The sequence below is a fragment of the Janthinobacterium sp. GW823-FHT03B06 genome, assembly GCF_058796955.1.
The window spans coordinates 792,794-892,715 of the sequence record NZ_JBXAJE010000001.1 but is presented as its reverse complement, the minus strand read 5'-3'; the positions used below and the strand labels follow the sequence as shown (position 1 = coordinate 892,715).

Sequence of the window (99,922 nt, the reverse complement as noted above, 5' to 3'; positions counted from 1 at the left end):
GACCTACGGCGGAATCGGACAGCCCGACGCAGGCAAAGACCAGTTGTAGGTCAGATTAGCGCAGCGTAATCTGACAGGCAGCGTGGCGGCGCTTGTCGGCTTACGCCCTGCGGGCTAAGCCGACCTACGGCGGAATCGGGCAGCCCGACGCAGGAAAAGACCGCGCGGCATGCAGTTGTAGGTCAGATTAGCGTAGCGTAATCTGACAGGCTGCGTGGCGGCGCTTGTCGGCTTACGCCCTGCGGGCTAAGCCGACCTACGGCGGAATCGGACAGCCCGACGCAGGCAAAGACCAGTTGTAGGTCAGATTAGCGCAGCGTAATCTGACAGGTTGCGTGGCAGCGCTTGTCGGCTTGCGCCCTGCGGGCTAAGCCGACCTACGGCGGAATCGGGCAGCCCGACGCAGGCAAAGACCGCGCGGCGTGCAGGGTTTTAGGGGGCGTATTAGGGTATGCCATCCCCGGCTGGGTCTCAAATATGCTAAGTTGCGTCTGCAAATCTTGTCGACACGACCCAGGACGCCCATGCCACCCGAACTCCTCATCCTCGCCCCCAGTCCCTCGGCTGCCGTCAACGCGCAGCTGGAACAGCAATATACCTGCCACCATGCCTGGCAAGTGCCGGCGGATGAACGCCACGCCTGGCTGGCCGAGCGGGCGCCGGCCATCCGCGCCGTCGTCACGACGGGCGCGCTGGGCTTGAACGCGGCCGACATGGGCCTGCTGCCCGCATTGGAAATCGTTGCCGTCAATGGCGTGGGCCTCGATGGCGTGGCGCTCGACGTGGCGCGCGAGCGCGGCATTGCCGTTACCACCACGCCGAACGTGCTGACGGACGACGTGGCCGACATGGCGCTGGCCTTGCTGCTGGCCAGCGCGCGGCATGTCGTGGCACTCGACCGTTTCGTGCGCGATGGGGGCTGGGAACGCCGTGAGGCCATCGCCCCCGCATCTACCTTGCGCGGCAAGACGGCCGGCATCTTCGGTTTCGGCCAGATCGGGCAAGCCATCGCGCTGCGCCTGGCCGCCTTCGGCATCCATGTGCGCTACTTCCAGCCGCGCGCCATTGCCGGCACCAGCGTGCCGCGCGCGGAGTCCTTGCTGGCCCTGGCGCAGGAAAGCGATTATTTGATCGTCTGCGCGCCTGGCACGCCGGCCACGCGCAAGATCGTCGACCGCACCGTGCTGGACGCGCTGGGGCCGCAAGGCACCCTGATCAATATCGCCCGTGGCGCCCTGATCGACGAAGACGCTCTGATCGCCGCCTTGCAGGATGGCCACCTGGGCGCGGCCGGGCTCGACGTGTTTGCGGACGAACCGCGCGTGCCAGACGCCTTGCGCGCCTTGCCCAACGTCGTGCTCACGCCGCACGTGGGCAGCCTGACCGTGGAAACACGCCATGCGATGGGTCAACTGGTCGTCGATAACCTGGCCGCCCACTTCGCCGGTTTGCCCTTGTTGACACCAGTAAGCGCATAAGCCCGGAATGCACCGTTTTAATCAAGCATGAATGAAAGAGTCGCTATGGAATTAAGTAAATCGCTGTTGCGCACGCGCGGCGGGCTGGACAGCGGCAAGGTGGGCATGATTGAGCTGTTCTTCGATCTCGTGTTCGTGTTTGCCGTGACGCAACTGTCGCACGGCTTGCTGGCGCACCTGAGCGCCATGGGCTGGCTGCAGACGGGCTTGCTGCTGATGGCCGTCTGGTGGGTGTGGATCTTCACCTCGTGGATCACCAACTGGCTCGATCCCGAGCGCATTCCCGTGCGCATCAGCCTGTTTGCGCTGATGCTGGGCGGGTTGATCATGTCGGCCTCGATACCGGAAGCGTTCGGCACGCGGGGCCTGGGCTTTGCTGGCGCCTATGTCGCCATGCAGGTGGGCCGGCCCCTGTTCGCCTGGTGGGCCGTGCGCCATGAAGCGCTGGCGCGCCGCCGCAATTTCCAGCGCATCGCCTTGTGGGCCGTGCTGTCCGGCATCTTCTGGATCGCCGGCGGCATCGCGTCGCCCGAGCAGCGCATCTTCTGGTGGGCCGCGGCCCTGCTGATCGACCTGGCCGGACCATGGATGCTGTTCGGCATGCCGGGCCTGGGCCGCTCGACGACGGCCGACTGGGACGTCGATGGCAGCCACATGGCCGAACGCTGCGGCCTGTTCGTCATCATCGCCCTCGGCGAATCCTTGCTGGTGACGGGCGCCACGTTCGCGGGCCTGGAATGGACGGCCGGCAACTGGCTGAGCTTCTTGTCTGCTCTGGTCGGCAGCATCGCCATGTGGTGGATTTATTTCGACACGGGCGCCGAAGCGGGCCACCACCGCATCGCCCACTCGAAGGACCCGGGCCGCATCGCCCGCAAGGCTTACACGTATATCCACGTGCTGATCGTGGGCGGCGTGATCGTCAGTGCCGTGGCCGATGAACTGGCCCTCGTGCATCCGGATGAAGCAAGCTTCGCCGGCATCAGCGCCTTGCTGGGCGGCCCGATCCTGTATCTGCTGGGCAATGCGCTATTCAAATGGGTCACCAGCGACCGCTCCGCGCCGCCGCTGTCGCATCTGCTGGGCATTTTGATCATCCTGGCGCTGATCCCGATGGCCTACGGCCGCCTGTATTCGCCTTTGATCCTGGCCTGCATCACGAGCTGCGTGCTGGTACTGGTGGCCGTGTGGGAGCACATGGCGCTGCGCCGCCCGCCGCCGGAGATTGATCCCTGATGCCGGCCTGACCTTATCCGGCCGGCGCGATGTCGTCCGGATCGCTGCGCGCATCGAGTTGCAGCTGTAAAAACGCCAGGTCCAGCCAGGCGCCGAACTTGGTGCCCACCTGGCGCATCAAACCGACTTCCTCGAAGCCCAGCTGCTTGTGCAGGGCGATCGAGCCGGCATTGCCCGCCTCGATGCCCGCCACCATCACGTGCTTGCCCAGGCCGCGCGCCCGCATAATCAGTTCCCCCATCAAGGCCTTGCCCACGCCGGCGCCGCGGCGATCGGCGCGCACATACACGGAATGCTCGACCGTATGGCGGAAACCCTCGAACGGGCGCCAGTCGCCGAACGAAGCGTAGCCAGCCACCTTTTCCTCTGCATCGATGGCGACGAGCACCGGATAGCCGGCCCGCTGGCGGTCGGCCAGCCAGGCGGTGCGGTTGGCCGCATCGACCGTCCGTTCATTCCAGATGGCCAGGGTGTTGCTGACGGCATCGTTGTAGATGGCCGTGATGGCCTCGATATCGCCCGCGTGGGCATCGCGTATGTGCATGTTGATCTCCTTGCTAGTCGTCTACTATAATGGACAAATAATAGAGTGCCGCCCACGCCTTGTCCAATAAAATCCGAATGGAACCCGATACATGTCCACTAAACCAGACGAATTGAACCAGCGCATCGGGGCCCGGGTGCGCCTCGAGCGGGAAAGCCTGGGCTGGTCGCTGACGGACCTGGCGGCCCGCTCGGGCGTGTCGCGCGCGATGGTGCACAAGGTGGAACGCGGCGATTGCAGCCCCACGGCCACCTTGCTGGCGCGCCTGTCGGGCGCCTTCGGCCTGAGCATGTCCGAACTGATCGCCCGCGCCGAGATGCGCGAGGGACGCTTGCTGCGCAAGCTTGAGCAGCCCGTGTGGGTCGACCCGCAGAGCGGCTATGTGCGGCGCCACGTGTCGCCCGCGTCCGACATGCCGCTCGACCTCGTGCACATTACCTTGCCGCCGGGCGCCGTGGTGGCCATGCCGGCCGCCGCCTATGTGGCGCGGCGCCAGCTGATCTGGGCGCTTAGCGGCAGCCTCGTATTCATCGAAGGCGAGACCCGCCACGTGCTGGACGAGGGCGACTGCCTGGAACTGGGGCCGCCGGCCGACTGCGTATTCCGCAATGAAACGGCCAGCGCTTGCACCTACGCCGTGGCCGTCCTGAAGGCCTGAGGCTAAGCCAGCGCGGCCGAGCGCAGCTGGGCGATGAAGGCGCGCGCGGCGGGCGCCTGTTCGTGACGGCGAAACGCCACGGCGATTTCCGAGCTGATCTGCGGCGCTGCCAGTTCGCGGAACACCACGCCGGGCAATTGCACGCTGGCCATCACGGAGTGGGGCACGATGGCGCAGCCCACGCCCAGCGACACTTCCGTCAGCACGGCCACCAGGCTGCCCGGGCGCGACACCACCTGCGCCGCAAAGCCGCCGCGCCGGCTTACCTCCAATGTTCCCAATTCCTGTTCTGGCACGATGAACGCCTGCTGCGCCAGCGCGGCGGGTGAAGCCGCGTTGACCCCGGCGAGCGGGCTGTCCGCCTGCACGGCCAGCACGAAGCGGTCGCGCAGCAAGACCACGCTGTCGATTCCTTCCGGCAAGTGCAGGGGCGGGCGCACAAAGGCCAGGTCGACTCTGCCCTGGTCCAGCAAGCCGGGCAGGGCATCCATCGCGTATTCGCGCGCGCCGATGTGGATGCCGGGGTGGCTGGCGCGAAACTGCGCAAACTGTCCCTGCAGCACGCCGGCATAGGCGGCCGAAGCCACGTAGCCGATTTCCAGCCGTCCCAGTTCGCCCCGTCCCGCCCGCCGCGCCACGTCCTGCGCCTGCGCCACCTGCTCCAGCGCGCGCGCCGCTTCCAGCACGAACAGTTCGCCGGCCGCCGTCAGGGACACGGCGCGCTTGCTGCGCTGGAACAGGCGCGTGCCCAGCAGCTGCTCCGTTTCCTGCACCTGCTTGGTCAGCGCGGGCGGCGAAATGCCGAGTTCCGCCGCCGCCCGCGCGAAGTGCAGGCTGTGCGCCACGGCCAGCACGCAGCGGAAATGCCGCAATTCCATGTCTTTGTCTGTATTCACCATAGGTAAATTATAAGGCGCTTGTCTTATAACAGGAAATAACAGCAGCCTGCTTAAAATACAGGCATGAAGAATACCAACTGGACCCTCTATACCTGCTCGGGCGTGTGCGCGCTGATCATGCTCGACACCAACGTCGTCGCCGTTTCGCTGCCGTCGATCGCCCGCTCGCTCAACGCCAGCTTCGTCGACGTGGAATGGGTGGTCAGCGCCTACATGCTGGCGTTTGCCTCGTTCCTGTTGCCGGCCGGCAGCATCGCCGACCGCCTGGGACGGCGCAAGGTCATGCTGTATGGCCTCTCCGTGTTCGCGCTGGCGTCCTTGCTGTGCGGCCTGGCGTGGACGCCGTTCGTGCTCAACGTGGCGCGCGCCGTCAAGGGACTCGGTGCCGCGCTGCTGCTCACGTCCGCGCTGGCCGTCATCGGCCACACGTTTCATGCGGAAAAGGAGAGGGCGCGCGCCTGGTCCGTGTGGGGGGCGGCCATGGGCGTGGCCATGACGGTGGCGCCGCTCTTGGGCGGCCTCGTCACGAGCGCCATCAACTGGCGCTGGATTTTCTACCTGAACCTGCCCGTCGTCGCCATCCTGATGTGGCTGGTAGGCAGGCACGTGGACGAGTCGAAGGACGCTTCCAACGCCAGTTTTGATCCATTGGGCGCGCTGCTGTTTTCCGCCGGCCTGTTCTGCATCATCTGGGGCTTGATCGACGCCAGCGTGGCGGGCTGGTCCAGCCATGCCACCATGCTGCGCTTTGCGGCCGGCGCCGCGCTGCTGCTGGTGTTCGTGCTGGTGGAACGGCGCCAGCGCGCGCCCATGGTCGATTTGAGCCTGTTTGGCCGGCGCGTGTTCGTCGGCGCCGTGCTGGGCATGTTCGGCTACGCCATCGCCGCGCAAGTGATGATGACCTTCTTGCCGCTGTACCTGCAGAACGGCTTCGGCTTTTCCGCCGTGCTGGCCGGCTGCGCCATGCTGCCGTTCGCCGTCGCCATGGTGGTGTTGTCAAGGCTGGCGCCGCGCGCCATGCGGGTGCTGGACGACCGCGGCATATTGGTGACGGGCTTGCTGATCGTCGCCGTGGGCAACGTCGCCACGGCGCTGGCCGCCGCCAGCCTGCAGTACGGCTGGGTGGCAGCCGGCATGGTCGTCACGGGCGCGGGGGCGGGATTACTCAACGGCACGACCCAGAAGGCCATCCTCGCCTGCATCCCCCGCGAACGCACGGGCATGGGCTCGGGCATCAGCACCACCACGCGCTTTGTCGGCATCGTGCTGGCCGTCGGCGCGCTGGGCGCCGTGCTGGCCATGCGCACGGCCGCCTCGTTCGAGAAACTGGCGTGGCTGCACGGCTTGAAAGCCTCGCCCGAGATGATCGGGCGCATCGTGGCCGGCAACGCGGCCGACGCCTTCGGCCAGCTGCCGCCCGCGCTGCAAGCCGTGGCGCAGGAAGCGGCGCGCCACGCCTTCATCGATGGCTTTGCCAGCGTGCTGTATCTGGCTGGCGGGCTGGCGGCCGTGGTGGCGGCGCTGGTGTTCGTGCTGGCGCGGCCGCTGGAAAAAGTGTAACTGTTCAGCAAGATGCGCGTGCGCCGCCCGCACTTGTAATATGATGCCATCGAGAAATACATGGCAATCATATAACTACCGCAGGTAAGCGAATGCGCAGAAAACGGATTATCTTCACCAGCGTGCTGGTGGCAATCATCGGCGTGGCCGCCCCCCTGAGCCTGGCCTTCTATTTGTCGTCCGTGCGCGCCGAGCAGGGCGAGCAGGAACGCCTGCGCCTGCTGGCCGGCTACGCGCTCGAGCGCGCCCACCGTTCCATCGCGTCGGCCGGGCTCGCCTTGCGCAGCGCCGATGCGCTGCACCTGGCGCCGTGCTCGGAGGCGCATATCCAGCAGTTGCGTCGCATCACCATCACCACGCGCAGCATCGACGATATCGGCTACGTGGAAAACGGCTTGCTCAAATGCACGTCCACGGGCATCGAAGAAGCGCGCATCGCCGTCACCCCCGCCGGTTTCACGCTGGCCAACGGCATGGGCATCGATTTCAACCTGCGGCCCGTCGTCAGCGGCGGCAAGCGCATGGTGGGGCTGTCCCACCGCGCCTACAAGGTGCTGATCGATCCCGTGCGCTTTTCCGACGTCATCGTCGACAGCGATATCCAGATGGCTGTGGCCATCGGCAAGCAGGGCGTGCTCGACACCTTGCACCATCCCGACCCCGCGCTGGTGCAAAGCCTGCTCGCCGGGCTGCCGGCGGCCGTCAACGCCGCGCCCGACGGCCACATCCATGCGACGCTGTACCGCGATGGCTTGACGGCCGTCATGATCGAGCCCCGCAGCAAGCTCAACGACAGGCTGCGCCGCGAACAGCTGCTGCTCTTGCCGCTGGGCCTGCTGATGGCGGCCTTCATCGTCGGCATTGTCATCTGGCTGTCGCGCCGCCGGCTGTCCTTGCGCGGCGAACTGGAAACGGCGGTCGAGCGGCGCGAATTCTTTGTCCATTATCAGCCGATCATCGCGCTCGACACGGGCGTGTGCGTGGGCGCCGAGGCGCTGATACGCTGGCGCCGTCCCGACGGCAGCATGATACGGCCCGACCTGTTCATCCCTGTGGCCGAGGAAAGCGACCTCATCCTGCCCATCACGGACCAGGTGATCGCCTGCGTCATCGCCGACATGCGCGCCGCGCTGCTGGGCGACCGCGAACTGCACATCGCCATCAACCTGTGCGCCAGCGATATCGAAACGGGCCGGGTGCTCGACGTGCTCGAACGCGCGCTGGCCGGCACGGGCATCGAGGCGCAGCAAATCTGGCTGGAGGCGACGGAACGGGGCTTCATCAACGTGGAAGCGGCCCGCGCCACCATCGAAAAAGCCAGGGCACGGGGCCACGCCGTGGCCATCGATGACTTCGGCACCGGTTATTCCAGCCTGTCGAGCCTGCAAAACCTGCCGCTCGACGCCTTGAAAATCGATAAATCCTTCGTCGACACCATCGGCACGGACGCGGCCACCAGCAGCGTCACGCCGCACATCATCGACATGGCGCGTACCCTGAACATGCTGATCGTGGCCGAAGGCATCGAAACGCAGCAGCAAGCCGATTATTTGCTGGAACGCAAGGTCGAATTCGGCCAGGGCTGGCTGTTTGCCAAAGCGCTGCCGGCCTTGGACTTCCTCGCCTTTTACGCAAGCCGCCGCCTGCCATCGCCCACATGAAACAGCCACGCTTTCCCTATCCATTGCAGCCGCTGCGCGTGCCGGGCGGCTGGCACATCACCGTCAACACCCTGTTCGAGGTGGAGCCTGGCCCGGATACCATGCAATGGTTCAGCAGCGCATTGCTGCTGTGGGGCAGTTGCCGCGACAGCGGTTACTGCTTCAACTCGCACTTCGAACCGGAAGACGATCCCGCCGGCGAATTCGTGCTGGAGATGGGCAAGGTGGCATACGACCGCCACGGCAAGATCGTCCAGGGCAGCGACGCCTTCCTCGGCGAATTTCGCACGCGCAGCAAGGCGCAATTCGTCGCCCGGGTCGAGCAATTCATGCAGGACCCGGCAGCCTGAGCGCTACGGCTTGCGCGGCAACACCACCTCCTGCCCGCCTTGCGTGAGCACGGCGCCGGCGATCTTGCCCGCGGCATCGCGCGTAAAGGCCAGGTCCGCCTCGATGGCGCGGAAGAAAAATTGATCTTTCGCGCTGGCAAACAAGGGGGCTGAGCCGACGCCCGTGCCTGCCGCTTCCAGGCCATGCTTGCCCAAGGTCACCGTCAACGTGAAATCTTTGTCCAATGGATACTCGCCCACGTATTCGGCCAGCGCGGCGCGCGGCAATTCGATGGCGGCCGGCGGCTTTTTCAGCGGCGGCAAGGGCGTGCCGGGCAGCAGGGCGGACAAGCCCAGCGCGTCGATATCGCGCGCCGCGTTCGTCAACACCACCACGCCCCGCTTGCCGTCCGTCGTGAACGCCGCATAGCTGGTGTAGCCGCCCGTCTGGCCGCTGTGCCAGGCGTAGCTTTGACCCTGCCGCTGCTCCAGCAGCCATGCCAGGCCGATTTTCGTCTCGCTGTCCGGTGCCAGCTGCCGCTGCGGCTTGAGCGCCAGCGCATACGGGCGCAGCGGCTTGAACATGTACGCTTGCAGGTAGGCAACCATGTCGCGCGCGCTCGAATATACGCCGCCGGCCGGCGCCACCACGTTCAAATCCCAGGCGGGTGTCGGCTCGCCCGACAGCAAACGGCCGGGCGCCAGGCGCGCCAGCATGCCATGCGTGGGCGTGTTCGACGTCGAGCGCATGCCCAGCGGTACCGCGATGCGCTTTTGCAGCAGCGCTTCATAGCTGGTACCGGCCTGTGCGGCCAGGGCCGTGCCCAGCACGGCATAGCCGATGTTCGAGTAGTCAAATTTGGTGCCCGGCGCGCGGGGCAGATGGTAGGCGGCGAGAAATTGCCGCTGCTTCGCTTCCGTGTAGTCCGCATACGGATTGGCGGGGTCCTTGGGCGCGAAATTGTCGGGCAGGCGCGGCAGCGAGGAATAATGCGTGGCCAGGTCCAGCAGGCTGATCTGCTTGCCGTCGAAGGCCGGCATGGTGTACTCAGGCAATACTGCCGCCACCGGTTCGTCGAGTTTGACCTTGCCTTCGACGACGGCGTCGGCCAGCAGCAAGGCCGTCATGGTCTTGGTGACGGAACCGATCTGGTAGACGGTGTCGGCGCCCGGCTTGGTATTCTTGCCTGCATGCACGCTGCCAAAGCCGTAGACGGCGCTGGTCTTGCCGTCGATCACGGCGATGACGATGCTGGGGAGCATGCCCGTGCGCGTGAGTTCCTCGGCGCGCTGGCGCACGGCGTCGTCCAGGACGGGCGCGGCCAAGGCGGCGCTGCCGAGCAGGCAAAGGGGGAGAAGGGCGAAAGTGGGTGTCATGGGTAACCTTGTCCAGGGTGGGCCGAATGCACGCCGGCACCTGGATAAGATGGCTGGCATGCCCTGGGAAGCATACGGCGCCAACATGAAGGGCGCCTGAGTTTTATGCTACTTTTACCGCTTTGCTAAGGTTTGCGCTTGCCCGGCATGGCCTGGCCGTTCTGGTGCAGGACGACGCCCGTGATGGCGCCCTGGGCGTCGCGCTGGAACACCAGTTGCGCCTCGACCACCTTGTAAAAGAAGGTGTCCTTCGCGCTCGCGTACACGGGCGCTTCGGGCTGGCCCGTGGCGCCCACCAGCAAGCCGTCGGGCCCCTGGCGCACGCTGAGGACAAACGTGGGCGCCAGCGCATACTGGCCCGCATATTGCGCCAGCTCGGCCGGGGCGATGGCGATTTCCTTCGGCGCCGGGGCATTCGGCGGCGGCAGGCTGCCGGGCAGCAGCACGCCCACACCCAGCCCATCGACGTCGCGCGCCGTGCTGCTCAGCACCACCACGCCCCGCTTGCCGTCCAGGGTGTAGCCGGCAAAGCTGGCATAGCCGCCCGTCTGCCCGTTATGCCAGGCGAAAGGCTGGCCCTTGACCTGGTCGAGCATCCACGCCAGGCCGATCTTTTTCACGCCGTCGCCTTCACCTTCGCCGGCCAATACCCGGCGCGGCTGCACGGCCAGCTGCTGCGCGGGACTGCTCGCCCGCATGTACGATTGCATGTAGGCAATCATGTCGCGCGCGCTGGAACGCACGGCACCGGCCCCCGCGATGGCCTGGAAATCCCAGTTCGCGGCCGGCTTGCCATCGGCCAGGTGGCCGGGCGCCAGCCGCGCGCGCAGGGCGGGCGTCGTCACTGCCGAGCTGCTGGCCATGCCCAGCGGCCGGAAAATGCGTGCTTGCAGCAGTTCTTCGTAAGACATATTGGCTTGCGTGGCCAAGGCCGTGCCCAGCAAGCCATACGCGAGATTCGAGTATTCATACGCGGCGCCCGGCGCGCGCGCCAGCGCATGGCCGGCCAAAAAAGTGCGCAACTGGCCTTCGGCATAGTCGGCGTAGGGATTGCGCATGTCCGCCGGCGCCAGGTTGGCGGGCAGGCGGGGCAAGCCGGAAAAGTGCGTGGCCACCTGGCCCACGGTAATTTTCTGGCCCGCCAGCGCGGGGATGGCGTAGGCGGGCAGCAGTTCGGCCACCGGCTGATCCAGTTGCGCCTTGCCCGCCACGATGGCGTCCGCCAGCAGCAAGCCCGTCATGGTTTTCGTCACGGAGCCGATTTCATACACGGTGTCGGCATCGGGCACGCCCTGGTCGCCGGGCCGCGCGCGGCCGAAGCCGTACACGGCGCTGTCCTTGACGTCGATCACGGCGATGACCAGGCTTGCATGCTTGCCGTCACGCACCAATGTTTCCGCCCGTTCCCGCATGGCCGCGTCGAGGGTGGGCGCGGCCAAGGCGGCACCGCCGGACAGGGACAGGAGGGGCAGCAGCAGGGTGCGTAAGCGTGGAGGCATCGTCGATTCCGTCAGGAAAGTGATTGATGGAAATACAGCATAACAGCATCACTGGCAAGATAGCCGTTTTGGCAAGATGGTGCGGCGATCATGGCCGCCAGCTGCGCGCGCATGCCGGCGGCCATACCGAGCAGCAATTCGCCGCGCCGGCGCGCATCGGCCCGTTTCTTCGATGGCACCCCGGCCAGATCCGGCACGCGGTAAGCAGCGCAGGGCAAGTGATAATTGCCGTCACGCATGCGCAAGGCATGCAATTCCTGCCACGCCTGGTCGTAATCGGCGGCGATATGGCGCCGCCGGCGCGCATTCAGGGCGATGCGGTTGTCATTGCTGATCAAGAACAGGTTGGTGCAGGCGAAAAAATCGCCGAAATCGCGCAAGGCCGTCACCATCAGGTTTTTCGGACGGCAGCCGTGCAGCGCCCGCGTGGCGTCCTTGACGGCCAGCTTGCCCGCTTCCGAGCGCAAGCCTTGCAGCGCGCCCAGCTGCAGCGAGACGCCATCGGCGCGCGGCACGAACAAAAAGCTGGCCAGGTACAGGGGCAGGCCGTCGCGCGTCAGGCGCAGGCACAGTTCGCCCTCGCGGTAGCTGTCGTGGATGGCCGTCAGCTGCAAACGGTATTGCGCCCCGTCCTTGCCGTCGAACGCGGCCAGCACCACGGCTTCGCGCGCGGCCCGCTCGACCAGCGCACGCGCACCCGCCTGCCACAGGAAGCGGTAATGCCCTTCCAGCAAGGCCAGGCGATCCGCGCAGCCGAGCCGGCGCGAGGCGTATGGGCGGTAAATCTTGAAGCGCAGGCAGGGATGCAGCTGCGCCAGCGAGTTCAAGCCCGGCATGCTGCCGAGGAAGGCGTGCCAACGCGTGCGCTGGCGGGGAAAGAAGAGGGCGCCCAAGGCCGCTTTCAGGCGGTGGCCGCTGGCGGAATATAGTGGCACTGCGGGTGGCGTGGCGGGCGGCACGGCGGCGCCGTGGTGCAAGGTCAAAGCGATGTCATTCATGGTTCTGCCGGAAAATGGCAGGCGCTGCACAATGAGAGCCTTGCCAATTTGAATGCTACGCGGGCCAGGTGAATTTCATATTAAGAAGCTATTCCCACGGGGCTGTAGAGGATGGCAACTAAACATTTGCCTTTTGGCAATATGACCGGTTATGCTCGCGGCACTGTAACCCGATGAAATGATTGCACCCCATGAAACTCCGCCATTTGCTTGCCATCCCCGTGCTGCTCGCCGCGCAGGCCACCCACGCCCAGGACCGCACGGCCGATCTTCTGGCGCCGCTGGCACAATGCATCAACCGCAGCGAGTTCCAGTTCAAAACGCAGGACCGCTTGCCGGCCAGCGCGACCACGCGCGTCGTCAAGATGGCGGCGGGGGAGCGCCGGGTCTCGACGGCCGATGGCTACCGGCTGATGCTGTTCCGCAAGAGCAGCTTGCCCCTCGCGAATCTGAAGATCGAGCGCAGCGCCGCAGGCCAGTTTGCCGCCGACCGCGAGACCATCGTGGCGCAAATGCAGGAGATGTCGGCCAGCAGCAAGCCGCCGCATCAGGTGCCGCTGGAAACGGACGCGCGCCAGGGCGTGGAAGTGCTAGGATTGAATAACGCCAGCATCGCGGAGACACCGGGCATTATCAGTTTCTATACGCTGCTGCATGCCGCCAGCGGCACGGTCGCCAGCGCCTACGTGCTGAACCAGCCGGCCGACCCGCGCGACTTTGCCACGGACGCCCAATACCAGGCCTTGCGCGACCAATTCATTGCTTCGCTTGCCAACTGCATGGCCGATCCTGCGCAGTAAGACAAGCGCACAGGAAGGAGACGTGAACCATGAAAAAAGCCGCTGCAAGCGCGCCGCCCGCCGGGGAAGCGGCAGGCACCGAATCGCCCGCCCGCCAGATCGACGCGAAAATCGCCTCGCTGGCGGACTGGCGCGGCAAAACCCTGGCCGCCGTGCGCGCACTGATCCACCAGGCGGACCCGGAGGTGGTCGAAGAAGTCAAATGGCGCGGCGTGCCCGTCTGGTCGCATGCGGGCATGATTTGCACGGGCGAAACGTATAAACTGGCCGTGAAACTCACCTTCGCCAAGGGCGCCACCTTGCCCGATCCGGCCCACCTGTTCAATTCCAGCCTGGACGGCAACACGCGCCGGGCCATCGACATCCACGAAGGCGAGCATCTCGATGCCGCGGCGTTCAAGGCGTTGATACGCGCCGCCGTGGCCGCAAATACGGCGCCAAAACCAAAACGGACGAATACTTGAGACATTATCTGTATATCTGGCACGACCCGGCCGAGCGCATGCTGGTCGCTTCCGGCATCGAATTCAACGATGTCATCCCCGCGCTCCTGGACGCGGACGGCATCGTGCTGCGCAAGGGCAGCGCCGGGACGCCCAGGAAACCTGCCGGCTACCAGACCCTGGCGCGGCAGCAATTGCCAGCGCTGGCACGTGAAGACCTGCATGCCTGCGGCAGCCACGCCTGGGCCGATTGGCAGGGCACGCCGCCAGCCCCCGGCGATGCGGACGTGGCCGCGATGCTCGGCCACCATGGCGCCCTCACGCCGCCTGCCGCCTTGCGCAGCCGCTTTCTTGCTTTTGCCCACGACGACGGCTGGTACCTGAAACTGCTGTATGCGGCATGGGACGATGTGGCGCAGCTTCTCGCCGGCGCCATCCCACCAACCTTGGGCGCGCTCGACATCGACGCGCTGCAGCGGGGGAGCGATGCCTACTGGCTGCAGGACGGCGCGGTCCAGGCCGAGCTGAAAACCCACGATATCGACAGCGTGCTGAATCGCCGCTTGTAGCGAATGAACAACGCGCCAGCCATGTGCCTGATTCGCCCCTTCACCAGCGCGGACACGGGGGCCTGCACCGCCATCCTGGCCCTGGCCGGACGCGACGCCTTCGGCCCAGTCGCCGGCAGCGCCGCATTCACGGCGGCGACGCAGGACGAAGACATCCTCGTTGCCGAACGCGGCGGCATCGTCACCGGCTTTGCCGCCGTGTACACGGGCGACGCGCCCGTGTACTTCCTGCACCACCTGTACGTGCACCCGGCGCACAGCGGACGGGGCATCGGCACGCAGCTGCTGGCCGCCGTGGTGGCACGTTTCGGCCCCCATCTGAGCCTGAAGACGCAGCTGGCCAATACGGGTGCGCGGCGCTTGTATGCGCGCGCAGGCTGGATCGAGGATGATGGCGACGGCGGCGTGGACGCCATGGGCGCGTGGATACGCGTGCGCTACCAGGCCGGGGCGCCCGTGCGATGAAAGATCCTGGCGCGATAGACCCGGCCCTGGCGAGAATGATGGGCTGGTTCGTGATACTGCTTGCCATTCCGGCAGGCTATTTTTCCTTCTGGCGCACGTACGACAAGCTCACTTCGCCTGAATGGCCCGTGACGAGCGCCGAAATCGTGCGCAGCAGCATGTATCAGCGCACGGGCAAGTCGCAGGACTGGTGCGTCAAGCTGGCCTATCGCTACCCTGTGGAGGGCAAGGCGTATCGCAGCGGGCGAATCGGCGTTTCGCGCGTCGGCAACGCCGGCTGCCACCGCGACCAGGCCGTCACCGCGTGGCGCCTGGCACGCATGGCGCCAGGTGCGCGCATCCGAGTGCATTACCGGCCGAGCAACCCGGCCGATACCGCCGTGTTCCTTGCCGGCCTCGATTTCCTCGATTATTTCGGCGCCGGCCTGGCGCTCGTCCTGTTCGCGGTGGGCGTGTCGGAAGCACACAAGCGAGCGCCAACCGCCTGATCCGTTCCGCCAGGGCAGATGCTGATACCGGGCGCATAGGCAAAGACCTGTTCGCAGACGGGCAGCGATGCCTGTCAGGATGCCCTTGTTGCCATGTAGACGGGCTCAAACATCGCGTTTTCCCTTGTTTTGCAGCGCCAGGCGCGCGGCCATCCCGGCATTGTCGCGCAGCAAGGCATCGCGTTCCAGCGCCAGCGCTTCGGCGCGCTGCTGCGCCGCCTGGGTATTTTCCGCCAGCATGTCGAGCTGGCGGTCTTGCGCGGCCAGCGCCACCTTGGCGTCGTTCAGCGCCAGCAGAGCCGTATCGAGCTTGGCCAGCAGGGCGTCGGCCGAGGAGGCCGCCTGCAAGTATTGAAATTCAAACTGGTCGCGCTCGGGACGCACGATGGCCAGCGCCTCGCGGTCGGCGGCCGCTACATCAGCCAGACGCGTGCGTTCCGCCTGCAGTTGCGCCAAACGCATGTCTTGCTGCACCAGGGTCGCTTGCTGGCCTTCCAGACGCTGCTGCAGCTGCGCATTGTCTTGCTCGAGCCTGCTGATCCGTTGCTGCGCCTGCGCCCGCTCCTCGTTGCGCTGGGTGGCGGCCGCTTCCTGGTAATGGTCGAACTGCGAACGCACCTGCGCCAGCTGGCGGTTCAGGGCCGCGACTTCCTCGCCCCGGTCGGCCAGGCGCTGCGTCAGGCCCGCGTTGTCGCTGTGCAGGGTGGCCAGGGTGACGGCGCGAAAATGGTGCTCTTCCTTCAGTTGCGCCAGCGCATGCTGGGTGGCGCGCAATTCCTGGGTGAGGGCGGCGCGCGCCTCCGTCAGTTTCAGGCGTTCGCTTTCCGTCTTCTTCAGTGTTTCCAGCGCCGCATCGCGTTCCGCGCGGTGTTGCTGCATGCCCGTTTCCAGCTGCTGCGCCACGTCACGCTGCTGCTTTTCATAGACGCCGCGCATCGCTTCCATCAATTCGGCCGGCAAGCCTGACTCCGTTTTCACGGCGCCCGCGCCCTGGAACTCTTCCTTCCAGCGCTTGAGCAGGGGCGCGATGGTGCTCTTGCTGCCCGTGCTGCCCAGCGCTTCGCGCACATTGTCGACCGTGGGATTGCGCCCATCGGCAGCGACGATTTGGGCTGCTTTCATAACATCAGAGTACAGAATGCCGGTGCGGGCCATGAAATCACCTATGAACGAAATTTAGTAACGTATTACATGATACGTAATATTGGATAATATTACGATATAAATTTGAATGATTCTTGAAAAATATAAGTCGCGATAAGATCGCTTATCGCGTGTTATGGGGGTGTTTGGCGTGCTATTCTGTGTGTCTCACAGTACAAAACCCCGATTTCGCCGCCGCCATGCCCGATTTGCCCCTCCCGAAACGCCGTATCGCCGTGCCAAAAAACGCCGCCTTGGCTCCTGTGCCGTTACGCGGCGCCCTGGTCGATGCCGAGCTGGCCGTGCGCCACCAGGCGTTTCTCGCTGCCGCCACGTCCGACAACACGCGCCGCACCTACCGTTCCGCCATCCGCCACTTCCAGGCCTGGGGCGGGGCGCTGCCTGCCGACGAGTCCACCGTCATCCGCTACCTGATGGCGTATGCGGACAGCCTCAACGCGCGCACCCTGGCCCTGCGCCTGACGGCGCTGTCGCAATGGCATGTGTACCAGGGCTTTGCCGACCCCGCGTCCACGCCCACCGTGCGCAAGACCCTGGCCGGCATCGCGCGCCTGCACGGCAAGCCGAAAAAGAAGGCGAGGGCGCTGCCCCTGGAAGACCTGGAGTTGATCGTCGCCAGGCTGGCCGCCCTGGGCACCAACAAGGCCTTGCGCGACAGCGCCTTGCTGCAGCTGGGTTTTTTTGGCGCTTTCCGCCGCAGCGAACTGGTAAGTTTGAAGCTGGAAGACATCCGCTGGGAGCCGCAAGGCCTGGTGATCACCTTGCCCCGTTCGAAAACGGATCAACTGGGGGAAGGCATCGTCAAGGCGATCCCGTTCGGCGACGGCATCTGCTGCCCGGCTACGGCCCTGCGCGCCTGGCTGGGCGTGGCGGGCATCGCCGCCGGGCCGCTCTTGCGCACCGTCAACCAGTGGGGCCATGTGGGAGGAAAAGGATTGCACGCGAGCAGCATCAACACGATATTGGAAGGCTGCGCCCGGCTGGCCGGGCTCGATTACGTGCCGGAACTATCGAGCCACAGCCTGCGCCGCGGCATGGCCACCAGCGCGCACCGCGCCGGCGCTGATTTCCAGGCCATCAAGCGCCAAGGCGGCTGGCGCCACGACGGCACCGTGCATGGCTATATAGAAGAGGCGGGCCGCTTCGAGGAAAATGCGGCGGGGAGTTTGTTGAAGGGGAAGAGGAAGCCAGTGGGGTGAGGCGGCCGCCTGCACCGTGCTGGCATCACTGCAGCGCGAACGGGATGGCCAAGCTGATGCTCGTACCATGGGGTTACCGGTCGCCCGCCCCACCATCCTGCAGTTCTCCTTGGTATTTACATCTATGGTTACCTCAATCGAATCCAGTCCAGCCGCCGACTGGAGCGTGAGGCGCAGCGTAATGTCGAACTGATGTGGCTGACCGGGAGGCTATCTCCCGACTTTAAAACCATCGCTGATTTTCGTAAAGATAACGGCCCCGCCATCTGCAAAGTGTGCCGCCAATTCGTGCAGGTATGTCGCAGGCTCGATGTTTTCTCGGACGGCAGCGTGGCAATCGATGGCAGCTCGATGTCGACCAGCGGACGAGGAACCGCCACCGTCGGATACAACGTGCAATCTGCCGTCGACACAAAGCACCACTTGATCGTGGCGCATGAAGTCACCAACACAGGAAATGATCGCGCCCAGCTGGCCTCAATGGCCAAGCAAGCTGAGGTGATCACAACGGCGCGCTCTTGGGTCGTTAGGTGGAAATAGAGTCTGGGTATCGCAACACCTTACAGGAGCAGGTGTTGCACTTGTTTTAGAGAATGCCACCATTTTGTTGAAACGTAAATAATTTACTTATTTTTCAGGAAGTCGTAGACAGAAACAATCATTCCGAAAAAAAATACCAAAAAACCAATCTTTGCAAATAAATTAAAAAAATAATTTCTCGATTCGAAACTTATTAGTACCATTGAGCCGGCAATCAAAAATCCACACAACGTTATCAACGTTCCTCTTTTAATACCTTTGTTTTTCATATCAGTTCCAGATAAAATAAAATCCAACTATTTTGCAAGAAATAATGCATTAAGCGGAATTTGAGGCTTAACAAAATTGCAACAAGGCCGATCTCAATTATCAAGTGCAACACCGGATTAATGAGTCGAATCGGCTTGTAATTGCAGTCTGATTATGTGTTCAGTACGGGCAATGGCCTTTTCCAGACGAGCGTTTGCCTGGGCCTTGTATTCAGCGATAGTGCGATGGCGTCGAGTTCCTCCTGGGAATAAATCGATCGATCCGAGCCCTTGGGCATGTACTGGCGCAGCAGGCCGTTGGTATTTTCGTTCAATCCACGTTGCCAGGGGCTGTGCGGATCGGCAAAGTAAATATGCACGCCGGTACGTTCGGTTAATATTTTATGGCCATGCATTTCGCGTCCTTGATCGTAGGTCATCGATTTGCGCAGCGCTTCCGGTTCACGGTTCAGCACGGCCAAGAAAGCGACTGCGCGGTTTACGAACCTGGTTATGGTGTCGTAAGCAGGCGATCAGCTCGCGCTTGAGTTCGCCACGCGGGTGCAGATAGATAGCGTTGTAGAAGGTCTCGTGCAAGACTGTTTTATCGGTTTCAGTAGGCCACATGGCCTTCAGTATGTTGGAAATTTGCCGAGGCGACCAGAGTCGATTGAAATCGTGCCGCTCGATTTGAAAAAGAACGCTGCCCGATTCCATCTTGGGTGTACGCCTTGGCATCACTCGACGCGCCGCACTTTGCAAATGCGCCAGGTTCGCATTATAGGCGCCAAGGCCGGCATTGCGCCGGATTTCGCGGCTAGTCGAACTGGGTGAATGGCCAAGTGTTTAGCAATAGTTCGGACGCTGCACTGGTCATCGCGCATCGTCATCACGACGGCGCGCTCTTTGGGCGTTAGGTGGGAATAGAGTCTGGGCATCGCAACACCTTACAGGAGCACGTGTTGCACTTGGTTTTAGAGAATGCCCTTTGATGAAATGAATGCGCTCCCGGGCCGGGTCGCCAAAGTACTCCACCAGCCGGATCTGGTATCCATTGCGGATCAGCAAGCGCAGCATGGCTGGATACCGGTTCATCGATTTCACCGTGATGTCCGCAAAGCCGTGTGCGCTGGCCCAGGCTTCCTGGGCTTCCAGCGGCAGCTGCGCCAGTCCCGTCTTGCGGTGCGCGGGCAGCACGCCGCCGAGCCAGCTATACAAGGAGCCATCCTCGGCACGGTAGCCCAGCTTGCAGCCGGCGGGCTGGCCGTCCGCTTTCGCGATCAGCACCAGCGCGCCGGCGGGCAGCCGGTCCTGCAGCTGCGCCAGGCTTCCGCGATGGTGCCGGGCCATATCACGCGGCCGCTTGTTCCCGGGGACGGATGATCATGCAGGTGGCCGTCGCGTGCGCGTACACTTTGCCGGCTTCGTCGCGGATCGTGCCTTCGGAAATGACCAGGTTGCGGCCTGCATTGATGACTTTGCCTTCCGCAAAGACCGTCACGTTGAAAGGCAGGGGGCGGCACATCTTGATGTTCAGGTCCGTCGTGCCGTAGCTTTCGCCGGCCGGCAAGACCGTGTGCGTGGCGCAGCCCGTGACCGTGTCGAGCACGGTGGCGGCGAAACCGCCGTGCACGCCGCCCATGGGATTCGTGTGGTTTTCATTCGCCGTGGCCGTGAAGATCACGCGGCCGTGCTCGATCGTGTGCGCATCCATGGGCATGGTCTTGGAAATGCCGGGCCGGGGGAACAGGCCTTGCGCGAATGCTTGCATCAGTTGCAAGCCGGTCATGTCGTTGGGGTGCATGGGTAACTCCTGTGGTTGTGATGGGGGAATGAATCAGACGTCCTGCGCAAAACGCAGGCGCGAGGCGTGCAGCAGGAAGCGGGCGACGACGGCCAGCTCTTCCTCGCTGAAACCGGCTTTCAGTTGTTCGTTCAGGCTGTCGAGCAGGGGCAGGGCATGGGCCAGTACCTCGCCGCCCTTGGCCGACATGTGCAGGGTGCCGGCGCGCGCGTCGAGCGCCGACTGGCCCCGCACGATCAGGCCGTTTTCTTCCATGCGCGCCACCAGGCCCGTTACGGCCGAGTTTTTCAGCTGCAATGCCCGCCCCAGATCCTTCAATTGGCAGCCTTCTTCGCCCTTCAGGGCAAACAGGGCGACCACTTGCGTGCCGGAAAAGCCCAGTTCGCTGGTGAAAACCGCATCAGCCGAGCGGAACAGGTTCTGCCGGGCCAGGTTGAGCAGATTGAACAGGCGCGGCGAACGCTCGCCCAGCGGGCAGGCGGCGGCATCGGGAAGGTCTGGCTGGGGGGAGGTATTGGTACGCATGCGAAGTATACTACTACGTATGCGTAATAAATCAAGCGACTATTTTCAGTCGCGCTGGTGGCGCCCCACGTAGCGGGCGCGGGGCCGTATCAGTGCCGCGCTGGCGGCTTGCTCGGCGGCATGCGCTATCCAGCCGGCCGAGCGGGCCAGCGCAAACACCACCATGCCCGCGCCCTCAGGCCAGCCGAACGCCAGTTCCATGGCGGCCAGCGCCAGGTCGGCATTCGGGCGGGCATCGAGCAGCTGGCCCGCTGACGTGCAAACGGCCAGGATGGCGGACAGATGGGGGTGTCCGGGCGACAGCGCCGACAAGCGGTCCAGCAGATACGCGGCGCGCGGGTCGCCGTCTGGATACAGCGGATGGCCAAAGCCGGCAAATTCCGGTGCGATGGTCTTGTAATACTGGCCGATGGCGGCCCTGGCGTCCGGTGCGGCCAGCGCCTGCGTCAACATGCGCCTGGCCGCCGCGCTGCCGCCGCCGTGCTTGTCGCCGGACAAGGCCGCCAGCCCGGCCATCAGCGCGGCGGGCAGGCTGGCGCCCGTCGAAGCGACGCAGCGTACGGCAAACGTCGACGCGTTCAATTCATGGTCGGCCAGCAGCACGAGGGCCGCGCGCAGCAATTCCGTTTGCTGCGCATCGGCTTGCCACGCCCAAGCCAGCTGCCGGTGCAGCGGCAAGGCGGACGCCGCCGTCCGGAGCAGGGCGGCGGCCAGCAGGCGCATCAGGGCGGGGCCGGATGACAGCATGCTTGCAGGCAGATTCGCGGACGTGGACGCCAGCATGGCCAGGGCGAGCATGGCGCGCGCCGGCGGCGGCGCGTCCGGCGCGCTGGCCAGTCCTGGCGGCAGGGCCGGCGCGTCCTGCTGAAAATAGTCGCTCGCGTTATCGTCCCACAGCAGGCCGGCAGTCGCTTCCAGCGTCGCGGACTCGGCCAATGCCGTCGCATCGCAGCCCCGGTACAGCAATCGTCCATCGAGAATGTGGGAAATCCGTGTCTCCAGCACGGGCAGGCCCCAGTGCATGGCGGCCACGGCCGTCTGGCCGCCGCGCTTGGCGTCGTTCTTGCGGGCCGCCAGGCGCAGCACGTCTTCCTGCGGATAGCGCTTGCGGCGCGATGCACCGTTGCTGACGGAGGCCAGCAAGCCCCGGCTCACATAGGAATACAGGGTGGGCAGGCTGACGTTCAAGAGGCGCGCGGCCTCGGCAGCAGACAGATCGTTGTTCATGGCGGCCATTGTAGCGGCTGTCACTTTATATTGATTGGTGGAATCAAGATTGACGGGCCGGGCGGCGCGTCACTAGACTCATGCCTTTCCAGGAGTCTCCATGAGCACACACACCATTCGCACCCTGCGCCCCGATGACGCCGCGCCCTTGCTGGCCTTCGAGCAAGCCAACCGGGCCTGGTTCGAGCACCATATCGACCGGCGCGCCGATGATTTTTACAGCCTCGACGGCATTCATGCCCACGTCGCGCAATTCCTGGACGAGCACGCACAGGGCCGCATGCACCCCTGCATCATCGTCGATGAACACGGACAATTGATCGGGCGCGCCAACCTCAAGGACATTGACCAACAGCAAGGCGTAGCCGAAGTCGGCTACCGCATCGGGGAATTACAGGCTGGCAAGGGCCTGGCCACGGCCGCGCTGCGCCATCTGATTGATCTGGCGCAAAACGAATGGCAGCTGGCCAGCCTGTGCGCCTACGCCATCGACGGTAATGCGGCGTCGATCCGCGTGCTGGAGCGCTGCGGTTTCGTGCAGGGAGTGGCCGTGTCCGATATCGCCATCGTGGAAGGCATGGTTGTCGATGGCCATGCCTATGCGCTGCAGTTGCGCTCGGCTGGGGTAGACTCTGCCAGGTAATAGATAAGCAACGTTGACAGATATGAATCATGATGGCCCAAAACGCGCAGAACGCATTGGCATCGTCGGCGCGTCGCTCGCCTACCACCGGGCCAGCAAGGGCCACAAGTCACCGTGGTCGAGGCAGGCGGCATCGCGTCCGGCGTGACGGGGACCTGATTTGCCTGGCTAGCACCGCAGTTGAGGCAAACGCCGGAACAGGCTGTCCACGAGCCGGAGCAGGGCGCCATCGACGCCGTTGCCGCAACCCACGCCTTGCTGGCAGCGGCCGGGGCGCTCGGCGCCACGGTCCGCACGCATACCGTTAATGCGACAGCACCGAATCGCGCGACCTGTGCCCGAGGTAAGGCAACAAGCTGATTAATCCAAGCACTGCCAGCGCGACGCCGACCCACAGTGGGGAGCGCAAGCCGTAGCCGGCGGCAATGCCGAGGCCGCCGAGCCATGAGCCGGCGCCCAGGCCGATGTTGATGACGGAGGTATGGACGGTGTTGACCAGGGGCCCGGGATGGGCGGTTTTCATCACGCGGGCGATGATGGCGGGATTCATCGACATGCCCACGAGGCCTGTGACGACCAGCAAGGCGACGCTGATGGCCTTGTCGTGCGCAAAGACCGCGAACAGTGCCAGGCTGATGCTCAGGATGGCCATGCCCCAGACCATGATGGGCGTGGTGTAGCGGTCCGCATAACGGCCGACCACGCCATTGCCCACCACGTTCGCGATGCCGTAGACGCCCAGCAGCCAGGGGATCGAAGACGCTGGAAAGCCGGTAATTTCCGTCAGGATGGCCGCAAAGTAACTGAACGCCGCGAAAATCGCGCCGATGATGAGGCCGCTGCTGGCATACGCTGCCCACAGGTGGCGGTTGCGGAACTCCCCCAGTTCCTTGCCGAGGCTGACGATTTCGGACGGCTTGGCGCGCGGCACCAGCACGGTGATCAGCGCCAGGCACAAGAGCGCCAGCAGTACCACCAGCCAGAAGCTGGCGCGCCATCCCAGGTGCTGGTCGATGAGCGTGGCGACCGGCACGCCGACCACCGAAGCGAGCATGAGGCCGCCGATCACGACGGCGGCGGCGCGTCCGCGCGCGTTGGGGTTGACGATGTCGGCACAAATGGCCAGGGACAAGCCAAAGCAGGTGGAGGCCGCCACGCCCGTGACCACGCGTGCGATGGCCAGGATGTCATAGCTGGTGGCCGACGCGGCGACGGATTGGGCAAGGATATAAAAGCCCAGCAGCCACAGCAGTCCCTTCTTGTTCGGCACGCGCAGTTTGAGCAAGGCAATGGTGCTCAGCGGCCCGCCGATGACCATGCCCATGGCATAGAGCGAGATCAGGTAGCCGATCCGTGTCACCGGTTCGTCCATGGCCAGGGCCAGCGACGGCATCATGCCCGCCACCATGAATTCGGATGTCGTTAACGAAAAGATCGTCAACCCCAGAATGTAAACAACCAGCGGCATAGCAATATCCTTCGAGATTAATAACTAAAACACTCGCCAGGCGGGCGCGCGCCCGGGCCGTATGGGGCTCGGGCGCGCGCCACATTCTGGTCAGGTGTTGCAAGACGTAAAGACGCTATCCGGAATGTCGCCGACTAGCAGGTTGGGGAAGTCGCGTACCGAAAGGTGCTGCGGATCATTGCCGGTGACCATGCGCAGCAGGCGGTTGCCGCCGGTCTCCAGGTAAAAGACCGATGGCGGCTTGCCCGCACGCTCGACTACCCAGGCGTCCGCCTCCTGGCCCAGCACGGTGTGGCGGCCGTCGTGACGCGCGCCGCCGTCCAGCAGCACGGCTTGCGGCAGGAACAAGTCATGGAACGGCGTGACCTCGTCGGCCAGCGCCGTGCCCTGCAGCTGCTCGCCAGTTGCCTGCGCCTGCCTTGCGTAGGCCACTTTCTGCTTGCGGCTTTGTTCGCGCCTGGCATCGCCGATTTCCGACATCCACAGCAGGTGCCCATGTTCCTTTTCCGACCAGGGATTGAACAGGCCATCGATGCGGCAGATGTTGCGCGCATAGTCGAACCAGCAATAGCCGGACGTGACTTGGTCGTCCTCCTGCATCGGTGTCCAGTAGGAAATATAGGCGCTGCTCCATTGCAGCGGCAGCAGCGGCGGGGCGAGGTGTGTCGGCATGGCAGCTCCCTAGCGGCCCAGCGCGTAGCCGAGGCTGGCCATCAGCGCTTCCTGCAGCGACGGCAAGTCCTTGCGGCGCGCGTCGAAGCTGGCGGTCAGCTCTTCATTGCTCAGTCCGATACGCTCGCCCACGCTTTCAAACCACAGGCGGCTGCTGTTGGCGTGGTCCTTGAACAATTGCATCAGGGGCACGGCGCGGGCGTTGAAGCTGTCCAGGGCGGCCGCCGTGCCGGCTTCGGTATGGAGGATCTTGACCAGCAGCAGGGCTGCCACCACCGCCATGGTGGTGCCATGGCCGATGGAAAAATGCCCCGATTGCAGCGCATCGCCGAGCAGCACGAACTTGCCGTCGCAGGCCCGGTCGCGGCTGAGAGTCATGAAGTTGCGCCAGCCCTGGCCCGGTTGGCTCTGCAACCCGTGCTCACCGAGTTCGGCCTTGAAGGTTTGGGCGATATACGCGGCGGCGTCGCGTTCGGACAGCGCCTCCAGCCCCGCCTTGGCGTACGTTTCTTCGCTGCATTCGACGATAAAGGTGCTCATCGTGTCCGAGTATTTATAGGCATGGCCGATGAAAATCCCTTGGTCATTGCTGCGGAACACCAGGTTCATCTGGTCGAACAGCTGGGTGGTACCATACCAGATGTATTTGTTGCGGCCGAAATCGATGTGCGGCGCCAGCGCGGGCGGCAAGTCCAGCGATTTGTAGTTGACGCCATTCGACACCACCACCAGGTCGTACTCGGCTTCCAGCTGCGCCTTGTCCGCCGGCGGCGTTTCATAGCGGATGGCGATGCCGGCCGCCACGCACTTGGCGCGCAAGGCCTGCACCAGGGCCTGGCGTCCCACGCCGCACAGGGTCACGCCGGTGCTCATCAGGTTGGGCTGGTCGTGATGCACGAGCTTGAATTCTTCCAGGAACTGGGGATTGAGCCGTTCCGGCTGCTCCAGGTAGGAGAGCGGATTGGCAGGATGGCGCGGCGGCCGTCCCGGCAGCACCACGCCCCAGCCCAGCACTTCTTCCGGGGTATTTTTTTCCGTAATGCTGATATTCCAGCCCGGTTGGGCTTGTTTCATCTGACTGGCAAAGATCAGTCCTGCGGGTCCTGCGCCGATAACGAGAATGTTCATTAATTTACCCTTCCAAGTTTGTACCAAACGTTTTGTTTCTTCTGGATTTGCTGCAGTTCATCGTAGGGAACCGATGTGAAGTACAGTTTCTCCGCCATGTCTGGCGGATAAACACGGGGGAATTTCTTGTGCATGTAGCGCGTGTAGCGCGTCTGCAGGAAGAAAATCAGATTCGGATTGCTCAGTGCTTCATAGTTGGCGATCGCCATGTCCTGCATGGCGTCCGCCTGCACCTTGCGCTGCTGCGTGAATTCGGACAGGGCGGGGCCCAGGGCATTGCCATGCTTTTCCAGCAGGGAAACGAAGACGTGGACGTCTTCCAGCGCCATGTTCATGCCTTGTCCGAGGAAGGGGGCGGTGGCATGCGCCGCATCGCCGATCAGCAGGATATTGGCCTTGTAGTGGAAGGTGCTGGAGCGGACATTGATGAGGTCGTTACTGGGCAGCGTCATGAACTGCTCCAGCATCTCCTTGCGGTGCTCCGGCGGCAGGCTGCCGAAGTAGCGGCTGAAGAAGTCGGCCATGGCTTCGCGGTTCAGCGTGCCCAGGCTCGGTGTGCCGGTGTAGGGCAGGCACAGGGCAAAGCTGATGCTGCCGTCCGGAATGGTGGCCGCGCGGCCGGCAAACAGCCCCTTGGAATCCATGCCGAAGAAGTACAGCAAATCCTTCCTGAAACCCAAGTCCGCCGCGTTCGGCAACACCAAGGTTTTGTAGCCATGGCGGAAGTAACTCTGCCTGAACTCAAAGCGGCGCACGCCGCTTTGCATGGCGCGCCGTACTGCGGAGTGGGCGCCGTCTGCGCCAATGATCAGGTCGCCATCCAGCTGCCGTACGGCGCCGTCCGGGGCCTGGATCAGTACGCTCTTTCTTTCCAGGTCGACATCCAGGCATTTATGCTCAAAGTAATACTTCACCTCGTGCTTGACGGCATGCCGGTTCAGCAGGCGCTGGAAGGCCGTGCGGTCCAGCGACAGGGGAAACAGGCCTTCGAGCGGGGTCAGCTCGCGTATCCGGTGCCGGCCGCCCACGCTGAACGCCATGCCGACGATGGGCTCGCCGCACTGGTCGAGCTCCTGTTTATTGATGCCGGCTCCCAGGACGGCCTTGATGCCGCGTACCGTCATGCTCACGCCGATGGCGCGCGAGTTCACCGGGTCGGCGTTTGCGGCACTCTCCAGCAGCGGATCGCCGCGTTTTTCGACAACGTGGACATCGTGTCCCCGTTGCGCCAGATAAATGGCGCTGAGGCTACCTGCCAGGCCTCCGCCGACGATAATGATTTTATGCATTTCAGGCCTCTCTTGACATCTTTCCCCGAGATAAATCGGTAAGTTGCTGATTGAAAAACTCCAACATTTCTATCGGCGCCATGCCGATGACATCGCTCTCAAGGCTGCGCGCATACTGCGCCAGCGCCAGGCATTTCTGCGCCAGCATGTCGCAGCCCAGACTGTAGTCGCTGCTGACCCGGCTGCCGACCGGCTCGGGCACGGGCGGTCCCGCGTGGCGGCCGGGCAAGCCGGACGGCATGTTCATCAGGGCCGCCGACAGGGGACGCAACAGGCCGGTCATGATGTCGATCGAGGCGTTCATCAGGCGCGAGCGGCGCAGGCTGCCCAGCGGCTGCTGCGCGAAATGGTGCGCCATCAGCAGGAAGGTCAGTTCGTAGCACCCCTGATACAGCCGCATCAGCGCGCGCGCCTTCGGGTCGGTCACCACGCTGCAGTCCGCGCGCGCTTCCAGCACGGGATTCTTCAGCGCCGGCAGGGCCGGCTCGAACGGCTTGTCGCAGGCTGAAAACTTGCCGGCGACGGCACGCAGGCGGTGGAAATGGGACGAGGCGAAATGTGGCGAATCGACAGCCACGCCTTCTCCCTGCTCGGTGACGAAGTCGATGGCGAACAGCGCGCTGTCGCGGTCGGACACTTCCAGCTGATAGCCGGGATAGGCGCGGTTGGTCAGTTCTTTCAGGAACAGGTGGTGTTCGCCGCCGCGCTTGCCGCCGCCGTTCTCGAACAGGCCGGGCAGCTCGGCCACGGCCTGGCGGATCGCCGTATAGAAGGTCGCGATGGATTTGCCCGGCGTGGGAATATAGTCGGGCCATTCGAAACGCACGAAGCGGGCCAGCACGTGTTCGGAAAATGGCTCGAAAGCAAATTCCGTGTCCAGGCCAAAACGCTGGCGCGCCTGCTGGCCCAGCACCGGGGTGCCGCTATAAAACGGTTCGCCCAGCGCCATCAACACATTGTTGACTAATAAGTAGTGAATCATTTCTTCATGGGCGATTTCCAGCAGCGCGCCGCGCGTACCGCTGTTGCGGCGCCGGTCTTCGCCGCCGCAGGCCAGTTCCAGCTCGGCCGGCAGCCAGCGGCCGGCCCGCACCAGCGCCGCCCCCTGCGCGTAATTGGGAATCGAATACGCGGCATACAGGTATTGCAGCATCAGCGACAATTCCAGGTCGATGGCCTTCTTCAGCTCGTCGATCAGCTCCGCCTTGCCGCCGATGACATGCTGTGCCGCCGGTTGCGGCAGCGCCGCCTTGGCCTTTGCCTCGACCTGCGTCAGGTATTTCAGGAACAGGCGCGACTTCGGCAGCGACAGTTCGCGGGTGCTGGGCATGTAATAGCTCTTGTCGCGGTTCTGCGGATCGCACATCTGCCACATCAGGCGCGAATACGTTTCGCACTTGCACTGGTCCGCCAGGCTGAAGACCTTGTCCGACATGAAGGGGTACACGAGCTCGTAGTAGCTCATCACATGCCGGTAGAGGAAGGCGTAGTCGACCTGTTCGGCCGGTACGTCGTCGAGGTCCCAGTCGTCGGGCAGCACGCGCACGCCGAGGTACTGTTTGTCGTTGCCGGTCCCCAGCACGATCCTGGTCGCGCCCGGCTGGCGGCCCGTCAGGGTCAGCGCCGTATAGCCATGCCCGAGCGGCGACGGCTGCTGCTCCACGGCCAGCAGCGCACCGTCCTCGGCCTGCGCTGACAGGGACGCAGGTGCCGCCAGCGCGCCGCGGAAGCGGCTTTGTACGGTGATCGTCTGCGGAAATTGCTCGTGCTTTTTCCGGTTCGGCGCTTCCAGGTACAGCTGGTTGCTGTCCGATTGCAGCACCCAGTCGGCTTCTTCCCACTGCGCCTGTGCGCTGCCCAGGCTGAGCGCACCCGAGGCGGCGGCATGTTGCAGCGGCACATCGAAGACGCCATGATGGCGCCAATAGTCGCGGTACAGCTGCTCGGGAATCCGGGCCAGCAAGGTGCCGGCGCCGTCATGCAGCAACAGCTCGCCCAGCGCCTGCTTGCCGCCCAAGGCATGCGTCGGATGCTGTTCCGAGACGGCGCCCGTGCCGCGCGTGGTGAACGGAATGGCGGTCGGCATGTTGAACGAGACGCGGTCCGCATGTACTTTTACCAGCACCGGCCCCAGACTGCCCTGGCGCGGCTGCAGCAGGCGGCCGGCCGGATAGGTGGCAAGCTCGTCGCGCCGCCACAGGCCGATGCTGCCGGCCAGATCGTAGAACACGGGCGAGTCGGGTTTTTGCGGCGTGGACATGTTGAACAGGCAATACTGCACCGTCAGTCCCAGCACCTCGTCGTCGGCCAGGGCTTGCTGCAAGGCATGCATGCTGGCCGGCAGCGGCAGGTCCGCATTGAACAGGAAATGCGGGTCCCCCTTTGCCACTGAAAACTGGAACAGCCTGGAGCGGCCGAATTCATCATCCAGGAAATGCCCGCTGCGTTCCGTGATATGGCCGCTGCCGAGCCAGCGCACCGAATGCGCCTGCGCGATGTCGGCGGTGAACAAGGTGGGCGTGTTTGGCGTGGCCAGTTTGTCGCTCAAGGTGAACTGGCCGGCGTAGATCAGCGTGGTGTCCGGCTGGGCCGGGTTGTTGTCGATCCACCTGGCGCGGTTGAACGTCGTACGCAGATACTCGTTGTAGTGGCCCCACAGCGCCAGCTTGGCGCCCACCAGCGCGTCTTGCGTATCGACCTCGCCATCGCGCAGCTGGACGCCCGTGATCCTCGCGTTCTCCCACGAGAAATGATTGTTGCCGCAAAAGTTATAGCCTGCCGCCTGGCTGAAGATGCCGTCCGGATCGGGCTTGCCCTCCGCATTGAAACGGGGGGCAAGCTGTTTCAGGTGCGCATGGAATTCGGCCGGCGGCCGGCTCAGGTCGACAGCTTCGCCCGCCATCGATACCGCATTCGTGGCGATATCGATGTTGCCATGCGTATTGCGATTCCCGGTCGGCACATTGGCGCGGGCAAAACCCCGAAAATGCAGGCGGGGGAAGTCAAGTAGGCTCATGCGCGCTCGGTCGAGGTAGTGATGAAGGTATCGTTGGCGGCGGCGACGTCTTCCAGCTGATCTAGCCGTTGCAGCAACAGGCCGCTGGCTTGCTGGGCACTGATCAGGCTGCCTTCCATCCAGCCGCAATGCGCGGTATACGCATCCGAACAGGAAATGATGCCGTCCCGGTGCAGCAGGACGGCCGGATGCTCGGCTTCCGGCTCCACGCAAAACTCGACGCCATGGGGCCAGAACTTGTGAAAGTGCGCCTTGATCTGCGGCAGCGGCTGACCGTCGAGCGGCAGCACTTCTTCCAGGTGGCTGCGGACACGCTCCAGGTACACGTCTTCACCGAGCTCGAGGCTGTCCCGCCAGTAGGCGGCGCTTTTGCTGTCGGTATAGAACAGCACATATTTGTCGCTCTTGAAGTAGATCTTGCGCAGGGGATTTGCCGCCATCAGCACCTTGTCGGTCAGCCCGAGCGCGTCCCACCAGGCCGTGTCGAACGTCAGGAAGCCCTTGAACAGGGGCAGCGAGTCGTACTGGAACGGACTCCAGGCGTGCGGGAAATCCAGGTTCAGGCGCGGCATGGCGGACGGCGGGATGGCCATCACCAGATGGCGTGTGCGGTGCATCTGCGTGTCGCCATGGTGGCTGAAGGCGAGCACATGCTCGGCGCCGGATTTTTCAACGGACAGCAGACGATGTTCGAGCCGGAATTCCACCCCGGCGGCCTGGGCCTGGTGCTGCAACTGGCACAGCAACGCGTGGTAGCCGTCGGTCGCATAGTGCCACTGGTTGGCGGCGTTTTCCGTAAAGTGCTGCGTTTCCGGGTGTTTCTTGATGATGTCGTAGGCCATGACCGCCGACACCATCGGCAGCAGCAATGCGTCATAGCCGGTCGCCTTGATGATGTGGGTGGCCTTGGCGGCGCCCAGGTAATGGCTGACGAACGCGAGGAAGGAGTCATTCGGATGCTCTTTCAGCATCGGGCTCAGGTCATCCAGTGTTGCCTTCAGCTCTTCCAGCACGCTATCGTGGGAGATGACTTCGGTGAACGGGTAGACCGCATGCGGCAATCCGCTACCCTGCATGAGTTGCTGGAAATGCGGATGCAGCTGCGGCGAGTAGCGGGCGGCGCCCAGTTCGGCGATTTCCTCGCCATCTATTTTCCGCGACTGGATGCGGCCGCCGACGGTGGCGTTCAGGTCGAAGACCCGGATGCGCAGCTTCCTGCCGGCGGCGCCGTCGATCAGCCGATTGGCGCAAGTCAGGCCGCCTATGCCGGCGCCGATGATGCAAATATCAGAATACGTGCTCATACGAAATTCCTTTTTAACGTTCATTAAAAAAGCTGCAAAATCGTTAGCAAAAGTTTCCCCAGCTCGTGTAGGCAAGAGAGGGGGAACGCTGGGTGTTACCGCACTTGGCGAGCGTTATCGGCTGGGAAATGAAGAGCCTGGCGAGAACTGGCGTTGCGTCTGGTATGGTCGATTCTTGGCAGCAGAGTTTCTGTTTCAAATCAAAGATGGCACCGACAATAGCCCGGGTATCGGGCTGTCAGTTTGATAAATATCAATGTAGTTGTCGTCTGCAAGGCGCGCGCTGATCAAGCGCGAATGTTGCTACGTTCATCGAAAACAGGAGGCACCATGTCCGAATTCATCGACTTATTTCAATGGTCCGCCTTGGCCGCTTCGCTGCTGGTGGCGTCGCTGGTGGGTTCGCGCACGGCTGCGCGGCGCCTCGCCGGGTTCTAGATATCGCCATCGTGGAAGGCAAGGTTGTCGATGGCCATGCCTATGCGCTGGAGTTGCGGCGCCCGTGGTAGACTCGGTCTTGTGATAAATAAGCAAAGTTGTCAACTATGAATCAAAGTGCTCCAGAACGCGTCGTCGTCATCGGCGCCGGCATCGTCGGCGCGTCGCTCGCCTACCACCTGGCCAGCAAGGGCGCACAAGTCACCGTGGTCGAGGCGGGCGGCATCGCGTCCGGCGTGACGGGCACCTCGTTTGCCTGGATTAACACGTCCTGCGCGGGGATTGATCCCATTGCGGCCCTGCGCGGCGACGCCATCGCGGCCTGGCGCCAGCTGGAAACGCAGGTGCCGGGCTTGACGGTACGCTGGCACGGCGCCTTGTCGTATGGCACGCAGGATGGGCGCGTGTCGCCTGAATCCATCGTGATTGACCGCTCGCGCATCGCCCGGCTTGAACCGCAGCTGCGGCAGCCGCCGGAACAGGCCGTCCACGAGCCGGAGGAGGGCGCGCTCGACGCCGTTGCCGCAACCCACGCCTTGCTGGCAGCGGCCGAGGCGCTCGGTGCGACCGTCCGCACGCATACGCCCGTGCTGGGTTTTACCGTTCAGGACGCGCAGGTGACGGGCGTGGAAACGGCCGCGGGCCTCATCGAGGCTGATATGGTCGTGCTGGCGGCGGGCACAAGCACTGCTTCGCTGGCGGAAAAGCTGGGCGCCAGCCTGCCGATCCACGCCTCGCCCGCCATCTTCCTGCGCTACCAGGCGCCGCCCGGCCTCGTGCGCGGCATCATTTCCAATCATGCAATGGGAGTGCGGCAAGCCGAGGACGGGACCATGCTGGCAGCGGAAGACTATCTGGACGACGCGCCGGAAAACCAGCCCGCCGCCATCGCGCTACGCACGGCCTGCGCGATTAGGGCAGAACTGGCGGGCGCCGATGCCATTGTGCCGGAATTCGCCGGCATCGGCTTGCGCCCCATGCCCGCAGACGGCGTACCCGTCATCGGCTATCTGCCAAATATCAAAGGAGTGTACGTATGCGCCATGCATCCGGGCGTGGTGCTGGCCGCCATCGTGGGCCAGCTGGCCAGCGGGGAGATTGTCACTGGCGAGCCAGCGCCGGCCCTGGAGGCTTGCCGGCCCGCGCGTTTTCTGGCGTGCTGACTTTTAAGGCACGGCTACCACGAACACGGGCAGGACGAACGGCACTTGCTCCTGCGCATCGCCTTCCTCCGACGGGGCCTGCATGAAATCCTCATTGCGCCAGTCGCCGTTGACCACGCGCTCGGCGATCAGCGCCATATCCTGCGTTTCGCGCAGTTCGCAGCGAAACGGCAGCCGCCCATGCGAGCGCGACACCAGGCTGAAACGCAACTGCCGGCATTGCGCATCGTGCCAGCAATAGAACAGCATATCCTCGCCAGCGAGGGCACTGCGGCGCGCCGCGATCACCTTGCCGATGAAGGCGACGATATCGGCCGCATGAATCTGCGGCGTTTCCTCGTCCGTGGGCGAAAAGCTCCACATATTGGTCCTGGCTTCGTGGTTGAGGTCGTCGGGATCGACAAGCACCTCATCGTCTTGCGCCATTTCCAGCCATGCATTGACGGTCTTGCCATTCATCATGTCATTATGCATCCCATGTTTCAAAAGCTGTCCATACCGACCGCCATGCGCCATGCGGAAGTTTGGCCTGCATGGAAATGGAAAGCCCGCCCGTGCCCAAACAATCACCTGGCTGCCATAGCGCATTTTCCAGACTCAGTGCCCGTGCTCTTCCCACGTCGACATTTGTCATTGCATTTATGTCATAGCCGACTTCCAATATGGGATGCAGCACTTTTCCATTGGCGGTCAAATATAAAGTATTGACATGCACCTTGGGTTTGTCGAAACGTTCGTAAAACCTTGTTGCTGCGGATTTGAAGCCCTGGTCAATGGCGATGCTGATGGTCGCAGGACCATTGCACCCCAGAAGCGAAGCAAGCGCCCAATAGTCATGATCGGCAGTGACAAGCCTGGCCAAACAGCGCTCTATCCATGCCGCTTCATCAGTTCTGAATTCCTTCCAGTATGGAGACAATGAATTCTGAAGGTAGCCGACTTCATGCAATGCCCCGACCAGGTTAATTTGCTTGTCCACGCAATCGATATCTTGCAACAAATGGGTGGTGGCGGCGGCGACTGCATATTCGCCCTTGTCCGTGGCTTTATCTGCGAGTTTTTTCAGTTTGGTGCTAATACTCATTATTTTCCTGGCGCGGGCGATGCCGCGCGCGTTGTGCATTTAAGTTCAGATTGTGCCATAGCTCAGCCTGTAAACTTCCGCTCCTGGCGTGCCGGACCAGCTCTCAGGAACGGGCGACTATCGAGTATTCACAACCTCAACAATTCCGCATCGCTATGCATGCACTCACCCCCTAGGTCCATCCGCCAACAACTCCGCCAGCCTGGTCGTCAGCCACAAACTCGTCTCGCTGAGCTTCTTCCCATGTATCGACAGCCGCCGCACCGGTAGCCTGGATAAAGCCAGCGCAGGGCAGGGCACTTCCTGCAGATAGCCCTTGTAATTGTCGTAATTGGCGATATTCAGGGGCAAAATCGCCCAGCCCAGCTCGTCCGCGACCATTTCCGCGATGCTATAAAAACTGTCGGAAAACCAGACGGCGGGGCTGAAGGCGTGTTCGCGGTTGAGCTCGGAATCCATGATCAGCTGGCGGTAGCGGGTCAGCTCGTTGCGGCTTACTTCCTGGCCGTGCGCCATGGGGTGGCCCTTGGCCACGAACACGCCTTGCGCCACGCTGCCGATGTGCTGCTGTTCCAGCACGGGAGAAATCGGGCCGCGGTCGAAGTGGAAGGCCACGTCGGCTTGCTGCTGCTCCACGTATTGCGCCACTTCCGACGCCGTGGCGTTGAGCATCACCAGTTCCAGCGCCGGGTAGCGCGCCGCCAGTTCCTTGACCAAAGTGCCGATGGCCAGGTAGGGCAGGGCTTCGTCCAGCGCCAGGGTCAGCTGGGCTTCCGGCGCCTCGCTCAGCAGCTGGGCGCGCAGCTGCAAGCGCTCGGCCTGGCGCAGCAGTTCGCACGCTTCGAGGTGCATGACCTTGCCCGCTTCCGTCAGCACGGCGCTGCGGCGCGAGCGGTCGAACAGTTCCACGCCGAATTCCGCTTCCAGCAAGCCGATCGAGGTGCTGACCACCGATTGCGCGCGGCCCAGCCGGCGCGCCGCGCCCGAGAAAGAACCGGCCGCGACGGCCGCTTCGAAGTAACGCATTTGTTCCAAAGTCCATTGCATCGCATCCACCTATCTGTTTTACAGATGGATTTTAACTTGAATGCCATTCAGGGGCGACATAAAATGGTATTTACCAATTCAACAACACGAGATTCGCCATGAGAAACGCCCAAGCCCATACCCCCGCCATCCGCTTCAGCTGGTGTCACGACGCCACCGCCGAAGATACACTGTGCAAGCTCTACCTTGACAACGTCAGCGCCGACTATATCTCCCATTCCGAGCTGCAGGGCGAACGGGCCGATGCGCCCGGCAACTGGCGCGCGGACTTGCCTGAAGTGATACGCGGCGAAATCCGCGCCGCCCTGTCGCACGACTGGGCACATGGCGATTCGACCCTGCTGGCCGTCGCCACCTTGGGTGACACCATCGTCGGCATGGCCTTGGTGTCCATCGACACGCGCCAGCGCGCCTCGAAATCGTTCGCCGCGCTGGATGACCTGGTCTTGCTGCCTTCCGTGCGCGGCAGCGGCATCGGCAGCTTGCTGGTGGAGTGGGTGGCCGACGAGCTGCGCAGCCACGGCATCGCCCGCCTGTTCCTCGAATGCGGCGCGCACAACTTGAAAGCACAACAATTCTTCCAGGGCCGCGGCTTCAAGCAAGTGTCCGTCGTCATGCTGCGCGAACTCGACGCAACTACAGCGAGTGCCGCCGTGGATGACAAGGATGGCGACCGTGGCTGACGCCCGCCGCCCCCGACAAGGCCAGGCCCGTGGCAGCCTGGAACGTAAATATTTGCGCAGCACCAGATTCATCCAAACCGACAGTTGTTAAAAGTTACACTAAAATCCATGAGTTGTTTATGCATCCAATGAAAAAATGGCTGACGCTGGCCATCGTCTCCAGCGCCCTGTTCCTGATCGTGGTCGACATGACCGTGCTCTACACCGCCTTGCCCGCGCTGACGCGCGACTTGCAAGCCACTTCCTCGCAAAAACTGTGGATCATCAACGTCTACGCGCTGGTCGTCTCCGGTCTGTTGCCCGGCCTCGGCACCCTCGGTGACCGCTTGAGCCACAAACCCGTTTTCCTCGCCGGCCTGGCCGTGTTCGGCATCGCCTCGCTGTGCGCCGCGTTTTCGCCTGCGCCGGAATGGCTGATCTTTGCCCGCGTATTGCTGGCTATCGGCGCCGCCTTGATGATGCCGGCGACCTTGTCCATCATCCGCCTGACCTTTACGGACCACCGCGAGCGCTCGTTCGCCATCGGCGTGTGGGCGGCGATTGCCTCGGGTGGCGCCGCGTTCGGCCCCGTGCTCGGCGGTTTCCTGATGGAACATTACTGGTGGGGTTCCGTCTTCCTGATCAACGTGCCCATCGTGCTGCTGACCTTGGTATTGGCCACTGTCATCCTGCCGAAACGGGCCGGTAACCGCGACAAGCCATGGGACTTGAAAGGTTCCCTGCAAGTCATGATGGGTCTGCTTGGTGGCGTGTATGCGATCAAGGAATTGGGCAAGTCGCAGCCCTCGTATGCGCTGGCCGCCGCCTCGTTCGCCGTGGGTGCCTTCTTCATGCTGAAATTCGTCCGTCGCCAGAAGCGCCAAGCCCGGCCGCTGATCGACTTTGCCCTGTTCCGCGAACTGCCGTTTTCCAGCGCCGTGGCCGCCGCCATGGTGGCGTCCGCCGCCCTGATCGGCATGGAACTGGCGCTGAGCCAGCACATGCAGCTGGTGCGGGAACTGTCGCCGCTGGAAGCGGGTCTGCTGCTGCTGCCGCTGCCGCTGGCATCCGTGTTTGCCGGTCCGTTGACGGGTTTCATGCTGCCGCGCGCCGACAAGGCCAAGGTCTTGTGGGGTTCGCTGTTGCTGTCCGGTATAGGCATGGCATCGTATCTGGTGCTGCATGACGCCGCCGTCTCGGCGCAAGTGGCCAGCCTGGTGATCCTGGGCCTGGGCCTGGGCGCCGTCATGACGGCCGCATCGAGCGCCGTGATGCTCAACGTGGCTCCCCAGCAAGCCGGCATGGCCGCCTCGATCGAGGAAGTGTCGTACGAACTGGGCGCCGTGATCGGCGTGACGGTGCTGGGCACCATCATGTCGGCCGTCTACAGCGCCACCCTGGTGATCCCGGAAAGCGCGGGCCTGCTGCCGAACGCCCATGACACCTTGGACGCGGCGCTGCTGGCCGCCGAGCAATTGCCGGCCGAACTGGGCTTGCAAGTGTCGGAACTGGCCCGTTCGGCCTTCGACAAGGCATTTATTGTCGTGCTGGCAACGGCTTCCGCCATCCTGATGGCGGCCGCCGCCACCATCCGCCACCTGCATCTGCGGGCGCGCCGCGCGGCCTGCATGCCGGCCTGATCGCAAGCAACTGACCGCAAAGACCGGCACCAGCCGGCCTCATTGCCCGGCGACCGTCTTCCCGCCGGGGCCGGGCAACACCTGCCGGATCGCTGCCTCGACGATGTCGGGCGTCGTCAATGCCATCTGGTGGCTGGAATCGGCCACCATCCTGACCGCCTGCGGGTACAGCGCGTTGACGCCGTCGCGGGTGGTTTTATCCATCCTGAACGCGCCAAAGTCGACGGCGATCGCCGTGCTGGAGACGGGCCGGTTTTCCAGGCGTACCACGAGCTTGTCGATGTCAGGCAGGCTCAACACCATCTTGCCCGTCGCATCGATCTGTTCGATTTCGCGCCAGACGGCGCGTGAAAAGGCCAACTGGCCCACGATGCGCGTCAGCAATGGGAAATCCTGTACCGGCTTCACCATGCGCGGATACAGCGCATCGACCAGCACCAGGGCCTTGACTTCCTCAGGGTAAGTGCGGGCAAACAGCTGCAGGTACAGGCCGCCCAGCGAATGGCCGACCAGCACATAGGGCGGATGCAAGCCCTTGAAGCGCAGCACGGCGCGCAGCTCCTCGACGATGGTGCGGCCGTCGCGCGGCGCGGCGGCCGCTTCGCTGTTGCCATAGCCGGGCCGGTGATACGCGAACACGGAGGTGTCCAATGCCAGCCGCTCGGGCACCACGCCCCATTTGTCCAGCGTTGCGCGCGAACCATTCTCGAACACCACCACGTCCCGCGAGGTGGGATGGCGCAGGATCAGCGATTCCACCAGGCGCCCGTCGACCTTGTCGATGACGGGGGCGGGCAGGGTGGCAAGGGCGGGCTGCGCGGTGGCGGCACACAGTAAACATATCGGCAATAGCTTGAACATGGGCGTTTCCGGCAATAAAAATGCCAGCATGGCCAACGGCGACGCCCGCCGCACGGGCCTTGCGACGAATCGACAGCCAGGGCGACGGAAGGCAAGCGGGCAGGACGCGCTACATGGCCCGGAACAGGTGGACGAAGGCGCGGCTCACGGGCAGCTCGCCCGCGTGGCCGCGCATGTGCACGAATAAACGGCTGGCGTCGTCGCGGCGCGTGCCGTCCAGCCAGGCCAGATTGATCAGGGTAGAGCGGTGCACTTGCCAGAACTGTTCCGGATCAAGCTGGGCGGCCAGGTCCATGATGGGCGTGCGGATCAGGAATTCGCCATCCACGCTGGCGACGACCGTGTACTTGTCGTCGGCATGGAAAAAGCGCACCTTGGCCACGTCGAGGTGGTGCGTGCGCTCGCCCCTGGACGCGAGGATGTAGCGCAGCCGGGGGCGGGCAGGTCCGGGCGCGGCCGTCAGTTGCTGCAGCGCCAGTGCCATGGCCGCACTGGCGGGCGGCAAGGGCGCCACCGACCGCAAGCGCGCCACGGTACGGGCCAGCCTTTCGGTGGTAACGGGTTTCAATACGTAATCGAGCGCCGCCTGCTCGAAGGCTTGCAGGGCAAACTCGTCGAAGGCGGTGACGAACACCACGCGGGTAGGGCCTTCGATGCCTTGCGCCACCTCAAGGCCGGACAGCCCCGGCATCTGGATATCGAGAAAGGCGATATCGGGTTCCAGCTCGGCGATGCAGGCGGCGGCCTCGACGCCATTGCGCGCCATATGAATGATCTGCAAGTCCGGCCACAGGGCCAGCAGCTGGTCGCGCAGGTAGAGCGCCAAGTGCGGTTCATCGTCCGCGATCAGGGCGCGCGTCATGCGGCCTCCACTGGGCATGCGCTGGCGGCGCGCTGGTACGGCAGCTCCAGCACGGCTTCGGTGCCATGCTCGCGCCCGCGCAGGAGCAGGCTGGCCTGCGCGCCGAACTGGGCCTGCAGGCGCGAGCGCAGATTGGCCAGCGCCATGCCGCTGCCCGGACGCGGTGGCTTGCCTGGGGCCGTCAAGCCCATGCCGTCGTCAAGCACGCGGATTTCAAGACGGCCCGCGCGCACCTCGGCATGCACGACGACGCTGCCGCCGTCCAACATGGGCGCCAGTCCGTGCACGATGGCATTTTCCACCAGCGGCTGCAGCATCAGCGTGGGCATGCTGGCCAGGCGCGCTTGCGCGCTGGCGTCGATGCGGAAACGCAGGCGCTCGTCCATGCGGATCTGCAGCAGGCACAAATACTGGCTGGCCATGTCGAGTTCCGCTTCCAGCGTGCTGTCGCCCTGGCGCAGCTGCGACAGGCTGGCGCGCAGGTAGCCGGAAAACGTTTCCAGCATGCGTTTCGCGCGCGGCGGATCGTAGTCCATCAGGCTCTGGATGTTGGCCAGGGTGTTGAACAGCAGGTGCGGCTCGATCTGCCCCTGCAGCAGGCGCAGGCGCGCCTCCGTCACCTCGCTTTGCAGCTGCTGCTGGCGCAGGCGCGAGCGCCACCAGGCCCAGTTGGCGCCCATGACAAACAGGATGAAGACGGCAAACTTGGTCAGCGCGGCAGGCAGGGAGACGAACATGCCCCACAGCTTGAAACCCACCAGTATCGGGACGATGGTGAAGCCGATGCTCATGCCGAGGATGATGGCGGCCAGGGACAGCGCGCCCAGGCCCATGCCGGCGCGGATGTCGCGCACATGCGACATGCGCTCGACGAGCGGCGTCGGCAGCCAGCGCCCGGCCAGGCGCAGCACGCCGAACAGGGTATGCACGATGCACAGGCAGATGCCGATATTCGGCAGCAGCGAGGCCCACCACCAGTGCGGCCGGTCGACCCGGCCGAAGATGGCGACGACGGCCATCAGGCCCAATGCCAGGGCGATGCCGATCAGGGAGATGAGCAGCAGGCGGGTGAGGGTGGGCACTTCGTGCCGGGGGCGCAGTTCCCATAGGGAGCGCCAGCCCTGCAGCAGGGTCGTTTGTCTGGTCATGGGCGTAGTGTAGCGGCCGCTTGTCTTGTTGACCAGAACATGGCTTGCCGTTCGTCGGCCCCATTGTCGATTCGTCGCATGCGCCCGGCCATCCGCTGGCCCGGCTGTCAATCTGTGTTCTCACCCACCGATTACCAGGAGCCACATGAAGCACAGCATTATTTCCCTTGCCTGCGCCATCTTTTGCAGCGCCCAGGCAGCCGCCGCAGCCATCCTCCCTCCCATGGCCGGCATTCCCGCCGGTGTGTTTACCATGGGCAGCACGGAGCCGCGTATCGGCGATGGCAGCCATAATCCGGCCGAGGGGCCGCCCCACGAAGTGCGCGTGGCCGCATTCCGACTGGCAAAATACGAGACGACGGTGGCGCAGTTCCGGCAATTTGTTGCCGCCACCGGCTATCGGGCGGCTGGCGAATGCTGGGATTTCGACCGCACTGACGGCATCGCGCTCAAGGAGTCGGGCTGGGACGCCCCCGCGCATGCGCCAACGGACTACCACCCCGTCATGTGCGTGAGCTGGAACGATGCGACGGCCTATGTGCAATGGCTGGCGCGGGAAACGGGCCGCCCATTCCGCCTGCCCAGCGAGGCGGAATGGGAATACGCGGCGCGCGCCGGCACCAGCACGAAATACGCGTCCGGCGATGTTCCTGAACAATTGTGTAGCTACGCCAACATGAAAGACCGGCGTTTCAAGGCCGCGGCCTGGCGCGATCACGGCCTCGACATGCTCGTCACTGATTGCGACGATGGCGCCGAGTACACGGCTGTCGTGGGCAGCTATGCGCCCAACGGCTACGGCTTGCACGACATGATGGGCAACGTGGCGGAATGGGTGGCCGATTGCCAGCATCCCGACTACCGGGGTGCGCCCGCCGATGGATCGGCCTGGCGCAGCGGCTGCGAGGTGGAAGGCGACTATTTTATGACACGCGGCGGCAGCTATTCGTCCTCGCGCCAGGTGCTGCGCAGCGCCGCGCGCGGACATGGCGGACGCGGCAATGCCAGCAGCCTGGGCGAAGGCTTCCGCATCGCCGAAGACCTGGGTAGCTGCACGGCCAGCCAGTGCGTCGATGGCGACGCCACTTTTGTCGCGGCGCTGACAGCGGCGCGACAAGCACGAGACTGATGGCTTGCTCAGCGCAGCAACGGCCGTGGGAACTACAGCGTGCAATCCTGTGCCTGCTTGCCGGCAATAAAGCGGGTAGTGGCTTGCTCGAAACAGGCGGGCGCCGTCCACAGGACGAAATGCGGGGCATTCTGCACGGTGGCCAAGGCCACCTTGCCGGCCTTGCTTTGCGTCAAAGCCTGCACTTGCGCCTGCGCGCCAGCGTACGGCGTCTTCGGATCCAGCGTTCCCTGCAGCACCAGGGTCGGCGGCACTTTTGCCGGCAAGGCGCCGAAATAGGCGTCGCGCGGGTAGGTGGGCAAGCCGCCGCCCAGCAGGATGCGGGGCAGGGGACTGGTCAACAGCAAGTCCGCCTCTTCGCGCTCGAGGTCGGCGGCCGTCCAGCCGGGGCGCAACGAGGGCTGCAGATTGTTTTCCGAATTGCTGATGATGCTGACCAGCGGAATCGACAGCGGCGACTGGGGATAGCTGCCCAGGCTGGCTGCCGCTTCCGTCAACGTGGCGCGCACGGCGGCCAGTTCCGTCTCGCCGCCCTGGTCCAGGTCGTGCAGCAGATACGGGATGCGGGCGCGGGCGGCCGGCACGTCGAGCATGCCGCCGAGGAAGTTTTTCAGGTTCTTGCCGGGAATCTTCGCCAGCAGGGCGGGGGCGGCCTGCGCCTTGTCCAGCACGCGGCGGTACAAGGCTTCGGCCGGCTCGCCCAATGCCGCATGGCAAGCCGCATCCGCGTCGCAACGGGCCAGCACCTGCATGCCGACCTGGTTGACCACGTGCGAACGCTGGCTCAAGTCCCAGCGCGCATCCGTTTGCGGTGGCACCAACGAATCGAAAATCACGCCCTGGACGGGCAGCGGTCCCAGCTGCAAGGTGCGCAAGACCAGCTGCGTGCCGTACGACACACTGTATACATACACGGGCGGCTGCTTGTGCTTGCTCCGTTCGCCCTCGATCAAGGCTTTCAAGTCACGCGCGGCCGTGGTGATGGAAAACTGGCCCGCGTATTCCGGCGTCAAGTTGATGCCCTTGAAGCAGCTGGCCCATTCGGCGCCGGCCAGCGCGCGGCCGCCGGGACTTTGTTCCGATTCCTCCACCTTGCACAGGCGCGACGAGTGGCCCGTGCCGCGGTGGTCGGGGATGAGGAATTCAAAGCCGGGAAAGCTGCGGCGCAGGGTGGGCAGCAGACTGTAGAACGAGGCGCCCGATTCGCCGGGGCCGCCCGCCACCAGCCACAGCGTACCCTTGGCAGGCTTGCCGGCAGGCACATCGGCGGCAAACTTGCGCACGAAGACGTGCATGGCATCCGCGTCGCCGACGGCGCGGCCTTGGGCATCGTAGCTGCCGGGCACGTTCAAGCCCGAGCACAGGCTGCCGGGGGCGGCCGTATCGGAGCAGGGCGTGAAGAACATCGGTTCGGCATGCAGGGAAACGCCTGCCAGCAGAGCGGCCAGCAGGGTCAAACGGGGCAGCAAGGTCATCGGCTACTTTGGCGGCGGTGGGAACAGCCGCCAAAGTAGCGTTTTTTACAGCAATTGTCCAGATGGAAATATTTCTACACGGGACTATGTTTGCTTGTTATTGCGCAACAGGCGCAAGCCGTTCGCCACCACCAGCAGGCTGGCGCCCACGTCGGCAAACACGGCCATCCACAGGGTCGCCATGCCGACCAGGGCCAGGCCGAAGAACACGGCCTTGATGCCGATGGCGAAGCTGATGTTTTGCACGAGGATGCTGCGCGTGCGCTGGCTCAGGCTGATGAATTCAGGCAACTTGCCCAGTTCATCGTCCATCAGGGCCACGTCCGCCGTTTCGATGGCCGTGTCGCTGCCGGCCGCGCCCATGGCAAAGCCGATGTCCGCCTGCGCCAGGGCCGGGGCGTCGTTGACGCCGTCGCCCAGCATGGCCACCACGCCGAACTCTTGCTGCAAGGCCTTGATTTCATCGAGTTTATTTTCTGGCAGCAATTCCGCCTTGACCAGGCTCACGCCGACTTCATCGCCGATGCGCTGCGCCGTCAGCAGATTGTCTCCCGTCAGCATGACGGTGGTCACGCCCAGCGCATTCAGGCGGGCAATGGCGGACGCCGCCGTCGGACGCAGCACGTCGGCCACGGCGATCACGCCCAGCGCACCGGCCGGGGTGGCCAGCACCATGGCCGTGTAGGCTTGCTGTTCCAGCCGCGCCAGGATGGCTTGCAGTGCCGGCGTCAGCACGTTCAACTCCGTCATCAGGCGCGCATTGCCCAAGTAATATGTCTGGCCATCGATATTGCCTTGCACGCCGCGTCCATGCAGGGCGGCAAACTGGGTGACGGGCAAGTGGCTGCCGGCGGGCGGACCCGCCTTGACGATGGCGGCGGCCAGCGGGTGGGCCGAGTTGGCGTCCAGGCTGGCGGCCAGCAGCAGGATGGTGTCGCGGTCGCTGCCCTCCAGGGCCACCACATCCGTGACGGCCGGTTTGCCCATGGTCAAGGTGCCCGTCTTGTCGACGGCGATGGCCTTGATCCGATAACCCGTTTCCAGGAATTGTCCGCCTTTCACTAAAATGCCGCGCCGCGCGGCCGCCGTCAGGCCGCTGACCACCGTGACCGGCGTGGAAATGACGAGCGCGCAAGGGCAGGCGATCACCAGCATCACCAAGGCCTTGTAGACCCAGGCCATGAAGGGCTGGCCCAGCAGCAAGGGCGGCAGCACGGCCACGAGGATGGCGAAGACGACCACGGCAGGCGTGTAGTAGCGGGCGAAATTGTCGACAAAGCGCTGCGTGGGCGCCTGCTTGCCCTGGGTTTCCTCGATCACCTTGACGATCTTGGCCAGAGTGCTGTTGCCGCTGTTGGCCGTCACGGTGACGTCGAGCAAACCCCGTTCATTGATGGTGCCCGCATACACGACGTCGCCCACGGCCTTGTCCACCGGCATGCTTTCACCGGTGATCGGCGCCTGGTTGACGGACGATTCGCCGCTGGCCACGACGCCATCGAGGGCGATGCGCTCACCCGGTTTCACGCGCATGGTTGCACCGATGGCCACGGTGGCGACGGATACTTGCTGCCAGGCGCCGCTGGCGCCGGCAACGGTCGCCGTGTCCGGCGCCAGCTGCATCAGGCTGTGCACGGCGTTGCGCGCGCGGTTCAGCGACAAGCCCTCGATCAGCTCGGCGATGGCGAACAAGAAGATGACCATGGCCGCTTCCGGCCACTGGCCGATGGCGATGGCGCCGAAAACCGCCAGGCTCATCAGGAAATTGATGTTCAGGGTGAACGTCTTCAGGGCAATCCAGCCCTTTTTCAGGGTCGGCCAGCCGCCCGTGGCGATCGACAGCAAGGCCAGGGCGATGACGAGGGGCGAACTGTCTTCATGCGTGGTCCACGCCAGCGCTTCGGCGCCCGCTGCGGCCAGGCCGGAAACGACCAGCAAACCCTTTTGCAGGCCGGACAGGCTGCCTTCGTCCGGGTCGCGTGCGACGGCCGCGTCCGCTTCCATGGGAATCGCCTGCATGCCGATGCCGTGCAGGGCCGCTTCCACCGTGGCCAGCGAGGGCAGGGTGTGGTGCACGTCGAGCACGCGGTTCATCAGGTTGAAATCGAGGCCCACCACACCCGCCATGGTGGCCAGCTTGTTACGGATCAGCCGTTCTTCCGTGGGGCAATCCATGTTGGCGATGCGGTATTTGGCCGTGCTCGCGCCGGCGATGGCCGCGCTGGGCAGCGCTGGACCAGACGGAGCCGCAGGCGTGGACGAGCACGCATGCTGGCTGGAACAGCAGCTGGCCGCCTTGGGTGCATGCTGATGCTCATGGTCGTGCTTGTGCTCGTGGGTATGATCGTGGCTATCGTGCGGCATCGCATTCGTCCTTCCGGTTTCGTGTATGCTTCCATTAGAAACCCTGTAGCCGCTACAGGGTCAAGCGGAATTTGCACGAAAGAATGAAAAAGGGGATGCCATGCGTATCGGAGAACTGGCCAAACGGACAGATTGTGACGTGGAAACCGTGCGTTACTATGAAAAGGCGGGCTTGCTGCAGGAACCGGGGCGCAACAGCGCCGGCTACCGCGAATACCGCGAAGAACACCAGGAACGGCTGCAATTCATCCGCCATTGCCGCTCCTTGCAGATCGGCCTGACCGATATCCGCGCTTTGCTGGAATTTAAGAACAATCCGGCCGAAGGCTGCCAGAGCGTCAACGAATTGCTCGACCACCATATCCTGCGCATCGCCGAGCAGATGGCAAATTTGCAAACCCTGCAGCAGCAACTGGTGACCTTGCGCCACCAGTGCGACCAGCCGCAACCGTCGCAAGACTGCGCGATTCTGCAAAACCTGTCCGAGGCCGCCAGCGGCCACGACTGCGCCTGCCATACCGAACTCCCACAATCCCATTGATTCATGTTGAAACTGTTACCTGCAAGAACTTTATTCACCTTGTCCCTGCTGTCGCCGCTGAGCCATGCGGCAGATGTTCCCGCCGCCGCCGGCCACTACCTGACCCTGTACGCCGCCCCCGGCGTGCCGCAAGACGATGATCCGTACACCTGGAGCACGGTGGGCAGCAAGCAACTGACAAAGGGCGTGACCAAGGCGGACGGCCGAGCCTATCTCAAGGCAGAAGAGGGCGAAGAGACGTATGTCCTGGAAACGGTCAGCATGCGCTGGACGTTCACGGTGCCGGCTCGCTGCTGGCAAGAAGCGCCTGCGGCCTTCCAGTCATGCCTGAAACTCAAGCAAAGCTCCAGCCAATACGATATCAGACAGGATGCGGAAAAACTGGCCAGAGAGAAAGATCAACAGGCCAAGGCGGTAGCCTACGAGCTGGCGATGCGGGCCAACGACGATGCGCTGGCCTGGCTGGGCAAATTGCCGCCGCAGTGGTCCGTACAGGAACACGCCAGGCGCCTGCTGGCCATCGGCGACAAGATCGAGCGGCATATCGCCAGCGGCTTGCGGCAAGGCGGCCCCGATGCGCGCCAGTTTGTCTGCAAGGCGCCCACGGCCTACGGCGCGTTGCCGCAGCAGCAAGCCGTGCTGGCCTATCAGCTGCAGCCGCGGCCCGTGCCGCACGCCGGTGCCGCCTGGGACCAGCTGCTTGCGGCTGCCGCGCAGGGCAACTGGATGGCGCGCCTGGAAGTGTATGAGGCGCTGGCGGAGCGCAAGGTGAGCGAACTGAGCTATGTGGAGCAGGCGCGCCTGGTGCAATTGATGGAATGGCTGCAGCAACGCGAAATCGCCGGCCTGTACAGCTTTTTCAGCGCCCGTACCCTTGGCGATGGTGCCACGCAAGACCGCGTGGCACGCCTGGCCGCCATGCAGGGCAGCGTTGCCGACCAGAGCGTCGTCGGGACGCTGCTGCAGGACGAGGACGATCCGGCACTGGCGGCGGCAGGCAAGCGCATGCTCGCCTGCGCGGCAGCGGCCATGCGGTCGCCGCGCTAACGCGGCAGCAGCGGCGGGCCGCCGTCGCCCAGGCGGAAGGCGTCGACCACGCGCAATAAATCATGCGCTTGATCCTGCATGCTTTGCGCGGCGGCGGCCGATTGCTCGACCAGGGCTGCATTGCGCTGGGTCAATTCGTCCATTTCCGTGATGGCATTGTTGACTTCCTCGATGCCCTTGCTCTGGCGCTGGCTAGCCGCCGTGATGTCGTTCATGATCTCCGTCACCTGCTGAACGGAGGCGACGATATCGCCCATGGTGCGCCCGGCGCTGTCGGCCAGCTCGCTGCCCGTTTCTATTCTGGCAACGGAATCCTCGATCAGCTGCTTGATTTCGCGCGCCGCCGTGGCCGAGCGCTGCGCCAGGCCCCGCACTTCCGTGGCGACGACGGCGAAGCCGCGCCCCTGTTCGCCCGCGCGTGCCGCTTCCACGGCCGCGTTCAAGGCGAGGATATTGGTCTGGAAGGCAATGCCGTCGATGACGGCGATGATGTCGACAATGCGCCCGGAACTGGCCTTGATCGACCCCATCGTCTCGACCACCTGGCCCACGACGCGGCCGCCTTCCAGCGCCACGTTCGAGGTCGACAGCACCATCTGGTTGGCCTGATGCGCATGGCTGGCGTTTTCCTTCACGGTATCGGTCAGCGCATGCATGGACGAGGCTGTTTCCTGCAAGGAATGTGCTTGCGACTCCGTACGGGCCGACAGGTCCGCATTGCCGAGGGCGATTTCGCTCGCTTCCACCGTGATGGTGGAGCCCGCCTGGCGTATCTCGCCCAATAAAGTGTTCCAGTTTTTCAAGACGGTAGCCAGCGCCCGCGACAGCTTGCCCACCTCATCGTCGCTCCGGGCGTCGATGCGCGTGGTCAGGTCGCCGGCCGCCAGGCTTTCAGCGGCGCGGCACGCCTCGTCGATGGGGCGCACGACGGAGCGCGCCACCCAGGTGGCAATCAGGGCCAGCAGGGCAAAGCCGACAGCCATGGTGCCCAGCGACAGCCAGCCGGCGCGCTGGCCCGCATTTTTTGTCTCTTGCAGCGCGTCGACCGTGCGGTGGTCGAGGTTGAGCAGCACCTGGCGCAGTTGCCCGCTCACTTGCTGGTAGTGCCCGGCGGCATTTTGCATCGCCGCCACGCCCGTATTCGGGTCCATCGAGGCCAGGTCCAGCGCCTGCGCCACGCTGGCACGGTAGCGCTCGACACCGGGCAGCGCCTGGCCCGCTTCCGTGGCGGCGCCCGAGAATTGCTTGAGTTCCTTCAAGCCTTGCGCGATGGCATTGAGCTGGCGATCCGTTTGCGCGCCGAACTGCTTGAACTGTTCGTCAGACAGGCTGGCGGCGATGGCGATCTTCGCATACACGTCGGCATGTACCTGACCCAGGGCAATGGCTTGCTGGTTGGCAAGCCGCTCGGCCGTCAAGGTGACGTCTTTCAAGTCGCGCATGCGGCTTTCGTTTTGCTGCATGGCGAAATAGGACAAGGCCCCCATGGCCAGCAGGCAAGCCAGCGCGACCACCGGGACGATCAACATCTTCTGTGCGATTTTCACATGAGGCCCATATCGTTGAGAAATTCGTCGAGAGATCGGTGTGCCATCCCGGCGCTGGCGGCGCGGCGGCAGGCTACAGGTAGATGCCGCCGCAGACGACGGTCTCGGCGAGTTTCTCGCAATACATCACCTTCGGCTCGATCTTCTTGGTTTCCGGATTCGTGAATTTGTATTCCTGCCAGAACGTGCCCTTGCTCTTGGCCAGGTCGACTCGTTCCTTCACAAAAGCCTTGCCATCAATATCCTTCAGCTCGATCAAGTTCTTGCCGACCATTTTCGGATTGGCGCCATGCGCAACCACCGTCCCGTCGAGTTTATAGACGACCAGGTACAGGTCGTGCAGGATGAATTGCGGCGACTTGGCCGTGATGTCGCCATACGCCTTGGCGTCGCCGGCGCTCTTGATGTAGGACACGCCTTTCTTGACCATGGCTTCCGCGTCGGCGCGCGTGGCGCCGCCTTCGGCAGCGCTGGCGAGACAGGGCAGCATGGCGGCGGCAAGCATGACCGACAGGCAAATGGCAGGGGCGAACTTGGGCATGAGAATCTCCTTCACATTGCGGCAGGGGAAAGCCGGCGGGGAACCGGTGCGGTGAGGCGGCGCCTATCGAAGTGCCGACGTTTCATAGTAGCGCGATGCCAGCAGACATGCGCTGGTGCAACAGATTTTTTTTGAATGGGGCGTTTTTGCAACGATGCGTGCAGACGGCCGTAATCGCGTCCACAGAGGGAAAGTGAGAGCGCAGACTAGCGTATCGATAGTGTGGTGCGGGCGCCGCGTTACCAGCTGGCAGGGTCTTCCGCCGCCGCGCGCGCCAGGTCGTCGTGCCAATCTTGCTGCACCAGGCGGTAGATATCGGCAAAGAAGGCGCGCGGATCGGCCATTTCATCCCACAAGGCAGGCAGGGCATTCGTGCTTTCCGGGTCATGTTCGAGGATGGCCTGGAAATCATAGCCGGGGTCTTGCAGCGCCTGCGCCAGCACGGCCACCAGCGCATGGCGGTGGCGATAGCTGAGTTCCTTGTATTGCGACGTGATGTCGCGCCGTATCAGGGCAGCGCGCTGCGCCGGGTCGTTCATGTCCCAGCGGTCCAGTTCCACGCCCAAGGTTTCTTCACGATCATACACGTCGAAGGGGCCGAGAAAATGGTGGAGCGTAGGAATGTAGGGAGCATCGCTCCAGGGGCCGCGCAGCATGGGACTCTTTCGTTTGATTGCTAAATGATCACGCGCATTCGGGCAAGGTCCAGCTTTCGTCGCCCATGTCCGTCGGGTAGATGGCGCGGGTCTGGTTCTGGCCCCAGCGGGCATGGTCGAGGATGCCGTCTTCATGCATGTCCAGCACCCATTCCGTGCTTTCCAGCAAGGTGCCATCCTTGTGGTAGACGCGGAAAAAGGTGGACGTGCTGAGGGCGCGCACGATGTTCTGCGGCACGCCGTTGCCGTAGTGGGGTACGTAGGTATTGATCACGCACGTGCGCTGATCGTTCCATTCCTGGGCATATACGCTGGCATTGCGCGCCGCGCTGACTTTGATGAAGAGCCAGCCTGCCAGCACGAGGATGAGCAGGAAGGCGGCGGCGATCAGGCCGGTTTTCTTGAGTAGCTGCATGAGGTCATGGCATGGCCAAAAACGAAGTTGCCGCATTGTATGTCAAGAGCAGATATGCTTGCCGTACGGCACGTACAGCAAGCATATCCCCGCTAATTGCCGGTAACTTGGCTATTGACTTGGCTATTTCCCCACCGCCGTGTGCAGGGTATTGGCCATGTCCAGATGATGTTGCAACGCTGGCAAGGTCTTCGCGGCAAAGGCCTTGATGTCGGGATCGCTCGCCTTCTGGCTGGCATCCGTGAACAGTTTCACGGCCTCCTTGTGCGCCGCCACGCCGATGGTGGCCGCATATTCCTTGTCAAACTGCGCGCCTTCCAGGCGGCTCAGCTTGTCGATCTGCGCCTGGTGCTTCTTGCCGGGCTGGTCGCTGACCTCGATCTGCTTGCTGCTGGCCAACTGTTTCAGCTCATCCGCCACTTTCGTGTGATCGGTGACCATGGCATCGGCGAATTTCTTCACTTCCGCATTGCTGCTCTTGCTTTGCGCCACTTTGCTGGCGGCAATTTCCGTGCTGCCAGCGTCGGCGGCCTTGCTGAGGAATTGCTTGTCGTACGCGCCCGGCGCCGCGGCGGCGATGCTGTTGATGGCGATGCCGCTCAATAAAGCAACGGCGGCGCCGATGGCTACGCTTTTGAAGGACGGGGCACGGGAGCTGGTGGTCGGGATAGGCATGGGAAATCCTTTCGAGTGTGGTTTTTTCTACAAGCTGATGACAATGTTAAGCCAGCAGCCTGCGCACACCCATAGGACAGTCGCGATCATGCCCGTAGGATTAGTCCTGTTCGTTAGCGCACAGTTCGACTTGCTTCAGGGCAAATAAGGCGGCAATGCCGGCATCGCGGCGCCACGCGGGCATGCCGATATCGAGCCATTCCGCCATCGCGTCCAGGTGCGACGGTTCCGAGACGCTGTGTTCGAGTTCGTCAAGCACCGTGTCGCGGTCGATATACAGGCTGTCCAGCCACGCGTCGAATGAAGGCGCCAGTTCCATCAGGCCATGGGCGCGCTTGCCCGTCCAGTCCGGTAACTCCTGCACATACGCCAGCACGCGGCCGCCGCCTTCCTCCGTCAGATCCAGATAAACCATGGAATTGCCGCCATCGCGGGCGAACGGCAGGATGCGCACCGGCATGTCCGTATGCTTGCGCGCGGCGCGGATTTCGCCGACCAAGGTTTCGTCGCAGAAATCGCCTTCGTCGGCGCTGAAAAAGGTATTAAAGCCCATCTTTTCCACGCCGCCATTGCCGTCCGGCACATCAGTGGTGTAGTCGAACCAGGCGCCGTTGGCCACTTGCAAGAAAGCCAGGAAGGCGGGCGGCAACGGCGCTTCCAGCAGGGCTTCGATGGCGGCGATCTGCTGTGCCGTGGGGGCGGGCTTGGCGCCCTCGAGCGCCAGGTGGCGGTATTGCGTGTAATAAGTCATTGATTATCCTTGTAGTTTCCTGCGGCCGCCACGCCATCCTTGCAGCCCGTCTCCACCTTGGCCAGCGCATCGACGAGTCCGGCCCGCAGCACGGCCATCGAGCGGGCCTTGTCGTCGATCTGCGCGATTTTCGTTTCCAGCATGGCCCGCTTGGTTTGCGCATCGAGCGCATTTTCCTGCCATACGGCAATGACCTCGGCGATTTCCTTCAAGGTAAAGCCCAGCGCCTTGGCGTGGCCGATCAGCTCGATGCGGCGCAAGGCTTGCGCCGAATATTCCTTGTAGTTATTCGTCAGGCCCGGCTGCGGCGCTTCGTCCAGCAGCCCCTGGCGCTCGTAAAAGCGCACCGTATCCTTGCTGACGCCCGTCAGGCGGGTGATTTCTCCGATACGCATCGATTCCCCTTGACCGTGGACTAAAGTCTACAGTTTACAGTAGAAACACTTTCAACTACACACCGCTGCCATGACCGCCTTCAACTACACCAACCAGACCGTGCTGATCACGGGCGCCTCGTCCGGCATCGGCCGCGTCTTTGCGGAAACCCTGGCCGCGCGCGGCGCGCATTTGCTGCTGCTGGCCCGCTCCGGCGCCGTGCTCGAAACGCTGGCCGCCGACCTTGCCAAGCGCCACGGCATCCGCGCGCACGCGCTGGTGGCGGACCTGAGCCTGCCTGGCGCCGCCGCACAAGCCCATGCGCAGGTCTGCGCGCTGGGCATGCCGCCCGACGTGCTGATCAATAACGCGGGTTTCGCCACGCATGGCCGCTTCGAAAGCATCGATCTTGCACGGCAAGTCGGCGAAGTGACCGTCAATTGCACGTCCCTGATGGAAATGACGCACTGCGCCTTGCCGCACATGCTGGCGCAAGGACGGGGCGCCATCATCAACGTGGCGTCCACGGCGGCCCTGCAGCCCGATCCCTACATGGCGGTCTACGGCGCCAGCAAGGCTTTCGTGCTGTCGTTCTCGGAAGCGCTGTGGGCGGAAAACCGCAGCCGCGGCGTGCGCGTGCTGGGCTTGTGCCCGGGCGCCACGGACACGGCTTTCTTCGATGTCGTGGCCGCGCCCGAAGCGGCCGTGGGCAAGCGCATGGATCCTCAAACGGTCGTCGACGAAGCGCTGCGCGCGCTGGACCGGGGCCGCAGCAGCCACGTGGCGGGCCGCCCGAACCGGCTGCTGGCCTGGCTGCCGCGCTTGCTGCCGCGCCAGACCGTGCTGGGCATCGTGGAAGGCATGCTCAAGCCGAAGGCGGCCTAGGCATCAGAACGCCATGGTGGCGAACATGGCCAGCACGGCCGTCGCCATGACGATGGTCGACAGCCAGCCCAGCGCCCGCAGGCGGCGCGAAATGGTCAAGGTGCCCATGATGGCGGGGCGCGAGGCCATCACCATCATCAGGGCCATGATCGGCACGGAAATGACACCGTTGATGACGGCGCTCCAGTACAGGGCCTTGATGGGGTCGAGTGGCGAAAAGCACAGGGCGGCGCCGATCACGGTGGCCGTGACGATGATGCCGTAAAACTTCTTGGCGGCCCGGGGCGCCAGTTCCAGGCTGTTTTTCCAGTGAAAGGCGCCGGCCATGGCGTAGGCGGCCGAGCCGGCCAGCACGGGAATGGCCAGCAAGCCCGTGCCGATGATGCCCAGGCTGAACAGGGCGAAGGCGAAGTCGCCCGCGATGGGGCGCAGGGCAGAAGCGGCCTGGGCGGACGTATCGATGTGCGTGATGCCTTGCGCGCCCAGGGTCACGGCCGTCGTCAGCATGATGAAGAAGGCCACCAGGTTGGAAAAGCCCATGCCGATGGCCGTGTCCATCTTGATGCGCTGGAATTGCCGTGGCGCCTGTTCCGGCGCGCGGCGCAAGGCTTGCGCGCTGGCATCGGCCTGCAAGTCTTCCACTTCCTGCGAGGCTTGCCAGAAAAACAGGTAAGGGCTGATCGTGGTGCCGAACACGGCCACGATCATGGTCACCGAGGCGGCCGACCAGGCGAACTGTGGCCAGACCGTGCGCAGCGCCACTTCGCCCCAGGGAATGTGCACGGTCAGCACGGTGGCCACATAGGCCAGTAAGCCCAGGGTCAGCCATTTCAGGATGCGCACGTACTGTTGATAGGGAATGAAGACTTGCAGCAGCAGCGACAGCAAACCGAAGCCGGCGGCGTACAGATGCGTGGGGCCGCCGATGATCAGGGTCAGGGCATCGCCCATGGCGGCCACGTCGGCGGCGATATTGATGACATTGGCCAGCAGCAGCAAGCCGACGATGGCGTACAGCAAGGATTTCGGATAGTGGCGGCGGATATTCGTTGCCAGCCCGTGGCCGCTGACCCGGCCGATCTTGGCGCTGATGACCTGGATGCCCAGCATCAGGGGGAACGTCAGGCAGACGGTCCACAGCATGCCGAAACCGAACTGGGCGCCCGCCTGCGAATACGTGGCGATGCCGCTGGGGTCGTCATCGGCCGCGCCTGTGATCAGGCCGGGGCCCAGCTTGCCCAGCCAGGTGTCGGATGGGTCGGCCTGGCCGCTGTCGGTCTGCATGCGTCGCTCCTGCGTGATGGAGCGAGCAGCGTATCACAGGCGGGCGGCGTGCAGAAGGGGCGCCGCCCGGGAAACTCGCGCCTCAGTAGCGCGCATCCTTGGGCTTGCCGCCCTTGGGCCAATCCTTGACCTTGTCGGGGAAGTCCGGACGGGGCATGTGCGTAAAATATTCGGCCACGTCGACGGCGTCCTGGTCGGACAGGTTGCCTTGTCCCAGCGGGAATTTCTGGCCATGGCCCATCACCATATTGGCCTTGACGAAGCCGGCCGCCGTGTAGGTGCGGGCCATGCCGGCGCCAATGTTGAAGGAACGCTCGCCCCACAGCGGCGGGAAGGCGACGACGCCGTTGGCGCCCTTGATGCCTTCGCCATTCGCGCCATGGCAAACGGCGCATTGCTCGGCATACACTTTTTTGCCATGCACGGGATCGGGCAGCAGAGCCCGGTCGATCTTCGCCACGCCGCGTCCCGCCACCTTGTCGCCCGCCTGCGTGGCGCCCTTCATCCAGTCGATGTAGGCGACCATCGCCTGCAGGTCGGGGCCGTCCACGGGCAGCGGCTTGCCGTGCATGGAGCGGCGGAAGCAGCCATTGATGCGCTCTCCCAGGCTGATGACCTTGCCGGCGCGCGGCGCTTCCGACGGGAAGAAGGCGGAAATGCCGAGGAAGGGCGAACCGCCGGCCACCGTGCCGCCATTCAGGTGGCAGCTGCTGCAATTGAGGTCGTTGCCCACGTTTTGCGGCAGCCGGGCCCGTGTTTCCGTCATCAGCTGCATGCCGTGGATCAATTGACTGGCGTTCGGGTCGGCCGTCAGGGCGGCGAAGCGGGGCGTGACGAAGCCGCCCGCGTCCGGCGCCTTGAGCTTGAGCTCCTTGCGCACTGTGGCGATCTGTGCGGGCGTCACCGGTGCGCCCTGATTGCCCCACTTGCCGCGCACAAAGGTGAGGATTTCCGCCAGTTCCGTGTCCGACAGGCGGTCATACGCGGGCATGCCGAAGGAGCGGGGCGAGTGCTGCGTGACGGCCGACTGCCAGCCCGTCAGCGCGATATGGATGACGGTGGTGGCGTCCTTCGACTGCACCGAGTCGTTCTGCGCCAGCGGCGGGAAGATGTTGTCCACGCCACGGCCGTCGCGGCGGTGGCAGGTGGCGCAAAACTGCAGGTAGCCCAAGCCGCCCCGCGTGTTGTACAGCGCATCGTTGCTGGCCGCCACGACGGGCGCCGTTTTCTTCGGCGGCGCGGCCGCCCCGTCCTTGGCTGGCAAGCCGTGCAGGTAGTGCGCCAGCGCGTCGAGGTCGGCATCCGTGAAGTATTGCGTGCTGTGCGTGATGACTTCCGTCATGCTGCCGGCCGCCGTGCCGAAACTGTTGCGGCCCGTTTTCAGCAATTGCACGATGTCGCCCGGCGTCCACAGATTGCGCAGGTTCACCGCATGCCAGCCGTCGAAGGTAAAACCGGACAGGTAATGCTTGCCGCTGCCGCCATCCTGGCCCATGGTTTTTTCCTGGAAAGCCACGCCGCGCGGCGTGTGGCAGGAGCCGCAATGGCCCAACCCTTGGGCCAGGTAGCTGCCCCGGTTCCACTGGGCCGACTTGGCGCTGTCGGGCTTGAATGGCGCGTCGTCGAGGAAGACGGCGTTCCACAGCGACAAGCCCCAGCGCATGCTGAACGGCCATTTCATGTCCGTTTCGCGGTTTTGCTGCGCCACGGGCGCCACGCCCCGCTGCAGGTAGGCGTACAGCGCCTGCATGTCGTCGGGCGTGATCTTCGCGTAGGAAGGGTAGGGCATGGCCGGGTACAGATTGTGGCCGTCCGCCGCCACGCCCTTGCGCATGGCGCGGTCGAACTGGGCAAACGTGTAGGTGCCCAGGCCCGTCTTCGCGTCCGGCGTGATATTCGTGCTGTAGATGGTGCCGAACGGCGTTTTCAGTTCCAGGCCGCCGGCCATGGCGGCGCCGTTCGGGCTCGTGTGGCAGGCCACGCAGTCGCCAAGGCGGGCGACATATTCGCCGCGCTTGATCAGCTCGGCCGAGGCCGCGGGCATCCGGGCGGGCGCGGCGGCGGGTGCCGCCCGGGCGTTGGCGCAGAAGCCCAGCATGCCCAGAAGCATTGCCGCCAGCCAGGCAGTGATCGAAAAGGAAAAAGCGGGAGGGCGGCGCGAACCGCGGTGCAGGATGGAAATGGCGTTCATGGTGACCCTTTATTATTACGCGCCAGCTTACGCATTCGTCACCACGGCGAATATTGGGAATTTCTTTCGAACAACTAGGTAATCTTCCCTAGTGTTTTACGCTGGAAAATCGTGTAGCGGCGTCTGCAAGCTGGCCAGGATGCGTTCGCGCAGCCAGCGGTGCGCCGGGTCCAGGTGCATGCGTTCGTGCCAGACCATGGCCATTTCGTAGTCGGGCAGGGTCACGGGCGGTTCCCATGTGCGCAGCGCGCCCAGCGCATTCTTCAGCAGGCGCGACGGCAGCAGGGCCACCATGTCGGACGCTGCCAGCAAGGGCGGCACGATTAGGAAATGCGGCACGGACAGCACCACCTTGCGCGTGCGCCCCAGCTTTTCCAGTGCCGTATCGACGTTGCTGCGGAAACCGCCGCCGTTGGGCGAGACGACGATGAATTCCAGCGCGCAAAACTGGTCGAGCTTGGGCGGCGATTGCAGCAGCGGGTGGCCGTGGCGGCCCGCCAGCACATAGTGCTCGGTAAACAAGGTGCGGTGGCGCAAGCCGGGCGGCGCTTCTTCCTGCGCCAGGAAACCCAGGTCGACCTGGCCCGTCTCCAGGTCGTGCGCCATGCGCGCCGGCACGGCTTCGAACACGGCCATGCGCGACAACGGCGCCTGCGCGCGCAGCGCGGGCAGCATGGGCAGCAGGATCGCATATTCGGCGGCGTCGGCCGCCGCCAGGTTCCAGCGCACCTGGGCCGTGGCCGGATCGAAGGCCGCTTCGGGCTGCAAGACTTGTTCCAGCTGGGCCAGCACGGCTTGCAAGGGCGCCAGCAGGGCCAGCGCCCGCGCCGTGGGCAGCATGCCGCGCGGACCGGGCAACAGCAGCGGATCGTCAAAGGCCGCGCGCAGCTTGCCCAGTTGCACGCTGACGGAGGGCTGGCTCAGGTGCAGTCGCGCGGCCGCCCGCGTGACGTTGCGCTCGATCAGCAGGGCGTTCAGGGTCAGCAGCAGGTTCAGGTCCAGCTTGCGCAAATTGTCCATGACTATACCTTGTATATCAACTATTCATTTCCGCTATGATAGCGCAAGCCCTACAGTGGTTCCTGTGACTTTTACTCTTCACCTTTTACAGGAACTAACTGATGCAACTGCATGAATATACAAGCTTTGATGGATTAGGACTGGCCCAGCTGCTGCGCGAGGGCGCCGTTTCCGCCGCCGAATTGCACGACGCAGCCCAGCGCGCCTGCGCCGCCGTCAATCCGCAGATCAATGCCGTGGTCGAGCTGTGGCCGGCCGATTTCACGCAAATCGACCACACGGCGCCGTTCGCCGGCGTGCCATTCCTGATCAAGGATGTGGCCGTCACCATGGCGGGCCAGCGCAGCGAAGCGGGCAGCCGCCTGGGCGCCGGCCATGTCGCGTCCGCCGATTCCCATCTGATGACGCAGTTCCGCGCCGTGGGCCTGGCGACGTTCGGCCGCACCAGCACGCCGGAAATGGCGTTTGCCACCACCACGGAACCCGTTCTATATGGCGCCACGCGCAACCCGTGGAACGTCCACCTGAGCGCGGGCGGCTCCAGCGGCGGCGCGGCGGCGGCCGTGGCGGCAGGCATCGTGCCGCTGGCGCATGCGACGGACGCGGCCGGGTCCATCCGCGTGCCGGCCGCCTCGACGGGCCTGTTCGGCTTCAAGCCCAGCCGGGGACGGGTGTCGAATGGCCCCGCCATGGACGAAATCTTCTGCGGCCTGGGCGTGCAGCTGGGCGTGAGCCGCAGCGTGCGCGACAGCGCCGCCTTGCTCGACTGCGTGCAGGCAATCATGCCTGGCGAGCCGTATGTGACGAGCGCGCCCAATTTCACCTGGCTGTCGCAGGTAAGCGTGGCGCCGGGCAAGCTGCGCATCGCCGTGCAGCGGACCGCCAGCAATGGCGCCCGGCCCGTGCCTGCCGTCGATGCCGCGCTGCAAGACACCGTGCGCCTGCTGGAAAACCTGGGCCACCACGTGGAAGAAGTGCAACCAGCGCTGGGCGTGTCGTGGCAAGCCTTCGTGCAAGCCAATGCCGGCATCTGGTGCGCCAACCTGGTGCCGTGGATAGCCGGCCTGGCGCACGAGAGCGGGCGGACGGTGTCGCTCGATACGCTGGAACCGGCCACGTTGGCCTGCTACCGGTACGGGCAGACGGTGTCGGCCGTCGATTTCGTCGCCGCGCTGGACGTGCGCAACACCGTTACGCGTCAGGCCGGCACCCTGTTCGGCCAGTACGACGTGCTGCTCACACCCACCATGCCGGATATGCCGTGGCCGCTGGGGCGCTACGGGGAAAAGGAGGAACAGCTCGATGGGCTGGGCTGGACGGCGCGTCTGTTCGAGCATTCGCCGTACACGCCGCTGGCCAACGTGGTGGGCTTGCCGGCCATGTCCGTGCCGCTGGGCATGTCCAATGATGGCTTGCCGATCGGCATGCAGTTCATGGCCGGGTATGGTCAGGATGGAACCTTGCTGCGCCTGGCGGGCCAGCTGGAGCGGGCGGCGCCATGGCTTCCAAGGCGGCCGCCTGTGTGGGCGGGCAAGGTGCAAGCACGCCTTGCGGACGGCTGAAACCGGCCACCATAGCGGCTTTGGCCAGCGACAAGAAGCCGGGGTCGGACCCGCCGGGTCCGACCCCAGTCCTTGTTCTTGGGTGAAAAGTATCAGGTGGGCATCGTAGTCAGCTGCGCCGCGCCCCGGTTTTCCATGCGGAAACGAAATCGTTCCCACAGCCGGTCGTGGAAGGGCAGCACGATCACGTTGCAGATGGGCTCGACCACGGCCAGCAAGCCGCCGAAGGCCATGGAACCCGTGGCCCAGTACATGACGCTGAAAGCGACGCCCATGTGCATGGCCGTCTGGCTCAGCTTTTCACCGGCCAGGGCGGCAAAGCCCAGGCGGCTGGCCGCGTAGCGGCGGCGGATCGCGTGCCAGGCTTTTTCATGCCACGGCAGCAGGCCCACATTGATGATCGGTTCGATGATTGCGGCCAGGCCACCGAGTGCCAGCGAGCCCGTCAGCAAATAGGCAAGGCCGAAGGCGATCGACATGTGCGTGCACACCTGGCTGAATGTTTTGATGGCTGTGAACAAGGGACGCTCCTTTCTGTTGAATTCGCTTATCCTTGATTTAGATAGTAACGATTCTCATTTACAAAAGGAAGTGAAATATTTCAACCGGATCGATAGATTTCATCTATTGATTTGGAAATATCAATTACCCATGCTGCGGGCGCATCCCGCTGCAGGCATCGCCGTCAGCGTATAGCCGTCGCCTGCGACCAGACGGCTTGCCAGCGCCCATCGCGCCATTCGTAGCTATCCATATGCCAGTAGCGGGCGCGCGGTACGGCGTGGCCGCCAAAGACGATTTCCAGTTGCGCCGAGTAACGCAGGATGGCGGCCGTGCCGTACAGGCGCACGCTGATCGCTTCCGGTTCCCAGCTCAGATAGCGCATGTGGCCGGAGGCGATGGCGCCCAGGTAGTGTTCCCGTGACAGCATGCTGCCGATGGGCGTGATCAGCTGGAAGTCGTCGGCATGCAGGGCGCGCGCCGCCTGCGTATCGGCGGCCACGAGGGCGCGCAAACGGCTGCGTTCTGTATGGCGCAGCAGGTCCATCTGCTGTTCTTCAGTCGGTGCGGCATTGAAATCGTGCATGGCAGTCCTGTTCGGGTAGGTAATTGACATTTTGACGGTTTTTGTCCAAAAGTCATGTTGACACTATATGCTCAAAGTGTCAACATGACTGGATGACGACCGATACCCTGAAAAGCCAGCTCATCCTCGATGCGGCCCTGGCCGTGTTTTGCCGCTACGGCTACCGCAAGACGTCCATGCTCGACATCGCGCAGGCGGCCGGCATGTCGCGCGCGGCGCTGTATTTGCACTTCAAGAACAAGGAAGACGTGTTCCGCGCCGGCTCCGAACGGGCCCATGCCACCGTCATGGCGCAGGTAACAGCGGCACTGGCCATAGCCGGCCCCGTCTTTGTGCGCATCGAAACGGCCTTGCTGGCATTCCAGCAAGGCTTGATGGCGGAAATTTCCGCCAGCGCCCACGGACAGGAATTGTTCGACGCCAACATGACCCTGGCCGCCGACATCACCTTGACGGCGCGGGCAACCTTGGTGGCGTCGCTGGCCGGCGCGCTGGAACAGGCCGAAGCGGCGGGTGACATCGCGCTGCACCGGGTGGACGCCACTGCCGCGCAAGTGGCCGCCTTGCTGGTGGCCGTCATGGATGGCATCAAGCACACGCAAGGGGGAGGGGAGGCGTTGCGCCAGGGCATTGCGCTGCAGATGCGCGTGCTGGGCGCGGCGCTGCTGCGCATGTGAGCGGCAAAGCCCGCATGCGCAGTCGGGCAATGCCGCTTAGGGCAAGGTTTTCAGGACATTCTTCGTCGGCACGGAGAAGTTATAGCCGTCGTGGCGGTCCCAGTTGATTGACCACGTCATCACGCCGCGGAAGTCCGGATACGCCTGCAGAGGCTTGATGGTGCCGCAGTTGAGCAGGCGCGTCAGGCAATTCAGGGCGTTGCTGACGTCGGCATTCGTCGTGAAACCGGAACCGGCCGAGCTGCGGCCCGATGGCACGCCGAAGCCCACCTGGTCCGGACGCAAGCCGGCGAAGGTGTTGCCGCCATAGTTAAAACCCTCGATCAGCATGCGCGCCGTGGCCACCAGCTGGTCGGCCGAGCCCGCCTTGATGGCACCCGTGGCGTACGGCGTGTAGATGTCGCCGTTGTTGTAGTACTGCGGGTGCAGCACCGTCAGCTCGCTGCGCAAGGCATTGATGATGGGAATGTAGGCGCCCCAGATGCTGCCGTAGCTCGTGTAGCCCCCTTCCACGTACACCCATTCCGGCGCCATCGACAAATAAAAGCTGCTGCCGACCTTGGCTTTCAGGTTTTTCACGGCGATCGGCAGGTAGGTCTGGATGGCCGCGCCTTGCGCCACGCCGTTTTCCAGGTCCAGGTCGATGCCGTCGAAACCGTACTTGGTGATGATGGCGTACAGGCTGTTGGTGAAATTCGTCGCTTCGGCCGTGTTGCCGACGGAAACGGAACCGTTTTGCCCGCCCAGCGACAGGATGACTTTCTTGCCCTTCGCCCGCTTGGCCGCCACGTCGGCGATGAATTGCGCTTCTGTGCCCGCACCCGGATCGATGGTCAGGCTGACATTGCCGCCGCCCGCGTTGTCGCCGAACGAGACGACGATCACGTCCCAGTCATCGCTGACCTGGCTGATCGGATAGGTGGCGCCGCTGGGGTTGGTGAAGTTGTGCCAGTAGCCGATCAGCGCGTGCTTCGCCAGGCCGGTCGGCGTCGGAGTTGGTGTCGGCGTTGGGGTTGGGGTAGGAGTTGGCGTTGGCGTTGGTGTTGGGGTAGGCGTCGGTGTCGGTGTCGGGGTGGGCGTAGGCGTTGGGGTAGGAGTCGGTGTCGGCGTACCGCAGTCTCCCACCACCGTCCAGGGCTGGCCGCTGCCGGCGCCGCCGCTGCTGGTCGACGGGTTATTGCCTTGCGTCCACCAGTTGGCCGTGTAATTGACGTTGTTGTAGCTGGCCTTGCCGCCGCCGTTGTAGGCGGTGCCGCTGTTCCATGGCGTGTAGCAGGCGACCGCTTCGGTGGCGCCGGCCAGCAGCTGGCTTGCGCCTGCGCTGGAGCCGTCGCCGCCGCCGCAAGCGGCCAACGTCCCGCCGAAGAGGGTAAGGATGAGGGTATTCATGACTGTCCGGTTCATTGCGTCTCCTTGTGTATTTTTTTCATGGCCGAGCCGGTTTATCACCGTCCGATTTTTCAGAGTGCAAGCATTGCAGGTGGTAGTCAACTGGTTTTATTGTTTGTGCAAGATCACAATACCAGTTGCGGACTTTCCCCGTCGGATGGGCGATGCGGGCCATACCAGTGCCTGTTTTCCAGTGCGCTGGTATGGTGCCAGGAATGGTGCCGGGAGCAGGGCGGGGAAGGGAGGATGACTCTCTCACCGGCTGCGGTATTGTTTCCTGGCGCAAATCGGCATGCGGCACGCGACACGTCCAGCAGCGACAGAAAGCGGCGGCAATGCGCTAAAAGAAGCGCCGGGCGTAGATGCGAGCGGCCCATGCGGGTCTCCTGATTGCTTATCCAATGTTGAGACTTCTCATTCAACATAGTCGGCAAGCACCTGATTTCATTGAAATTACAAGGCCAGAAATCTACCGCTGGACAAGGCGATGGGCTGGCACTCATGGCGCGGTTTTGTCTTTTTTTTCAAGCGCGCCGTGTTCCTTTCGTTAAAGAAAGCCTATAACTTCCTGCATGGCAGCGTGCCATGACGAAAGCGATAACGATGAAAAAGATATTGATACTGGGTGCAGGCGGACAGGTGGCGCAGTGGGTCATCCGCGCCTTTGCGAGCCGTAAAGACTTCGCCTTGACGCTGTTGCTGCGCAATCCCGGCAAGCTGCCAACGCCAGTCCCGGCCAACGGCAGCGTGCTGGCCGGTGACGTGCTGGACCAGGCTTTGCTGCGGCAAACGATGCCTGGTCACGACGTGGTCTACGCCAATCTGGTGGGCGACGACATGGAACACCAGGCCAACAGTATCATTGCCGCCATGCGGGCCTCGGGCGTCGAACGCCTGATTTTCGTCCTGTCGATGGGCATCTACGATGAAGTTCCCGGCAAATTCGGCGAGTGGAACCATTCCGCCGCGCCGCCGACGCCATCGAAGCGTCGGGCCTGGCATACACCATCGTGCGTCCAGCCTGGATGACGAACGAAGACGAAGTCGACTACGAACTGACGACACGCCACGCGCCATTCAAAGGCACCGTGGTCTCGCGCCGGAGCGCGGCAGACCTGATCGCCAGCATCATCGAAACGCCAGACCTGCACCGGCACGCCAACCTGGGCGTGAACAAACCGAACACGGACGGGGACAAGCCGTATTTCATGTAGCTTGTGAGCCACCAGCGACAGCGGCGCGCAAAGGGCCAAAATCGCATTTGCGATTGTATAAGTTGCAAAATGTGGGATTTGACAAATTCATCCATAACTTCGCATAATTTATATTATGTCAAATCACTAAAGCAGTGCAGAATAAAAGCGTTACATGAGCGCGTTCATTGATCGAACGCAAAGTCGTGCTTCGGCATCTCGACGGCATCGAAGTATACTAAGATGGTTGATGTTTCGCACTCGCGGAGGATACTTGCTTGACCGGGCACTTGAAATTTTCGTCGCTCACTGGATGCACCATGTACTTCCCCTGCCGAATCACGCCAATTGCAGCTCAGTTTGTAACGGACTAGATTTATCGTAGTCATATTTAAAAATCTATCCGACGATTTCTACTACAAAAAAATACCAAAGGAGACGCAATGCCAAAGCTCATTTTGTTGGAGGAAATTCCAATCGAACTAGGACGCGGAGTAGACTGGGCTACGGGTAATTTGAAAGGTACCGTTCTCACGGAGGTTGTCGAAGTGAGATATATAGATGGAGCCCAAGCAAAAAAAACGACATTTGATCTGGTTTTCGCCGAAAGTTCAGCTAAGTTACTTGAAACCAAAACGAGTGCCGCGAGAGCATCATTTGGCAATGGGATATTTTCTGCGTCAGGCAATGTCACACAATCGTTAATGAGAAATAGCTCAGCATACTCTGTTCGTATTTTTGTGGCAGTAGACGTACAGTTAGCAACGGAAGTGGTTGGAAAGGCGATTGCAGAGGATCCGGAAGTCGACGAAGTTACACCGCAAGAATTTGTATTGAAATATGGGACGCATTTCGTACAAGGTCGCCAGTTAGGCGCAACTTTAGTTGGCCTACTTGAAATTGAGACAACGTCGTACCATGAGCGCTTACAATTGATGGCGGAGTTAAGTGCAAGCGGGGTCATGGGCTATGGTCAAGGTGGAGGCGCAGCATCGCACAATGAAACGTTGGAGAAAATTCTCAGTGGAAAAACAGTAAAGATCAACTACCAACACGCCGGCGGAAACTTTAGTCCAGCGTCCGATGTATGGAAGGATTTTTTTAGCGCGGCAGACGCGTTTCCCACGACGGTTTCGTCAGAAAATGCATATGTTCGGGAAATTTGGCTAGAGGGCTATGAGTATGTCAAAGAAATATCGGGCGATCTTGGTCTCTCAGTGCGCAAGCTTGTCCGCGACCAAATTTTCAGGTTAGACACACTTGCGATAGCCTCCTCCCGATTTCTAGATGTTATTGCCGACATAAAAAATGTATTAGAGAACTCTGAACGTTTTACCACTAATGCAGTAGAGGAAGCTCGGGAGTTGCTTCCGCAGTTCGAAGAGTCCCATCGTCTACTTCTTAAAGAAGTTGGAGCCGTAGAAGATGATGTGAGATATGAACCATCAACTCCGTCAATTCCACTCTACTCCCGGCCGGTGGAAGTCACGCCGGCGCCTCCAGTCGAGCCACCAATAGGACTGCAGCCCAGGGTAATCATATACACTGGGCCATCCAGAACGGGCGAGCGTCATGAGATTTTCTCCGGGACATTACCTCCAGAGTTAAAAAACAGAATAAAATCTTTAGAAATACTTGGCAATTTTACAATAAATACTTGGTGGATATCTTTTCGTACCTATACAAATGGACCAGTAGACTTTCAAACATTTATAGCGCCATGCGTTGTCAACGTCATACCTGATGTTGGGAGCCTCCGCACGTATCGAACGGTTAATATAATGACTGGAAATGAAGAGGATATTCGGTTATCCGACTGGTTTTCCACTACCTCAGAATTGGTCATTGCCAAGAATCTCGATTCATCAAAGTTGCCGCCAACCTTTATAGGTTTAGGTTCGATGCTTATGTCATTAAACTTACAATGAGGCATAAGCGCGCTGGTGGCGCCACTGGCTCGCGAATCCGCGTAAGCACCCGACCGATCCACTTTCCTTCGCCGCTCAGGGCTGTGTAGAGTTAGCGAAAATCGATCTTGCTATTGGGGGCCGGTGCGGAGTTTTTCGAGGGTTTCGGTCAACCAGCGTGCGGGATCAAGTCCATTGAGTTTTGCTGCGGCGATCGGGCTTTGGATGGCGGCGGCGCGGCGGCCCGCCCGCTCTGAACCGACGAACAGCCAGTTCTTGCGGTCACGAACGGCCGGATCGCGTTCTCGGCGCGGTTGTTGTCGATTGGCAGGTCGCCGCGCTCCGTGTAGCGCGTCAGGCGCGGCTAGTAATCGTCCAGGTACGACAGCGCCGTGCCAAGCGCGCTTTTTGGCGTCACGCCTGGCAGCGCCTTGTCGAGCCAGGTCCGCAACGCCGCCAGCGCCGGCACGCTGTGGGTTTGCCGCGCCAGCAGGCGCGCGGCGTCGCCGACTTCAAACCTTAAAAAATATATTAAATGTAAATATGAATGGGAAAAATAAGAGAAATTTCCCGTCAATACGAAATGGTTTTGCACTCAATAGCGTCGAAACAACTGCTTAGGCGAGGAGCGAGCTCTCTGACGATACTATTATGTATCGAAATCACCACGTTTGGCACGTTCACAAATTCCATGACAACGGAATTCATCCTTAAAACACCGCTCATAAGCACGTAAACGCAAACAATACCTAGCCTGCTGGACAGCCCATTTCGGCACTCCAAGCATGCACATGAAATCGCCAAACATTCTAGTCCGATTAACCGCCCGCCAGTTTGTCCGCCTAGAGTTACGAACGATCCAGTACTGATTGCGGAATTCATCCTCGATTTGCTCCAGTATCTGCAGGGAATTATCATCAAAATTTACCATATTTACCATATCACGTCCCTCCTCCCGTCAATCAAAGTGGAGTAACTGTCAAAACGGATAATCGTCCACCACCTGTCGCAATCCGGGCGCAGTCGCCAGGCATACGACGCCGACATTGTTGTTGCACCAAGTCAGCAAGCCATCCATGCAATGACCTGATAGCGCCTGGAATGCGACTTGCGCAGCGCGCAGCATGTTTGTACAAGACGGCACCCGCCATACATCCACTTCAGGCACCACGATGCCCCTGGAGCGGAAGTAGCGTTTCTGGTCGAGCGCCCTGCACTGCGTTTCCTTGTCGCAATACTTTGTCGCGCTCATTGAAGAACAGGCTCTTGGCGCTTTGCATTTTCATGTGGCCGTCAAGTTCGCAGCGCAGCATGTTTTCTTTGTAGGTGACTGTGGAGTGTGGCCATGCGATCAGTACCGGCGGGAAGCCGCCCGCCCGATGCTGCCTAATTTTTTATACAACACATTGCGCAATATATTGTATTCTTAAGTCTCACCGAGGAGAAACATCAGAATGCGCTATCACTCATGTCTGCTTCAAGCGCTGTCGGCGCTGTCCGTCATTTGCGCATCGGGCGCTTTTGCCGAGGTGCCGGGCATCTCGCGAGATGAAAAAGGCGCGATCATCGCCTCCCTCAACAGCACCTTGAATACGAACTACGCGTTTCCGGACATCACACGAAAAATTGCGCCCTTGCTCCAGGAGCGGCTGAAAAAGGGAGATTATGACTCGGCGGCGACGAAGGCAGAGTTTGCGAGCAAGCTGACCGACGATCTCATTAAAGTCAGCGGCGACCTGCATTTCTTCGTGGGTACCGACGCAAAATGGATCGCGGAAGTCAAGGCGAAGGCCAACCCGGCGCTCAAGGCCAAGATACGAAAAGAAGAATTGAGCACGCTGGAAGAGAGCAATTTCGGTTTCGACGAGGTCGCTCGCCTGAAGGGCAATATCGGTTATATACGGTTCAGCTACTTTGCCGATCCCGAGCTTGCCTATGATACGGCCGCGTCCGTTATGCGCTTCGTCGGCAATACGGATGCCGTCATCATCGATTTGCGCTATAACAATGGCGGACATCTGGAAATGGCGCAATTCCTGGCCAGCTATTTCTTCTCCAGCGAGAAAGACCAGCTGCTCTTCGACTATTATTACAATGAGGATGGCAAGCGTATCCAGCGCGGACAATGGGTGCTGCCGGGCCTGCCGGGCAAGCGCATGGTGGACAAGCCCGTCTATATCCTGACCGGCTCCACGTCGTTTTCCTCCGCAGAATGGTTTTCCTATGCGATGAAGAAGCTCGGGCGGGCAACGCTGATCGGGGAGCGGACCGCCGGCGGTGCGCATCCGGTTGCGCGCAAGCCGCTCAACGACGATTTTTTCGTGCAAGTGCCGATCGGCCAGATCCAGGACCCCGTGGACCATGGCGATTTTGAAGGTGTCGGCGTGCAACCTGATATCCCTAGCCCCTCTATTCGCGCCCTTCCTCTGGCGCACAAGCTGGCGCTTGAACATCTGGCCAAGACCGATGACGCCAGGCGAACCGAACTTGCCTGGCTGCTCCCGAGCCTGACGGCAGCGATCGAGCGCCCGCACGTCGATGCCGCGGTGTTGGCGAAAGCGGCCGGAAAATATGAAGGCCGCCAGATTATCCTGGACAATGGCACGCTTTACTATCTCTGGCGCGAACGGTTCCGGGTTGCGCTTGAGCCGATCGGTCCCAACCTGTTTGCGGTGGAAGGCGTGTCGGATTTTCGATACCGCCTGACTACCTTGCGCGGAAAAGTGACGGAGCTGGAACGCGTGAACAAGGATGGCAGCATCCAGAGGTACAAGCGCCTTGACTAAAAAAACCCATCAACCGGCCCCGATCGATGACGCCGTATTTCTCGGCCGCGCTGTCGAACGGCTGAGCGTCCTGATCGCCGAGCAATCCAAGACTGTCTTCGATACGATGGGGATCGTCATCCCGGTTCGCTCGTGTTCGCTGATGACTGTCCTGGCAACGCTCGGCACGGCCTCCGCCGCGGATCTGGCGCGCGAACTCGGACATTCGCACCAGCTGGTCATGCAAAAGATACCAAAGCTGCTCCGCCTCGGCCTCATACGATATCGGAACGATGACAATGATGCCCGGCGACGACTATTGGTGCCCACGGATGAAGGCTTGTCGCAGCTTGCGAAATTCGAGCAGTGCACGGTGCTGATCCGGGCAGCCTATGCCGGCCTGTTTGCCGAGGTGGGGGATGTCAGGCAATTCGTGGACCGTGCCGCCGATGCGCTCAACGAGAAGCCGCTGGACAAGCGCATCCATTCCCCGGCGCGTTTGACCTGACGCACAAGCAGTTTTGTCTTCATTTTTTGCTGACTATCCCCATGCTTTCCATGATCCTGGCTGTATTATCCTTGCAGTCGATATCCTCGGGTTTTGCCTCGATCAGCTGAATCAGCGACAAAAGATGGGCCTTGTTCTGCGCCAGCCGCACTTCCAGCGACTCGATATCGGCGATCTTCTTCTTGAGCGCCACCATCAGCTCATCATGTTTCCATGATGAAATATCCTCCGGCAAGACCTGCCTGATTTCGTCCAGGGAAAAGCCCGCCTGCTGGGCGTCGGTGATGATGGACAGTACCGCCACCGCTTCCAGCGGATAGTCGCGGTAGCCGTTCGATTGCCGGTCCACGGCTTTCAGCAAGCCCTTGGCTTCATAGAAGCGTATCGTGGACGCCGCCAGGCCGCTGCGCTTGGCCAGTTCGCCGATTTTCATCTTTTTTCCTGCTCCCTTATTGTGGTGTGTTATTCCGCAGGGCCGTGAGCAGCGCTTGCGCCACTTCCTTGCTCGATCCGGGATTCTGGCCCGTGACGAGCCGGCCATCGGTCATGACGAAGCTGCCGAACGGGATGAAGCCTTTATCATATAGCGCTCCCCTGCCCTCGAGCTCGCTTTGCAGCAGATAGGGTACCTGATCCTTGATGCCGGCCAGCGATTCCTCCGTATTCGAAAACCCCGTCACGCGGCGCCCTTGTATCAGCGGCTTGCCGTTGTCGTCCTGCAGGTCGAGCAAGCCGGCGGCGCCATGGCAGACGGAAGAAACGATGCCGCCGTTGCGGTAGATCGCCTCGGCAATGCGCTTGAGGTCCTGGTTGCCCTTGAAATCCCACATCGTGCCATGGCCGCCCGTGTAGAAAATAGCCCGGTAGCCAGCAGGATCGATGTCGGCCGCCGCTCGTGTCGACGCCAAAGCCGCCATGAAAGCGCGATCTTTCAAGTGGTTTTTTGCGGCGGCATCGATATACAGCCATCCCAGGCTGCGTCCATCGAGCGGCACGGCGCCACCGTTCGGGCTGACGAAGTCGACGCCAAAGCCGGCGTCCTTCAGCGCGTCATACACGTGCGTCAGTTCCGTGAGCCAGAGCCCGGTATGGTCGTTTCTGCTCGGATACTGGGAATGATTGGTCATGACCACGAGTACCGTGCCCGGTTCCCGCTTTGGCGCCGCCGGTTCCGCAGCAACGATCTGCATGAACAGCAAGGGCATGAGCGCGAGGAAAAGCTGCTTGAAAACTGACATGGGATCGTCCTCCTGATGGTTGCGTGGCCTGCGCCATGTGATCCACTATAAGCTTAAAGCCAACTTGAATGTCAAGCGACAGATGGGCGGTGACAGGATTTTGTTGTCTCAGGCCGCTGCGTTTCTTCTAGCCCGTGTCGCGAACGGTACACAGGCAAAAAAAGTGCGTTTTAGAGCTTGACCTTCAAGTTAGCTTAAAGCTTATCGTGAGGTCATCGCAACCCTGGAGATAAGCATGAAGCCTTTTACCCCACTGACGCTGCCCAATGGAAGCGTCATTCCGAACCGCCTCGCCAAAGCCGCCATGGAAGAGAACATGGCTGACAACGATCACGCGCCCTCACAGGAGCTGATCCGCCTGTACCAGTCATGGGCCGACGGTGGCGTTGGCCTGATGATCACGGGAAATGTGATGATCGACCGCCGCGCCATGACGGGACCGGGCGGCGTGGTGCTCGATTCTGCGCAATTTGGCGCCCGCTTCGAGCAATGGTCGCGCACTGCCCGTTCACGCGGGGCGCAGATCTGGATGCAGATTAACCATCCCGGACGCCAGATGCCGGCCGCCATGGGACAGGAAACCATCGCGCCCTCGGCCGTGCCCATGGATATGGGCAACTTCTCGAAGCAGTTTTCCGCGCCGCGTGCAATGACGGAAGCCGACATTGCCGACGTGAAGCAGCGCTTCGTCAACAGCGCCAAGCTGGCGGAACAGTTCGGCTTTACGGGCGTGCAAATCCATGCGGCGCACGGCTACCTGCTCAGCCAGTTCCTCTCCCCTATTACAAATAAACGCACGGACCGCTGGGGCGGCTCGCTCGAGAACCGGGCGCGGCTGCTGGTGGACGTCGTCAACGGGGTGCGGCAAGCCGTCGGCAAAGGCTTTGCCGTCGCCGTGAAGCTCAACTCGGCGGATTTCCAGAAAGGCGGCTTCAGCTCGGAGGACGCCAGGCAGGTGGTTTCCATGCTCAACAGCCTGGGCGTGGATCTGATCGAATTGTCCGGCGGCAGTTACGAAGCCCCTGCCATGCATGGCCAGACCCGCGACGGCCGCACCTTGGCCCGCGAAGCGTATTTCCTGGAGTTTGCCAAGGACATCGCCACCGTCGCCACGATGCCCATCATGGTGACGGGCGGCATACGCCGCTACCCGGTGGTCGAGCAGGTGCTGGGCAGCGGCATTGCCATGGCCGGCATGGGAACGGCGCTGGCCATCAACCCGCACTTGCCGAAAGCATGGCGTGCCGATCAATCGGCCAGCCCCTTGCTCAGGGCCATTACCTGGAAAAACAAGGTGCTGTCGTCGATCGGCTACATGGCGATGGTCAAGTATCAGCTGCGGCGCCTGAGCCAGGGCAAGCCAACGCGGCCCAATGTGGCACCGGCCCTGGCGCTGGCGATGCAGCAATGGGAAACCGCCATCAGGAACCGGCAGTATCGCCGCCGGATGAATAGCGGCGTGTGAATTGAATTTTTTAAATCCAACATACAAGGTGCAAGCAATGAACATGAAAATTGCCGCGGCGGTATCCGCATTGGTATTGAGTATTGCCGCAGCCCCGTCGCGGGCCGACAGTCCTGTTGACAACAAGCCGGTCATCATCAATATCGCCGGCCATGACGTGCCGGTGGCGGCAGGCGGCCTGTACGACCGTTTTCGCTCGAATCCGCCCTTGTCGGTGATCGCGGCGGAAGCGCCGGAGCTCGACCTGAGCTGGTTCAAGGGAATCAAAAAAGAGAAAGTCGCCATCGGCTTTGACTCGTATTCACCGAATTTTTATTATAAAAACAGCAAAATCACGGCCGTCTTTACGGCCGACTTGGCAAGGCTGAAGGAACTGATGCCGGAAGACATACTGAAGCAGGTGCAGCCATTGCAAGTATGGCCGGGCCGGGGCGCAGTGGCGTTGACGGCCTACGCGTATGAATACTGCGACAACGACAGCTACAATGAAATTTCCCTGGCGATCGTGACCAACAAGCCCGGCAGTGCCAGTTTCGGCCCTTTCACCTTGCTGGGCCAATCGCTGTCGAGCGATTTCTGGGGCTATGTGCTCAAGCTACCCGTGAACACGGAACTGGCCAGGGTGCGCGGCGTCGTAGGCTACAACCTGCCCAAGTGGCTGACCGGCATCGAGCGCAAGGAAACGGACGCCGCCGTCTCCTTTGAAGTCATGGACAGCGCAACGGGCAAGCTCGATTTTGTCTTCGCGGGGAAAAAACTGGACGGCCTGTCGCACCAGGCCGAGCTGGTGACGAACAGCTTCACCAACCAGGATGGCGCCGGCCAGCTCACTTATGGCTATGCCGTTTCGCGCCAGCTCAGCCATGCAACGAGCACGAACGCGGAAGCGCTCGGCCTGACACTGGGCGACGGCAGCTTCTCCAGCTATCTCAAGTCATTGAAGCTGGGGAAGATGATGAAATATGAATATGTGCCGGAATTTCAAAATGCGCTGTATGCGCCGAAACCCTTATTAATAGACAATTAATAAGCTACTTGCCCGGCGTCTCGTGTTCCATGGCCGCCGCGGCAAGGGCGCGCGTATCGAGCGGCATGGATTCCTTGCGCTCGCTGTAGCGGCTGGTCAGGTAATCCGAGCGGTCGCGCACGACCAGGGTGAATTTATACAATTCTTCCATGACGTCGACCAGGCGGTCGTAGTACGGCGACGGTTTCATGCGGTCGTTGTCGTCGAACTCCTGGTAAGCCTTGGCGACGGACGACTGGTTCGGGATCGTCACCATGCGCATCCAGCGGCCCAGCACGCGCAAGCCGTTGACGGCGTTGAACGATTGCGAGCCGCCCGACACCTGCATCACCGCCAGGGTGCGCCCCTGCGTGGGACGCACGCTGCCCATTTCCAGCGGCAGCCAATCGATCTGCGACTTGAACACGCCCGTCACGGCGCCATGGCGTTCCGGGCTGCACCAGACCTGGCCTTCCGACCACAGCGACAAGGCGCGCAGCTCTTGCACCTTGGGATGGTCGGGGCTGACGCTGTCAACCATGGGCAAGCCATGCGGGTCGAAGACCCGTGTCTCGGCGCCGAAATGCTGGAGCAGCCGCTCCGCCTCCAGGGTCAGCAAGCGGCTGAATGAACGTTCACGCAGCGAACCGTACAGCAGCAGGATGCGGGGCGGATGCGTGGCCACCGCCGGCGGCGCCAGTTTATCGAGGGTCGGCGTATCGAGGTGGGCTGCGCTGATGTTGGGCAAGTCATGCATGGTGGTTTCCTTGTTTAATAATTCCATGATAGTCGAATTATGGAATTGATGGAAGCCTGTTTTATAGCAGAACGGATTCCCCTCTCCCCGTATAAGTTGATGTATATCAATCATTTTTTGTATCGTGTGCAGCAGAATATGATCATGCGCAAGTCGCTATCCAATAGACGATGGTCCGCGTCTGCGCCCCGCACTACTCCGTACCCACTTCAAAGGAATACCATGATCCCCACTACCATGAAAGCCGCCGTTGTCGAGCAACTGGGCCAGCCGCTGGTGCTGCGCGACGTACCCGTGCCTGTGCCCGGTCCCGGCCAGATCCTCGTCAAGACGGAAGCCTGCGGCGTCTGCCACACGGACTTGCATGCGGCGCGCGGCGACTGGCCCGTCAAGCCGTCGCCGCCATTCATTCCCGGCCACGAAGGCATCGGCGTGGTGGTGGAGTTGGGCACGGGCGTGACCGAGGTGCGGCTGGGCGACCGGGTCGGCGTGCCCTGGCTCTATTCCGCTTGCGGCCATTGCGAACATTGCCTGGCAGCCTGGGAAACCGTGTGCGCCGAGGCGCAGTTCGGCGGCTACACGAAGAATGGCGGCTTTGCCGAATACATCCTGGCCGACCCGCGCTACGTCGCGCATATTCCGGCCGGTCTTTCCGCCGTGCAGGCGGCGCCCATCATCTGCGCGGGCGTAACGAGCTACAAGGGCATCAAGGAAACGGGCGCGCGGCCGGGCCAGTGGCTGGCCGTGTCCGGCATCGGCGGACTGGGCCACCTGGCCATCGAATATGCGGTGGCGATGGGCTTGCGCGTGGCGGCCGTTGACATCGATGAAGGCAAGCTCGAGCACGCGCGCGCCCTCGGCGCCGAAGTGACGATCAATGCGCGCCAGGGCGACCCCGTGGCAGCCTTGCGCGAAGCGACGGGCGGCGGCGCCCACGGCGTACTCATCACGGCGCCGTCGATCGATGCCTTCCAGCAAGGCGTGGCGATGACGCGCAAGCGCGGCACCTGCGTATTGGTGGGCTTGCCGCCGGGCGACTTCCCTACGCCGCTGTTCGACGTCGTCGCCAACTGCGTAACGATACGCGGCTCGTTTGTCGGCACGCGCCAGGACATGGCCGAGGCGTTGGCGTTTGCCGCCACCGGCAAGGTCACGGCCGGCATCGAATTGCAGCCGCTGTCGGCCATCAACGAAGTCTTCAGCCGCATGGAGCATGGCAAGGTCGCCTCGCGCGTGGTGCTCGATTTCAGCAGCAGCTGAGCGCGATGCCGCCGCGCGGCCGGTGTGTCCTATGGTGCGACGGCAAGCAATTGCCGTTGTTATGATGGCATTTCATAAAAGACACAACAAGGACACCGCGATGAAAAAAACCCTTTCCAGCCTGCTGGCCTGCGCCGCCCTCGCCTGGCCGCTTGCCGCCGGCGCGGCCGAGCAGGCTCCATCCGCGCTGCCCGGGCATTATTACCTGCAAGGCGTCATGGAAACGGGTTCCGAGCTGCTGCTGAAAAAGGACGGCACCTTCGAATGGGTGCTCAGCTACGGCAATACCGACCAGCAAGCCAGCGGCGAATGGCGCGTTGCCGGCGACACGGTGACCCTGGTGACGGGCAACGGCGGCAAGGAGCCGCAGTTCCGCGTGTTCGAGGAAGCGGAAATGCGCATCCAGAAGCCGGCCGAAGCGGGCCTGTGGGTGGCCATCGTCGGCTTCCCCAAAGTGGGGCCGATGGCCGGTGTGGAGGTAAAATTCGAGGCGCAAAGCGGCAAGACGGCCACGGCGGTGAGCGTGGCGAACGGCGACGCCATCGTCCGCATGCCGGCGTCGGAACGCTGGGTGCGCGCCGGCTTGCGCCGCCAGGGTTCAACAGCCGACTATCAATGGCTGGCCGTGCCGGCGGCGCGCGCGCAGGAACGCATCGCCGCGTTCGCCGTCACCGACGCGCAGTGGCTGCGGGGCCAGGCATTCCAGAAGCTGGCCTTGCGCGTCGTCGACGGCGGCCTGAAAGTCGACGATGCGGACAATGGCCTGTCCAGGGGCTTGTACGCCAAACCGGCATCGAAGCAGTAGCCCTCAATCTACCTCATTCCATTGCACAAATGCCTTGCACCTGGCCGGCAATATCGGCCAGGGCAGCGCTGTTTTGCGCCCACGCACGCCCGTGCGCCGTTGACACCCTGCGCCGTCTGTCCTATAGTCGCCGGGTTAACGACAAATGAGAATGAGAATCATGTTCACTTCTATCAAGAGATGGCTGGTCTGCTATCCGCTCGTGGCTGCCAGCCTCAGCCTGTTACTGGCCGGAGGCGCGCAGGCGCAAGCGGCCGATCCTGGCGCCGGCGCCAAGCAATTGTGGCAATTGATTGACTACGTTGCCGTCGACTACAGCGGCGCCGTCGAGCACGGCAAGGTGGTCAGCGAGGCGGAATACGCGGAGATGCTCAACTTTACCGACAACGCGACGACGCAGATCGCCGCCCTACCCGCCCACGCGTCACAGGCGGCCATCGCCGCCGCCATCGCCGACCTGCGCAAAGCCGTCGTGGCCAAGGCCGATGGCGTGGAAGTCAAGCGCCTGGCGCACCACGCGAACGGCTTGCTGATTGCCGCCTACCCGATCCCCGTGGCGCCGAAAGTGCTGCCGAACCTGGCGCGCGGCGCGGCCCTGTATGCGGCCCAGTGCGCTTCTTGCCACGGCGTGGCCGGCGGCGGCGATGGTCCGCTGGCGGCAAGCCTGGAACCGAAACCGATCGCCTTCACGGATGGCGAGCGGGCACAGTCGCGCAGCCTGATGGCCCTGTACCAGGTCATTTCGCAGGGCGTGGCGGGCACCTCGATGGCCAGTTTCGGCCAGTTGTCCGAAAACGAGCGCTGGGACCTGGCATTCTATATTGGCGGCATGTCGCACGATGCGGCGGCAAGCGCGCGCGGCGAAAAACTGTGGCAGGACGATCCGCGCAGCAAAAAACTGTACGCGGACCTGGCCGCCGTGACGACCGTGACACAGGAAGCGGCGGCCGCCAAGCTGGGCGCGGACGAGGCGCAAGCCTTGACGGCATACCTGCGCAGCCATCCTGACAAGGCCGAGGCGCACAAGCCGGCGGGCCTGGCCCTGTCGCGTATGCGCCTGGAAGAAAGCCTGGCCGCCATGCATGCGGGCGACCGCGCGGCCGCCACGCGCCTGGGCCTGTCCGCCTACCTGGACGGTTTCGAGCCGATCGAGCCGATGGTGGGCGCGCGCAACAAATCCCTGCTGCTGGCCGTGGAAAACGCCATGCTGGCCTACCGCTCCGCCGTTGCCAAGGGCACGGTGGCCGACGCCGAGGCGGCCGGTGACAAGCTGCAGCAACTGTTTACCCACGTGGAAGCGGAACTGGGCGACGCCAAGGCAGACCCGATGACGACCTTTATCGGCGCCCTGACGATCCTGCTGCGCGAAGGCGTGGAAGCGCTGCTGATCGTGATCGGCATCATCGCTTTCCTGCGCAAGGCCAAGCGCAACGACGTGCTGCCTTACGTGCATGCGGGCTGGGCCAGCGCCCTGGTGGCGGGCGGCCTGACGTGGGTGGCGGCGACGTATTTGGTGACCATCAGCGGCGCCAGCCGGGAAGTGAGCGAGGGGCTCGGTTCCGTGTTCGCGGCCCTGGTCCTGCTCAGCGTGGGCTTGTGGATGCACCAGAAGAGCAGCGCCGGGCGCTGGCAGGAATATTTGCACGAGAAACTCACGGCGGCGATGACGCGGCGCTCGGCCTGGGGCCTGTTCGCCCTGGCCTTCATCGCCGTCTACCGCGAAGTGTTTGAAACCGTGCTGTTCTATTCCGCCCTGGCGGCGGACGGCAACGGCGGCGCCCTGCTGGGCGGCTTCCTGGTGGCCATCGTGCTGCTGGTCGTCATCGCCTGGGCCTTGCTGCGCACCAGCGCCCGCATGCCGATTGGCAAGTTCTTCTCGTGGACGTCCGCTTTCGTGGCCGTGCTGGCCGTGATTTTGATGGGCAAAGGCGTGGCCGCGCTGCAGGAAGCAGGCTGGGTCGGCGTCACCCCCGTCGATTTCATGCGCATCGACTTGCTGGGCATCCTGCCGACGGCGGAAACCCTGCTGGCGCAGGCGGCCATCGTGGCCATCATCATCGCCGGCTATGGCTGGAACCGCGTCTCCGCAGGCAAGCGCAAGCTGGCCTGACCTTGCAATAGCCGGCATGGGCAAGCCGCCCGTGCCGGCACTTCCGCACTTTTCCCCCATTCACCTGTTGCCATGCCGCTCAAGGAGCGGCATCGCGCGCATCCACGTAGGCCCAGGCTTGCAGGCCCGACGCCAGGGTCACGCGCTCGCGCCGGTAGTCGGCCACCTCGTAACCATCCGCCTGCCGCAATTCCTCCAGCGAGACGGCCAGTACGGCGCCCGGCACGCTATCCGTCGGTTCGCCGCGCGAGGCGATCGGATGATGCGTCTTGCCGCTGGTCGCCACCACCTGCGCATCGTCAATGGCCAGCAGCGCCAGGCGGTAGCCGGGTAACTGGTCGGGCCGGCTGTCGAGCAGACGCCCGAAGGTGGCCAGTTGCACCCCGGGCTGCTGCAAGGTGCCGTAGGAAAACAGGTGTTCCGTCGCTGCCGCTGGAATAGTTGCCATTTGAATAGTTGCCATCTGTTTCTCCTGGTCGCATGTCGATAGCATGCATCGTAACGCCTTTTGCCGGCACAAGCCCTGCACGGTTTTGAAAACTGCGATATGATGACCATCATGCAGAACTCATCCAACAAATCATCTGACAAGAAACCTTCGGCGCAAAGCCGCAAGGAAGCCACCCACGAACGCATCGTCGAGGTGGCCACGCGCGCCATCCGCCGCAGCGGCTATGCGGGCACGGGCGTGGCCGACATCATGAAGGAAGCGGGCCTGACGCACGGCGGCTTCTATGCGCACTTCGCCTCGCGCGACGCGCTGCTGGCCGAAGCGGGCGACCGCGCGGGCGCCGAAGCGGTGGCGCTGGCGGCCAGGGTGGCGGCCGCCGCCCCGCCCGGCCAGGCGCTGCAGGCCATGCTGGCCGCCTACTTGTCGCCCGAACACATCGCCGCCATCGAGGTGGGCTGCCCCGTCTCGGCGCTGGGCTCGGAAATGCCGCGCCAGGCGCCCGAGGTGCGGCGCGCCGCCACCATCCACATCAAGGAAATGATCGACCTGTTCGCGCGCCAGCTGTCGAACTGGGGCCAGCCCGAAGCGCACGCGCAAGCGATGGCGACGGTGTGCGCCATGATCGGCACCACCATCCTGGCGCGCGCCGTCGACGAACCGGCGCTGTCGGACGCCCTGTGCGCGGCCACCCTGGCGCAGTTCCAGGACACAAACCAGCCGTAACACCCATGGCCCGGGTGCGTCCCGGGCTTTTTTTCAAAAAACAATATGACGATCATCATATTCAACACTATCAACCACTGAAGGACTGCCATGAACAATAACAAGATTGCCCTGGTCACCGGCGCCTCGTCCGGCATCGGCGCGGCCACGGCCCAACGCCTGGCGCAAGCGGGCTACACGGTCTACGGCACCAGCCGCCGCGGCGCGCAAGCCGATGCGGTCGGCTACACGATGCTGGCGCTCGACGTCACCAGCGACGCGTCCGTCGCTGCCGCCGTGGCCGAGCTGATGCGGCGCGAAGGCCGCATCGACCTGCTCGTCAATAACGCCGGTTTCGGCGTGGCCCCGGCGGGCGCCGAGGAAAGCAGCGTGGCGCAGGCGCAAGCCATCTTCGACACGAATTTTTACGGCGTCGTGCGCATGACCCTGGCCGTGCTGCCGCACATGCGGGCCCAGGGCGGCGGGCGCATCCTCAACATCGGTTCCGTCGTCGGCTTTTTGCCCATGCCCTACGGCGCGCTGTATTCGGCCACCAAGCATGCGATCGAGGGCTACACGGAATCGCTCGACCATGAAGTGCGCGGCTGGGGCATCCGCGCCAGCGTCATCGAACCGGCCTATACGAAAACCACGTTCGAAGCCAATCTGCTGGCGCCCGATACGCCGCTGTCCGCCTACCGGCAAGTCAGCGCGGCCGTCACAAGCCGGCTGCAAACGCTGATGGCCGGCGCCGATGACCCTGGCGTCGTGGCCGACACCGTCCTGGCGGCGGCCCAGGCAAGCCAGCCGAAATTGCGCTACACGGCCGGGCCGCTGGCGGCGCGCTTGCGCCTGATGCGCCGTTTCCTGCCCGCCGCACTGATGGACGCCGGCTTGCGCAAGGACTTGCGCCTGGCCTGAACCCCAGCATTTTTTCCCGCATTCAGAGAGAACATCATGCAAGCATTGCAACTTAAAAAATACGGCGGCCTCGATCACGTGGCGTTTGCGGAACTGCCCCGTCCCACGCCCGGCCGCGGCGAACTGCTGGTGCGGGTGCACGCCGTGGGCCTCAATCCCATCGATAACCTGATTCCCAAGGGCGACTTCAAGCCGATATTAAAACTGCGCTTGCCGGCCACCCTGGGCAGCGACCTGGCCGGCGTGGTCGTGGAAGTCGGCAGCGGGGTCACGCGCTTCAAGGTCGGCGACGCCGTGTATGCGAGCATTTTCGACACGCCGCACGGCAGCCTGGCCGAATTTGCCGTCGTGCCGGAACAGGCGGCCGCCCTGAAACCGGCCAGCCTCGATTTCGTGCAGGCGGCGTCGATCCCCATGGTGGGCTTGACGGCGTGGCAAGCCATGCACGAGCGCATGCAGCTGCGGCCGGGTCAGAAAGTGTTCATCCCGGCCGGTTCCGGCGGCATCGGCACGTTCGCCATCCAGCTGGCCAGGTACCTGGGCGCCCGCGTGGGCACGACCACCAGCACGGCGAACGTGGAACTGGTGCGCAGCCTGGGGGCCGATGAGGTGGTCGACTATAAACAACAGCCGTTCGAGGACGTGCTGCGCGATTACGACGCCGTGCTGGGCACGGTGCGCGGCGACGGGCTGGAAAAAGCCTTGCGCATCGTCAAACCCGGCAGCCGCGTCGTCTCGCTGGTCGGCCCGCCGGACGCCGCTTTCGCCCGCGCGCGCGGCATGCACGCGGTGCTGAAACTGGTGTTCGGTTTGCTCAGCCGCAAGATCATGGGCCTGGCACGGCGGCGCGGCGCCAGCTATGCCTTCCACTTCGTGCGTCCCGACGGCGGCCAGCTGGCGCAGATCGCCGCCCTGCTTGAGGCGGGCACCATCCGCCCCGTCATCGACCAGGTGTTTCCTTTTCTTCAAGCCAAACAGGCGCTGGCCTACCTGGCGCAGGGACGCGCACGGGGCAAGGTGGTAGTACAGCTGACCGTGCCTTGAACGAGCTGCGCCGCAACGGCTTCGGGCGCCGTGACTATGTGTGAGTTTTTTGTTGGCAATTTCCTCCATACTCGTTGTCAACCCCATGCCTATTGATACCGGTCAACCTCCATAAAGGTAGCTCATGCGCTTTTCCCCGGAATGCTGCTGGCTCGCTATCGCTCTCGTGGCCGGCATAGCCCATGCCGCCGAACCGGGCGTCACCGATACGCACATCCGGCTGGGCATGGTCAATGCGCAAACGGGGGCGGCCTCGGGGCTGGGACGGGCCATGCTCGATGGCGCGACGGCCGTGTTCCAGGAAGCGAACCGCAGCGGCGGCATCCACGGCCGCAGCATCGAGCTGGTGGTGGCCGACGATGGTTACGATCCGGACCGCGCCATCAGCGAAACGCTCAGGCTGGTCGAGGAAAAACAGGTATTCGCCCTGTTCGGCAACGTGGGCACGCCCACCACCAACGCCGTCATACCGATTGTGCAGGAAATGAAGGTGCCGCTGGTGGGCGCGTTTACGGGCGCGATGACCTTGCGCCGCCCCGTGGTGCATGAAATCATCAACTTTCGCGCCAGTTACGACGATGAGTCCGATGCCCTGGTGCAGTACTTCGCCAGCCGGGGCATCAAGCGCTTTGGCGTGCTGTACCAGGACGACGGTTTCGGCAATGCCGTGCTCGACGGCACCGTGCGCGCGCTGCAGCGGCGCGGCATGGAACTCGTTGCCAAGGGATCGTTCCAGCGCGGCACGACGGCCGTCAAGGCGGGCCTGGCGGCCCTGATCGGCCACGACCTGCAAGCGGTGATCATGGCCGGCCCCTACACGCCCGTGGCCGCATTCGTGCGCGAGGCGGGCCAGGCCGGGCTGAAGGCGGCCTTGGCCACGGTATCGTTTGTCGGTACCGACAGCCTGCTCCAGCTGCTGGGCACGGAAGGCAACAACATTGTGATTTCGCAAGTGGTGCCCCTGCCGGAAGACCGCCAGTTGCCGATCGCCGCCGACTGCGCCGCCCTGCTGGCCCGGCACGTGCCGGCGGCCAGGCTGTCTTTCGTCAGTTTCGAAGGCTGCATCTCGGCCACCCTGATGGTGGCGGCGCTGCGCCGCACGGGCGCCGACCTCACGCGCGAGCGCCTGATCCAGAGTTTCGAAACGTTCGACCGGCTCGATCTGGGCGGCTTGCTGGTAACGCTGCGGCCGGACAATCACCAGGCGTCGACGGCCGTTTTCCTGACCCGCATCGCCGACGGCAGGATCGTTCCGGCGGATATGGCGCCTGGCGCGAAGTGATGCGCGCCCATTTTTGCGGCCCGCCCTGGAGCCTGGCATGAAAATCAGGACCAAGCTGATCATCAGTACCACCGTCCTGCTGGCCGGCGTGGCGGCCATGGCGGCGGCCGGCCTGCTGCTGGTGAAAGGCATCGAAACCCATGTCCACGGCTTGACCGACGAGACGGTGCCGCTGTACACGGATGTGTTGCGCCTGCGCTATACCGTGCAGGATATGGCGTCGGACTTTTTCGAGCTGGGCAAGGCGGAAGACCTGGCGCAGCTGGAGCAGGTATCGAACAAGATCGGCGCCAATATCGAGGCCGCCGAGAACATCAGCGACGATTTGCGGCGCCATGGCGAATCGCAGGCGCCCCGCTACCACGCGGCCTTCGAACGGGAATTCCAGCGCATGCGCGTCGCCGTGCGCAAGCGCCTGGAAAACGAGGCCTATTACAAGGCGCAGGCGACGGAGATGCGGCAAGTGCTGGCGCGGATCAAGGCCGCCGCCAAGGGTGCGCGCAGCAAGATCCGCGTCGTCGACAGCCAGGCCCAGGCCACGGCCGCCGAAGTGCAGCTGCAAAGCCAGCGCCTGAACCAGAATGCCCGCTACCTGACCGACCTGCGCAAGAGCATTCTCGACATGCAGATCGCGCTGGCCGAAACGGAAGCCGTGAAGAACCGTTTCCGCATCGCTCCCCTGCGCGAGCGGCTGACGGCGGCCGTCGCGCACCTGGCGGGTCCCAGCGAGCGCGACATCAGCCCCGCCCAGCAGGCGCTGCGGGCTTCACTGCTGGCCACGGCGCGCCAGATGCTCGATCCCGCCGCGGGCTTGCTGGCCCTGCGCGCCGGCCTGCTGGCCGAGGGTGGCGCCGGCGCGGCGCAGCAGGACAAATATCTTGCCCTAAAGGAACAAATCAGCGCCGCCCTGGCCACGGCCCACCTGCGCCTGGCCGAGGAGCTCGATCCCATCGAACTGCAGCTGGCCATCGGACGCGACCGGCTGGCCGAGGCCGGCCGCTACATGCGCACCTCGGCCCGCATCGAGGATGCCAGCGGCGAAATCAACCTGGCCGTCGACGCCATCAGCATCGACGTGGGCGAAGTCATGCTGGCCACGGCCGCCGCCGACGTCACGCGCCTGGGCCAGGATATCGCCCGGCGCATCAGTGCCCTGCACCGCGACATGGCCACCATGCAGACCTTGCTGCAAAGCATAGGCCAGCTGGGCTTGCTGGCCGAAACGAGGGTCGTCAACACCTACCTGGACGCAGTCGAACGCTCGGGACGGCGGCTGGTGCAGGCCAAGGGCAGCGTGCTGGACAGCGAAAAGGCGCTCGACGAGGTCATCGACCATGTGCGCGCCTTCGAGCGCGAACAGGCCGCCTATTCCGCGCAGCAGGTGGCGCGCATCACGGGGCAGCAGCAGGAGGCGGTGGCCGACGTGCGCGATGGCGTGCGGCATGCCTTCGTGCTGATCCTCGGCATCGCGCTGGTGCTGCTGCTGGCCTGCGTGGCCATCACGGGCCTGATCAGCGCATCGATCGCCAGGCCGCTGGCGCGTTTGTCCTACGCGATTGCGCATATCCGCGACGGCAAGGCGCTGTCGGTGCGCGTGGCGCAGCACGGCAGCGATGAGCTGGGACAGCTGATCACGGGCTTCAACGGCATGATCGAGCACGTCGAACAGCGCGACCTGGCGCTCACGCAGGCCAAGGCCGAGGCCGACGCGGCCAACCGCGCCAAATCCGAATTCCTCGCCAAGATGAGCCACGAGATCCGCACGCCGATGAATGGCGTGCTGGGCATGACGGAATTGCTGCAACGCACGGAACTGAGTCCCAAGCAGCAGCGTTTCGTGCACACGGTGCACCGTTCGGGCGAAAGTCTGCTCAGCATCATTGACGACATCCTCGACTTTTCCAAGATCGAGGCGGGCAAACTGGTGCTCGAACACATCCCTTTCGACCTGCGCCAGGTGATCGACGATGTGGTGGCGCTGTTTGCCAACGGCATCCAGCGCAAGGCCATCGAATTTACCTGCCGCGTTGCCTCCGACGTGCCGCAGCACGTGCGCGGCGATCCCGTGCGCCTGCGCCAGATCCTCACCAACCTGCTCAATAACGCCACCAAGTTCACGGAACGGGGCGAAATTTCCGTCGTTGTCAGCTGTCCCGCTGCCGGCCAGATCCGCCTGGAAGTGCGCGACACGGGCATCGGCATGGCGCCGGAAGCGGCGGCGGCCGTCTTCCAGCCGTTCCGCCAGGCCGACAGCACCACCTCGCGCAAATACGGCGGCACGGGACTGGGCCTGGCCATCATCAAGCAGCTGGCGGAAATGATGGGCGGCAACATTGTGCTCCAGTCCGTGGCGGGACAGGGTTCCAGCTTTGCCGTGACCGTCGTCGTCGGCGAGGTGGCGCCCGAGGACGCGCCGGCGGCGCCGCCACCGCGCGTGTCGCTCGATGCCTTGAACGTGCTGATCGTGGACGACAACGCCACCAACCGCAGTATCCTGCTGCAGCACGCGATCGAGTGGCAGATGGCCGCCGCCAGCGCCGCCGACGGCGCCGAAGCGCTGGACCTGCTGCAAGGGGCGCTGCGTAGCGGGCGCCCGTTCGATCTGGCGATCATCGACATGCGCATGCCCGTCATGGATGGCGCCGAGCTGGTGCGGGCGATCAAGGGCGACGCGCGCATGGCGGCGCTGAAAATCATCATGCTCAGTTCGATCGACGCCTCGGCCGATCTGCGCCAGGTGACGGCGCTGGGCGTGGAATACTGCCTGACCAAGCCCGTGCGGGCGCTGGAATTGCGCCACTGCATCGAGGCCGTCGGCGGCTTCGGCACCCTGGCGCCAGCGACGGCTGCCCTGCCCGCCCCGCCCGATACGGCGGCCCCGGCCGCAAGCCAGGCCCCGCTGCGCATGCTGCTGGTGGAAGACAACGCGATCAACCAGGAAATCGCCCTGGCCATGCTGGAAGACACGGGCTACGAGGCCACGCCGGCCGACAACGGGCGGCGCGCGCTGGCCCTGTGGGAACGCTATCCGTTCGATGTGATCCTGATGGATTGCCAGATGCCGGAAATGGACGGCTTCGAAGCGACGCGGCGCCTGCGCCGCATGGAAGCCCAGCAAGGCCGCAGCCGCACGCCCATCATTGCCCTGACGGCCAACGCCATTCTGGGCGACCGCGAACTGTGCCTGGAGGCGGGCATGGACGACTACCTCGCCAAGCCGTACACGCGCGCCGCCCTGCTGGCCGTGCTGGCCCGCTGGCGCCCGGCGGCGGCAGCGGAGACGGCGGAGGAAGCCGTTCCGGCGCAGCCAGCCCCGGCGGCGGCGGCTGAAACAGGCTCCATCCTCGACGCGGCCGCCCTGCAAAACCTGCGCGCCATGCGGCGTCCCGGCCGTCCCGACGTGCTGGGCCGCATCATCGACCTGTTCTACAGCGACGCCCCGCGCCTGCTGGGCCAGCTGGAAGTGGCGGCCGAGGCCAGCGACGCCGCGGCGCTGCAGCTGGCGGCGCACACGCTCAAGTCCAGCTGCGCCAACGTGGGCGCGCTGGGCCTGTCGGCCACCTGCCGTGAAATCGAACAATACGCGCGCGGCAATGACGTCGGCGGCGCGCTGCACCATATCCGCGGCATCCAGCAAGAACTCGACCGTGTCCTCGCCGCCCTGGCCATTGAGAAGGAAACCCCATGAATACAGCACAGCCCCCGCAAGCACTGGTCCTGGTGGTCGATGACGACACCATGACGCGCATCCTCGTGACGGAAGCGCTGGAGCCGGAAGGCTTCCGCATCGAGGAAGCGGGCAGCGGCCTGGAAGCGCTGGCCGCCTTCCAGCGCGGCGTGCCCGACCTGATCCTGCTCGACGTCGCCATGCCCGGCATGAGCGGCTTCGAATGCTGCGCACAGCTGCGCCGGCTGCCCGGCGGCGCGCACGTGCCCATCGTCGTACTGACAGGCAACGACGATGATGACTCCATCAAGCAGGCGCTGGAAGCGGGCGCCAGCGATTTCATCTCCAAGCCGATGCAATGGCGGCTGCTGGCGCACCGCTTGCGCTACCTGCTGCGGGCCAGCAGCGCGCTCACCGAGCTGAGCCGCATCCAGGATAGCCTCAGCCACGCGCAGGCGCTGGCCCGCCTCGGCAACTGGGAATACCGGGGCACCGGCGGCGATGGCTACTGGTCGCCGGAACTGTTGCGCATCCTGGGCCTGGACGCCGATTCCGGCCCCACCAGCTTCGACCGTTTGCTGCAATGCCTGCCCGAAGACCAGCGGCCCCTGCTGCTCGATGCCTTCATGGAACTGCATGCCAACGGCACCAGCTACAGCCTGGAGCACAAGGTGCGGCAGCCCGATGGCGGCGAGTGCATCGTCTTTCACCAGGCCGAAGCCGTGCGCGAAGGCCATCAGGTGCTGCTGATGCGCGGTACCGTGCAGGACATCACGGAACGCAAGCTGCAGCAAAGGCGCATTGAATACCTGGCCAACCACGATGCGCTGACGGACTTGCCCAACCGCCAGTTGCTGAACGACCGCATCGGCCAGGCCATCGCCCACGCCCGCCGCACCCGTTTGCACCTGGCGACCCTGATGCTGGACCTCGACCGTTTCAAGTTCGTCAACGACAGCTATGGCCACCCCGTGGGCGATGCGCTGCTGCAGGAAGTGGCCCGCCGGCTCAAGCTGGCCGTGCGCGAAGGCGACACCGTGGCCCGCCAGGGCGGCGACGAATTCGTCGTCCTGCTGACGGACCTGCCCGACATCGGGACGGCGGAAGAGATCGTGAAAAAAGTACTCGAACTGTTCGCCGATCCTGTCGTGCTGGGCGAACATACCTTGCACGTCAGCACCAGTATCGGCGCCAGCGTCTTTCCCTCCGACGGCGACAGCGCCGACATGCTGCTCAAGACGGCCGACGCGGCCCTGTACAGCGCCAAGGACAAGGGCCGCAATGGCTGCCAGTTCTACAACCACAAGATGGGCGTGCTGGTGGAAGAGCGGGCCGAAATCGAACACGCGCTGCACCAGGCGCTGGCGCTGGGCGAGCTGGAATTGCATTACCAGCCCAAGGTCGACCTCACCAGCGGCAAGATTTATGGCATGGAAGCGCTGCTGCGCTGGCGCCGCGACGGCATCGGGCTGGTGCCCCCGGACCGCTTCATTCCCCTGGCCGAGGAAACGGGCATGATCGTGCCCATCGGCGAATGGGTGCTGCGCACGGCCTGCGCGCAGCTGGGCGTCTGGCATGCCTACGGCTTTACGCACCTGACGATGGCCGTCAACGTGTCGGCACGCCAGTTCCGCCAGGTCGACATGCCGGAACTGGTGCGCGCAGTGCTGGACGACAGCGGCCTGCCGGCGCACTGCCTGGAACTGGAGCTGACGGAGAGCGTGCTGATGCAGAACCGCGACCTCGTGGTGCGGGCGCTGGAGCAGCTGAAGGAAATCGGCGTCACCCTGTCGCTGGACGACTTCGGCACCGGCTATTCCAGCCTGTCCTATCTGAAGCAATTCCCCATCGACGTGGTCAAGATCGACCAATCGTTCATCCGCGACGTGACCGACAGCGTGGATGGCGCGTCGCTGACCCGCTCCATCATCGCCATGGCCAAGTCCCTGCACCTGACCACGGTGGCCGAAGGCGTGGAAACGGAGGGTCAATTGGGTTTTCTCAATACCAACCGCTGCGACGCCATGCAAGGCTATTACTTCAGCCGCCCCCTGCCCGGCGCCGAGATGGATCTGATGCTGCATGCAGGCACCCATTTGCCGCCCGAGAGCTGCCATGCCGTGGCGCCCCAGCGCGTGCTGCTGCTGGTCGATGATGAGGAGCATATCCTGTCCGCCCTGCGCCGCTCGCTGCGCAAGGAAGGCTACCAGATACTCAGCACCACCAATCCGCAGGAAGCGCTGGAACTGGTCGCCTCGCACGCGGTGGGCGTGATCCTCACGGATGCGCGCATGCCGGGCATGTCGGGCAACGAACTATTGCGCCGCATCAAGGGCGTCTATCCCGAGATCGTGCGCGTGATGCTGTCCGGCTACCCTGAATTGCATTCGGTCACGGCGGCCATCAACGAAGGCTCGGTGTACAAATTCATCACCAAGCCGTGGGACGAAACCCTGCTGAAAGACCACTTGCTGGAAGCCTTCCAGCGTTTCGAATCGGGCGTGCAGCGGCCGCCGCGGGGCCCCCATGGCATCGAGATCAGCAACCGCGCCGCCTAGCGCGCCGCCAGGAGCCATCATGCAGGAGCAGCTGTTCTTCGAAGGCTTGCGCGCCCTGGCCGAAGCGGCCTTTCCCAAGCATTGCGCCTGCTGCGGGCGCGTCTTCGCCACGGCGCACGAGTTCATCGGGCAGACACGGGCGATGCGACAGGATGTCTCGGGGCTCAAGCAAAGTTTCGATGACAACAACGTGGCCATCGTCGAGGTCTATCGCAATTGCCTGTGCGGCTCGACCCTGATGGATTTCTTTTCGGACCGGCGCGACACCTCCGAACCATCGCTGCGGCGGCGCCAGCTGTTTGAGCGCCTGCTGCCGCTGCTGCAGGAAAAAGGCATGGAACAGGCCGCAGCGCGCGACTATCTGCTGCAAGTCGTGCGCGGCGAGCTGCCTTACCAGTAACCGAGCACCTTCCACCACGTCGTGCCGACGACGGCAAAGATCAGCAGTTCCACCACGCACATGATGAAGCCGACCCGCCACCAGTTGCCCATCGTCACGAAGCCGCTGCCGAAGATGATGGGCGAGGTACCCGTCGCGTAGTGGGTCAGGGTCATCATGATGGCCGAGCCGGCCGTCATCATCAGCATGAACGGCACGTGGTATTCGGCCGGGATCAGGTGCAGGCCCACGGTCAGGAAGGCCAGCAGCATGGCGCTGATGTGGGCCGTCGTGCTGGCAAAGAAGTAATGCGAAAAGACAAACACCAGCACGAGGACGGCGGCGATCGGCAGCCAGTCCATGCCGCTGGCGACAATCGCCGCCTTCATGCCGGCCGAGAACCAGGCGATCACGCCCGTCTTGTTCAGCTGCTCGGCCATCATGACCAGGGCGCCAAACCACACCAGAGTGTCCCAGGCGCTCTTTTCCGACAGCACGTCGTCCCAGTCGATGGTGCCCGTGATGATCAGCACGAACAAGCCGACAAAGGCGACGACCGTCGCGTCGAGCGAAAAGGCGGGGCCGAACAGCATGGCGGGCACGTTGGCCCACAGCAGCAGCAACAGGGCGAAGGTGCCCAGCATGACTTTTTCCGGCGGCGACAGCGGGCCCATGCCTTTCAATTGCGCCTTGGCGTAGGTGACGGCGTCGGGCGTGGCTTTCAGTTCCGGCGGCGACAGCCAATAGATGATCAAAGGCATCACCAGCAGGCAGACCAGGCCCGGCAGCAGCATGCACAGGGCCCAGGTGGTCCACGTCAGGTGGAAACTCTGGCCGCTGGCCTTGGCCACGAAGTCGACCACGAGCGGGTTCGGTGCCGTGGCCGTCAGGAACATGGCCGACGTGATCGGGTTGGCATGGTAGTTGACGAGGGCCAGATACGTGCCCACCTTCTTTTCCGTGCCCTTGGCCGGGTCCGAATCGAAGGCGTTGGCGATCGATTTCATGACGGGGTGGACGATGCCGCCGCCGCGTGCCGTGTTACTGGGCGTAAATGGCGCCAGCACCAGTTCGCAAATCGCCAGGCCATAGCCGATGCCCATGGTGCGCTTGCCCAGCAAGGAAATGAACAGCAGGCCGATGCGGCTGCCCAGCCCCGTCTTCTTCAGGCCGCGCGATATCAGAATCGCCACGACGATCAGCCAGATCAGAGGATTCGAGAAACTGCTGAGCGCATCCGTGATGGCGCCCTTGGACGAGGTCGACGTCACCTGCGACAAGGACACGATGACGATGGCCATCATCGCCATCACGCCGATCGGCATGACTTTTAATATGATCGCCAGTATCGTGGTGAGGAAGATCGCCACCAGGCCCCAAGCCTTGGGCGTCAAGCCTTCGGGCGCCGGCAGCAATAGCATGCCGACAAGCAAGGCGGTGCAGATCAGGGCGGGGACGAGGCGGAATGGGACGGCTTCCTTGAAATGCAGGAACAGGTCGCGCACTGTTTTATACATCATGATTTCCTTTACTGGACAGGCATCCGGACGGGCAGTGGCGCCCGCTCGGCTTGTGATAATTCTTTTTAGCAACATCATACAAGCTCATACGCAACCGCCCCGCTCCATTACGCGTGCGCGTGCCAGGAAATTGCCGAATCGTTGACTTGAGCGCTATCACAGGAGCGGAATATATTGACGGCCAGTGACAATGGGTGACTTTTTTGGCAATTTTTCTCTGTATCTTTCCCCGTAGCTGCTGCCAGATATGCCACCAGGATTGCCAACCTTTCAGGGGAAAACTTGATGAATAGCACGGAACAGTATTCGATCCACCCATCCATCGGCATCGCCCGCGTGGGCAACAGCCATGATTCGTTCTATCTGGCGCCGGAAACCATCGGCGGGCTGCCGGTCGAAGCGGACGGCAACAACGATCCGCTGCTGGCCGATGGCAAGCCGGTCCACGTTGCCCAGTTCAAGGATGCGGCCGGCCGCGTGCGGCGCCAGGCGGCCAGTTTCCGCATCTACAAGTCCGTGGCGGGACGTCCCGGGGAAAAAGTCCTGGTCGACCTGCAAGACCCGAGCATTGCCAAAATCGAGTGGACAGTGCACGTGGCTAACAAGAAGGCGGCCTGGTGGAACTTCATTCCCCTGCTGGGCGACCTGATGTTTGGCCCGTACAACAGCTATGAAACCTGGGAAAATACGCCGCCCGCCTGGAACCTCACGCCCACGTCCTGGACCAATCTGCGCAACAGCGACGTCACGGGAGAGGCGGCACGGCAAAAACTGATCGTCGATCCGGGACCGCGCACCCTCGACGCGCCGCTGGGCAAGGCCCAGTTCGACAAGGACGGCGCCGGCGCGTACAAGCACGTGTCCTTCCCCGATCCGCAAGCCATCACGCAAGGCTATCCGGTGCGCACCCTGGGCGAAATGCGCACGGATTCGCGCGGCAACTTGCTGGTGATCGGCGCCTATGGCCGCGCCGGCGGCTCGGAAAGCATCACGGGCTTCGGCGGCGGCGATACGTGGAATGACGACGTGGCCGACGGCCCCGTCAGCGCAACCATCCATTTCAAGGATGGCAGCCCCTCCGTGGAGCTGAAAGCCTGGGTGGTCATCGGCTCGCCGAAGTTCGCGCCAGAACTGGTGAATATTTCCACTTGGGATGACGTGGTGGCCGACATGGCCATCAAATACAAGAACGCGCTGCCCGAGGCCTACGATGCGGCCCGCTGGAGCGGCAGCGATGGCTGGAACCCCGACTATGTCGTCAATTACGCGCAGGACATTCAGCCATTCCTCGCCAGGATAGGCGATTACCAGTGGGTGGCGACGGTGCCGTCGATGACGGCCTTCATTCGCCCCAACTTCGACGTGGCCGATGCCTCGGAAGCGAACCGGCCCCAGCGGGAGAAATTCCTCAGTTACTTCAGGAAGCCGTCGGCCATCCGGCCAGGGACAAAGGAACAGGTGCCGGGTTTTACCGGCGGCCAGGGCGGGCAATTGTTCAGCGCCGCCACCACGGATAATCCCGGCGCGGGCATCCCCCTCGTGCCCTTGAATTCAGGCAGCAATTCCGTGCGCAACAACGTCATCAGCAAGTTTTCGGTACTGACGGATACGCAATATTTTGCCTTGCAGCAATGGGCGGCCGGCAAATTCGCCCCCGACGCGCCGGGCTTGGCCTTGCCGGGCATCGACCCGCTCGACCACGCGACCATCGGCAATTGCGTCGGCGAACCCATGTGCCCTGGCATCGAAGTGACGTGGAGCGTGCGCAATCCCGTCATCTACGAGAAACCGTACGCCATCCTGCACCGCGTGGATGCCGACTACGCAAAAAACGGCCTCTCGCCGGGCCGCGACGAATGCGAACCGCTGGACTGGAACGATCCGACGCTCGGCACCGGCTGCGAACCGGGCGACCTGACCAAGCGCATGGCGATTCCATGGCAGGCCGACTTCTATGACTGCTCCGTGCAGATGATCAACTTCGACAATCCGGATATCGTCAAGAATCCCGATACGATGATCCCCGTGCCGCCCACCTACTACGCCTACTGGTGGCCGCCGCAAAGCCCGTGGAACGTCATCAATGGCGCCACCACCAAGGAAGAACAGGCGCTCGCCGGCGTGCCGGCCGGCATGCAGGTGATGTACAGCCGCGGCATGAACAGTTTTTCGCAGATGATCAGCTCCTGGCACTACCTGGGTTTCATCGTGAACCAGAACGAGGATGCAGAATCGGGCCGCCAGTATCCGTACTTTGTGGAAAAGGAGCGCAATCACGCGAAATTCGTGGCTGCCAGCGTGGGGGTCGGCAATGCCAGCAGCTTCATCACGGGCGACGATGCCAACTACCTGCCCGCGTGGTTCCTCAAGGACGAGGATCCGCAGACGGCGCCCGAGAAGGCCTCGCAGCTGTTTGCCAGCGGCGGCGCGCAAGTGGCCCTGCATGACACGCCGAAGAAAATCATGCCGGCCAACCGGCGCCGGTTTTCCCATTGAGCATGTCTTCATCGCCCGACTACGACGTCGTCATTGTCGGCGGCGGTGCCGCCGGCACGGCCGCCGCCCTGACCCTGGCCCGCTACACGGGCTTGCGCATCGCCTTGCTGGAAAAGCAGCTGTTCGACGATTACCGGGCCGGCGAAACGGTCTCGTCGTCCATCTTCTCGATGCTCGACTTTCTGGGCGTGGGCCGCGACCTGCTGGACGGCGCCCAGCTGCCCGCGTTTTCCCACGCGGCCGCCTGGGGCAGCTCGGAACTGATGTCGCGCGACGCCGTCTTCAGCAGCCATGGCCACGGCCTGCACCTGGACCGCCGGCATTACGACGCCATCCTGCTGGAGCAGGCGCGCCAGGCGGGCGTGGAGCTGTGGCGTCCCGCCCAACTGGTGCAGCTGGAACACGGCGACCCATGGCGCTTGCGCGTGGCGGCCGGCGGGCAGGAAGTGGACCTGACGGCCCGTTACCTGATCGATTGCAGCGGCAAGCAGGCGGCCATCGTGCGCCAGCGCAAGCGCCCCATCCACACGCAAGACGCGCTGGTGGCGCTGTACGCCTATTATCAGTTGCAAGAACCGCAATTCCTGCCCCACCGCACCCTGGTGGAAACGACGCAGCACGGCTGGTATTATGCGGCGCCCCTGCCCGGCGACCGCGTGGCGCTGGCCTTCATCACGGATGCCGACATCCTCAAGCGCCTGCGGCTGAAGGAGGAAGCGCCCTGGCGCGAGGCCGCCATGGGCACGCGGCATGTGCGCGATATCATGCCGCGCCTGTCCGCGCCGAATGCCCTGCGCCACTATGCGATCCACAGCCGCGTGGCCTCGCTGCCGGCGGACGACAACTGGACGGCGGCGGGCGACGCGGCCGCCTGCTTCGACCCCATCTCCTCACTGGGCATCGGTCAGGCCATGGCGTCGGGCATCCATGCGGCGCGGGTGGCGGAAGCCTGCCTGGCGGGCGACCGGGGCATGGCGGCGGGCTACCGGCGCAGCGTCTTCGCCTCGTTTGAAACCTATCTGCAGATGCGGCGCGGCTTCTACGGCGCCGAACAGCGCTGGCCGGAGGCGCCATTCTGGCAGCGCCGGGCCGCGTCCTGATGCCGCCGGCGAAAAACTGAGCCAGGTCAAGAGACCGCATGCCCACCGCCCGTTTCCGGGCGAATTTCAGCCCCGCCTTGCCGTTCGCACTATAATGTCGGCACCGCGTGCGGCAGCATTGGCGGCGATAGACGGTAACAATTTCGTGTGGAGGCCAGTACAATAGCGTCTGGGCCTACACAGGGTTTCACTTTTGCCAGCAGTTGCCAGCAACTAACCATTTTTTTGACCAGCCAACAAATACTATGAGTTCGATGAATGAAGAGCGCGTTTTAAGCGTGCACCACTGGACGGATACCCTGTTCTCCTTTACCACCACGCGCGACCCGTCGCTGCGTTTCTCGAATGGCCACTTCACCATGATCGGCCTGCGCGTCGACGGCAAGCCATTGCTGCGCGCCTACAGTATCGCCAGCGCCAATTACGAAGACCACCTGGAATTTTTCAGCATCAAGGTGCCGGGCGGCCCCCTGACGTCGCGTCTGCAACACTTGCAAGTGGGCGACACCGTCATCGTCGGCCGCAAGCCGACCGGCACCCTGGTGTCCGACTACCTGCTGCCGGGCAAGCGCCTGTACATGCTGTCGACGGGCACGGGCCTGGCGCCTTTCCTCAGCATCGTGCGCGATCCGGACATCTACGAACGCTTCGACGAATTGATCCTCGTGCACGGCGTGCGCCAGGTCGACGAACTGGCTTACCACGACTTGCTGGAAGAACATCTGCCGAAGCATGAGTTCCTGGGCGAAATGGTCAGCGACAAGCTGCGCTACTACCCGACCGTGACGCGCGAAGACTTCCGCAACATGGGCCGCATCACGGAGCTGATCGAAAACGGCAAGCTGGCCAAAGACCTGGGCGTGCCGGAACTCAATCCTGCCGAAGACCGCGTGATGATTTGCGGCAGCTCCGAGATGCTGCGCGACCTGAAAGACATGCTGGAAGCGCGTGGCTTCAAGGAAGGCAATACCTCGACGCCTGGCGACTTCGTTGTCGAGCGCGCGTTCGCCGAAAAGTAATCGAGGGCAAATCCGCAGCAAATTCAGGGGCCCGGCCCCGCCGCTTCCCGCGGCGGCGCCGGGCCTTTTCATTGCCGGCTCAGCGGCGCAGCCCCGCGCTGGTACTGCAAGCCATTCATGAAGCGCTGCACGGGCGTAAAGGCACTGCTGAGGATATCGTCATGCGCGGCGTAATAGCGCGTCTCGATCTTCAGCAAGCCCAGCACGGTCGCATCAAGCTTGTCCGTCTGATACGGCCGGCTTTCCAGCGCGGCGCGCGCGGCCGTCGACTGCGGCGCTTGCTGGTTATCCCAGATCAACATGGGGATTTCATAGCCGCTCTTGTCCGACGCGGAATGGCCCGCGTGATTGCGGCTGTAGCCCACTTCCTGCCCATGGTCGGAAACGAACAGCAAGGAGGCGGCCCGGCCGGTCTTGGCTTGCTCCGCCATGCCGATCAGGGTGCCCAGCACGTAATCGCCATAGCGGATGGCGTTATCGTACTCGTCGCGCTGGTTGCGTATCCAGCTGGACCTGCCCTGGCTGGCCATCTGCGCGCTGACGGCGTCCTGCGCCCGGTCGAAATGGGCGAAGCGGCGGGGATAGCGCATGTCATAGCTGGGATGCGCGCCCAGCAAGTGCACGACGATGAGCTTTTTCGGCGCCGCGTCGCGCAGCGCGTGGGCGAATGGCTGGAACAGGTTGCCGTCAAAATTGTTTTCTCCACGGCCCGTGCCGTAGTTGATGAAGTCGCTTTCATCGGCCTCGCCCGCCAGCAGCCCGATCCAGCCGTCGTTGCGCGTCTGGTTCGAGACCCAGAACGTCTTGTAGCCGGCCGCCTCGGCCAGCATCAGCAGATTCGGCTTGGCCATCCACGCATCGGGGTTGCCGATATCGGCCGGCGTGAGCATGGTCATCATCGATTCCACCGTGCTGGACGCGGGCGAAATCACATCGTTAAAAACCAGCAGCTTAGCCCGCATGGCGTCGAGCTGGGGCGTGGTCGCGCGCGGGTAGCCGTACAGCGACATCGAGGCGCGGTTGGTGCTCTCGCCGATCACCAGGATGACGGTGCGCGCCTCCTCGCCCGCATAGCGCACATTCCAGTCGCGCGGCGCGGCCATGGCCGCCGTCAGCGCATGCTGCATCGATTTCATCGCGTCCAGCTGCGCGCTGTACTGCTGATAGCGCAGCGGCCAGAACAGGGCCGGATTTTCGCGCCGCATGGTGGTATTGACGTGCAGCAGCACGAGAAACACGGCCATACCGGCGGCAAAGGCTTTGTGCGGCCAGCCCGGCGCGGTACCGGCGCGCGACGCCTGCCAGCGCTGCAGCTGGTGGTCGGCCAGCAGCACGGCCGCCGTCACGAGCACAAACCAGCCAGCCGCTTGCGCCAGGGCGACGCTGTTGTGCAGGAAGAATTCTCCCGTTTCCGCTTGATCTGTCGCAAACATGGCCTGTAAAACGGCATTGGGATTGGGCCGCATGCCAAAATAGCCACGCAAGAAGCCTTTTACGGCGGCGTCCAGGTAAAACACGGGCACGACGACGCGCACCAGCAAGGTGATCGCGCCGGAACTGCCACGCCATGCGTGCAGCACGCCGCCCACGCCCAGCAGGAAGGCCGCCAGCAAGACGCTCAATTTCAGGCATTCATTCGCGCTTAACTGATCGAAGAGGAAGAAAACCAGCAGGCCAGCAATGCTGAACAGGACACGGCAAAACAGAATCAGCATGGAGGCGATGGAGAGTAAGCATTGAACAAGGACAAGCCCGCGCGGACGGGCCAGCGATTGTAGCGCAGTCTGTTGCAACTTGTACCATCGTTTCCTGCGCGCTGCTGATTCACGCATGCTACTGACAGAAATTGTCAGTGCTTTTTATTATGATTTCGGCACCAGCTGGCCAGCTAGCCAGTACTATTGATATCTCCACCTGCGACAGGACTTTTCATGACACGTGCCATCACCATTCTGACCGAGAACTTTGCCGATTGGGAAACCGCCCTGCTCAACTCCACGGCGCGCCTGTACTACGGCTTTTACACGCAGTTCGCCACGCCGGGCGGCTTGCCCGTCACCTCGTCCGGCGGCATGCTGGTTACGCCCCAACTGGCGCTGGAAGATATCGTGCTCGAGGAGCTCGATTTGCTGATGGTGTGCGGCGGCAGCCATTGGCAAAGCGGCAAGGCGCCCGACCTGGGACCCCTGCTGCGCGCGGCGCGCGACAAGGGCGTGGTGCTGGCCGGCATTTGCGACGGCACGCGCGTGCTGGCGCAGGCGGGCGTGCTCGACACCGTGCGCCATACGTCCAACAGCGCGGGCAACTTGCTGGAAACGGGCTATGCTGGCGCCGCCCTGTACCAGGACGTACCGTGGGCCGTGGCCGACCAGCGCGTCGTCACGGCACCGGGCACGGCGCCCGTCACCTTCACTAAGGAAGTCTTGCGCGCCCTGGGCATTCACGACGACAACCTGACGGCCTACCTGGCCATGCACGGCGCCGAGCACGGCCAGGCCGCGGCGGCGCGCTAGTCGGGGGAAAGCACGCGCAAACGCGCCACGGCGTGCGTGTTGCCCGGGTCCAGCTCCAGCGAACGGCGGTAATGCGTGACGGCCAGCGCCGTGGCGCCATCGGCCTCGTACGCTTCGGCCAGGCTGTCGTGGCCATTCGCCCCTTGCGGGTACAGTTGCACGCCCAGCTGGAAAACGGCGGCCGCCTGTTTCGGCTGCTGCCGGCCCAGCAGGCGGTAGCCCCAGGCATTCAGGTCGCCGTCGGCGGGTGCAGGCAGCCCATGCTGGCGCCGGATGGCCGCCAGTTTCTGCTCCAGCCCTTCAAAGCCCGTGCCGGCCGCCTTGTTGCGCAATAGATGCGCGGCATACGCGCCGCCCCGCTGCTGGCGCAGGGCGGGAAGGTAAAAGCCGGCAATGGTATCGATCAGCTGTTCCGGCTGGCCGCCAGCCAGGTTGCTCAGGATAATGACGGCCAGGCCATCGTCGGGATACACATAGAAGGCCGAGCGGCCGCCGCCGATGCCGGCCACGGCGCGGTGGCCATCACGGCCGATGGTGGGCCAGCCCAGCGCCCACGGCGCCGGCTTGCCGTCATTCAAGCTAGTCGGCTGCCACAGCCGTTCCACACTGGCGGGCGCCAGCAAGCGCCCCGACTGCAGGGCGATGAGCCAGTTGGCCAGTTCGCCCGCATTGCTGTTGATGCCGGCCCCGGCGCGCATGAAGACGGGAAAGTCCTCGATCACGTTGCGGTAGCCGTTGCCGCCCCGGTCCAGCACGTAGGAACTGGCCTTGCCCACGACCACGTCCTTCGCATCGCCAAAGCCGCTGTGCCGCATGCCGGCCACGTCGAACTGCCGGTGCCGGATGAAGTCGGTAAAGGGCTGGCCGCTCTGGCGCTCGATCAATTGCGCCAGCAACACGTAATTGGTCTGGTTGTAGCGGTAGCGCTGGCCTGGCGGGGCTTCCACGGGCAGCGCCTGCACGGCGCTCCACGCCGCAGCGGCGTCGTCCGGTTGCGGCCCCACCAGCTTGCCGCTGCGCTGGTCCAGCACGTCGGGCAAGCCCGACGTATGGTTGAGCAATTGCGTCACCGTCACGGCTTGCCAGGCTGCAGGCAGCCCCGTCAGGTATTGGCCGATGGGCGCGGGCAGGTCGATCTTGCCCTCCTGCACCAGCTGCATCACGGCCACGCCCGCAAACGCCTTGGTGGCCGAGTTGATGGAAAACAGGCTGGCGTCCGTCACGGGCACCTGATATTGCAGGCTGGCCAGGCCGAAATTGCGCTTCAGCACGACCTTGCCGTGCCGGATCACGGCCAGTTGCAGCCCGGGAATCTGGCGCTCCCGCATTTCGCTGCGCACAAAGGCGGCAATCTCCTGTTCCGCGCGCGATGCCTGCGATGAGTTGGCGGGGGCGGCAGTGGCGATCGAGGTGACGGGAGCTGCCGCGGCGGCAAGCGCCATGACGAGCAGGACGGACGGGAGGCGTGGCTTCAAGATGCGGCTTTCGACAGTTGAAAACGGAACCGCAGCATCCCATACCTATTTGTCAACGTCAACGACAATCTTGCCTGCTAGAAAGCTACTCTTCCAGCCACACATCTTCATACCCTTGCCGGTCGAGAATGAACTTGGCGCCGCTGGGCAAGGCCAGGTAATCGACCACCTGCGGCAGCATCTCGTGCAGGTGCTCCGCATGCAGCGGCTGGTAAAAGCCGCTGGCGTCGTCGTGTTCGCCGCAGTGGATGAACCAGCTGATGGTGCCGTTTTCCGGCAGCACGATGCGCGTGCCGTAGATAGGCGACTGCGCCAGGCTGCCGATGGCCAGGGCCACCATGGGTTCGGGCGCCTGCGCCGGCAAGCCGAATTTGTCGCAGATGCGCTGCTGTGTTTCGCTGATCAGTTCAGTCATGGTGCTCTCAGGATCCGATGTAGCGGTAGTGGAGGCGCAGCGCGCCATCGTGGCCGGACATTTCCAGGTGCAAAATCGCTTCGCCCGGCTTGCCGTCGGCCAGCAACAGGCATTCCAGGCCCAGCGGTCCGTCGCCGGTGGTGTACACATCGACGCCGGGCCGGCCGCCCTTGCCCGGCACAAAGGCGTGCGCCAGCGGCGTCAGGGACAGCGCCTCGTTGGCCGCAAAGTAGCTGTCGAGCATGTCGACGATCTCCGCGGCCACGGCCGGCGACAGACCCCAGTCGCGTTGCAGCGCAACAGGATCGCGCCCGTTCAGCGTCTGCACGAACGCTGCGGCCTGCGCGTACGCCAGCTCTCGCAGGCTGTCAGTAACTGTCATTTCCATATAGCGACTCCCGCCTTCTCCATTCAACAGGCGCCATTATAGTGCGTGGCCGGGCGCATAGTCGATCCGTTTGCCATCCATAATCAAACGGCTTGCCGATCATTTAAAACACCGCCTTTATTATTTATCGCACTGCAATAACATAAATGGCCGGCGTGATATTTGGTGAGTATCTCGGACATATAATCGCGAATACGGTTGATTTCCAATTGACGCTTATTTATTCCGGCGCTAATATCGAATAGCCATATACCATGGCACACAGCGCAAGCAGTACTTAACCATCACAAGAGGATAGTACAATGCAAAACCAATCCAAATTGTTCGCATTCAAACTGGCTGAAAAACAGGTACAAAAACAGGCGGCGCCCGCCACCGCCTGGAAAGTGCGCGACGGCGTCGCCGTGGCCGGCTGCACCGCCGTCGGCACCAATGATCAATATCGCGACTCTTCGCGTCTCAAGCCGAACGACAGCGGCCAGTATTGCTGATTTCCGGCACGCCATAACCCCGCCCGGCGCGGGGTTGCATATATTCCCCATATTCAAACCGGCGCCGTGCGGCGCGGATTTTCCGCGCGCAATGAATATATGAACCCCTCTCAATTGGAGATTCCATTCTTTAAAGCACTTATCGGTAAAAATCGAAACATAACCATTAACAGAGGATCTCATGCACGATAAAACCAAGCTGTTCGCATTCAAACTGGCGGAAAAAAAGGAAGAGGAAAAACCGGCGCGTCCTGCGCCTTGGAAAGTACGCGACGGTGTCGCCGTGGCCGGCTGCACGGCGGTCGACAGCGAGGAACAATACCGCTATTCGCGCGTCGGCTCGAGTGACGGCGGAGAATTCTGCTGATCGTTGCGCCAACTGAAAGCCTTGCCGCGGCAAGGCTTTTTCATCTTCCCGATTTTCCGCTACTGCAGGCTCCCCGACATGCATAAAAAGGTTTTGATTATCAGCCATAGCGGCGACCTGCACGCCGACCTGGTGGCATCGATTCTCGCCGACCGCGGTCATGCCCCCTTCCGTATCGATCTCGACACCTTTCCCCGCGATTACCAGCTGTGCCAGCGCATGCTGGGCGGCCAGGCCAGCGCGCGGCTGCGCCGCCTGCCCGACGGCGACTGGCTGGACCTGCGCCAGGTAGGCGCCGTCTGGCTGCGCAAGGCGGCCGACTACGCCTATGCCAGCGCCGACCTGACGCCGCAGGAACGCGCCTACGCCCGGC

91 protein-coding genes and 4 pseudogenes (1 of these 95 only partly in view) are annotated in these 99,922 nt (G+C 63.4%); 46 read left to right on the top strand and 49 right to left on the bottom strand.

The genetic code is table 11. The features are described from left to right. Positions 1-524 precede the first annotated feature (524 nt). The gene (locus AC1RBA_RS04155) at positions 525-1,478 is read left to right on the top strand and encodes a 2-hydroxyacid dehydrogenase (RefSeq protein ID WP_492416761.1); all 954 of its coding nucleotides are present in this window, start codon (positions 525-527) and stop codon (positions 1,476-1,478) included. A 45-nt stretch (positions 1,479-1,523) separates the two neighbouring features. Continuing rightward, entirely contained in the window at positions 1,524-2,714 is a 1,191-nt protein-coding gene (locus AC1RBA_RS04150; protein WP_492416759.1) for a low temperature requirement protein A, read from the top strand. A 13-nt stretch (positions 2,715-2,727) separates the two neighbouring features. Here the strand turns inward: AC1RBA_RS04150 and AC1RBA_RS04145 are convergent, their stop codons facing one another. Then, complete coding sequence (locus tag AC1RBA_RS04145) at positions 2,728-3,258, bottom strand: GNAT family N-acetyltransferase (RefSeq protein WP_492416757.1); 531 nt, start codon at positions 3,256-3,258, stop codon at positions 2,728-2,730. A 91-nt stretch (positions 3,259-3,349) separates the two neighbouring features. Between AC1RBA_RS04145 and AC1RBA_RS04140 the strand changes: the two genes are divergently transcribed. Beyond that, complete coding sequence (locus AC1RBA_RS04140) at positions 3,350-3,916, top strand: helix-turn-helix domain-containing protein (RefSeq protein ID WP_492416756.1); 567 nt, start codon at positions 3,350-3,352, stop codon at positions 3,914-3,916. A 2-nt stretch (positions 3,917-3,918) separates the two neighbouring features. Here AC1RBA_RS04140 and AC1RBA_RS04135 read toward each other — a convergent pair whose 3' ends face one another. Continuing rightward, a complete protein-coding gene (locus tag AC1RBA_RS04135) occupies positions 3,919-4,815 on the bottom strand; it encodes a LysR family transcriptional regulator (RefSeq protein ID WP_492401421.1) in 897 nt (298 codons plus the stop codon). Between the two features lie 63 nt (positions 4,816-4,878). Between AC1RBA_RS04135 and AC1RBA_RS04130 the strand changes: the two genes are divergently transcribed. The 3 genes from AC1RBA_RS04130 to AC1RBA_RS04120 all read left to right on the top strand — a co-directional run bounded on the left by AC1RBA_RS04130 (position 4,879) and on the right by AC1RBA_RS04120 (position 8,386). Further along, positions 4,879-6,375 carry an MFS transporter gene (locus tag AC1RBA_RS04130; protein WP_070310773.1) on the top strand — a complete coding sequence of 499 codons (1,497 nt, stop codon included), beginning with the start codon at positions 4,879-4,881 and terminating at the stop codon, positions 6,373-6,375. A gap of 92 nt (positions 6,376-6,467) precedes the next feature. Further along, entirely contained in the window at positions 6,468-8,036 is a 1,569-nt protein-coding gene (locus tag AC1RBA_RS04125) for an EAL domain-containing protein (protein WP_492416753.1), read from the top strand. Beyond that, complete coding sequence (locus AC1RBA_RS04120; protein ID WP_139142912.1) at positions 8,033-8,386, top strand: hypothetical protein; 354 nt, start codon at positions 8,033-8,035, stop codon at positions 8,384-8,386. The genes AC1RBA_RS04125 and AC1RBA_RS04120 overlap by 4 nt, the downstream gene beginning before the upstream one ends. 3 nt (positions 8,387-8,389) lie before the next feature. On the opposite strand, the gene AC1RBA_RS04115 is transcribed toward AC1RBA_RS04120, so the two are convergent. From AC1RBA_RS04115 to AC1RBA_RS04105, 3 genes are all read right to left on the bottom strand, one after another. Then, the gene (locus AC1RBA_RS04115) at positions 8,390-9,742 is read right to left on the bottom strand and encodes a serine hydrolase domain-containing protein (protein WP_070288358.1); all 1,353 of its coding nucleotides are present in this window, start codon (positions 9,740-9,742) and stop codon (positions 8,390-8,392) included. A 125-nt stretch (positions 9,743-9,867) separates the two neighbouring features. Beyond that, positions 9,868-11,241 carry a serine hydrolase gene (locus AC1RBA_RS04110; protein WP_492416751.1) on the bottom strand — a complete coding sequence of 458 codons (1,374 nt, stop codon included), beginning with the start codon at positions 11,239-11,241 and terminating at the stop codon, positions 9,868-9,870. Positions 11,242-11,252: 11 nt separating this feature from the next. Further along, positions 11,253-12,239, bottom strand: a complete 987-nt coding sequence (locus AC1RBA_RS04105) for a VirK/YbjX family protein (RefSeq protein WP_492416749.1) — start codon at positions 12,237-12,239, stop codon at positions 11,253-11,255. Positions 12,240-12,430: 191 nt separating this feature from the next. Between AC1RBA_RS04105 and AC1RBA_RS04100 the strand changes: the two genes are divergently transcribed. The 5 genes from AC1RBA_RS04100 to AC1RBA_RS04080 are packed head-to-tail and all read left to right on the top strand — an operon-like array spanning position 12,431 to position 15,004. After that, positions 12,431-13,039, top strand: a complete 609-nt coding sequence (locus tag AC1RBA_RS04100; RefSeq protein ID WP_492416747.1) for a hypothetical protein — start codon at positions 12,431-12,433, stop codon at positions 13,037-13,039. 29 nt (positions 13,040-13,068) lie between these two features. Further along, the gene (locus AC1RBA_RS04095; RefSeq protein ID WP_492416745.1) at positions 13,069-13,503 is read left to right on the top strand and encodes a DUF1801 domain-containing protein; all 435 of its coding nucleotides are present in this window, start codon (positions 13,069-13,071) and stop codon (positions 13,501-13,503) included. Beyond that, positions 13,500-14,051 carry a hypothetical protein gene (locus AC1RBA_RS04090; RefSeq protein ID WP_492416743.1) on the top strand — a complete coding sequence of 184 codons (552 nt, stop codon included), beginning with the start codon at positions 13,500-13,502 and terminating at the stop codon, positions 14,049-14,051. Before AC1RBA_RS04095 ends, AC1RBA_RS04090 begins: the two co-directional genes overlap by 4 nt. A 21-nt stretch (positions 14,052-14,072) precedes the next feature. Beyond that, a complete protein-coding gene (locus tag AC1RBA_RS04085) occupies positions 14,073-14,516 on the top strand; it encodes a GNAT family N-acetyltransferase (protein WP_492416741.1) in 444 nt (147 codons plus the stop codon). Beyond that, positions 14,513-15,004: a DUF3592 domain-containing protein gene (locus AC1RBA_RS04080; protein WP_492416740.1), complete on the top strand. Its 492-nt coding sequence runs from the start codon at positions 14,513-14,515 to the stop codon at positions 15,002-15,004. Before AC1RBA_RS04085 ends, AC1RBA_RS04080 begins: the two co-directional genes overlap by 4 nt. Before the next feature lie 105 nt (positions 15,005-15,109). On the opposite strand, the gene AC1RBA_RS04075 is transcribed toward AC1RBA_RS04080, so the two are convergent. After that, on the bottom strand, positions 15,110-16,126 hold the full coding sequence (locus AC1RBA_RS04075; RefSeq protein ID WP_492416738.1) for a DNA-binding protein: 1,017 nt from the start codon (positions 16,124-16,126) through the stop codon (positions 15,110-15,112). A 182-nt stretch (positions 16,127-16,308) separates the two neighbouring features. On the opposite strand from AC1RBA_RS04075, the gene AC1RBA_RS04070 reads away from it, so the two are divergent. After that, positions 16,309-17,367 carry a site-specific integrase gene (locus tag AC1RBA_RS04070; protein ID WP_492416737.1) on the top strand — a complete coding sequence of 353 codons (1,059 nt, stop codon included), beginning with the start codon at positions 16,309-16,311 and terminating at the stop codon, positions 17,365-17,367. Positions 17,368-17,442: 75 nt separating this feature from the next. Beyond that, positions 17,443-17,865: pseudogene (locus AC1RBA_RS04065) on the top strand (transposase); the annotation flags it as partial. Positions 17,866-18,328: 463 nt separating this feature from the next. Here AC1RBA_RS04065 and AC1RBA_RS04060 read toward each other — a convergent pair. The 5 genes and pseudogenes from AC1RBA_RS04060 to AC1RBA_RS04040 form a co-directional block, all read right to left on the bottom strand. Then, positions 18,329-19,093, bottom strand: a pseudogene (locus AC1RBA_RS04060) (IS30 family transposase). Next, positions 19,029-19,505, bottom strand: a complete 477-nt coding sequence (locus tag AC1RBA_RS04055) for a GNAT family N-acetyltransferase (protein ID WP_492416735.1) — start codon at positions 19,503-19,505, stop codon at positions 19,029-19,031. Before AC1RBA_RS04055 ends, AC1RBA_RS04060 begins: the two are co-directional and overlap by 65 nt. A 1-nt stretch (position 19,506) precedes the next feature. Beyond that, positions 19,507-19,959 carry a PaaI family thioesterase gene (locus AC1RBA_RS04050; RefSeq protein ID WP_070288367.1) on the bottom strand — a complete coding sequence of 151 codons (453 nt, stop codon included), beginning with the start codon at positions 19,957-19,959 and terminating at the stop codon, positions 19,507-19,509. A 33-nt stretch (positions 19,960-19,992) separates the two neighbouring features. Further along, positions 19,993-20,484, bottom strand: coding sequence for a MarR family winged helix-turn-helix transcriptional regulator (locus AC1RBA_RS04045; protein ID WP_083287543.1), 492 nt, complete (start codon positions 20,482-20,484; stop codon positions 19,993-19,995). Between the two features lie 45 nt (positions 20,485-20,529). Beyond that, the gene (locus tag AC1RBA_RS04040; protein WP_492416733.1) at positions 20,530-21,711 is read right to left on the bottom strand and encodes a citrate synthase; all 1,182 of its coding nucleotides are present in this window, start codon (positions 21,709-21,711) and stop codon (positions 20,530-20,532) included. 100 nt (positions 21,712-21,811) lie between these two features. On the opposite strand from AC1RBA_RS04040, the gene AC1RBA_RS04035 reads away from it, so the two are divergent. Further along, on the top strand, positions 21,812-22,354 hold the full coding sequence (locus AC1RBA_RS04035; RefSeq protein WP_492416731.1) for a GNAT family N-acetyltransferase: 543 nt from the start codon (positions 21,812-21,814) through the stop codon (positions 22,352-22,354). 304 nt (positions 22,355-22,658) lie between these two features. Here the strand turns inward: AC1RBA_RS04035 and AC1RBA_RS04030 are convergent, their stop codons facing one another. From AC1RBA_RS04030 to vioA, 6 genes are all read right to left on the bottom strand, one after another. After that, a complete protein-coding gene (locus AC1RBA_RS04030) occupies positions 22,659-23,822 on the bottom strand; it encodes an MFS transporter (RefSeq protein ID WP_492416729.1) in 1,164 nt (387 codons plus the stop codon). Between the two features lie 90 nt (positions 23,823-23,912). Continuing rightward, the gene (gene vioE, locus AC1RBA_RS04025; protein WP_492416727.1) at positions 23,913-24,494 is read right to left on the bottom strand and encodes a violacein biosynthesis enzyme VioE; all 582 of its coding nucleotides are present in this window, start codon (positions 24,492-24,494) and stop codon (positions 23,913-23,915) included. 9 nt (positions 24,495-24,503) lie between these two features. Next, a complete protein-coding gene (gene vioD, locus AC1RBA_RS04020; RefSeq protein ID WP_492401410.1) occupies positions 24,504-25,622 on the bottom strand; it encodes a flavin-dependent violacein biosynthesis monooxygenase VioD in 1,119 nt (372 codons plus the stop codon). Continuing rightward, on the bottom strand, positions 25,622-26,911 hold the full coding sequence (vioC, locus tag AC1RBA_RS04015) for an NADP-dependent violacein biosynthesis oxygenase VioC (protein ID WP_492416726.1): 1,290 nt from the start codon (positions 26,909-26,911) through the stop codon (positions 25,622-25,624). The genes vioD and vioC overlap by 1 nt, the downstream gene beginning before the upstream one ends. Position 26,912: 1 nt before the next feature. Next, positions 26,913-29,927, bottom strand: a complete 3,015-nt coding sequence (gene vioB, locus AC1RBA_RS04010) for an iminophenyl-pyruvate dimer synthase VioB (protein WP_492416725.1) — start codon at positions 29,925-29,927, stop codon at positions 26,913-26,915. After that, positions 29,924-31,231, bottom strand: coding sequence for a flavin-dependent violacein biosynthesis tryptophan-2 monooxygenase VioA (gene vioA, locus AC1RBA_RS04005; protein WP_492416724.1), 1,308 nt, complete (start codon positions 31,229-31,231; stop codon positions 29,924-29,926). Before vioA ends, vioB begins: the two co-directional genes overlap by 4 nt. 545 nt (positions 31,232-31,776) lie before the next feature. Here vioA and AC1RBA_RS04000 point away from each other — a divergent pair. Continuing rightward, entirely contained in the window at positions 31,777-32,832 is a 1,056-nt protein-coding gene (locus tag AC1RBA_RS04000) for an NAD(P)/FAD-dependent oxidoreductase (protein WP_492416722.1), read from the top strand. A gap of 3 nt (positions 32,833-32,835) precedes the next feature. On the opposite strand, the gene AC1RBA_RS03995 is transcribed toward AC1RBA_RS04000, so the two are convergent. The 3 genes from AC1RBA_RS03995 to AC1RBA_RS03985 all read right to left on the bottom strand — a co-directional run bounded on the left by AC1RBA_RS03995 (position 32,836) and on the right by AC1RBA_RS03985 (position 34,963). Further along, complete coding sequence (locus AC1RBA_RS03995; RefSeq protein ID WP_492416720.1) at positions 32,836-33,306, bottom strand: hypothetical protein; 471 nt, start codon at positions 33,304-33,306, stop codon at positions 32,836-32,838. Beyond that, complete coding sequence (locus AC1RBA_RS03990) at positions 33,299-33,916, bottom strand: hypothetical protein (RefSeq protein ID WP_492401405.1); 618 nt, start codon at positions 33,914-33,916, stop codon at positions 33,299-33,301. The genes AC1RBA_RS03995 and AC1RBA_RS03990 overlap by 8 nt, the downstream gene beginning before the upstream one ends. Before the next feature lie 165 nt (positions 33,917-34,081). Next, positions 34,082-34,963, bottom strand: coding sequence for a LysR family transcriptional regulator (locus AC1RBA_RS03985; protein ID WP_070254474.1), 882 nt, complete (start codon positions 34,961-34,963; stop codon positions 34,082-34,084). Between the two features lie 98 nt (positions 34,964-35,061). Here AC1RBA_RS03985 and AC1RBA_RS03980 point away from each other — a divergent pair, with 98 nt between their 5' ends. Further along, positions 35,062-35,646, top strand: a complete 585-nt coding sequence (locus tag AC1RBA_RS03980; protein ID WP_492416718.1) for a GNAT family N-acetyltransferase — start codon at positions 35,062-35,064, stop codon at positions 35,644-35,646. Between the two features lie 128 nt (positions 35,647-35,774). Continuing rightward, a complete protein-coding gene (locus tag AC1RBA_RS03975; protein WP_492417171.1) occupies positions 35,775-37,265 on the top strand; it encodes an MFS transporter in 1,491 nt (496 codons plus the stop codon). Between the two features lie 39 nt (positions 37,266-37,304). Here the strand turns inward: AC1RBA_RS03975 and AC1RBA_RS03970 are convergent, their stop codons facing one another. The 3 genes from AC1RBA_RS03970 to AC1RBA_RS03960 all read right to left on the bottom strand — a co-directional run bounded on the left by AC1RBA_RS03970 (position 37,305) and on the right by AC1RBA_RS03960 (position 40,136). After that, a complete protein-coding gene (locus AC1RBA_RS03970; RefSeq protein WP_492416716.1) occupies positions 37,305-38,126 on the bottom strand; it encodes an alpha/beta fold hydrolase in 822 nt (273 codons plus the stop codon). 109 nt (positions 38,127-38,235) lie between these two features. Further along, positions 38,236-38,988 carry a LytR/AlgR family response regulator transcription factor gene (locus tag AC1RBA_RS03965; protein WP_492416715.1) on the bottom strand — a complete coding sequence of 251 codons (753 nt, stop codon included), beginning with the start codon at positions 38,986-38,988 and terminating at the stop codon, positions 38,236-38,238. After that, the gene (locus tag AC1RBA_RS03960) at positions 38,985-40,136 is read right to left on the bottom strand and encodes a sensor histidine kinase (protein ID WP_492401401.1); all 1,152 of its coding nucleotides are present in this window, start codon (positions 40,134-40,136) and stop codon (positions 38,985-38,987) included. The genes AC1RBA_RS03965 and AC1RBA_RS03960 overlap by 4 nt, the downstream gene beginning before the upstream one ends. A gap of 145 nt (positions 40,137-40,281) precedes the next feature. Here AC1RBA_RS03960 and AC1RBA_RS03955 point away from each other — a divergent pair, with 145 nt between their 5' ends. Continuing rightward, positions 40,282-41,265, top strand: a complete 984-nt coding sequence (locus AC1RBA_RS03955) for a formylglycine-generating enzyme family protein (RefSeq protein ID WP_492416713.1) — start codon at positions 40,282-40,284, stop codon at positions 41,263-41,265. A 32-nt stretch (positions 41,266-41,297) separates the two neighbouring features. On the opposite strand, the gene AC1RBA_RS03950 is transcribed toward AC1RBA_RS03955, so the two are convergent. Further along, positions 41,298-42,740, bottom strand: coding sequence for an alpha/beta fold hydrolase (locus AC1RBA_RS03950; protein ID WP_492416711.1), 1,443 nt, complete (start codon positions 42,738-42,740; stop codon positions 41,298-41,300). A gap of 84 nt (positions 42,741-42,824) precedes the next feature. Then, the gene (locus AC1RBA_RS03945; RefSeq protein WP_492416710.1) at positions 42,825-45,104 is read right to left on the bottom strand and encodes a heavy metal translocating P-type ATPase; all 2,280 of its coding nucleotides are present in this window, start codon (positions 45,102-45,104) and stop codon (positions 42,825-42,827) included. A gap of 100 nt (positions 45,105-45,204) precedes the next feature. On the opposite strand from AC1RBA_RS03945, the gene cadR reads away from it, so the two are divergent. After that, complete coding sequence (gene cadR, locus AC1RBA_RS03940; protein WP_070218780.1) at positions 45,205-45,645, top strand: Cd(II)/Pb(II)-responsive transcriptional regulator; 441 nt, start codon at positions 45,205-45,207, stop codon at positions 45,643-45,645. 3 nt (positions 45,646-45,648) lie between these two features. Next, the gene (locus tag AC1RBA_RS03935; protein ID WP_492416709.1) at positions 45,649-46,692 is read left to right on the top strand and encodes a hypothetical protein; all 1,044 of its coding nucleotides are present in this window, start codon (positions 45,649-45,651) and stop codon (positions 46,690-46,692) included. Here AC1RBA_RS03935 and AC1RBA_RS03930 read toward each other — a convergent pair. From AC1RBA_RS03930 to AC1RBA_RS03900, 7 genes are all read right to left on the bottom strand, one after another. Next, the gene (locus AC1RBA_RS03930; protein ID WP_070288384.1) at positions 46,689-48,221 is read right to left on the bottom strand and encodes a methyl-accepting chemotaxis protein; all 1,533 of its coding nucleotides are present in this window, start codon (positions 48,219-48,221) and stop codon (positions 46,689-46,691) included. The two genes, AC1RBA_RS03935 and AC1RBA_RS03930, sit on opposite strands and share 4 nt — an antisense overlap. A 91-nt stretch (positions 48,222-48,312) precedes the next feature. Continuing rightward, positions 48,313-48,780, bottom strand: coding sequence for a cache domain-containing protein (locus AC1RBA_RS03925; protein WP_492416708.1), 468 nt, complete (start codon positions 48,778-48,780; stop codon positions 48,313-48,315). A 239-nt stretch (positions 48,781-49,019) separates the two neighbouring features. Next, positions 49,020-49,436, bottom strand: a complete 417-nt coding sequence (locus tag AC1RBA_RS03920; protein WP_070218783.1) for a hypothetical protein — start codon at positions 49,434-49,436, stop codon at positions 49,020-49,022. A gap of 28 nt (positions 49,437-49,464) precedes the next feature. Continuing rightward, on the bottom strand, positions 49,465-49,851 hold the full coding sequence (locus tag AC1RBA_RS03915; protein ID WP_070310750.1) for a hypothetical protein: 387 nt from the start codon (positions 49,849-49,851) through the stop codon (positions 49,465-49,467). Between the two features lie 123 nt (positions 49,852-49,974). Continuing rightward, the gene (locus AC1RBA_RS03910; RefSeq protein ID WP_070218785.1) at positions 49,975-50,526 is read right to left on the bottom strand and encodes a DUF4142 domain-containing protein; all 552 of its coding nucleotides are present in this window, start codon (positions 50,524-50,526) and stop codon (positions 49,975-49,977) included. A 100-nt stretch (positions 50,527-50,626) separates the two neighbouring features. After that, positions 50,627-51,277 carry an SMI1/KNR4 family protein gene (locus AC1RBA_RS03905; RefSeq protein ID WP_492416707.1) on the bottom strand — a complete coding sequence of 217 codons (651 nt, stop codon included), beginning with the start codon at positions 51,275-51,277 and terminating at the stop codon, positions 50,627-50,629. Further along, the gene (locus AC1RBA_RS03900; RefSeq protein WP_230503122.1) at positions 51,274-51,672 is read right to left on the bottom strand and encodes a MerR family transcriptional regulator; all 399 of its coding nucleotides are present in this window, start codon (positions 51,670-51,672) and stop codon (positions 51,274-51,276) included. The genes AC1RBA_RS03905 and AC1RBA_RS03900 overlap by 4 nt, the downstream gene beginning before the upstream one ends. 70 nt (positions 51,673-51,742) lie before the next feature. Here AC1RBA_RS03900 and AC1RBA_RS03895 point away from each other — a divergent pair, with 70 nt between their 5' ends. Next, on the top strand, positions 51,743-52,537 hold the full coding sequence (locus tag AC1RBA_RS03895; protein WP_230503121.1) for an SDR family NAD(P)-dependent oxidoreductase: 795 nt from the start codon (positions 51,743-51,745) through the stop codon (positions 52,535-52,537). A gap of 3 nt (positions 52,538-52,540) precedes the next feature. On the opposite strand, the gene AC1RBA_RS03890 is transcribed toward AC1RBA_RS03895, so the two are convergent. The 3 genes from AC1RBA_RS03890 to AC1RBA_RS03880 all read right to left on the bottom strand — a co-directional run bounded on the left by AC1RBA_RS03890 (position 52,541) and on the right by AC1RBA_RS03880 (position 57,032). Beyond that, positions 52,541-53,821, bottom strand: a complete 1,281-nt coding sequence (locus AC1RBA_RS03890; protein ID WP_492416705.1) for an NRAMP family divalent metal transporter — start codon at positions 53,819-53,821, stop codon at positions 52,541-52,543. A gap of 82 nt (positions 53,822-53,903) precedes the next feature. Continuing rightward, positions 53,904-55,931 (bottom strand): c-type cytochrome, encoded by a 2,028-nt coding sequence (locus tag AC1RBA_RS03885; protein WP_492417169.1) that lies wholly within the window; start codon positions 55,929-55,931, stop codon positions 53,904-53,906. 177 nt (positions 55,932-56,108) lie between these two features. After that, a complete protein-coding gene (locus AC1RBA_RS03880; protein ID WP_492416703.1) occupies positions 56,109-57,032 on the bottom strand; it encodes a LysR family transcriptional regulator in 924 nt (307 codons plus the stop codon). A gap of 101 nt (positions 57,033-57,133) precedes the next feature. Between AC1RBA_RS03880 and AC1RBA_RS03875 the strand changes: the two genes are divergently transcribed. Continuing rightward, positions 57,134-58,594: an amidase gene (locus tag AC1RBA_RS03875; RefSeq protein WP_492416701.1), complete on the top strand. Its 1,461-nt coding sequence runs from the start codon at positions 57,134-57,136 to the stop codon at positions 58,592-58,594. A 92-nt stretch (positions 58,595-58,686) separates the two neighbouring features. On the opposite strand, the gene AC1RBA_RS03870 is transcribed toward AC1RBA_RS03875, so the two are convergent. Both AC1RBA_RS03870 and AC1RBA_RS03865 read right to left on the bottom strand, forming a co-directional pair. Continuing rightward, positions 58,687-59,115 (bottom strand): DUF2061 domain-containing protein, encoded by a 429-nt coding sequence (locus tag AC1RBA_RS03870; RefSeq protein ID WP_492416699.1) that lies wholly within the window; start codon positions 59,113-59,115, stop codon positions 58,687-58,689. Positions 59,116-59,279: 164 nt separating this feature from the next. Next, positions 59,280-59,681: a nuclear transport factor 2 family protein gene (locus AC1RBA_RS03865; protein WP_492401384.1), complete on the bottom strand. Its 402-nt coding sequence runs from the start codon at positions 59,679-59,681 to the stop codon at positions 59,280-59,282. 92 nt (positions 59,682-59,773) lie between these two features. Between AC1RBA_RS03865 and AC1RBA_RS03860 the strand changes: the two genes are divergently transcribed. Beyond that, positions 59,774-60,358: a TetR family transcriptional regulator gene (locus tag AC1RBA_RS03860; protein WP_492416697.1), complete on the top strand. Its 585-nt coding sequence runs from the start codon at positions 59,774-59,776 to the stop codon at positions 60,356-60,358. A gap of 36 nt (positions 60,359-60,394) precedes the next feature. Here the strand turns inward: AC1RBA_RS03860 and AC1RBA_RS03855 are convergent, their stop codons facing one another. Further along, a complete protein-coding gene (locus tag AC1RBA_RS03855) occupies positions 60,395-61,747 on the bottom strand; it encodes a chitinase (protein ID WP_492416695.1) in 1,353 nt (450 codons plus the stop codon). Between the two features lie 585 nt (positions 61,748-62,332). Here AC1RBA_RS03855 and AC1RBA_RS03850 point away from each other — a divergent pair. After that, positions 62,333-62,961, top strand: a pseudogene (locus AC1RBA_RS03850) (NAD(P)H-binding protein). A 422-nt stretch (positions 62,962-63,383) separates the two neighbouring features. Beyond that, entirely contained in the window at positions 63,384-64,868 is a 1,485-nt protein-coding gene (locus tag AC1RBA_RS03845; protein ID WP_492416693.1) for a hypothetical protein, read from the top strand. 148 nt (positions 64,869-65,016) lie between these two features. On the opposite strand, the pseudogene AC1RBA_RS03840 reads toward AC1RBA_RS03845, so the two are convergent. Together AC1RBA_RS03840 and AC1RBA_RS03835 are read right to left on the bottom strand one after the other, a co-directional pair. Beyond that, positions 65,017-65,442: pseudogene (locus AC1RBA_RS03840) on the bottom strand (IS66 family transposase). Positions 65,443-65,826: 384 nt separating this feature from the next. Further along, positions 65,827-66,099: a hypothetical protein gene (locus AC1RBA_RS03835; RefSeq protein ID WP_492416691.1), complete on the bottom strand. Its 273-nt coding sequence runs from the start codon at positions 66,097-66,099 to the stop codon at positions 65,827-65,829. A 202-nt stretch (positions 66,100-66,301) separates the two neighbouring features. Between AC1RBA_RS03835 and AC1RBA_RS03830 the strand changes: the two genes are divergently transcribed. Both AC1RBA_RS03830 and AC1RBA_RS03825 read left to right on the top strand, forming a co-directional pair. After that, on the top strand, positions 66,302-67,633 hold the full coding sequence (locus AC1RBA_RS03830; protein ID WP_492416689.1) for a S41 family peptidase: 1,332 nt from the start codon (positions 66,302-66,304) through the stop codon (positions 67,631-67,633). Further along, a complete protein-coding gene (locus AC1RBA_RS03825) occupies positions 67,626-68,120 on the top strand; it encodes a MarR family winged helix-turn-helix transcriptional regulator (protein ID WP_492416687.1) in 495 nt (164 codons plus the stop codon). The genes AC1RBA_RS03830 and AC1RBA_RS03825 overlap by 8 nt, the downstream gene beginning before the upstream one ends. Positions 68,121-68,139: 19 nt before the next feature. Here AC1RBA_RS03825 and AC1RBA_RS03820 read toward each other — a convergent pair whose 3' ends face one another. Both AC1RBA_RS03820 and AC1RBA_RS03815 read right to left on the bottom strand, forming a co-directional pair. Continuing rightward, entirely contained in the window at positions 68,140-68,553 is a 414-nt protein-coding gene (locus AC1RBA_RS03820; protein ID WP_492416685.1) for a MerR family transcriptional regulator, read from the bottom strand. Between the two features lie 16 nt (positions 68,554-68,569). Further along, entirely contained in the window at positions 68,570-69,358 is a 789-nt protein-coding gene (locus AC1RBA_RS03815) for a type 1 glutamine amidotransferase domain-containing protein (RefSeq protein ID WP_492416683.1), read from the bottom strand. A 235-nt stretch (positions 69,359-69,593) separates the two neighbouring features. Between AC1RBA_RS03815 and AC1RBA_RS03810 the strand changes: the two genes are divergently transcribed. Together AC1RBA_RS03810 and AC1RBA_RS03805 are read left to right on the top strand one after the other, a co-directional pair. Beyond that, positions 69,594-70,823 carry an NADH:flavin oxidoreductase/NADH oxidase family protein gene (locus AC1RBA_RS03810; RefSeq protein ID WP_492416681.1) on the top strand — a complete coding sequence of 410 codons (1,230 nt, stop codon included), beginning with the start codon at positions 69,594-69,596 and terminating at the stop codon, positions 70,821-70,823. 43 nt (positions 70,824-70,866) lie between these two features. Next, positions 70,867-71,850, top strand: a complete 984-nt coding sequence (locus AC1RBA_RS03805; RefSeq protein ID WP_492416679.1) for an acetoacetate decarboxylase (ADC) — start codon at positions 70,867-70,869, stop codon at positions 71,848-71,850. A gap of 4 nt (positions 71,851-71,854) precedes the next feature. Here AC1RBA_RS03805 and arsH read toward each other — a convergent pair whose 3' ends face one another. Further along, on the bottom strand, positions 71,855-72,586 hold the full coding sequence (arsH, locus tag AC1RBA_RS03800; protein ID WP_070310723.1) for an arsenical resistance protein ArsH: 732 nt from the start codon (positions 72,584-72,586) through the stop codon (positions 71,855-71,857). Between the two features lie 222 nt (positions 72,587-72,808). Between arsH and AC1RBA_RS03795 the strand changes: the two genes are divergently transcribed. From AC1RBA_RS03795 to AC1RBA_RS03785, 3 genes are all read left to right on the top strand, one after another. After that, positions 72,809-73,846, top strand: coding sequence for a zinc-dependent alcohol dehydrogenase (locus tag AC1RBA_RS03795; protein ID WP_492416677.1), 1,038 nt, complete (start codon positions 72,809-72,811; stop codon positions 73,844-73,846). A 100-nt stretch (positions 73,847-73,946) separates the two neighbouring features. Then, positions 73,947-74,651 (top strand): hypothetical protein, encoded by a 705-nt coding sequence (locus AC1RBA_RS03790; RefSeq protein WP_492416676.1) that lies wholly within the window; start codon positions 73,947-73,949, stop codon positions 74,649-74,651. Between the two features lie 160 nt (positions 74,652-74,811). Then, positions 74,812-76,761, top strand: coding sequence for an FTR1 family protein (locus AC1RBA_RS03785; RefSeq protein ID WP_492416675.1), 1,950 nt, complete (start codon positions 74,812-74,814; stop codon positions 76,759-76,761). 79 nt (positions 76,762-76,840) lie between these two features. Here the strand turns inward: AC1RBA_RS03785 and AC1RBA_RS03780 are convergent, their stop codons facing one another. Next, positions 76,841-77,224: a gamma-glutamylcyclotransferase family protein gene (locus AC1RBA_RS03780; RefSeq protein WP_492416673.1), complete on the bottom strand. Its 384-nt coding sequence runs from the start codon at positions 77,222-77,224 to the stop codon at positions 76,841-76,843. Positions 77,225-77,308: 84 nt separating this feature from the next. Between AC1RBA_RS03780 and AC1RBA_RS03775 the strand changes: the two genes are divergently transcribed. The 7 genes from AC1RBA_RS03775 to AC1RBA_RS03745 all read left to right on the top strand — a co-directional run bounded on the left by AC1RBA_RS03775 (position 77,309) and on the right by AC1RBA_RS03745 (position 87,786). Next, complete coding sequence (locus AC1RBA_RS03775) at positions 77,309-77,935, top strand: TetR/AcrR family transcriptional regulator (protein WP_492416671.1); 627 nt, start codon at positions 77,309-77,311, stop codon at positions 77,933-77,935. A 90-nt stretch (positions 77,936-78,025) separates the two neighbouring features. Then, positions 78,026-78,835 (top strand): oxidoreductase, encoded by an 810-nt coding sequence (locus AC1RBA_RS03770; protein WP_492416669.1) that lies wholly within the window; start codon positions 78,026-78,028, stop codon positions 78,833-78,835. A gap of 36 nt (positions 78,836-78,871) precedes the next feature. Continuing rightward, positions 78,872-79,879 (top strand): NADP-dependent oxidoreductase, encoded by a 1,008-nt coding sequence (locus tag AC1RBA_RS03765; protein WP_492416667.1) that lies wholly within the window; start codon positions 78,872-78,874, stop codon positions 79,877-79,879. A 124-nt stretch (positions 79,880-80,003) separates the two neighbouring features. Beyond that, the gene (locus AC1RBA_RS03760) at positions 80,004-81,161 is read left to right on the top strand and encodes an ABC transporter substrate-binding protein (protein ID WP_492416665.1); all 1,158 of its coding nucleotides are present in this window, start codon (positions 80,004-80,006) and stop codon (positions 81,159-81,161) included. Positions 81,162-81,198: 37 nt separating this feature from the next. Beyond that, entirely contained in the window at positions 81,199-84,849 is a 3,651-nt protein-coding gene (locus AC1RBA_RS03755) for a response regulator (protein ID WP_492416664.1), read from the top strand. Beyond that, positions 84,846-87,386 carry an EAL domain-containing protein gene (locus AC1RBA_RS03750; protein WP_492416662.1) on the top strand — a complete coding sequence of 847 codons (2,541 nt, stop codon included), beginning with the start codon at positions 84,846-84,848 and terminating at the stop codon, positions 87,384-87,386. Before AC1RBA_RS03755 ends, AC1RBA_RS03750 begins: the two co-directional genes overlap by 4 nt. Before the next feature lie 19 nt (positions 87,387-87,405). Then, positions 87,406-87,786 (top strand): hypothetical protein, encoded by a 381-nt coding sequence (locus tag AC1RBA_RS03745; protein WP_492416660.1) that lies wholly within the window; start codon positions 87,406-87,408, stop codon positions 87,784-87,786. Here the strand turns inward: AC1RBA_RS03745 and AC1RBA_RS03740 are convergent. Beyond that, positions 87,777-89,282, bottom strand: a complete 1,506-nt coding sequence (locus tag AC1RBA_RS03740) for an anion permease (protein ID WP_070310386.1) — start codon at positions 89,280-89,282, stop codon at positions 87,777-87,779. The two genes, AC1RBA_RS03745 and AC1RBA_RS03740, sit on opposite strands and share 10 nt — an antisense overlap. 288 nt (positions 89,283-89,570) lie before the next feature. Here AC1RBA_RS03740 and lodA point away from each other — a divergent pair, with 288 nt between their 5' ends. The 3 genes from lodA (at position 89,571) to AC1RBA_RS03725 (ending at position 93,900) form a co-directional block, all read left to right on the top strand. Next, complete coding sequence (gene lodA, locus AC1RBA_RS03735; RefSeq protein ID WP_492416658.1) at positions 89,571-91,781, top strand: CTQ-dependent lysine 6-oxidase LodA; 2,211 nt, start codon at positions 89,571-89,573, stop codon at positions 91,779-91,781. Between the two features lie 2 nt (positions 91,782-91,783). After that, positions 91,784-92,881 carry a tryptophan 7-halogenase gene (locus AC1RBA_RS03730; protein WP_492416656.1) on the top strand — a complete coding sequence of 366 codons (1,098 nt, stop codon included), beginning with the start codon at positions 91,784-91,786 and terminating at the stop codon, positions 92,879-92,881. A gap of 245 nt (positions 92,882-93,126) precedes the next feature. Continuing rightward, positions 93,127-93,900, top strand: a complete 774-nt coding sequence (locus AC1RBA_RS03725) for a ferredoxin--NADP reductase (protein ID WP_070218815.1) — start codon at positions 93,127-93,129, stop codon at positions 93,898-93,900. Positions 93,901-93,968: 68 nt separating this feature from the next. Here AC1RBA_RS03725 and AC1RBA_RS03720 read toward each other — a convergent pair whose 3' ends face one another. Continuing rightward, positions 93,969-95,615, bottom strand: a complete 1,647-nt coding sequence (locus AC1RBA_RS03720; protein ID WP_492416654.1) for a phosphoethanolamine transferase — start codon at positions 95,613-95,615, stop codon at positions 93,969-93,971. Positions 95,616-95,831: 216 nt separating this feature from the next. Here AC1RBA_RS03720 and AC1RBA_RS03715 point away from each other — a divergent pair, with 216 nt between their 5' ends. Continuing rightward, entirely contained in the window at positions 95,832-96,413 is a 582-nt protein-coding gene (locus AC1RBA_RS03715; RefSeq protein WP_492416652.1) for a type 1 glutamine amidotransferase family protein, read from the top strand. Here the strand turns inward: AC1RBA_RS03715 and AC1RBA_RS03710 are convergent. The 3 genes from AC1RBA_RS03710 to AC1RBA_RS03700 all read right to left on the bottom strand — a co-directional run bounded on the left by AC1RBA_RS03710 (position 96,410) and on the right by AC1RBA_RS03700 (position 98,691). Then, the gene (locus AC1RBA_RS03710; protein WP_492416651.1) at positions 96,410-97,888 is read right to left on the bottom strand and encodes a serine hydrolase domain-containing protein; all 1,479 of its coding nucleotides are present in this window, start codon (positions 97,886-97,888) and stop codon (positions 96,410-96,412) included. The two genes, AC1RBA_RS03715 and AC1RBA_RS03710, sit on opposite strands and share 4 nt — an antisense overlap. A gap of 85 nt (positions 97,889-97,973) precedes the next feature. Beyond that, positions 97,974-98,303: an immunity protein Imm33 domain-containing protein gene (locus tag AC1RBA_RS03705; protein WP_070218818.1), complete on the bottom strand. Its 330-nt coding sequence runs from the start codon at positions 98,301-98,303 to the stop codon at positions 97,974-97,976. A gap of 7 nt (positions 98,304-98,310) precedes the next feature. Beyond that, positions 98,311-98,691 carry a hypothetical protein gene (locus tag AC1RBA_RS03700; RefSeq protein ID WP_492416650.1) on the bottom strand — a complete coding sequence of 127 codons (381 nt, stop codon included), beginning with the start codon at positions 98,689-98,691 and terminating at the stop codon, positions 98,311-98,313. A gap of 302 nt (positions 98,692-98,993) precedes the next feature. Between AC1RBA_RS03700 and AC1RBA_RS03695 the strand changes: the two genes are divergently transcribed. The 3 genes from AC1RBA_RS03695 to AC1RBA_RS03685 form a co-directional block, all read left to right on the top strand. Next, complete coding sequence (locus tag AC1RBA_RS03695) at positions 98,994-99,182, top strand: hypothetical protein (RefSeq protein WP_070218819.1); 189 nt, start codon at positions 98,994-98,996, stop codon at positions 99,180-99,182. A 181-nt stretch (positions 99,183-99,363) separates the two neighbouring features. Further along, a complete protein-coding gene (locus AC1RBA_RS03690; protein WP_070288440.1) occupies positions 99,364-99,549 on the top strand; it encodes a hypothetical protein in 186 nt (61 codons plus the stop codon). A gap of 78 nt (positions 99,550-99,627) precedes the next feature. Continuing rightward, positions 99,628-99,922: the 5' portion of an ATP-grasp domain-containing protein gene (locus AC1RBA_RS03685; RefSeq protein ID WP_492416648.1), read on the top strand. 719 nt of this gene lie beyond the right edge of the window; 295 of the gene's 1,014 nt are visible here — the first part of the coding sequence; it begins with the start codon at positions 99,628-99,630; its stop codon lies off the right edge, out of view.

Bases quoted from the DNA above. Each gene is read 5' to 3' on its own strand.
- AC1RBA_RS04155 (WP_492416761.1), top strand. From the start codon at position 525: ATGCCACCCGAACTCCTCATCCTCGCCCCCAGTCCCTCGGCTGCCGTC.
- AC1RBA_RS04150 (WP_492416759.1), top strand. From the start codon at position 1,524: ATGGAATTAAGTAAATCGCTGTTGCGCACGCGCGGCGGGCTGGACAGC.
- AC1RBA_RS04145 (WP_492416757.1), bottom strand. From the start codon at position 3,258: ATGCACATACGCGATGCCCACGCGGGCGATATCGAGGCCATCACGGCC.
- AC1RBA_RS04140 (WP_492416756.1), top strand. From the start codon at position 3,350: ATGTCCACTAAACCAGACGAATTGAACCAGCGCATCGGGGCCCGGGTG.
- AC1RBA_RS04135 (WP_492401421.1), bottom strand. From the start codon at position 4,815: ATGGTGAATACAGACAAAGACATGGAATTGCGGCATTTCCGCTGCGTG.
- AC1RBA_RS04130 (WP_070310773.1), top strand. From the start codon at position 4,879: ATGAAGAATACCAACTGGACCCTCTATACCTGCTCGGGCGTGTGCGCG.
- AC1RBA_RS04125 (WP_492416753.1), top strand. From the start codon at position 6,468: ATGCGCAGAAAACGGATTATCTTCACCAGCGTGCTGGTGGCAATCATC.
- AC1RBA_RS04120 (WP_139142912.1), top strand. From the start codon at position 8,033: ATGAAACAGCCACGCTTTCCCTATCCATTGCAGCCGCTGCGCGTGCCG.
- AC1RBA_RS04115 (WP_070288358.1), bottom strand. From the start codon at position 9,742: ATGACACCCACTTTCGCCCTTCTCCCCCTTTGCCTGCTCGGCAGCGCC.
- AC1RBA_RS04110 (WP_492416751.1), bottom strand. From the start codon at position 11,241: ATGCCTCCACGCTTACGCACCCTGCTGCTGCCCCTCCTGTCCCTGTCC.
- AC1RBA_RS04105 (WP_492416749.1), bottom strand. From the start codon at position 12,239: ATGAATGACATCGCTTTGACCTTGCACCACGGCGCCGCCGTGCCGCCC.
- AC1RBA_RS04100 (WP_492416747.1), top strand. From the start codon at position 12,431: ATGAAACTCCGCCATTTGCTTGCCATCCCCGTGCTGCTCGCCGCGCAG.
- AC1RBA_RS04095 (WP_492416745.1), top strand. From the start codon at position 13,069: ATGAAAAAAGCCGCTGCAAGCGCGCCGCCCGCCGGGGAAGCGGCAGGC.
- AC1RBA_RS04085 (WP_492416741.1), top strand. From the start codon at position 14,073: ATGTGCCTGATTCGCCCCTTCACCAGCGCGGACACGGGGGCCTGCACC.
- AC1RBA_RS04080 (WP_492416740.1), top strand. From the start codon at position 14,513: ATGAAAGATCCTGGCGCGATAGACCCGGCCCTGGCGAGAATGATGGGC.
- AC1RBA_RS04075 (WP_492416738.1), bottom strand. From the start codon at position 16,126: ATGAAAGCAGCCCAAATCGTCGCTGCCGATGGGCGCAATCCCACGGTC.
- AC1RBA_RS04055 (WP_492416735.1), bottom strand. From the start codon at position 19,505: ATGGCCCGGCACCATCGCGGAAGCCTGGCGCAGCTGCAGGACCGGCTG.
- AC1RBA_RS04050 (WP_070288367.1), bottom strand. From the start codon at position 19,959: ATGCACCCCAACGACATGACCGGCTTGCAACTGATGCAAGCATTCGCG.
- AC1RBA_RS04045 (WP_083287543.1), bottom strand. From the start codon at position 20,484: ATGCGTACCAATACCTCCCCCCAGCCAGACCTTCCCGATGCCGCCGCC.
- AC1RBA_RS04040 (WP_492416733.1), bottom strand. From the start codon at position 21,711: ATGAACAACGATCTGTCTGCTGCCGAGGCCGCGCGCCTCTTGAACGTC.
- AC1RBA_RS04035 (WP_492416731.1), top strand. From the start codon at position 21,812: ATGAGCACACACACCATTCGCACCCTGCGCCCCGATGACGCCGCGCCC.
- AC1RBA_RS04030 (WP_492416729.1), bottom strand. From the start codon at position 23,822: ATGCCGCTGGTTGTTTACATTCTGGGGTTGACGATCTTTTCGTTAACG.
- vioE (WP_492416727.1), bottom strand. From the start codon at position 24,494: ATGCCGACACACCTCGCCCCGCCGCTGCTGCCGCTGCAATGGAGCAGC.
- vioD (WP_492401410.1), bottom strand. From the start codon at position 25,622: ATGAACATTCTCGTTATCGGCGCAGGACCCGCAGGACTGATCTTTGCC.
- vioC (WP_492416726.1), bottom strand. From the start codon at position 26,911: ATGCATAAAATCATTATCGTCGGCGGAGGCCTGGCAGGTAGCCTCAGC.
- vioB (WP_492416725.1), bottom strand. From the start codon at position 29,927: ATGAGCCTACTTGACTTCCCCCGCCTGCATTTTCGGGGTTTTGCCCGC.
- vioA (WP_492416724.1), bottom strand. From the start codon at position 31,231: ATGAGCACGTATTCTGATATTTGCATCATCGGCGCCGGCATAGGCGGC.
- AC1RBA_RS04000 (WP_492416722.1), top strand. From the start codon at position 31,777: ATGAATCAAAGTGCTCCAGAACGCGTCGTCGTCATCGGCGCCGGCATC.
- AC1RBA_RS03995 (WP_492416720.1), bottom strand. From the start codon at position 33,306: ATGCATAATGACATGATGAATGGCAAGACCGTCAATGCATGGCTGGAA.
- AC1RBA_RS03990 (WP_492401405.1), bottom strand. From the start codon at position 33,916: ATGAGTATTAGCACCAAACTGAAAAAACTCGCAGATAAAGCCACGGAC.
- AC1RBA_RS03985 (WP_070254474.1), bottom strand. From the start codon at position 34,963: ATGCAATGGACTTTGGAACAAATGCGTTACTTCGAAGCGGCCGTCGCG.
- AC1RBA_RS03980 (WP_492416718.1), top strand. From the start codon at position 35,062: ATGAGAAACGCCCAAGCCCATACCCCCGCCATCCGCTTCAGCTGGTGT.
- AC1RBA_RS03975 (WP_492417171.1), top strand. From the start codon at position 35,775: ATGAAAAAATGGCTGACGCTGGCCATCGTCTCCAGCGCCCTGTTCCTG.
- AC1RBA_RS03970 (WP_492416716.1), bottom strand. From the start codon at position 38,126: ATGTTCAAGCTATTGCCGATATGTTTACTGTGTGCCGCCACCGCGCAG.
- AC1RBA_RS03965 (WP_492416715.1), bottom strand. From the start codon at position 38,988: ATGACGCGCGCCCTGATCGCGGACGATGAACCGCACTTGGCGCTCTAC.
- AC1RBA_RS03960 (WP_492401401.1), bottom strand. From the start codon at position 40,136: ATGACCAGACAAACGACCCTGCTGCAGGGCTGGCGCTCCCTATGGGAA.
- AC1RBA_RS03955 (WP_492416713.1), top strand. From the start codon at position 40,282: ATGAAGCACAGCATTATTTCCCTTGCCTGCGCCATCTTTTGCAGCGCC.
- AC1RBA_RS03950 (WP_492416711.1), bottom strand. From the start codon at position 42,740: ATGACCTTGCTGCCCCGTTTGACCCTGCTGGCCGCTCTGCTGGCAGGC.
- AC1RBA_RS03945 (WP_492416710.1), bottom strand. From the start codon at position 45,104: ATGCCGCACGATAGCCACGATCATACCCACGAGCACAAGCACGACCAT.
- cadR (WP_070218780.1), top strand. From the start codon at position 45,205: ATGCGTATCGGAGAACTGGCCAAACGGACAGATTGTGACGTGGAAACC.
- AC1RBA_RS03935 (WP_492416709.1), top strand. From the start codon at position 45,649: ATGTTGAAACTGTTACCTGCAAGAACTTTATTCACCTTGTCCCTGCTG.
- AC1RBA_RS03930 (WP_070288384.1), bottom strand. From the start codon at position 48,221: ATGTTGATCGTCCCGGTGGTCGCGCTGGCTTGCCTGCTGGCCATGGGG.
- AC1RBA_RS03925 (WP_492416708.1), bottom strand. From the start codon at position 48,780: ATGCCCAAGTTCGCCCCTGCCATTTGCCTGTCGGTCATGCTTGCCGCC.
- AC1RBA_RS03920 (WP_070218783.1), bottom strand. From the start codon at position 49,436: ATGCTGCGCGGCCCCTGGAGCGATGCTCCCTACATTCCTACGCTCCAC.
- AC1RBA_RS03915 (WP_070310750.1), bottom strand. From the start codon at position 49,851: ATGCAGCTACTCAAGAAAACCGGCCTGATCGCCGCCGCCTTCCTGCTC.
- AC1RBA_RS03910 (WP_070218785.1), bottom strand. From the start codon at position 50,526: ATGCCTATCCCGACCACCAGCTCCCGTGCCCCGTCCTTCAAAAGCGTA.
- AC1RBA_RS03905 (WP_492416707.1), bottom strand. From the start codon at position 51,277: ATGACTTATTACACGCAATACCGCCACCTGGCGCTCGAGGGCGCCAAG.
- AC1RBA_RS03900 (WP_230503122.1), bottom strand. From the start codon at position 51,672: ATGCGTATCGGAGAAATCACCCGCCTGACGGGCGTCAGCAAGGATACG.
- AC1RBA_RS03895 (WP_230503121.1), top strand. From the start codon at position 51,743: ATGACCGCCTTCAACTACACCAACCAGACCGTGCTGATCACGGGCGCC.
- AC1RBA_RS03890 (WP_492416705.1), bottom strand. From the start codon at position 53,821: ATGCAGACCGACAGCGGCCAGGCCGACCCATCCGACACCTGGCTGGGC.
- AC1RBA_RS03885 (WP_492417169.1), bottom strand. From the start codon at position 55,931: ATGCTTCTGGGCATGCTGGGCTTCTGCGCCAACGCCCGGGCGGCACCC.
- AC1RBA_RS03880 (WP_492416703.1), bottom strand. From the start codon at position 57,032: ATGGACAATTTGCGCAAGCTGGACCTGAACCTGCTGCTGACCCTGAAC.
- AC1RBA_RS03875 (WP_492416701.1), top strand. From the start codon at position 57,134: ATGCAACTGCATGAATATACAAGCTTTGATGGATTAGGACTGGCCCAG.
- AC1RBA_RS03865 (WP_492401384.1), bottom strand. From the start codon at position 59,681: ATGCACGATTTCAATGCCGCACCGACTGAAGAACAGCAGATGGACCTG.
- AC1RBA_RS03860 (WP_492416697.1), top strand. From the start codon at position 59,774: ATGACGACCGATACCCTGAAAAGCCAGCTCATCCTCGATGCGGCCCTG.
- AC1RBA_RS03855 (WP_492416695.1), bottom strand. From the start codon at position 61,747: ATGAATACCCTCATCCTTACCCTCTTCGGCGGGACGTTGGCCGCTTGC.
- AC1RBA_RS03845 (WP_492416693.1), top strand. From the start codon at position 63,384: ATGCCAAAGCTCATTTTGTTGGAGGAAATTCCAATCGAACTAGGACGC.
- AC1RBA_RS03835 (WP_492416691.1), bottom strand. From the start codon at position 66,099: ATGAGCGCGACAAAGTATTGCGACAAGGAAACGCAGTGCAGGGCGCTC.
- AC1RBA_RS03830 (WP_492416689.1), top strand. From the start codon at position 66,302: ATGCGCTATCACTCATGTCTGCTTCAAGCGCTGTCGGCGCTGTCCGTC.
- AC1RBA_RS03820 (WP_492416685.1), bottom strand. From the start codon at position 68,553: ATGAAAATCGGCGAACTGGCCAAGCGCAGCGGCCTGGCGGCGTCCACG.
- AC1RBA_RS03815 (WP_492416683.1), bottom strand. From the start codon at position 69,358: ATGTCAGTTTTCAAGCAGCTTTTCCTCGCGCTCATGCCCTTGCTGTTC.
- AC1RBA_RS03810 (WP_492416681.1), top strand. From the start codon at position 69,594: ATGAAGCCTTTTACCCCACTGACGCTGCCCAATGGAAGCGTCATTCCG.
- AC1RBA_RS03805 (WP_492416679.1), top strand. From the start codon at position 70,867: ATGAAAATTGCCGCGGCGGTATCCGCATTGGTATTGAGTATTGCCGCA.
- arsH (WP_070310723.1), bottom strand. From the start codon at position 72,586: ATGCATGACTTGCCCAACATCAGCGCAGCCCACCTCGATACGCCGACC.
- AC1RBA_RS03795 (WP_492416677.1), top strand. From the start codon at position 72,809: ATGATCCCCACTACCATGAAAGCCGCCGTTGTCGAGCAACTGGGCCAG.
- AC1RBA_RS03790 (WP_492416676.1), top strand. From the start codon at position 73,947: ATGAAAAAAACCCTTTCCAGCCTGCTGGCCTGCGCCGCCCTCGCCTGG.
- AC1RBA_RS03785 (WP_492416675.1), top strand. From the start codon at position 74,812: ATGTTCACTTCTATCAAGAGATGGCTGGTCTGCTATCCGCTCGTGGCT.
- AC1RBA_RS03780 (WP_492416673.1), bottom strand. From the start codon at position 77,224: ATGGCAACTATTCAAATGGCAACTATTCCAGCGGCAGCGACGGAACAC.
- AC1RBA_RS03775 (WP_492416671.1), top strand. From the start codon at position 77,309: ATGATGACCATCATGCAGAACTCATCCAACAAATCATCTGACAAGAAA.
- AC1RBA_RS03770 (WP_492416669.1), top strand. From the start codon at position 78,026: ATGAACAATAACAAGATTGCCCTGGTCACCGGCGCCTCGTCCGGCATC.
- AC1RBA_RS03765 (WP_492416667.1), top strand. From the start codon at position 78,872: ATGCAAGCATTGCAACTTAAAAAATACGGCGGCCTCGATCACGTGGCG.
- AC1RBA_RS03760 (WP_492416665.1), top strand. From the start codon at position 80,004: ATGCGCTTTTCCCCGGAATGCTGCTGGCTCGCTATCGCTCTCGTGGCC.
- AC1RBA_RS03755 (WP_492416664.1), top strand. From the start codon at position 81,199: ATGAAAATCAGGACCAAGCTGATCATCAGTACCACCGTCCTGCTGGCC.
- AC1RBA_RS03750 (WP_492416662.1), top strand. From the start codon at position 84,846: ATGAATACAGCACAGCCCCCGCAAGCACTGGTCCTGGTGGTCGATGAC.
- AC1RBA_RS03745 (WP_492416660.1), top strand. From the start codon at position 87,406: ATGCAGGAGCAGCTGTTCTTCGAAGGCTTGCGCGCCCTGGCCGAAGCG.
- AC1RBA_RS03740 (WP_070310386.1), bottom strand. From the start codon at position 89,282: ATGTATAAAACAGTGCGCGACCTGTTCCTGCATTTCAAGGAAGCCGTC.
- lodA (WP_492416658.1), top strand. From the start codon at position 89,571: ATGAATAGCACGGAACAGTATTCGATCCACCCATCCATCGGCATCGCC.
- AC1RBA_RS03730 (WP_492416656.1), top strand. From the start codon at position 91,784: ATGTCTTCATCGCCCGACTACGACGTCGTCATTGTCGGCGGCGGTGCC.
- AC1RBA_RS03725 (WP_070218815.1), top strand. From the start codon at position 93,127: ATGAGTTCGATGAATGAAGAGCGCGTTTTAAGCGTGCACCACTGGACG.
- AC1RBA_RS03720 (WP_492416654.1), bottom strand. From the start codon at position 95,615: ATGCTGATTCTGTTTTGCCGTGTCCTGTTCAGCATTGCTGGCCTGCTG.
- AC1RBA_RS03715 (WP_492416652.1), top strand. From the start codon at position 95,832: ATGACACGTGCCATCACCATTCTGACCGAGAACTTTGCCGATTGGGAA.
- AC1RBA_RS03705 (WP_070218818.1), bottom strand. From the start codon at position 98,303: ATGACTGAACTGATCAGCGAAACACAGCAGCGCATCTGCGACAAATTC.
- AC1RBA_RS03700 (WP_492416650.1), bottom strand. From the start codon at position 98,691: ATGGAAATGACAGTTACTGACAGCCTGCGAGAGCTGGCGTACGCGCAG.
- AC1RBA_RS03695 (WP_070218819.1), top strand. From the start codon at position 98,994: ATGCAAAACCAATCCAAATTGTTCGCATTCAAACTGGCTGAAAAACAG.
- AC1RBA_RS03690 (WP_070288440.1), top strand. From the start codon at position 99,364: ATGCACGATAAAACCAAGCTGTTCGCATTCAAACTGGCGGAAAAAAAG.